This window comes from Streptomyces sp. NPDC059256 (assembly GCF_042753785.1).
Taxonomy (GTDB): Bacteria; Actinomycetota; Actinomycetes; order Streptomycetales; family Streptomycetaceae; genus Streptomyces.
The window spans coordinates 1-115,343 of the sequence record NZ_JBHYZO010000018.1 but is presented as its reverse complement, the minus strand read 5'-3'; the positions used below and the strand labels follow the sequence as shown (position 1 = coordinate 115,343).

Annotated in this window: 95 protein-coding genes (1 of these 95 running past the window's edge); 46 read left to right on the top strand and 49 right to left on the bottom strand. The window is 68.4% G+C overall.

The window, feature by feature from the left end; all coding sequences use genetic code 11:
* From ACFXJL_RS27620 to ACFXJL_RS27610, 3 genes are all read right to left on the bottom strand, one after another.
* A protein-coding gene (locus ACFXJL_RS27620; protein ID WP_384696819.1) for a FecCD family ABC transporter permease crosses the window boundary here: on the bottom strand, positions 1-620 show its 5' portion. Its footprint begins 451 nt before the window's first position; only the first 620 of its 1,071 coding nucleotides appear in the window; its start codon is at positions 618-620; the stop codon falls past the left edge of the window.
* An 86-nt stretch (positions 621-706) separates the two neighbouring features.
* Positions 707-1,762 (bottom strand): iron chelate uptake ABC transporter family permease subunit, encoded by a 1,056-nt coding sequence (locus ACFXJL_RS27615; RefSeq protein WP_358878150.1) that lies wholly within the window; start codon positions 1,760-1,762, stop codon positions 707-709.
* 94 nt (positions 1,763-1,856) lie between these two features.
* Positions 1,857-2,891: an ABC transporter substrate-binding protein gene (locus ACFXJL_RS27610; RefSeq protein ID WP_384696816.1), complete on the bottom strand. Its 1,035-nt coding sequence runs from the start codon at positions 2,889-2,891 to the stop codon at positions 1,857-1,859.
* Positions 2,892-3,056: 165 nt separating this feature from the next.
* Here ACFXJL_RS27610 and ACFXJL_RS27605 point away from each other — a divergent pair, with 165 nt between their 5' ends.
* Both ACFXJL_RS27605 and ACFXJL_RS27600 read left to right on the top strand, forming a co-directional pair.
* Positions 3,057-3,830 carry a helix-turn-helix domain-containing protein gene (locus ACFXJL_RS27605; protein ID WP_384696813.1) on the top strand — a complete coding sequence of 258 codons (774 nt, stop codon included), beginning with the start codon at positions 3,057-3,059 and terminating at the stop codon, positions 3,828-3,830.
* A gap of 589 nt (positions 3,831-4,419) precedes the next feature.
* Positions 4,420-5,154, top strand: a complete 735-nt coding sequence (locus tag ACFXJL_RS27600) for a polysaccharide deacetylase family protein (RefSeq protein WP_358878147.1) — start codon at positions 4,420-4,422, stop codon at positions 5,152-5,154.
* Between the two features lie 361 nt (positions 5,155-5,515).
* Here the strand turns inward: ACFXJL_RS27600 and ACFXJL_RS27595 are convergent, their stop codons facing one another.
* Entirely contained in the window at positions 5,516-6,328 is an 813-nt protein-coding gene (locus ACFXJL_RS27595) for an alpha/beta fold hydrolase (RefSeq protein ID WP_384696809.1), read from the bottom strand.
* 624 nt (positions 6,329-6,952) lie between these two features.
* Between ACFXJL_RS27595 and ACFXJL_RS27590 the strand changes: the two genes are divergently transcribed.
* The gene (locus tag ACFXJL_RS27590) at positions 6,953-7,870 is read left to right on the top strand and encodes an LLM class flavin-dependent oxidoreductase (protein WP_384696806.1); all 918 of its coding nucleotides are present in this window, start codon (positions 6,953-6,955) and stop codon (positions 7,868-7,870) included.
* A 120-nt stretch (positions 7,871-7,990) separates the two neighbouring features.
* Here the strand turns inward: ACFXJL_RS27590 and ACFXJL_RS27585 are convergent, their stop codons facing one another.
* From ACFXJL_RS27585 to ACFXJL_RS27570, 4 genes are all read right to left on the bottom strand, one after another.
* Positions 7,991-8,770, bottom strand: a complete 780-nt coding sequence (locus tag ACFXJL_RS27585; protein WP_384696803.1) for an alpha/beta fold hydrolase — start codon at positions 8,768-8,770, stop codon at positions 7,991-7,993.
* A 796-nt stretch (positions 8,771-9,566) separates the two neighbouring features.
* Complete coding sequence (locus ACFXJL_RS27580; RefSeq protein WP_358878144.1) at positions 9,567-10,073, bottom strand: hypothetical protein; 507 nt, start codon at positions 10,071-10,073, stop codon at positions 9,567-9,569.
* A 460-nt stretch (positions 10,074-10,533) separates the two neighbouring features.
* Entirely contained in the window at positions 10,534-10,656 is a 123-nt protein-coding gene (locus ACFXJL_RS27575; protein ID WP_384696799.1) for a hypothetical protein, read from the bottom strand.
* Between the two features lie 237 nt (positions 10,657-10,893).
* Positions 10,894-11,301 carry a hypothetical protein gene (locus ACFXJL_RS27570; protein WP_384641359.1) on the bottom strand — a complete coding sequence of 136 codons (408 nt, stop codon included), beginning with the start codon at positions 11,299-11,301 and terminating at the stop codon, positions 10,894-10,896.
* A 297-nt stretch (positions 11,302-11,598) separates the two neighbouring features.
* On the opposite strand from ACFXJL_RS27570, the gene ACFXJL_RS27565 reads away from it, so the two are divergent.
* Positions 11,599-12,174, top strand: a complete 576-nt coding sequence (locus tag ACFXJL_RS27565; protein ID WP_384641356.1) for a hypothetical protein — start codon at positions 11,599-11,601, stop codon at positions 12,172-12,174.
* Positions 12,175-12,268: 94 nt separating this feature from the next.
* On the opposite strand, the gene ACFXJL_RS27560 is transcribed toward ACFXJL_RS27565, so the two are convergent.
* The 17 genes from ACFXJL_RS27560 to ACFXJL_RS27480 form a co-directional block, all read right to left on the bottom strand.
* The gene (locus tag ACFXJL_RS27560) at positions 12,269-13,060 is read right to left on the bottom strand and encodes a helix-turn-helix domain-containing protein (RefSeq protein WP_358878140.1); all 792 of its coding nucleotides are present in this window, start codon (positions 13,058-13,060) and stop codon (positions 12,269-12,271) included.
* 103 nt (positions 13,061-13,163) lie between these two features.
* Positions 13,164-14,288: an ABC transporter substrate-binding protein gene (locus ACFXJL_RS27555; protein ID WP_358878139.1), complete on the bottom strand. Its 1,125-nt coding sequence runs from the start codon at positions 14,286-14,288 to the stop codon at positions 13,164-13,166.
* Between the two features lie 147 nt (positions 14,289-14,435).
* Complete coding sequence (locus ACFXJL_RS27550) at positions 14,436-15,296, bottom strand: ABC transporter permease (RefSeq protein WP_358878138.1); 861 nt, start codon at positions 15,294-15,296, stop codon at positions 14,436-14,438.
* A 3-nt stretch (positions 15,297-15,299) separates the two neighbouring features.
* On the bottom strand, positions 15,300-16,091 hold the full coding sequence (locus tag ACFXJL_RS27545; RefSeq protein ID WP_384696794.1) for an ABC transporter ATP-binding protein: 792 nt from the start codon (positions 16,089-16,091) through the stop codon (positions 15,300-15,302).
* Positions 16,092-16,208: 117 nt separating this feature from the next.
* A complete protein-coding gene (locus ACFXJL_RS27540) occupies positions 16,209-17,291 on the bottom strand; it encodes a Gfo/Idh/MocA family protein (protein ID WP_384696791.1) in 1,083 nt (360 codons plus the stop codon).
* Between the two features lie 13 nt (positions 17,292-17,304).
* Positions 17,305-18,066, bottom strand: coding sequence for an N-acyl homoserine lactonase family protein (locus tag ACFXJL_RS27535; protein ID WP_384696788.1), 762 nt, complete (start codon positions 18,064-18,066; stop codon positions 17,305-17,307).
* 7 nt (positions 18,067-18,073) lie between these two features.
* Positions 18,074-19,396, bottom strand: coding sequence for an acetyl-CoA hydrolase/transferase C-terminal domain-containing protein (locus ACFXJL_RS27530; RefSeq protein ID WP_358878133.1), 1,323 nt, complete (start codon positions 19,394-19,396; stop codon positions 18,074-18,076).
* Entirely contained in the window at positions 19,393-20,544 is a 1,152-nt protein-coding gene (locus ACFXJL_RS27525) for a 2-hydroxyacid dehydrogenase (protein WP_384696785.1), read from the bottom strand. The genes ACFXJL_RS27530 and ACFXJL_RS27525 overlap by 4 nt, the downstream gene beginning before the upstream one ends.
* The gene (locus tag ACFXJL_RS27520) at positions 20,541-21,380 is read right to left on the bottom strand and encodes an enoyl-CoA hydratase-related protein (RefSeq protein ID WP_384696782.1); all 840 of its coding nucleotides are present in this window, start codon (positions 21,378-21,380) and stop codon (positions 20,541-20,543) included. The genes ACFXJL_RS27525 and ACFXJL_RS27520 overlap by 4 nt, the downstream gene beginning before the upstream one ends.
* 41 nt (positions 21,381-21,421) lie before the next feature.
* Positions 21,422-22,951 carry a class I adenylate-forming enzyme family protein gene (locus tag ACFXJL_RS27515; protein ID WP_384696779.1) on the bottom strand — a complete coding sequence of 510 codons (1,530 nt, stop codon included), beginning with the start codon at positions 22,949-22,951 and terminating at the stop codon, positions 21,422-21,424.
* 13 nt (positions 22,952-22,964) lie between these two features.
* Positions 22,965-24,440 (bottom strand): aldehyde dehydrogenase family protein, encoded by a 1,476-nt coding sequence (locus tag ACFXJL_RS27510; RefSeq protein WP_384696776.1) that lies wholly within the window; start codon positions 24,438-24,440, stop codon positions 22,965-22,967.
* A gap of 43 nt (positions 24,441-24,483) precedes the next feature.
* Positions 24,484-25,299 carry an SDR family oxidoreductase gene (locus ACFXJL_RS27505; protein WP_358878128.1) on the bottom strand — a complete coding sequence of 272 codons (816 nt, stop codon included), beginning with the start codon at positions 25,297-25,299 and terminating at the stop codon, positions 24,484-24,486.
* A complete protein-coding gene (locus tag ACFXJL_RS27500; RefSeq protein ID WP_384696772.1) occupies positions 25,296-25,796 on the bottom strand; it encodes a Zn-ribbon domain-containing OB-fold protein in 501 nt (166 codons plus the stop codon). The genes ACFXJL_RS27505 and ACFXJL_RS27500 overlap by 4 nt, the downstream gene beginning before the upstream one ends.
* Positions 25,793-26,986, bottom strand: coding sequence for a thiolase family protein (locus ACFXJL_RS27495; protein ID WP_384641323.1), 1,194 nt, complete (start codon positions 26,984-26,986; stop codon positions 25,793-25,795). The genes ACFXJL_RS27500 and ACFXJL_RS27495 overlap by 4 nt, the downstream gene beginning before the upstream one ends.
* A gap of 2 nt (positions 26,987-26,988) precedes the next feature.
* Positions 26,989-29,250, bottom strand: coding sequence for a CoA transferase (locus tag ACFXJL_RS27490; RefSeq protein ID WP_384696768.1), 2,262 nt, complete (start codon positions 29,248-29,250; stop codon positions 26,989-26,991).
* A 676-nt stretch (positions 29,251-29,926) separates the two neighbouring features.
* Entirely contained in the window at positions 29,927-30,586 is a 660-nt protein-coding gene (locus ACFXJL_RS27485; RefSeq protein ID WP_384696764.1) for a class I SAM-dependent methyltransferase, read from the bottom strand.
* Between the two features lie 185 nt (positions 30,587-30,771).
* On the bottom strand, positions 30,772-31,590 hold the full coding sequence (locus ACFXJL_RS27480) for a class I SAM-dependent methyltransferase (RefSeq protein ID WP_384696761.1): 819 nt from the start codon (positions 31,588-31,590) through the stop codon (positions 30,772-30,774).
* 189 nt (positions 31,591-31,779) lie between these two features.
* Between ACFXJL_RS27480 and ACFXJL_RS27475 the strand changes: the two genes are divergently transcribed.
* On the top strand, positions 31,780-32,334 hold the full coding sequence (locus ACFXJL_RS27475) for an OsmC family protein (protein ID WP_358878122.1): 555 nt from the start codon (positions 31,780-31,782) through the stop codon (positions 32,332-32,334).
* 231 nt (positions 32,335-32,565) lie between these two features.
* Positions 32,566-32,973 carry a hypothetical protein gene (locus tag ACFXJL_RS27470; RefSeq protein ID WP_384696758.1) on the top strand — a complete coding sequence of 136 codons (408 nt, stop codon included), beginning with the start codon at positions 32,566-32,568 and terminating at the stop codon, positions 32,971-32,973.
* Between the two features lie 110 nt (positions 32,974-33,083).
* Here the strand turns inward: ACFXJL_RS27470 and ACFXJL_RS27465 are convergent, their stop codons facing one another.
* From ACFXJL_RS27465 to ACFXJL_RS27455, 3 genes are all read right to left on the bottom strand, one after another.
* On the bottom strand, positions 33,084-33,785 hold the full coding sequence (locus ACFXJL_RS27465; RefSeq protein ID WP_384696755.1) for a helix-turn-helix domain-containing protein: 702 nt from the start codon (positions 33,783-33,785) through the stop codon (positions 33,084-33,086).
* A gap of 41 nt (positions 33,786-33,826) precedes the next feature.
* Complete coding sequence (fdhA, locus tag ACFXJL_RS27460; RefSeq protein ID WP_358878119.1) at positions 33,827-35,053, bottom strand: formaldehyde dehydrogenase, glutathione-independent; 1,227 nt, start codon at positions 35,051-35,053, stop codon at positions 33,827-33,829.
* A 510-nt stretch (positions 35,054-35,563) separates the two neighbouring features.
* Complete coding sequence (locus ACFXJL_RS27455) at positions 35,564-36,568, bottom strand: aldo/keto reductase (RefSeq protein ID WP_384696752.1); 1,005 nt, start codon at positions 36,566-36,568, stop codon at positions 35,564-35,566.
* Between the two features lie 87 nt (positions 36,569-36,655).
* Between ACFXJL_RS27455 and ACFXJL_RS27450 the strand changes: the two genes are divergently transcribed.
* The 9 genes from ACFXJL_RS27450 (at position 36,656) to ACFXJL_RS27410 (ending at position 46,547) form a co-directional block, all read left to right on the top strand.
* A complete protein-coding gene (locus ACFXJL_RS27450; RefSeq protein ID WP_384696749.1) occupies positions 36,656-37,564 on the top strand; it encodes an AraC family transcriptional regulator N-terminal domain-containing protein in 909 nt (302 codons plus the stop codon).
* A 272-nt stretch (positions 37,565-37,836) separates the two neighbouring features.
* A complete protein-coding gene (locus tag ACFXJL_RS27445; protein WP_384696746.1) occupies positions 37,837-38,454 on the top strand; it encodes a TOPRIM nucleotidyl transferase/hydrolase domain-containing protein in 618 nt (205 codons plus the stop codon).
* Between the two features lie 578 nt (positions 38,455-39,032).
* Positions 39,033-40,331 (top strand): flavin-containing monooxygenase, encoded by a 1,299-nt coding sequence (locus ACFXJL_RS27440; protein ID WP_384696743.1) that lies wholly within the window; start codon positions 39,033-39,035, stop codon positions 40,329-40,331.
* Between the two features lie 113 nt (positions 40,332-40,444).
* Positions 40,445-40,843, top strand: a complete 399-nt coding sequence (locus tag ACFXJL_RS27435) for a hypothetical protein (protein WP_384696741.1) — start codon at positions 40,445-40,447, stop codon at positions 40,841-40,843.
* Positions 40,844-41,182: 339 nt separating this feature from the next.
* Positions 41,183-41,824 (top strand): DUF1326 domain-containing protein, encoded by a 642-nt coding sequence (locus ACFXJL_RS27430; protein WP_384696738.1) that lies wholly within the window; start codon positions 41,183-41,185, stop codon positions 41,822-41,824.
* Positions 41,825-42,110: 286 nt separating this feature from the next.
* Positions 42,111-42,866, top strand: a complete 756-nt coding sequence (locus tag ACFXJL_RS27425) for a (5-formylfuran-3-yl)methyl phosphate synthase (RefSeq protein ID WP_384641290.1) — start codon at positions 42,111-42,113, stop codon at positions 42,864-42,866.
* Positions 42,866-44,275: an aldehyde dehydrogenase family protein gene (locus ACFXJL_RS27420; protein WP_384696734.1), complete on the top strand. Its 1,410-nt coding sequence runs from the start codon at positions 42,866-42,868 to the stop codon at positions 44,273-44,275. The genes ACFXJL_RS27425 and ACFXJL_RS27420 overlap by 1 nt, the downstream gene beginning before the upstream one ends.
* 2 nt (positions 44,276-44,277) lie before the next feature.
* Complete coding sequence (locus ACFXJL_RS27415) at positions 44,278-45,381, top strand: NAD(P)-dependent alcohol dehydrogenase (protein ID WP_384696840.1); 1,104 nt, start codon at positions 44,278-44,280, stop codon at positions 45,379-45,381.
* A 326-nt stretch (positions 45,382-45,707) separates the two neighbouring features.
* Positions 45,708-46,547, top strand: a complete 840-nt coding sequence (locus ACFXJL_RS27410; protein WP_384641399.1) for a class I SAM-dependent methyltransferase — start codon at positions 45,708-45,710, stop codon at positions 46,545-46,547.
* A gap of 194 nt (positions 46,548-46,741) precedes the next feature.
* Here ACFXJL_RS27410 and ACFXJL_RS27405 read toward each other — a convergent pair whose 3' ends face one another.
* The 5 genes from ACFXJL_RS27405 to ACFXJL_RS27385 form a co-directional block, all read right to left on the bottom strand.
* Positions 46,742-47,533 (bottom strand): ABC transporter permease, encoded by a 792-nt coding sequence (locus tag ACFXJL_RS27405; protein WP_384696731.1) that lies wholly within the window; start codon positions 47,531-47,533, stop codon positions 46,742-46,744.
* Positions 47,530-48,546 (bottom strand): ATP-binding cassette domain-containing protein, encoded by a 1,017-nt coding sequence (locus ACFXJL_RS27400; RefSeq protein ID WP_384696728.1) that lies wholly within the window; start codon positions 48,544-48,546, stop codon positions 47,530-47,532. Before ACFXJL_RS27400 ends, ACFXJL_RS27405 begins: the two co-directional genes overlap by 4 nt.
* A gap of 88 nt (positions 48,547-48,634) precedes the next feature.
* Entirely contained in the window at positions 48,635-49,477 is an 843-nt protein-coding gene (locus tag ACFXJL_RS27395; RefSeq protein ID WP_384696726.1) for a DUF4097 domain-containing protein, read from the bottom strand.
* Positions 49,478-49,578: 101 nt separating this feature from the next.
* The gene (locus ACFXJL_RS27390) at positions 49,579-50,100 is read right to left on the bottom strand and encodes a toxin-antitoxin system HicB family antitoxin (protein ID WP_358878105.1); all 522 of its coding nucleotides are present in this window, start codon (positions 50,098-50,100) and stop codon (positions 49,579-49,581) included.
* Between the two features lie 608 nt (positions 50,101-50,708).
* Complete coding sequence (locus tag ACFXJL_RS27385; protein WP_358878104.1) at positions 50,709-51,500, bottom strand: IclR family transcriptional regulator; 792 nt, start codon at positions 51,498-51,500, stop codon at positions 50,709-50,711.
* 646 nt (positions 51,501-52,146) lie between these two features.
* Here ACFXJL_RS27385 and ACFXJL_RS27380 point away from each other — a divergent pair.
* The 6 genes from ACFXJL_RS27380 to ACFXJL_RS27355 all read left to right on the top strand — a co-directional run bounded on the left by ACFXJL_RS27380 (position 52,147) and on the right by ACFXJL_RS27355 (position 58,870).
* Positions 52,147-53,679 (top strand): ABC transporter substrate-binding protein, encoded by a 1,533-nt coding sequence (locus ACFXJL_RS27380; protein WP_384696721.1) that lies wholly within the window; start codon positions 52,147-52,149, stop codon positions 53,677-53,679.
* Positions 53,672-54,565 (top strand): ABC transporter ATP-binding protein, encoded by an 894-nt coding sequence (locus ACFXJL_RS27375; protein ID WP_384696719.1) that lies wholly within the window; start codon positions 53,672-53,674, stop codon positions 54,563-54,565. The genes ACFXJL_RS27380 and ACFXJL_RS27375 overlap by 8 nt, the downstream gene beginning before the upstream one ends.
* Positions 54,562-55,620 carry an oligopeptide/dipeptide ABC transporter ATP-binding protein gene (locus tag ACFXJL_RS27370; RefSeq protein WP_384696717.1) on the top strand — a complete coding sequence of 353 codons (1,059 nt, stop codon included), beginning with the start codon at positions 54,562-54,564 and terminating at the stop codon, positions 55,618-55,620. Before ACFXJL_RS27375 ends, ACFXJL_RS27370 begins: the two co-directional genes overlap by 4 nt.
* On the top strand, positions 55,617-56,564 hold the full coding sequence (locus tag ACFXJL_RS27365; protein ID WP_384696715.1) for an ABC transporter permease: 948 nt from the start codon (positions 55,617-55,619) through the stop codon (positions 56,562-56,564). Before ACFXJL_RS27370 ends, ACFXJL_RS27365 begins: the two co-directional genes overlap by 4 nt.
* A 66-nt stretch (positions 56,565-56,630) precedes the next feature.
* On the top strand, positions 56,631-57,476 hold the full coding sequence (locus ACFXJL_RS27360) for an ABC transporter permease (protein ID WP_358878099.1): 846 nt from the start codon (positions 56,631-56,633) through the stop codon (positions 57,474-57,476).
* 41 nt (positions 57,477-57,517) lie between these two features.
* Complete coding sequence (locus tag ACFXJL_RS27355; protein ID WP_384696712.1) at positions 57,518-58,870, top strand: serine hydrolase domain-containing protein; 1,353 nt, start codon at positions 57,518-57,520, stop codon at positions 58,868-58,870.
* A gap of 62 nt (positions 58,871-58,932) precedes the next feature.
* On the opposite strand, the gene ACFXJL_RS27350 is transcribed toward ACFXJL_RS27355, so the two are convergent.
* Positions 58,933-59,727: an IclR family transcriptional regulator gene (locus ACFXJL_RS27350; protein WP_384641262.1), complete on the bottom strand. Its 795-nt coding sequence runs from the start codon at positions 59,725-59,727 to the stop codon at positions 58,933-58,935.
* A 1,041-nt stretch (positions 59,728-60,768) separates the two neighbouring features.
* On the opposite strand from ACFXJL_RS27350, the gene ACFXJL_RS27345 reads away from it, so the two are divergent.
* The 3 genes from ACFXJL_RS27345 (at position 60,769) to ACFXJL_RS27335 (ending at position 63,307) form a co-directional block, all read left to right on the top strand.
* On the top strand, positions 60,769-61,428 hold the full coding sequence (locus tag ACFXJL_RS27345; RefSeq protein WP_384696710.1) for a hypothetical protein: 660 nt from the start codon (positions 60,769-60,771) through the stop codon (positions 61,426-61,428).
* 52 nt (positions 61,429-61,480) lie between these two features.
* Positions 61,481-62,125 (top strand): class F sortase, encoded by a 645-nt coding sequence (locus ACFXJL_RS27340; RefSeq protein ID WP_384696708.1) that lies wholly within the window; start codon positions 61,481-61,483, stop codon positions 62,123-62,125.
* A 342-nt stretch (positions 62,126-62,467) separates the two neighbouring features.
* Positions 62,468-63,307: a hypothetical protein gene (locus ACFXJL_RS27335; RefSeq protein WP_384641253.1), complete on the top strand. Its 840-nt coding sequence runs from the start codon at positions 62,468-62,470 to the stop codon at positions 63,305-63,307.
* Between the two features lie 271 nt (positions 63,308-63,578).
* On the opposite strand, the gene ACFXJL_RS27330 is transcribed toward ACFXJL_RS27335, so the two are convergent.
* From ACFXJL_RS27330 to ACFXJL_RS27320, 3 genes are all read right to left on the bottom strand, one after another.
* A complete protein-coding gene (locus ACFXJL_RS27330; RefSeq protein ID WP_358878093.1) occupies positions 63,579-64,928 on the bottom strand; it encodes an amidohydrolase family protein in 1,350 nt (449 codons plus the stop codon).
* Positions 64,929-65,159: 231 nt separating this feature from the next.
* A complete protein-coding gene (locus tag ACFXJL_RS27325) occupies positions 65,160-66,743 on the bottom strand; it encodes an ABC transporter substrate-binding protein (RefSeq protein ID WP_384696703.1) in 1,584 nt (527 codons plus the stop codon).
* A 415-nt stretch (positions 66,744-67,158) separates the two neighbouring features.
* The gene (locus ACFXJL_RS27320; RefSeq protein ID WP_384696700.1) at positions 67,159-68,592 is read right to left on the bottom strand and encodes an MFS transporter; all 1,434 of its coding nucleotides are present in this window, start codon (positions 68,590-68,592) and stop codon (positions 67,159-67,161) included.
* Between the two features lie 556 nt (positions 68,593-69,148).
* Between ACFXJL_RS27320 and ACFXJL_RS27315 the strand changes: the two genes are divergently transcribed.
* The 3 genes from ACFXJL_RS27315 (at position 69,149) to ACFXJL_RS27305 (ending at position 71,915) form a co-directional block, all read left to right on the top strand.
* On the top strand, positions 69,149-70,303 hold the full coding sequence (locus ACFXJL_RS27315) for a N(5)-(carboxyethyl)ornithine synthase (protein ID WP_384696697.1): 1,155 nt from the start codon (positions 69,149-69,151) through the stop codon (positions 70,301-70,303).
* Positions 70,304-70,785: 482 nt separating this feature from the next.
* Positions 70,786-71,061 carry a hypothetical protein gene (locus ACFXJL_RS27310; protein ID WP_384696694.1) on the top strand — a complete coding sequence of 92 codons (276 nt, stop codon included), beginning with the start codon at positions 70,786-70,788 and terminating at the stop codon, positions 71,059-71,061.
* A gap of 122 nt (positions 71,062-71,183) precedes the next feature.
* A complete protein-coding gene (locus tag ACFXJL_RS27305; protein WP_384641242.1) occupies positions 71,184-71,915 on the top strand; it encodes a class I SAM-dependent methyltransferase in 732 nt (243 codons plus the stop codon).
* Positions 71,916-72,092: 177 nt separating this feature from the next.
* Here the strand turns inward: ACFXJL_RS27305 and ACFXJL_RS27300 are convergent, their stop codons facing one another.
* Positions 72,093-72,629 carry an EF-hand domain-containing protein gene (locus tag ACFXJL_RS27300; protein WP_358878087.1) on the bottom strand — a complete coding sequence of 179 codons (537 nt, stop codon included), beginning with the start codon at positions 72,627-72,629 and terminating at the stop codon, positions 72,093-72,095.
* 1,045 nt (positions 72,630-73,674) lie between these two features.
* Between ACFXJL_RS27300 and ACFXJL_RS27295 the strand changes: the two genes are divergently transcribed.
* From ACFXJL_RS27295 to ACFXJL_RS27255, 9 genes are all read left to right on the top strand, one after another.
* Positions 73,675-75,120, top strand: a complete 1,446-nt coding sequence (locus ACFXJL_RS27295; protein ID WP_384696690.1) for an amidase — start codon at positions 73,675-73,677, stop codon at positions 75,118-75,120.
* 92 nt (positions 75,121-75,212) lie between these two features.
* On the top strand, positions 75,213-76,451 hold the full coding sequence (locus ACFXJL_RS27290) for an alpha/beta hydrolase family protein (protein ID WP_384641234.1): 1,239 nt from the start codon (positions 75,213-75,215) through the stop codon (positions 76,449-76,451).
* A gap of 238 nt (positions 76,452-76,689) precedes the next feature.
* Positions 76,690-78,165: an MFS transporter gene (locus ACFXJL_RS27285; protein WP_358878084.1), complete on the top strand. Its 1,476-nt coding sequence runs from the start codon at positions 76,690-76,692 to the stop codon at positions 78,163-78,165.
* An 11-nt stretch (positions 78,166-78,176) separates the two neighbouring features.
* On the top strand, positions 78,177-78,968 hold the full coding sequence (locus ACFXJL_RS27280) for an SDR family NAD(P)-dependent oxidoreductase (RefSeq protein WP_384641231.1): 792 nt from the start codon (positions 78,177-78,179) through the stop codon (positions 78,966-78,968).
* Positions 78,969-79,171: 203 nt separating this feature from the next.
* Positions 79,172-80,425 carry an aminotransferase class V-fold PLP-dependent enzyme gene (locus tag ACFXJL_RS27275; protein WP_384696686.1) on the top strand — a complete coding sequence of 418 codons (1,254 nt, stop codon included), beginning with the start codon at positions 79,172-79,174 and terminating at the stop codon, positions 80,423-80,425.
* 160 nt (positions 80,426-80,585) lie between these two features.
* Entirely contained in the window at positions 80,586-82,739 is a 2,154-nt protein-coding gene (locus ACFXJL_RS27270) for a hydantoinase/oxoprolinase family protein (protein WP_384696683.1), read from the top strand.
* Positions 82,736-84,652, top strand: a complete 1,917-nt coding sequence (locus ACFXJL_RS27265) for a hydantoinase B/oxoprolinase family protein (RefSeq protein ID WP_384696681.1) — start codon at positions 82,736-82,738, stop codon at positions 84,650-84,652. Before ACFXJL_RS27270 ends, ACFXJL_RS27265 begins: the two co-directional genes overlap by 4 nt.
* The gene (locus ACFXJL_RS27260) at positions 84,649-86,121 is read left to right on the top strand and encodes a transaminase (protein ID WP_384696678.1); all 1,473 of its coding nucleotides are present in this window, start codon (positions 84,649-84,651) and stop codon (positions 86,119-86,121) included. The genes ACFXJL_RS27265 and ACFXJL_RS27260 overlap by 4 nt, the downstream gene beginning before the upstream one ends.
* A gap of 81 nt (positions 86,122-86,202) precedes the next feature.
* Positions 86,203-87,942 (top strand): MFS transporter, encoded by a 1,740-nt coding sequence (locus ACFXJL_RS27255; RefSeq protein WP_384696674.1) that lies wholly within the window; start codon positions 86,203-86,205, stop codon positions 87,940-87,942.
* A gap of 218 nt (positions 87,943-88,160) precedes the next feature.
* Here the strand turns inward: ACFXJL_RS27255 and ACFXJL_RS27250 are convergent, their stop codons facing one another.
* Entirely contained in the window at positions 88,161-88,646 is a 486-nt protein-coding gene (locus ACFXJL_RS27250) for a MarR family transcriptional regulator (protein WP_358878077.1), read from the bottom strand.
* A 747-nt stretch (positions 88,647-89,393) separates the two neighbouring features.
* On the opposite strand from ACFXJL_RS27250, the gene ACFXJL_RS27245 reads away from it, so the two are divergent.
* The 5 genes from ACFXJL_RS27245 to ACFXJL_RS27225 all read left to right on the top strand — a co-directional run bounded on the left by ACFXJL_RS27245 (position 89,394) and on the right by ACFXJL_RS27225 (position 98,067).
* Complete coding sequence (locus ACFXJL_RS27245) at positions 89,394-89,681, top strand: hypothetical protein (RefSeq protein WP_358878076.1); 288 nt, start codon at positions 89,394-89,396, stop codon at positions 89,679-89,681.
* Positions 89,682-89,869: 188 nt separating this feature from the next.
* Positions 89,870-90,217: a VOC family protein gene (locus ACFXJL_RS27240; RefSeq protein ID WP_384641216.1), complete on the top strand. Its 348-nt coding sequence runs from the start codon at positions 89,870-89,872 to the stop codon at positions 90,215-90,217.
* 112 nt (positions 90,218-90,329) lie between these two features.
* Positions 90,330-90,806 (top strand): GNAT family N-acetyltransferase, encoded by a 477-nt coding sequence (locus ACFXJL_RS27235; RefSeq protein WP_358878074.1) that lies wholly within the window; start codon positions 90,330-90,332, stop codon positions 90,804-90,806.
* Between the two features lie 290 nt (positions 90,807-91,096).
* A complete protein-coding gene (locus ACFXJL_RS27230; RefSeq protein WP_384696669.1) occupies positions 91,097-93,907 on the top strand; it encodes a hypothetical protein in 2,811 nt (936 codons plus the stop codon).
* Entirely contained in the window at positions 93,904-98,067 is a 4,164-nt protein-coding gene (locus ACFXJL_RS27225; protein ID WP_384696666.1) for a hypothetical protein, read from the top strand. The genes ACFXJL_RS27230 and ACFXJL_RS27225 overlap by 4 nt, the downstream gene beginning before the upstream one ends.
* A gap of 118 nt (positions 98,068-98,185) precedes the next feature.
* Here ACFXJL_RS27225 and ACFXJL_RS27220 read toward each other — a convergent pair whose 3' ends face one another.
* The 3 genes from ACFXJL_RS27220 to ACFXJL_RS27210 form a co-directional block, all read right to left on the bottom strand.
* Complete coding sequence (locus ACFXJL_RS27220) at positions 98,186-99,046, bottom strand: S8/S53 family peptidase (protein ID WP_384696663.1); 861 nt, start codon at positions 99,044-99,046, stop codon at positions 98,186-98,188.
* A 323-nt stretch (positions 99,047-99,369) separates the two neighbouring features.
* Entirely contained in the window at positions 99,370-100,203 is an 834-nt protein-coding gene (locus ACFXJL_RS27215) for a hypothetical protein (protein WP_384641201.1), read from the bottom strand.
* A 37-nt stretch (positions 100,204-100,240) separates the two neighbouring features.
* Positions 100,241-100,447, bottom strand: a complete 207-nt coding sequence (locus tag ACFXJL_RS27210; protein ID WP_358878068.1) for a hypothetical protein — start codon at positions 100,445-100,447, stop codon at positions 100,241-100,243.
* Between the two features lie 254 nt (positions 100,448-100,701).
* Here ACFXJL_RS27210 and ACFXJL_RS27205 point away from each other — a divergent pair, with 254 nt between their 5' ends.
* Positions 100,702-101,685 (top strand): phosphotransferase family protein, encoded by a 984-nt coding sequence (locus ACFXJL_RS27205; protein ID WP_384696660.1) that lies wholly within the window; start codon positions 100,702-100,704, stop codon positions 101,683-101,685.
* Between the two features lie 198 nt (positions 101,686-101,883).
* Here ACFXJL_RS27205 and ACFXJL_RS27200 read toward each other — a convergent pair whose 3' ends face one another.
* Positions 101,884-103,206 (bottom strand): glycosyltransferase family 39 protein, encoded by a 1,323-nt coding sequence (locus ACFXJL_RS27200; RefSeq protein WP_384696657.1) that lies wholly within the window; start codon positions 103,204-103,206, stop codon positions 101,884-101,886.
* 820 nt (positions 103,207-104,026) lie between these two features.
* Between ACFXJL_RS27200 and ACFXJL_RS27195 the strand changes: the two genes are divergently transcribed.
* Both ACFXJL_RS27195 and ACFXJL_RS27190 read left to right on the top strand, forming a co-directional pair.
* Positions 104,027-107,395, top strand: coding sequence for an RHS repeat-associated core domain-containing protein (locus ACFXJL_RS27195; RefSeq protein WP_384696654.1), 3,369 nt, complete (start codon positions 104,027-104,029; stop codon positions 107,393-107,395).
* A gap of 24 nt (positions 107,396-107,419) precedes the next feature.
* Positions 107,420-107,638, top strand: coding sequence for a hypothetical protein (locus ACFXJL_RS27190; protein WP_384641186.1), 219 nt, complete (start codon positions 107,420-107,422; stop codon positions 107,636-107,638).
* 119 nt (positions 107,639-107,757) lie between these two features.
* Here the strand turns inward: ACFXJL_RS27190 and ACFXJL_RS27185 are convergent, their stop codons facing one another.
* The 4 genes from ACFXJL_RS27185 to ACFXJL_RS27170 all read right to left on the bottom strand — a co-directional run bounded on the left by ACFXJL_RS27185 (position 107,758) and on the right by ACFXJL_RS27170 (position 111,880).
* The gene (locus ACFXJL_RS27185) at positions 107,758-108,384 is read right to left on the bottom strand and encodes a CE1759 family FMN reductase (protein ID WP_384641183.1); all 627 of its coding nucleotides are present in this window, start codon (positions 108,382-108,384) and stop codon (positions 107,758-107,760) included.
* Position 108,385: 1 nt separating this feature from the next.
* Positions 108,386-109,513 (bottom strand): LLM class flavin-dependent oxidoreductase, encoded by a 1,128-nt coding sequence (locus tag ACFXJL_RS27180; protein WP_384696837.1) that lies wholly within the window; start codon positions 109,511-109,513, stop codon positions 108,386-108,388.
* A gap of 435 nt (positions 109,514-109,948) precedes the next feature.
* On the bottom strand, positions 109,949-110,905 hold the full coding sequence (locus ACFXJL_RS27175) for an NAD-dependent epimerase/dehydratase family protein (RefSeq protein ID WP_384696650.1): 957 nt from the start codon (positions 110,903-110,905) through the stop codon (positions 109,949-109,951).
* A 243-nt stretch (positions 110,906-111,148) separates the two neighbouring features.
* Complete coding sequence (locus tag ACFXJL_RS27170; protein WP_384641177.1) at positions 111,149-111,880, bottom strand: DUF4386 domain-containing protein; 732 nt, start codon at positions 111,878-111,880, stop codon at positions 111,149-111,151.
* 107 nt (positions 111,881-111,987) lie between these two features.
* On the opposite strand from ACFXJL_RS27170, the gene ACFXJL_RS27165 reads away from it, so the two are divergent.
* Positions 111,988-112,692 carry a TetR/AcrR family transcriptional regulator gene (locus ACFXJL_RS27165; protein WP_384696647.1) on the top strand — a complete coding sequence of 235 codons (705 nt, stop codon included), beginning with the start codon at positions 111,988-111,990 and terminating at the stop codon, positions 112,690-112,692.
* Between the two features lie 168 nt (positions 112,693-112,860).
* Positions 112,861-113,082, top strand: coding sequence for a hypothetical protein (locus ACFXJL_RS27160; protein ID WP_384696644.1), 222 nt, complete (start codon positions 112,861-112,863; stop codon positions 113,080-113,082).
* Positions 113,083-113,575: 493 nt separating this feature from the next.
* Here ACFXJL_RS27160 and ACFXJL_RS27155 read toward each other — a convergent pair whose 3' ends face one another.
* Both ACFXJL_RS27155 and ACFXJL_RS27150 read right to left on the bottom strand, forming a co-directional pair.
* Entirely contained in the window at positions 113,576-114,457 is an 882-nt protein-coding gene (locus ACFXJL_RS27155; protein ID WP_384696641.1) for a hypothetical protein, read from the bottom strand.
* A 10-nt stretch (positions 114,458-114,467) separates the two neighbouring features.
* Entirely contained in the window at positions 114,468-115,031 is a 564-nt protein-coding gene (locus ACFXJL_RS27150; protein ID WP_384696639.1) for a papain-like cysteine protease family protein, read from the bottom strand.
* Positions 115,032-115,343: the final 312 nt, after the last annotated feature.

Here is a 115,343-nt window from a genome sequence, read left to right as displayed (position 1 = left end):
ACGCGGGTGATGGACCCAGCGCCCCAGAACCCGACGGTCATCGCATCACTGAGGTCGGCCCGGGTGATCAGATAGGCGTTGATGGAACCGAGCATCGCCGACACACCGATGCCTACGATGATCAAGCGGAACCCCTGTACGCCGCGCCGGTAGGCCAGCACGTAGACGAGGAAAGCCGTCCCCAGCCCGCCCACGATCGCCGCACCGGCGACGGACCAGTAGCCGCCGTTGCCGAAGACCAGGATGGACAGCACCACGGCCGTGTAGGAGCCCGCGTCGAAACCGATCACGTCCGGCGAGCCCAGGGGGTTGCGGGTGAGCGACTGGAAGATCGCACCGCCGATGCCCAACAGCGCACCGAACACGATCGCGGCCACCGCCACCGGTAGGCGCCACTGCACCACGATCATCCGATGGAAGTCCGCGCCGGACCCGGTGAGCGCCGCGACGACGTCGCCGATTGTCAACGTGTAGTCGCCGAACCGGATCGCCACCACTGACAGCACCAGCGCCGTGCTGAACAGGACCGCGGTCACCGTCGCCTGGCGGATGTCCACCCGCACGGAGAACCAGGGGCTGCGCACGCTCCGGACCGCATAGCCGAAATCGACTGCCCTCATGCCTTGCACACCGGTCGACTGCACACCGGCCGACACTCCATCTGCCGACCGGACACCGTCGAGCGACTGCCCCGAGATGTCTCCCTTCACAACCCGCTCGCCTTTCGACGTCGTACGAGTGCGATCAGCGCGGGTGCGCCGATCACTGCGGTCAGGATTCCGACCTCGATCTCTCCGGGGCGGGCGATCACCCTCCCGAGCACGTCTGACGCGAGTACCAGTACGGGGCCTGCCAGCGCGGAGTAGACGATGATCCACCGTTGGTCAGGTCCGACGAACCAGCGCACGATGTGCGGCACCATCAGACCGATGAACGCGATCCCACCGGTGAGCGCCGTTGCACCACCGGCCAGCAGGGTCACCGCGACGACCCCTAGGATCCTCGTACGGAGCACCTTCGTCCCGAGCGAGACGGCGAGGTCGTCGCCGAGGGCGATCGAGTTCAACGACCCGGAGACCGCAATGGCGATCAACAGTCCGACGACGAGGAGCGGAGCGACCACGACCGTGTCATCGAGGCTCGTCCGGGCGACGGACCCCAGCCCCCAGTTGCGGATCGAGCGGAAGGTCTCCGGGTTGATCAGGGTCAGGAAGGTGCTGAATCCGTTGAGCACCGCGCCCAGGGCGACACCGGCGAGTACGAGTGTCACCGGCGAGGCCGTGCCGCGCGTGGCCGAGCCGATGAGGTAGACCAGTACTGTCGCGACGGCCGCCCCCGCGAACGCGAACCAGATGTAGCCGGTGATCCCCGACAGACCGAAGAACCCCACTCCGAGCGTGACGGCGAACCCTGCGCCCGCGTTCACCCCGAGGATGCCCGGGTCGGCGAGCGGATTGCGGGTCAGTGCCTGGATCGACGCGCCGGCCACCCCCAACGCCGCGCCCACGGCGATGCCGACAACCGTGCGCGGGACCCTGAGGGTCCACACGATGACCGATGCCTCCGACGTGTCCGGGTGCCAGAACCCTTGCCACACCTGGGAGAGGGGTACGTGGTTGGCACCGACGGCCAAGCTCGCCAGCACGCTCGCCGTCAGTACGAACAGCAGGAGCGCCAGACCGAGGAGGCGACGCGGTGCGCTGAAGTCCCGTCCAGGGCGGTCGGCGGACGTGTGGCTGGCGGTCTCACGAACGATCGTCATACGCGGACGACCGTCCCACCCGGGCCGTTGTGTCCCCTTCCGGGACGGGCCGGGAGGCCGAACGTGCCGGGTCGGCCTCCCATCGTGGTGTGGTTCAACGGATCGCCTTCACACCGAACTCGGCCAGCTGCTCGATGAGCCAGGGCACGCTCAGCACGCTCTGGACGTTGAGCCCCCAGGCGAAGTGGTTGGTCGAGGTCTTCTTGTCCTCCGGATTGATGACCGCGCGTCCGTCTGCCACTGCCGGGACGGCCTTGACCAGCGGGGCATCGACGAAGTAGCCGGGGTTGCCGGAGGTGCTGAGCAGCAGGAAATCGGCGTCGATCAGTCCGACGAGTTCATCGCTGATGGTGCCGTCCTTGGTGAACTTCGCGGCGGCCTTCGGCAGTGCGAACCCCAACTGTCGCAACAAAAGTGCGGTGTCGGAGCCGGGGGCGCTCGCGTAGTACGGGCCGTACTTCTCGTCGTACACGATGACGTGCGTCGCGGTCTTGCCCTGGAACTCGGGATGGGCGGCGCGCGTCTGCGCCACTTGCTTCTCCGCCGCTGCGACGGCCTTCCCGGCAGCGGCCGTGAGGTCGAGCGTGCTGCCCAGCTTCTGGGTGAGCTCTTGCCAGCTCAGATCCCCCTGAGCTGCATAGAGCACGGGAGCGATGGCGCTGAGCTTGTCGAAACGAGCCTGGTCGAAGGTCTCGTAGGCGGCCAGGGCGACGATGAGGTCGGGGGAGGCGGCGGCCACCGACTCGGCGGACACCTCGGTTCCCGCTTCCGCGTCCCAGCGCGTCTTGATGCCCGCGATGTCGGCGTCGTTGAGCCAGGGGTTGCGGTCGACGGTCGAGGGAGCGAACACCGGTGTACCGCCGAGGGCGATCAACGCATCAGTGTCGAGGGTGTTGGCGGTGACGATCGCGATGCGCTTCGGGCGCTTGTCGAGCTTGGTGTCGCCGAACGGCGTCTTCAGGGTGAGCGGGTACTTCGTGGTGCCCTCGGCAGGGGGAAGGGAGGCGGAGGCACCGGCCGAGGTCTTTTGGGCAGCGGGCTCACCGGAAGTCCCACATGCTGTGATCAGTACCAGGCCGGCTATGACGGCGCCGACCAGGCGGGCGACGCGTTGGCGGGGAGTGTGCATGGCGTGCATGGGCCTTCCGGTTGGTGGTGCGCTGTGCCAGCCCTGCGCGATGACCGAATGAACGGGGCGACACGGGCTACCAACTATGGTTAGCCTTACCTATGTGATGTCTCCAGTGCGAAAAGCGACAACTTCGATGCAGATCATGACAACCGGAGTGAGTGGATGACCCCGCGTGGCAGGGAGACGAGATCGCATGCGCATCTCTCCTCGCTCGACTTCCCGCTCCACATCCCGAGCGTCGACATCCCCGAACGGGTCCATGACGATGAACACATGGCCCTCTGGCAGATCAGGGGCAGCACCCTGGTGCAGTGTGGCGAGACCGCCGTGGAGATCAACGAAGGGGAGGTCATCTGGTTGCCCGCGGGGACCAGGCACGCACTGGAGGTCCGCGCGAACTCCGTACTGTTCCCGCTCTCGATCTCGGTGGACGAGATTGCGACGGTGCTCACCGACATCACGGTCGTGTCCATCCGCAATGACGAGAAGATCTACTTCCTTGCACTCCACCAGAGCCAGAGCACGATCATCCGACCTTCGGCGAACATCCAGCGGCAGGTGTTGTCGATCCTGGAACGCCGTGTGTTGGCTCCCGACGATCTACCACTGCCGACGAGCCCCGGTGCGGCAGCGGTGGCGGGTGCCCTCCTGTTCAACCCGGGTGATGACCGGCGCATCCTCGACTGGGCACTCGAAGTGCGAACCAGCGGTCGGAGCCTGGAGCGGGCATTCGTCGCGGAGACCGGATTGACGTTCGGGCAGTGGCGCACCAGAAGTCGTATGCATGCCGCAGCCCGGCTCCTGCGCGCGGGTTCGTCGGTGGTCTCGGTGACCCAGCGAGTGGGTTACGAGGATCCCAGCAGCTTCGCCCGTGCCTTCCGTGACTTCTACGGAATGAGCCCCACTGCGTATGCGGCGCCGAATCATCAGCCCTGATGATTCGTCAAAGAGGTTTGTCCATAGGGTATTTGCTCCAGTTGCTAAGGTCGCGGGGCTGCACGGACCGCTGAGAGCCGCCCTACCGGATGGCCCGTCACCGAACGGGCGACCCGCCTCGCCTTTCGGTGACCGCCGTTGTGCCGGGAGATGAACCGCTGCCCGGGTTTGTTGTCACAACAGGTGACATGGCAGTGAAGGGCCGCTTCGTCAGTCCACGCGAGCTCGGTCAGCGGCCCTGCGAGCGGGTATTTGCCCCTCTATGCGGCCTCGTTGGGTGCAGGTTCGGGCAGGCGACCGATGGCGCCGCGGCCCAGGTCATCGGGCGAGTCGACCGGGGCAGCGAAAGGCTGCTCGGAATCCGGGATTAACACTCCATGACACCGCCTGCTCGCGTTCAATGGGCTCCGGCCGAAGTTCGCACGGACGTGCGAGAGGATCCGGCCTCGCGTGGAAGGGACAGGAAATGGACCGGCAAGCGGGGGTCGGGGCACCGCTCCCGAGACGGCGCGCACTGAGTGAATCCGCGTTCGAGCCTTTCCGGAACCGTCCCCTCCATGACGACTCGTCGATCGAGAGGACAATCGGAATGAAGAAGCGAGGCAGGTCCCGGATATGGCTCGGCGCCGCCCTGGCGACGCTGATGTCGACGTTCGCGTTGGCGCCGGGAGCCGCACAGGCACAGTCACCGTCCGACTCCGGGAACCGTTGCTCCGGGGGCTATGTGGCGCTCACGTTCGACGACGGTCCAACGGCCAGCACGCCCGCATATCTGAAGGCGTTGCGCGATGCCGGACGGGTCAGGGCCACCTGGTTCGTGACCGGCGCCTTGGCATCTGCCGACCCGAACGGAACCCGTCAGATCGCTGCCGACGGCCACCGCATCGGCAACCACTCGTACACCCATGCAAACCTCGTCGCACTCGACGCAGCCACCGCGTTCGCGGAGTTGCGTGACACCAGCCGTGTCGTCCGGGAACAGACGGGCCGTGCGCCGACGCTCTTCCGGCCGCCGTTCGGGAGTACCGATGCCCGAACTCGACAGGACGCGGCGAGACTTGGGATGACCGAGGTGATCTGGACGGCCGACACGGTCGACTGGAGCGGCATTCCCACCGAGACCATCGTGGCGAACGCGCTCACGGTGCAGGCGGGAGGCATAGTCCTGCTCCACGACGGCATCCCGGCAACGCTCGCGGCCATCCCGAAGATCGTCGAGGGACTGGCCGAACGCAATCTGTGCGCGGGTCGGATCGTGTACTCGGCCAAGCCGGTCCAGGCATGGCCCGGGCTGACCTTCCACGCCAAGGCCGCGCGCTGGTAATGCGGGCGCTCACAACGGTGAAGCCCGTGCCGACTGACGGGACTCGCCGTATCGTCCGCTGATCTCGCACCATGTCGTCGACCGTTCGCGGCCCAGCGGCCCAGCGGCCCAGCGGCCCAGCGGCCCAGCGGCCCAGCGGCCCGGGGCCGGGGGCCCGGAACGCCGGACGGTCGACGACCCCCGCGGCGGCCACATCGCTGGCACCCCGTCCCACGGGTGGCTCGGCGCCAGCGCGTCGGTCGGTGCCAGCGCGTTGGTCGGTGCCTGCGCGTCGGTCGGTGGGAATCGGTGCCGTGCCGGTTGTGTCAACGACAACAGGACCCGGCAGCCCGATTCAGTCCGCAGGCGCTGAACGCCAGCATCAGACCGTCCCCCCGGGAGCGAAACGGTCGAGGAAGTCCTGCACGTGCGGGGCCACTTCCCGGGCGAGGTCCTCCGTGGTGTGCAGGGACTGGGAGACGCTCACCGGTGCGAGGTGGCCGCGTGGGAGCGTGCGAGCGACCTGCTCGGCCAGGGCAGTGGGGTGTCGTACGTCGGTGCCGGGGATGACGAGGACGGGGGAACGCACCTCGCGTAGCTCCGTCACATCGCGGAAGGAGCGGTCGCGGCCGATGGCGGCTGCAGCGGCGATGCTCGCCGGATCGGACCGGGGTATCGCATCTCGTACCGCCGCACCGACGATCGGTGGGAACATATCCAGGATCGGGGCCCAGGCGGCCTCCAAGCCCTCGGTGGAGGCACGTTCGGCGAAGGCGTCCAGGAAGGCGGTCTCCGCCTCCTTGGCGGCATCGTCCTCGATGTCCTCCACCCCGATCAGGATGCCCGCGCGGACCCGATCCGGGTGGGCGAGCGCGGCGCGCAGGGTGATCGTGGACCCCAGGCCGGTGCCGCCGACCGCCGCCCGGTCGATGCCCAGATGGTCGAGCAGGGCAATGGCGTCCGACGTGTACTGGTCCCAGGTGTGGCGCAACGGGTCGGTACACCTGGAGCGGCCGTATCCGCGCAGGTCCGGTAGTACGACCGTATGTCGATCAAGGAGTCGTTCGGCGAGAGGCAGCAGGCTGTGGTGGTCCGGGCCGCCGCCGTGCAGCAGAACGACGGTGCTTGCGCCGGCACCGAGGGACACGGCGTACAAGGGGATTCCATCGGAAGCGGTGTAGGTCAACTCTGTCATGGCGAGAAGCCTCGCCCAAGTTCCGCTGATGTGCCTACCACTTACGCCGCGCACCGGCGGGATCACGGCGACAGCTGACGCAGACCGAGGCGTCCTGGCGTGTGGTGGTCCCACACCGCGCGTGGGTCAGTGGTGGCTCCGGGGGCTGCGCGCGGACGTCTCGCGGCGAGCTGGATTTCGCCCGTCGCCCGAGACATCGATGATGTGAAGGCCGCCCCGATCCCGGGCGCTCTTGACGGGCACACTGCCCGGTCTGCCTCCTGCGGAGCGGACGGCCGGTTCCATGGGACGTGTGACTGCGGGGGCCGTCCACCGACCGGCAGGCCCGTCGCTGACCGCGTGCCGAAGCGTTCATCGCCCATGGGGGAGCGGCGAGCTCCCGACGATGGCAAGGCGCGCTCCCGTGTGGTCATGTGGTGAGTGTGGTGCAACCTCACCCCGCCGCCCTGCCCTGATGTGAGCGCGGGCCGATGTCACCGCAGTCCGTGACAACGGCTGACGCATGGCGAGACCCGCCGGACACGGCCCCGCGTTCCGCACCACAGAGGAAGGGTGGCGGGCACTCGGGCGTCCCCGACGCACTCGGGCGTCCCGGACGACAAGGAGATGACAAGGAGTGGAACCATGGTGCTGGGACAGCCCCCGTACTTCGGTCTCGACCTCAACACACCCCTCCCCCTTTCGGAGGAACTGACGAAGAGACTTCGGATGGCGGACGAGTCGGGGTACGACCTCTTCTCCGTCATGGACCATCCCTACGCCGGAGATCGGCACGAGGCGTATGCGGCGCTCGGCTACGCACTCGGGCACACCCGCCGGATCGGCGGATATGTGGGGGTCACCAATCTACCGCTGCGCCCCGCACCCGTGCTGGCCAGGACCGTTGCAGCGCTCAGTGCCCTCTCCGGCGGGCGGTTCGTCCTCGGATTGGGCTCCGGGGGGATCTGGGACCGCATCGCGCAGTTCGGCGTCCAACGGTTGAGCCCGGGTGATGCGGTCACCGCCTTCGAAGAAGCCATCACGCTCATCGGGAAGCTCACCGGGGGCGGTGCTGCGCCGGTCACTTTCGACGGGCGCTTCTACCAGGTCACCAAGGCGATGCCCGCCCCCGTGCCCACACCCAAGATCTGGACCGGAGCGAACGGCCCCCGAGCGCTGGCGATCACCGGACGACTCACGGACGGCTGGATCCCGAGTTTTGGTGCGGACTGGCTCTCCGAGCGGTATCGCACATCCCGCCCGCTGGTCGACCGCGCGGCGCAAGAGGCGGGCCGGCATCCCTCCGATGTCATCTCCTACTTCAACTTCGGCGGTGCGCTCGTGGACCACGACCTACCCGCCACCCGGGGCGCCGAGGGGCGTTGGCAAGGCGGATCCACTCGCCAGTGGATCGAGGAGCTCACCGGTGCGGTCCTGGAGCACGGCGCGGGCGGGTTCAACACGCAGGTGGCCAACGCCGCGGGGGAGGCGGACCTCGACACCGCACGACGGTTCGCCGACGAGGTCATTCCCGCGGTCCGTGCCGCGGTCACAGCGCACTGACCCGGGGTGGTGATGTCCTCCTCGCCTTCGGAGGTTCACACCTTCGGAGGTTCACACCTTCGGAGGTTCACCTTTCGCGGTTCGCGCCTGTCGTCTTCTTCGCTCGGCCCCCGATCGCTCTCAGCCGAGGATCTTGCGTATCAGCTCGATCATCTGGTCCGGATTGCCGATCCAGTCCATGTGGCCCTGTCCTTCGATCTCCGTGAGGGTGCTGCCGGGAATACCGGAATGCAATTGTCGCGAGCCCTCGATGGGAACCATCTCGTCCTGTGCGAAACCGATGACGGAAGTGGGTGCGGTGATCTTCGGGAGAATTTCTCGGATGTCGCTCCGGAGGGCCACTTCGATCTGCCGGGAGATTCCCGGCTCGGGCCAGGCGTGATTGTCGAGCGAGGCGTTCAAGCCTTCGTGGCCCCAACTGTTCACCGCGGCAGGACTGAATCCGGTCAGGGTGGTGAACCGTCGGAACAGGTCCAGGTCCGTGGTCAGCAACGTCGCCCAGGTCTCGAAGTAGAACTGATGGCGCGGATCGGGGTACGCCCAGGAGCCGGCCAGGACGAGCCTGTTGACGAGGTCGGGGCGGTTGGCGGCAACCGTCGCGGCGACCGCACCACCGAGGGAGAACCCGAGCAGGTCCACCGGTCCACCCACGGAGTCGTCGATGGCACTGACAGTTTGCTCGGCGAGCCGGTCGAGGGTCAGCGGCCCGCCGCCGTCGGTGGTCTCGCCACTCCCACTGAGGTTGGGGCGGACGACGGTACGGTCGCGGGCGAGGGCCTTGACGACCGTGCCGAAGGCTCCGTCGGCGCTGCCGCCGACGCCGTGCACGAGAACGAGACCGGGGCCGCTTCCCTCCACCTCGTAGTGGATGGAGCCGTCGGGGTGGTCGGCGTACGGCATGAGCAGCATCCTTTCCTGGGCCGGCCATTGCCATCCGTGGGAAAAGCGGATGGTCGCGACATGGTGATGAATTCAGCAGATGAATTTCGAGCACGGTGAATTAATGCTGAATTCTCTGTCCCCGTGGGGGAATGTCTGGCCAGTGAACTCGATGCCGAGAATATCAAAGAGGTCCATCCCCAGCGCATCCCTATTGGCCGGGACGATGGTCCTAGTCCCATGTGCCGAGTCGGATACGGCCTGCGGGGTACGGGAAATCAACCGCGATCGGAGTACCATTTTCGGTCTTGTGCGCGCCCAAGCCGTGGCGACCCAATCGGAGCGACCGGATTGGAGCGACCGGATTGGAGTCGGCGCATGCGCTGTCCCCGGGCGCGATGCCGTGGACGAGCCGTGGGGAAGTCGTTGTGACCACGCCCGCCTCGCGTGGTGCTGTGGGTCCGGTGACGGTGTTCTCGTCAGTCGATCCCTGACCACCGGGGCGGGCAGATGTCGCGCGTGTGTCGCCCCACCTCTTGAGGAACGGTGGGGCGACACACGCGCGATCTTTGCCATGCGGTCTTGCCATGTGTTGGGGAGAGGGCCGTACGGGACCCGAAATCGCTGGGACGGTGCGGGGCGCTGAGTTCTTGCCGGCACCGGCTGCAGTCGGCCGGGGTCTGGCCGAGGAGGCAGCTACGCCCCCGCGCGGTTGCCGCACCACGCGGAGATCATTCCCTGGGTGTCCTTGCGCACGCTGTTGTCACCAGCCGGGACGGGGCTCCCTTGACTGCTGGGGTGCGGTCCGGACGGCCTGTCAGTAGGCCCTGAGGAAGTACTTGGTGCGGAAGCCGCTGACGGAGCAGTCGAGTGTGCTCTGGGTGTTCGTGTAGGTGAAGCCGGACGGAATGGTGCATGCCCACAGGCCCGTGCTGGGAGTCCGCAGGAAGTACTTGGCCCGGAAACCGCTGACGGAGCAGTCGAGAGAGTTCTGCACACTGCTGTAGGTGTAACCCGAAGGGATCGTGCACGCCCAGAGACTGTCCGAGGGCGGCTGGACGAAGTACTGGGTCTGGAAGCCGGTGCCGCCACAGCTCAGTGTGCTCTGCGTGTCGCTGTAGGTGTAGCCGGGCGGGATGGAGCAGGACCAGAATCCTGCGAGGGCCCCGCTTGCGGCCTGGGTGATGGATCCGCGGCTGTCAGCGGCGGATCGCTCGGTGGGGGGTGTCGAGGCCGACGCGGTCGTCGGGACCAGCGCGGCGGCCAGCATCACAGCCGCTGAACCGCTACCGAGCAGAAGCGTGCGAAGTCTCGATCTGATCATATGGAAAGCACTCCTAGTTAGTCGCTCGTCGGACTGAACCAACGGGTGGGCCGACCGGGTCTGTCCCTCGTGTCGGCCTCCGCAGTGCGTGCGTTCGAATGGTCACAGTTGCCTAGGCCCCCGACAAGAGTGGTTCAGTGGGTTAAGTTTATTTCCGGTCGTTCTGAGTAGTCGTCCACCTGCGTGTTCGCAGGTGGGATCCACTCCTGGCGCGCAATACCTCGGCCGAAACAACACCGCCCGCCCAAACGACCCGGTGACAACTCGACCCAACAGTGCATTCACATCTGCCGGTCGACCGAACGGGCAGCACTCGGTCCTCTGGAAACAGCTGATGACCAGCCACGATGAGTGCCGCCGTCGGCGAACTCCGCGCGGGCGGCGTGGTGATGACACAACGGGCGGGTGTTGTGCGAGGAAAGTGGAGTCGGCCACTCCTGGTGCGGGGTACGGAACGGTCCTACCGTCCGGGCCGGATCTTGTGCTGGCTGAGGACGAGCGCGTCATCCACGAGTTGGTCGAAGTGCTCGTCGCTGTGGAGCGGGCGCAGCCCTGCTGCTGCCCGAGCGTTCGGTAGGTCCAACTTGGGATGGGCGTCGAGCGGCGGTGCGGGAACGGGTTGGCGGATGAGCGAGCGTTCGGTCTCGTCACGGCGCGACCGGGCATGTGTGCTGACGCGGGGCCGGCCGTCCGCCGTGCAGGCCCTGGGGAGAGCCCCGGAGGTCAGTGCGCGGAGGCCAGTTCCGCGAGCGTCGCCCGCAGGCTGCGGTCACCGGGCAGGTGGGTGGGCCCGGGCGGATCCCCTGGTCGCCGGGGCATGTCATGCCCGGCGATGCTCGGGGCGTGGGTGCGGTCCATAGGCCAGGGCGAGGGCGTTCCGTACCGCGACGCGTCCGACCGCGCGAAAGGCTCCCGGGTGGGAATCCACTTCGTGGACACGCATCGCGCGCAGCACGACCGCGACCGCCGCAGTGGTTCCCGGCGCCAACTCCGCCAACTCTTCGCGGATACCGGTGTCAAGTGCAGTGTGATAGGCGGATCGATCCTCCGCGTTGACGAATCCCCGGGTGTCCAGATGTGCGGATACCTCAAACACGACGCCGTCCTCCCAGGGCTCGAAGTCCACGGTGACCTCCGCGAAATCCGAGGGACAGCTTCGCTGGCGCGCGTACACGGCCCGGACCGATCGGATGGGGCGGGGCGGGAACAGTCGGGCCTCTGAGTCCATGCGGTCACCGTAGTCCGACGGGGGTGGAAGACTGTCGGCCGGTGCCGGATCGACGCCGCGCAGGGCGGTAGGGGAACGATTCGCCGATCCTTCGCCGCGGAGTGTCTCCCGTTGGCGCAGGATGTCCACGGCGGACCTGCGGCGACACGGAAGGCGTCGGGCACACATGCGGTAGATACATGTTCGACAGTTGAGTACGTGTGCGGATGTCGCCGAGCCCTTGTGGTGGAAGGGTGAAGGGTGCGGAGGGGTACCCCGGCCGCGGACAGTTCGAGTTCTACGTAACGGAGGCAGATCATGCGACAGTTAGGAACGGTTGGCACGGTCCTCGTGCTGGCGGGTGCCGCACTCATGGGGACGACCGGAACGGCGGGTGCTGTGACGGGTCAGTCGGGCAAGACCCCCTCGGCGACGGTGTGTTCCACGCCTTGGGGAAGTGGCACAGAATCAGCGACCTCCTCTGTCGTCGAGACGCTGAAGAACATTCGGACCGGTCAGCACACGTGCTACGACCGCATGGTCTTCGACATAACCGGTGCCACCGGCCAGGTCGGCTACCACGTCAGCTATGTGAACGCCTTCCACCAGGACGGCACCGGCACCCAGATCCCTGTCAAGGGTGGCGCCATCCTGCAGATCTATGTGAACGCCCCGAGCTACGACCCGGAGACCGGCAGTGTCGTCTATCCGGGTAGGGGCGGTCAGCCGCTGCCCGGGGTGAACATCACCGGCTACCGGACCTTCAAGGACACCAAGTTCGGTGCGAGTTTCGAAGGGCAGACCCAGGTGGGCCTGGGCGTGCGCGCCAAACTTCCGTTCCGCGTCCTCCAGTCCGGCGACAAGCTGATCGTGGACGTCGCGCACACCTGGTAGGCGAACGAACCGCAGGCCGCCCGGCCGCACTCTGGATGTTCCGGGCGGCCTTGCTCCGTCGAGCGGGCGTCTCCGGGCGCCCGCCAGACAGACTTCAGGCGATCATCTGTCCGATCGAGGCTGCGGCGCGGCGCAGGGTCTGGGCCAGGGGGGAGACGGAGTCCATCTGGTCACCGAGGTCGACCCCGGACACGCTGATGGCCGCAACCGGTGCCTGGCGGCGGGAGAGGATCACTGCGGCGACCGCCTCGACACCGGGCACGGCCTCCCCCCGAGACAGGCCGACGCCTCCTGCCGCACGAACGCTGGCGAAGGTGTCGGCCAACTCGGCGGCCCGCTCCGCTCCGACCGTGTCGACCAGTCGGTCCGGCTCGTAGTAGGCCAGAATGCTACGGCCGGTCGCCGTGCTGTCGATGGGGAACGTGTCACCCACGCTGAGCACGAGATCGAGGGGCGTACTGGGAGTCCAGATCCGCTCGATCACTGCGGACACATCGCCGACGGCAACGGACAGGTTCGCCGTCCAGGGCTGATCGGCGATGTCGTTTGCCTGGAGTTCGACCATGTACGGCAAAGCCAGTCTGCGCACCAGGAGATCGTCGAGATAGCGGTTCGCCAGCAGGATGGAGGCCGGGCCGACCCCGAAGAGGCCGCGCTCTTCGACCACCATGCCTTGGGGGAGCAGGGAGCGCAGCAGCCGGTGGACCACGGTGCGGTCCAGGCCGGCGCTGCGGGCGATCTCCTGAACGGACATCGGCGCCGTGCTGTCCCGCAGGAGGTTGAGCAGGTCGAAGGCCCGGGTCACCGACTGGACCACTGACCGCCTGGCCACCGGTGCCTCGGGGACTTCGGGGGCACCGGTGGCCAGGGTCTGCTTCGTTGTCACGGGGCCTCCACGGCAAGGTGATGTCCGGGTCGGAGCAATGTGCGGAATGCGATGATGCTGTGCGCAATACGTCAACACTATGCGTATTGCGCTGTCAACCTTGTCATGTCTGGTCCACCGGTTTCCAGCCGGTCGACTTGAGTGCCTCCTCCGCGAACCGCATGTCGAGGACTTCGTCGTAGGCGAACGCCCTGCCGTCGGTGTCGGCGACGAGTCGGTTGTCGAACCAGGCGGCCAGCGAGTCGCGGGGGACGATCGGGGACCGCCAGGAGAGCTGGACGAGCTTCCACGCGTACTCCCAGATGGGTTCTTCCAACTGGCTGAACCGTGTCTTGCGGAGCAGCTTGCCCGCTTCCTCGGGGTTGTCTATGAGGGCGCGCATGGCCTTGACGTCGGCACGGACCAGCGCGCGGTACAGATCGGGGTTGGCCTCGACGTCCTCGGTGCGGGCCTGGAGCGTCATGCCCTGGACGCGATCGGCGCCCTCGATCTCACCGGTCTGGTTGACCAGCAACTGCACGGCGCCGAATTCGAGGACGGCCTTCTCCGCGGCGGGCGGGACCCCGACGAATCCGTCGATCTGCCCGTTCGCCAGTGCGGCCAGGGAGTTGGCGGCGGTCTGGAGGGGGACGATCCTGGCGTCCTTCGCCGGGTCGAGCCCGGCTTGTCTGAGTGCGAGTCTGGTGAAGCCGTCGGTGATGCTGCCGGGTGCGGTGATGCCGAAGCGTCCGTTGCGGACCTTGCCGATGGCCGCCCGGCGCTCGGCGAGCGGGCTGTCCGCGGTGACGCCGACGCGCTCGGCGAACTTCTTGCTGAGCACGAGGATCGACGGCATGGTGTTGGTGTGGGCGAGGAGGACCTTGAGCCGCCGTCCCTTGGCGACCGCGGACAGGAGTTCACCCGGCGCCGAGAGGTTGGCGTGGCCCTCCCCCGAGAGCAGTCCCGTCATCGCGGCCGGGCCGCCACCGAGGGGTACCCGCTTCACGGTGAGCCCCTCCTTCTTGTAGTACCCGTCGTCCTCGGCGAGGTAGCTCACCGACCACAGCAACAAGGAGTCCTTGGCGGCGTGCACGAGTTCCACCGTGCCGGAGCCGGCACCGGCGGGAGCCGGTGGCTTCGCGCACGAGGCAAGGAGCGGCACGGTGGCTGCTCCGGCCGCCCAGCTGAGGACCGTGCGGCGGGAAGGGCTGGGGAGTGCGGAGCGTGTGGTGGTGCGTCTGGGCAGCATGAGATGACCTTTCGTACACGAGGGGGTGCGATGGCGGCCGACGTCGGCGCGGGGCGCCGGGGTTCCGGTGGCAGTCCGGGAGCAAGGGGCAGCTCGGAGCAAGGGGCAGCGGTCGGGCGGTGGCGGTTCGGGAGCGAGTGGTGCTGCTCAGGCGGTGGCGGGGCGCCAGCGCAAGGTGCGGCGTTCCAGCAGCCCCACCGCCCCGGTGAGGGCGAGGCCGAGCACGGTGGTCACCAGCAGCGCGGCGAACGATCCTGCGGTGTCGTACTGGTTGGCGGTGACCGAGATGAGGTAGCCGAGACCCTCGTTGGAGGTGAACATCTCCGCGACCACGGCGCCGATGAGGGCGAACGGCACCGACATCCGCAGTCCGGCGAAGACCCAGACGAGGGCCGATGGGATGAGGACCTGTCGTACCGCATCGAACCGGGAGGCGCCCATCACCCGGATCACGTCGATCAGATCGCGGTCGACGTCACGCGCTCCGGCGAAGGTGTTCATGAAGACCGGGAAGAACACCAGGGTGGCCGCGAAGAGCACCTTGGTCTCCAGGCCGATGCCGAACCAGAGGATGAACAGCGGGATGAGCGCGACACGCGGGATGGAGTTGAACGCCACCAGGAAGGGATCGAGAGTGCGGGCCACCAGCGAGCTGACGCCGAAGAGCAGCCCGACGGCGATCCCGGCGGCGGCTCCGGCGACGAAGCCGAGTGCGGTCTCCACCAGCGTGGCCCAGACGGCGGGCAGGAGTTGTCCCTCCCCGGCGAAGTCGACCAGTGCCGACCACACGGCGCCCGGGCTGCTGATCCAGAACTCCGACACCAACCGACCCGATGCCAACTCCCAGGAGCCGAGGGCCAGCAGGGTGAGCGCCACCCGGGAGACGGTGACGATGAGGGTCCTTCTGCGCCGCTCACGGATGCTCGGGTCGACGAGGAAGACCTCGTCGACCGGGTCCGCAGTGCCGATGCGCTTGCCGCCGGTGGAACTGAGGGTCGTTTCGGTCATGGCCTATGCCTCGCTTCCCTGATGGATGTCCTCGCGGAGCGCCGCCCACAGACGGTCGAAGTACTCCCCGAAGCCGGGTTCGAATCGAATGCTGAAGGGGTCCCGCGGTCGGGGCAGGTCGATGCGTTCGACGGCTTTGATCCGGCCGGGCCGGGCGGACATCACGATCACCCGGTCGGCGAGCGATATGGCCTCGGTGAGGTCGTGGGTGACGAACACGAGCGTCTTGCCGGTGCCTTCCCAGGTACGCAGCAGCTCCGCCTGAAGCACCAACTTCAGCTGGGCGTCGAGTGCTCCGAACGGCTCGTCCATGAGGAGGACGTCGGGCTCGTAGACCAGGGAGCGGGCCAGTTGGGCCCGTTTGCGCATGCCGCCGGAGAGTTCGCTGGGGTAGTGCTTCTCGAATCCGGTCAGTCCGACCAGCTCGATCTGGCGCGCGATCCGTTCCTGCCGCTCCTGCTTGGTGAGGCGGGCCCGTCCACCGAGGCTGAGGGGGAGGGCGATGTTGTCCTCGACCGTGCGCCAGGGGAGCAGATTGTCCTTCTGGGTGATGTAGGCGACCTCGGTGTTGACTCCGGTGAGGGGGTCGCCGCGGTACAGCAGCCGTCCGGTGCCGGGTTTCATCAGTCCCGCGGCGAGGTTGAGGAGGGTGGATTTGCCGCAGCCGCTGGGACCGACGATGGCGAGCAGCTCCCCGTCGCCGACCTCCGCGGTGACCTGGGACAGCGCGTGTATCTGCTGGCTGCCCTTGAAGAAGACCTTCGATACGTCGTGGAATTCCAGGATCGGGTTCATATGCACCGTCCGTATAGTTTTGCGAGGCGGATCAGGGTGGAATCAATAACTCCTTGAGCGCATTGCGCCTACCGCGTGCGTAAAAGTGCCTCAGTATCAGTACTAACGCAGGGGGTGTCAACGCTTCTCCGCAGCCGCTCGCTCGATCTCGTCGAGCAGTTCATGCAGGTCGACGGCGGCCCGGAAGTCCGGCAGCAGCGGGTCGCGCCGTCCGTCGCGTACCGCTGCGCCCAGTGCCGCGTACGCGGAGGCGACGTTGTGGCCGGGGTGCGAGGCGGGCAGCGGCGACGGATGCACCAGATCGGCGTGCGGCGCGATCTCCGCACTCGGAGCCCCACCGAGCGGGGTCACGGTGAGGGACAGTCCGCCGAACTGTGGCTGACTCGTTCCCGTGAGGGTCAACGACCCCTCCGTGCCCAGGATCTCCACGGCGAAGGTCTCGCGCGGTCCGGTCTGCGAGACATGGGCCACGGTGATGACCCCCGCATGGTCGAGGACCGTGACGAGAGTGTCCGGTGCGTCCCGGGGCAGCCGTTCCCCCGTGTCCACGAGGAACTCGGGCACCGCCGACCAGAGCCGCGCACTGTCCACCCGAGGCCGGCCGAGAACCACCCCGAGCATGTCGAGTGCGTGCCCGGCCTGGATGGTGAGCACGTTGGCGCCCACCGACCGGTGACGCAGATGCGCCCGGTGCGCGGGCCGCGGCAGCAGACCGTGCGGCAGGTGCAGTCGCAGATTCGCCGACAGAGGTCTGCCGATGCGCCCGGACGCCAGCAGCGCGGCGGCCGTCCTCAGCTGCGGCGAGTAGCGCCCCTGGAGGCCGGTGACATGGACTTGTTCCGGGTGGGCGGCCGAGAGCTCCGCCAGTTCGCGGGCCTGGTCCGAACCGGTGGCGAGCGGCCACTCGCAGTAGACGTGCTTGCCCGCGGCGATGGCGGCCCTGACGATCTCCGCATGCCGGGGCACCCGGACGGTGACGGCCACGATGTCCACCGCGTCGTCGACCAGAACGGGATCGAGTTCGTGTGTCGCGGGCACGCCCCACCGCTCGGCGGCGGCCGATGCGGACTCGGGCGAGGACGTCACCAACCGCTCCAGCCGCAGGTCGTCCAGTGCGGCGATCGCGGGGAGGTGTGCGGCGCTGCTCCAGTGGTCGGCGCCGGCGCCGACCACCGCGACGCCCAGGGTGTCAGTGTTCACGAGGATCTCCGATTCAGGTGTAGTGGTGTGGGGAACGGCGCAGTGTCGATTGCTGTGCGTGGTCGTGCTGCACCCAGAGGACGGCGTCCTCTTCGGCGAGCACCTCGGCTGCGCGGTTCATGCTGCGCCGGGACTCGTCGACACTTGCGTTGAAGCCGGGGACCACGCGTCGCGTCCAGTTCTCCAGACTGTGGGCGAGGTCGCCCGAGATGAGCACGGGTCCGGTGTCCGGCAGCCGCACCAGCAGTGACTGGCTGCCGACGGTGTGTCCGGGCAGGCGCAGGATCACGACCGATCCGTCACCGAACACATCGTGGTCGCCGTCCAGGGGGATCACGGCCCGTTCCCGCAGCGAGGCGTAGGTGCCCGGGTCGAAGCCGTGGTCACCGGGCGAGGCACCGAAAGCAGCTGCGTACTCGTCCCGTTGGACCAGCAGGGTTGCACGGGAGAACAGTGAGGCGTTGCCGACGTGGTCGGGGTGGAAGTGTGACAGTGCCAGGAAGTCGATCGTGTCGGCCGGGCATCCGGCCTCGGCGAGTTGGCGTTCCAGCGAACCTTTCACATGGAACACCGCGATGTCCCCGACTCGGTGCCCCTCAGGTTCCTCGGCCAAGGCGTCGGGCAGCCCCGCGTCCCACACCAGGGTGCCGCGCGGATGGACGACGAGGTAGCAGGAGTCGGCGAGGGTGCGCCGTACCCCCTGCCCCGCGTCAGGCTGGAACAGAGCCCAGTCCAGGATCTCGATGGTGCCTCCGTCGAGGACGTGCAGTCTCATCCCTCACTCATCCCTTCCGTACGCCGGCGACCTGGTCGTACGCCAGTCGGTGCAACGACTCTCGATCGTCGGGGTGTGCGATCCGGATCATGCGCCGCACCCGTTCGCTGATGGACGTTCCGCGGAGTTCAGCGACGCCGTACTCGGTCACGATCGCGTCGGCGTCCGCTCGACCGGTGGTCACGATTCCGGAGGAGAGCCGTGGAACGATTCTGGTCTTTCCGGACGTGGTGCGGGAGGGGAGGGCGATGATCGAACGGCCACCGGGGGAGGCGAGTGCGCCTCGGACGAAGTCCACCTGACCGCCGATCGTGCCCACGTAGGCCGAGCCGGCGACCTCGGCGGACACCTGCCCGCTGAGATCCACTTCGAGCGCGGAGTTGATCGCGGTGAAACGGGGCAGCCGGCGCAGGACGTCCGGTGCATGAGTGTGATCGACCGGGTCCACCCGCAGCCCGTCGTTGCGGTGTGCGAAGTCGAAGAGTCGCCGGGTGCCCAGCAGGCCACCGGTCACGCTCACCCCGCGGTCCACGGGTTTGGCGGTGTTGGTGACGGCCCCGGACTCGATGAGATCCACCACCGCATCGCCGATCACTCCGCTGTGCAGCCCCAGTTCCCGATGGCCGGTGAGCAGACCGGCAACGGCTGCCGGCACCGCGCCGATCCCGAGTTGCAGGGTGGCCCCGTCGGGGACGAGGCCCGCCACCTGGGCGGCGATCGCCGAATCCACTGCGGATGGAGGGCGACCGGGAATCTCCACCAGGCGGCGCGAGGTGCGCACCGCGAGGTCGATGAGTCCCGCATCGAAGGTGTGCCGGGAGAAGGTCCACGGTGCCTGTTCATTGACCTCGGCGATCACCGTACGCGCCACGGAGACAGCCGCTGCCGCGCAGCCACCGGCCGCCGAGAGGCTCAGCTCACCCCCCGGACCCTCGCTGACCTGGGCGAGTACGACATCGATCCGGAGCGTCCGCGAGGTGATGAGCCGAGACAGCTCCGACAGATGGATGGGCAGCACCTCCATCACCCCGGCACGGCACAGCGCCCGCTGGCCACCCACCGCACCCAGACCGGTGAAGGAGATCGCATCGGCGTGCTCGGGACGGACCACATCAGTGAACCCCGCCCCGCCGAACACGACGTCGAACCCACCGATCGCATGGCGCTGGGCGAGCAGCTTTTCGATGAGCGGCAGCGGCTCACCGGCTCCCTGCGTCCAGAGAACGGTGTCTCCGGGCCGTACGACCTTCGTGAAGTCGATGTCGTCGAGCGCGGTGATGCGTGCGGGCTCCAACCGGGCGGTGCCACGGGTACGGTCCGACGGCGTCATGATGTGCCCACCACCCGGCCGTGCACGGGCACACCACCCGCGAGTACCGCGCGTACGTTCTCGAAGATCTGTGTCACCTCGTCGAGCACTCCCAGCCGGGATCCGCCGGCTATGTGGGGGGTCAGCACGACATTGTCGAGCGCGCACAGCGGGTCGGTGCGCGGACGGGGCTCCACCCGGTGGACATCCAGACCCGCCCCGCCGAGCCGCCCTTCGACCAGTGCCTCGTAGAGGGCGCGTTCATCGATGAGCCGACCGCGACCGGTGTTGACGAGCAGTGCGCCCGGACGCATCGCGGCGAACTCGGCCGGTCCCAGCAGCGGCGCCCCGCGACCTGCCCCGGGTACGTGGAGGGAGACGACATGGGATTCGGCCAGGAGATCGGGCAGCGAGCGGTAGTCGACCCCGAGCTCTCGTTCCTGCGCCGTGGAGCGCCGGGTGCGCCCGGTGTAGAGCAGTCGCATCCCGAAGGCGCGGGCCCGTTCGGCGACGAGTGAACCGACCTCGCCCAGACCGACGATGCCCAGGGTGCGGCCTTCCAACCCCCCGAGCCCGGTCAGCCCGGCCCAGTTGTAGGTGACGTCCCGGCCCGGACACCCGCTGCCCGCCCGTACGGAGCGGTCTGCCGCGGGGAGCCGTTTGACCAGGGCGAGCATCAGCAGCAGGGCGTGCTCGGCCGTGCGCACCAGGCTGGGCCTGGGCAGACACGACACCTCGATCCCGTGCTCGCGGGCTGCTTCGAGATCGATCGCGGTGGAGCGTGCGCCCAACCGTTGCACCAACCGCAACCGGGGAGCCGCTTCGATGACGCCGCGGTCCGCGGTTCCGCGACGCAGTACGAGGACGGTGGCCTCGTCGGGACGGGAGGTGAGGGCGACACCACCGTGCGGGCTGAGCTTTGCGCGCAACGCCCGTACGGCGGCCAGATCGGGGAGGTCCGGTGCGAAAAAGTCGGCCACCGCCTCCCAGTCGGACGCGGTACGGGCGGTGAGCAGCCTTTGGACCAGGGTCAGTACGTGGTCGTCGTCGAGGAACGCGATGCGTACGGGATCCGCGGTGTGGTGTTGGATCGTCGTCCGCCGTGGGCTACCTGGCCGGGCCGGGGCCGCGGCGGGATCCCCTCGGCGCGGTGGGGTGAGGGCAGTCATCCCATCGCCCCGCGGAAGTCCGGGGTGCGCTTGGCGCGCAGCGCCTCGCCACCCTCCTTGGACTCGTCCGTACCGAAGTACAGGGCGAGGGCCTGGAAACCGAGGTGACCGATGCCCCTGATGCTCTCGCTGTCGGCGTTGAAGGAGCGTTTGGCGATGGCGAGGGCCGTGGGGCTGAGCGCATTGATCTCGCGGCACCACCGGTCGACTTCGTCGTCGAGTTCATCATTGGGCACGACCTGGTTGATGAGCCCCATCCGCAGCGCCTCGGCGGCCGGGTACTTTCGGCAGGTGAACCACATCTCGCGGGCCTTCTTCTCCCCGATGGTCCTGGCCAACAACGCGGTTCCGAAGCCCGGGTCGACCGAGCCCATCTTCGGCCCGGCCTGCCCGAACACGGCGTTCTCGGCGGCTATTGCGAGGTCGCACAGGGTGACGAGCACATTGCCGCTGCCGATCGCGTAGCCGCGCACCTTGGCGATGACGGGCTTGGGCACGTCCCTGATAGCGCTCTGCACCTCTTCCACCGGCACCCCGAGGATGCCTCGCCCCCGTCCGACCCGGTCGGACTTCTTCTCCGTGGAGTCCCCACCGACGGCGAAGGCACGGTCCCCGGCGCCGGTGAGCACGATGACGCCGATGTCACGGTTCCAACCGGCGCGTTGGAGGGCGTCCGCCACCTCGGCATAGGTCTGTCCGCGGAAGGCGTTCAGTTTCGCCGGGCGGTTGAAGGTGATCGTTGCGACATGGTCCTTCTCTTCGTAGACGATGTCCTCGTAGCCGGGGTCACCAGGGCCGTTGGGGGTGTTGGGGTCGTCGTGCGGGTTCTGGGGCATGGCCTTCTCCGGTGTCGGTGTGATGCGGGGTGGGAGGGAGGTCACGGCGTGGTGGCGGTCGTGTGCAGCGCCTTCTTGTCGACCTTGCCGTAGGCGTTCTTGGGCAGTTCGGGGACCAGGTGGTAGCGGCGGGGGCGTTTGAAGCGGGCGATCAGGCCGCGGCAGTGCGCGTCCAGGGCTGTTGTGTCGGTGTGTTCAGGGCCGGTCGGTACGACGAACGCGACGACGAGCTCGCCCCACTCGGGGTCCGGGACGCCGACGACGGCGGCCTCGGCGACGCCGGGATGGCTGACCAGCGCTTCCTCGACCTCGCGAGGGTGGATGTTGGTGCCACCGGAGACGATCAGTTCCTTGGACCGGCCGGCCAGGGTGAGATATCCGTCCTCGTCGAAGACTCCGAGGTCCCCGGTGCGCAGCCAGCCGTCGCGTAGCGCCGCCGCCGTGGCCTCGGGATCGCGCCAGTAGCCGGCCATGACCGTGGCTCCCATGACCTCGATCTCACCGATGCGGCCGGGTGGCAGCGGTCTGCCCTCGCGGTCGCAGACCCGTACGCGGACGGCGCTGTGCGCGGTGCCCACCCCGGCCAGCCGCGCTGTGTGCCGGGGGTGTTCGGTGTCCTGGTGGTCGGCTCTGGACAGGGTCGTGATGGTCATGGGCGATTCGCCCTGGCCGTAGATCTGGACGAAGCGCTGTCCGAGGACCGAGACCGCGTCCTGGATGTCGGCCAGGTACATGGGCCCACCGCCGTAGATCACGGTCTTGATCCCCCTGCCGTCCGTGCCCCGCTGTCGGGCGGCCTTGACCAGCCGTCGGACCATGGTGGGTGCGGCGAAGAGGGACATCCGGCCCACCCGCTCGGCCAGTGTGAGCACCTCGTCCGCGTCGAACCGTCCGGTGGCCGGGAAGACATGGCGCGAGCCCGCACGGACGTGGACCAGCCCGGACAGGCCGGCGCCGTGGGACAGCGGGGCCGCGTACAGCACCGCCTCGCCCGGCCCGATCGGATCGACGTCCGCGATCTGACACAGGGCCATGGCCAGCAGATTGCCGTGGGTGAGCATGACGCCTTTGGGGCGACCTGTGGTGCCTGAGGTGTAGAACAACCAGGCGAGATCTCCGGGACCGCGTTCGGCCGGTTCGCGCGGTCCTCGTACCTCGCGCCAGGGGGCGTCGTCCACCGGGACCGCGTTCGGCCGGTTCGCGCGGTCCGTCGCCTCGGAAGGGTCCGTTTCGCCACCGGTGGCCTTGGCGTCGGTGAAGACGAGGGTGGCGCCCGCGTCCTCGATGACGGCCGCTCTCTCCCCTGCGGTGAGTTTGCGGTTCACGGGTACCGCCACCGCGCCGCACCACCAGATGCCGTACAGACACTCCAGGTACCGGGCCGAGTTGGTGAGGTGAAGCGCCACCCGGTCACCGGGAGCGACACCGTGCTCGGCGGCCAGCCAGGCCCCCACCGACGCCGAGGAGGCCGCGAACGCCGCGTAGTCGGAATCCACGCGTTCCCCGGTGAGCAGGGCCGGGGCTCCGGGGGTGCGCAGGGCCGTGGCGGCGAGCCAGTGTGCGATGTTCATCTGCGTACCCTCCTCATCGCAGCAGGATCTGGACGGTCTTGAGCTCCTGGAACTCCTCCAGACCGATGTGTCCGAACTCGCGGCCGGTGCCGCTGTCCTTGTAGCCCCCGTGCGGCATGTCGTCGATGCCCGCCGTGTTGTAGCTGTTCACGAAGACCTTGCCGGTGCGGATGCCCTTCGCCACCCGGATCGCCGTGTCCAAGGAGCGCGTCCAGACGCCTCCTGCGAGTCCGTAGGCGCTGTCGTTGGCGAGCGCGACGGCTTCCTCCTCGGTCTCGAACGGGATCACCGCGAGGACCGGTCCGAAGACCTCCTCCTGCGCGAGGCGCGAGGAGTTGTCCACCTGGTCGAACACGGTCGGTTCCACGAAGTGCCCCTGCTTGAGGGCCGGGTCGCTGGGAGCTCCGCCACCGGTGACGAGACGGGCCTCGGAGCGTCCGAGGTCGATGTAGCCGAGTACGCGCTCACGCTGCTGTTCACTCACCAGCGGACCCATGGTGGTCGCGGGGTCCCGCGGATCGCCGAGCACCTGGGCGCGGGCGTGTTGGGTGAGCGCCGCGAGGAACTCGTCGTGGATGTCGCGGTGCAGCAGCAGTCTGCTGCCGGCCGAGCACTGCTGGCCGCTGTTGAAGGTGAAGGCGGTGAGCGCGGTCAGTGCCGCGTCCTCGAAGGGTGCATCGGGGAACACGATGTTCGCCGACTTGCCCCCGAGTTCGAGTGCGACCCGCTTGGTGTTGACGGCCGCTGACCGCATCACGTCCCGACCGCTGGCGGTCGAACCGGTGAAGGCGATCTTGTCGATCTTCGGTGATGCGGAGAAGTGCCGGCCCACGACCGCACCGCGCTCCCGTTGCGAGGTGACGACGTTGAAGACCCCGTCGGGCAGTCCCGCCTCGGTGAGGAATCGGGCGAGGAGCAGCGCGGGCCCGGGGCAGAGGTGCGAGGGCTTGGCGACGACGGTGCAGCCGGCGGCCAGTGCCGGAGCCAGCTTGCACACCACACCGAGCAGTGGGAAGTTCCAGGCCGTGATGAGCGCTGCGACACCGACCGGTTCGCGCAGGACGAGTCCGAGCGCATCCGGATTGCGATCGCTGACCGCCGAACCCTCGGCTGACAGGGCGAGCCCCGCGTAGTAGTCCAGACACCGTGCGGCGGCGGCCACTTCACCGAGTGCGAGGGTGACGGGCTTGCCGGATTCCAGGACCATGCGCTCGGCCACCGCGGCGGAGTGTTCGGTCAGCAGCCTGGCTGTTGCGCTCAGTACCTGGAAGCGGACGCGGGCGGGAGCGGTGGGCCAGGGGCCGTTGTCGAAGGCGGCACGGGCGAGGCCCACGGCTCGGGCGGCATCCGCTTCGTCACCGTCCGCGAAGACACCGGCGAGGGTGCCGTCGAAGGGACTGAACCGTTCGAACACGGCGCCGGACGCGGCGGGGCGGTCGGCGCCGCCGAGCCAGAGTTCGTGGTGAGGGGGTTGGGGCAGGGACGTCATGGGAGATCCTCCGGGATCGGGTGTTCGGGGTGCGCCGGCCGGGTCAGGTGTGGGTGAGGCCGCCGTCGCAGGCGATGGTCTGTCCGGTGATGAACGCGGCTGCGGGGGTGCTCAGGAACAGCACCAGACCGACGAGGTCCATCGGCACTTCCTCGCGCTGGATGCACTGGGCGGCGATGAGCCGTGCCTTGCCCTCCTCGGTGACCGTCTCGCGCGGCACCTCGGTGAATGTCCCACCGGGCTGTACTGCGTTGACCGTGATGCCGTGGCTGCCCAACTCCCTGGCGAGGGAGTTGGTCATACCGACGAGGGCGGCCTTCGACGTCACGTAGTGGAGGTAGTTCTTGACCCCCAGGGGCACCGCGCCCGAGACGATGTTCACGATCCGTCCCCAGCCCGCCTGCCGCATGTGCGGGGCCACGGCACGTGCACAGAGGAAGGCACCGGTCACATTGACACCGAGGACCGCGTCCCACTCGTCGAGGGGAATCTCATCGAACGGGCGCATCGCGAGACTGGAGAAGATGGCCGCGTTGTTGATCAGTACGTCGACGCGTCCGTACTCCCGGACGACCGACTCGACGAGCGCCTCCACGGATTCGGGATCGGAGACATCGGTCTCCACCGCCAGGGCTGTGCCACCTGCACGGGCTATCTCCGCGGCGACCTTGCGGGCGGAGTCCCCGTTGATCTCCGCGATCACCGTGATGGCCCCTGCCGCGGCGAACTCCCGTGCGTACTCGCGGCCTATGCCCTGGCCACCGCCGGTGATGACGACGACCCGGTCGCGTACGGCGAAGTCACGTCCGCGCGAGATGCCGTCAAGGGTGATGGACTCCGGTGCGCTGACTGCGTTCATGCCTGCTCCTCGTGGTGTGGATGGGTGGGCGACGGAGTCCATTGGCACAGGCGCCATGTTCCGTCGGGGGATTGGTCGGGGGCCTCCGCGACCGCTGTGGCCGCTGTGACGGGAGGGCTGGTGTCGGTGGGTGTGACGGATTCGAAGACGGCCCGCAGGGGCATGTCGTGGACCAGCCCGGTCGCGTCGATGCCGACCAGGTTGCCGATGAGGATCGGACCCTCCGTCGTACGGACCGCGCCCACGAGATAGGGGGCCGGAATCCAAGGGAAGTACTGCCGGTGGAACACCGTCCAGGCCAGCAGCGTGCCGGTACCGGAGAGACGTTCCCAGGAAGCCTCCTCCGCCAGGCAATCGGGACAGACCGGTCCCGGTGGATAGCGGAACTGCCCGCATCCGCCGCACCGCTGCAACCGCAACTCGCCCGCTGCCGCGTACCTCCAGTACGGAGCGTCGTAGCGGCCCGAAGGGGGTGCCGGCCTCGGTGTCTGGTTCATGCGTCAACCCCTCGATGGGCCCGATAGATCAGCGAGGTCACCTTGCCCGCGACATCGGAGATGTACTGGGCGGTCCTGGCCTGCGGGATCTGTCGCTCACCGGCCTCCCCGCGCAGTTGGCGTACGCATTCGGCCTGGTGGCCCCAGCCCTGCATATAGCTGCCGGAGAGATGCCCGCCCGCGGTGTTCACCGGCAGTCGGCCGCCCGGCCCCAGACCGCCGTCGGCGAGCAGGCTCCCCGCGTCCCCCTCCGCGCAGAAGCCGAATCCCTCCAGGGCGAGTGGCACGTGCACACTGAAGCTGTCGTACACCTGGAGGACGTCCACATCGGATGGACCCACTCCCGCCATGGCATAGACCTGCTCCGCGGCCTTGCGCTGCGCCGGGCGGTAGAAGTCGACCAGACGTGGCCGCAGGCTCGTTGCGTCCCGGTTGTGGTCGGCGCGCCCGATGCCGCTCAGCAGCACCGCGGGGCGGCCGAGCCGGCGTGCCCGTTCGGCAGTCGTCACGATCAGGGCCACACCACCGTCGTTGATCAGGCAGTAGTCGAACAGCCGTAGTGGTTCGCAGATGTACCGGGCGGACAGATAGTCGTCGATGTCCAGTGGGCCGCGCATCACGGCGTTCGGATTGAGCCGTGCGAAGGCGCGTTGTGCGACGGCCACCTGGCCCAGTTCCCGCGCGGTGAGCCCGGTGACGGCCTGGTAGCGGTTGGCGAGCAGCGCATAGAGCGCTCCTTGCGAGGTCAGGCCCCAGGGCGCGTAGTAGGTGTACGCGAGGTGGCGCTCCCCGCCCATGGCGTTGTGGCCGCCGTACGCGGTACCGGCGGTGCGCTGGTCGTTGCCGTAGACCAGGGCCACGCACTCCGCCACACCCGTGTGGATGGCGAGGGCGGCCTTCAGGACGGCTTGGACCGCGTCCGCCTGGTCGGCCCAGCGCACATCCATGCCGAGCACCTCGCCGAGCCGTTCGCTCGCGGTGGCCGGTCCGGCGACCAGTCCGTCGATGTCGTCGCGGGTCAGTCCGCAGTCGTCGAGCGCCCTGCGGAACGCGGTGGCGGCGTATCCGTACGCGTCGTGGTGGCGCTCCCCGCGGCGGGCCAGGGCGTAGTCACCGGGATAGTCGGTCTCGCCGACGCCCACGATGGCGATGTCGTCCCGCAGTGTGGCGAGTCGATCGAAGTCGGGCATGGTCAGCGCTCCCTTGACACGAGTGCGGTCGGTGCGGTGTCGCCCCGGGCACCGAACTCGACGGTGAGACCGGGATCGGGGAAACCGAGCCTGGGCATCACGCTGTGGACGTCGGTGGGTGTGGACTCCAACCGGAACGGCGGCCCGAGTACGGTCCAGCGGTCACCGTCGGACGTCGGGCGTTCCACGATCAGGCCGCGGGCAAAGGTCTGCTCCTGGGCCAGCACTTCGTCGACCGTTGCGACCGGAGTGTGTCCGCCGTTCTCGGCGAGGACAGGGCCGGTCGAACCGGCCACGATGGCTGCCTGCGGGGCGGGTGTGCCGTTCCAGTTGCGGTGTGTCGCCCATGCGGAGCCGTCCTGCATGGCCAGGTCCAGGGTGGCGCCGGGCCCCCCGTGTGTCTCGCGCTGTTCGACGGCTGCCAACACACCGAGCAGCCCGAACAGGCCGCCGAGCTGGTCGGATACCGAGATCCCCGCCTTGGTGGGAACCCCATCCACGAGGGTCGTGTTCATGACGCCGGACATGGCCTGCACCACGGTGTCCAGTGCGGGGCGGCCGGGGTAGACGGTGTGGTGGCCGAAGCCGTTGATCGAGCAGTAGACGAGGTGAGGCAGGGTGGACTTCACCTGTGCCGGCCCGAATCCGAGCCGTTCCAGCGAGCCCGGTTTGAGATTCTCGATGAGGACGTCCGCGGAGGCGAGCAGATCCCACAACACCTTGCGGTCGTGCTCCTCGCGCAGGTCGAGAACCAGCCCCCTCTTGTCCGTGTTGAGCAGGGCGAACACATACGACTGACCGTCCGGGCGCAGCGGGGCGTTGTGACGGTTGGAGTCCCCACGGGGTGGTTCCACCTTGATGACGTCGGCACCGAGCGCACCCAGCTGCTTGCCCGCGAGTGGACCGACCGTGTTCATTCCGATCTCGACCACCCGGATTCCTTCGAGCGGTCTCGTCGGCGGTGGGGTGTCAGGAGGTGAGGTCTCGGGGGAGGCGGACTCGCCTGGGTGGCCTGACCCCGGTGCAGCAGCCGGTGCAGGAACCGGTGCAGCAACCGGTGCTCCCGGAAGGGGGCGTATGCCGTTGCGCCCGTGGTTCACCACTCGGCTCAGGACCTGTTCGCGGTCGGCATCGCGCGCCGGGATGCGCTGATGCGGGGCGTCCGACCCCCATCGCACCGGACAGCCGGGGAGCAACACCCGTCGGCCGGTCCCGGGTTCGATTGCGGTCCGTACCATCGAGCGGTGCCGCAGATTCGGCTCGTCCGCCAGTTCATCCACGGGAACCACCGGGCCGCTCGGAACCACCGCCCTGGTGAGGGCGTCGACACACTCCTGGACCGGGCGTCCTGCGGTCCAGGCACCGACCACCTCATCGATGGCGTCGACGTTCTCCATCCGTCGGGTCGTGGTCGCGAACAGATCGTCGTGCACCAGTTCCGGACGGCCCATCACCGTGCACAACCGGGCCCACTGGTCGTCCGTCGGTGCGCAGATCACCACCCATCCGTCGTGGGCGGGGTAGGTGTTCCAAGGGGAGAGTGTTGGGTGCCGATTGCCGTTGCGGGTGGCGACACGTCCGGTGAACGGCAGCGGAAGGAATGCGGCGAGGGCGTTCACCGCCACGTCGTACAGTGCGATGTCGACGCGCTGCCCGAATCCACTGAGGCGTCGGGCGCGCAGTGCTGCGATGGCTGCCGAAGCGGCGTAGACGGCCGCTTCCATCTCCAGGAGTGGAGCACCGAGGAGCACGGGCAGTCCGTCTCGGCGCCCGGTGGTTTCGGCGACCCCGGAGACAGCCTCGACCAGCGCCTCGGATCCGCTGACTCCGGCGAGCGGGCCGCTGTGTCCGAACGCTGTGATGTCGCAGACGATCTGCCGTTCGGGGCGCTTGGAGCGCCTCGGGTGGGAACCGTCCGCAGATTCCGCTTCTTCGCGAAGGGCGGTCGTTCGCTGACGATTCCGTTCGGCATCGCCGTCGAGATCGCTGGAGAGCAGAACGATGTCGGCGGCGTGCATCAGCTCTGCGTAGGTCTTTCTGCCCGAGGGCGTGCCGTGGTCTATGACGACGCTCCGCTTGCCGGCCGCCGTCACTGCTCTGTCCGTCCACTTGTGGTCCGTTCGCGGCCGTGTCGGTTCGACGAGCACGACCTCCGCTCCGAGCTGTGCAAGGAGCCCCCCGCATGCCGCAACGGCGGTACGGGCGCCGACTTCCACGACCAGGACATGCCTCAGGAGCCCGGAGTTCTCTAGAGCCTCAGCCATGTTCCACACCTCTATGTGCGCAGTGCGCACATTCCGTGCGCGTTGCGGTGAGGTTACGGCAGAAAATAGGGGCTCGTCTAGAGAAAACACCCACGAATGCCAGATGTGATGACGAGCCGCCCATGACGAGGTCGGCGGGGGAACGGATGAACACCCGAGGTGGACGCCGTGAGGCCGACCGTCCGAGCCGCGCCCCACCACGCGCGGCACGGATGGATGCGGTTGCCGGCGGCTGACCGCGCCCTCCTGGATGGCTGAGACCCGTCGCCGGGCCTCGCGATCCCGTGCACGGCACTGTCCGGTCGCCGCACTCACCGCGGGACAGCCGTAACCAGGGCCGTGCGCCATGTCTCGGCGAGGCCCTGAGGACTCGTCGATCGGGAACCCCTGCGGTACGGCGGTACACGGTGTTCGGGCTCAGGCATACGGGTGCGGAGCAGGGTGGCCGAAGGCGACGTGGTGGGCGCCTGGTTCACCGTGCACGGTCGCCACTCGGGCGACGACCGTCCCGCACGGCGGGAAGCACCTAGGCGGACGCCTCCAGGCCGCGTCGTCCCGTACGGGAAGAAGGCGCGACCCTTCAGTTCCGGGAACCCGGTCCGTTCGGCGGCCGTCAAACGGACCAGGTCGGAAGAGGCGCCATCATCAGACGCCCGACCTCAGAGGGGACGGCACCTCACGGCAGTACGGGCTTCTGGGCGAGGAAGGTGACCATGGACCTGTCGGGACCGCGGTCGGATACCTCCACCAAGCGGGCGGTGACGATCAGCCCGGCCTGGTCGAGAAGCTCGGCGATCCGGTCCGGCGGCAGCAAAAAGCACTCGAAGGACACCGGATGGCCGCCGTACGCCTCGGTGGGACGGAGGTGCTCACCGGCGCCCGCATGGCCGGCGAGCATGATCTGACCACCGGGTGCGAGCGTGCGATGGAACTCGCCGAACACGACCGGCAGCAACGCCGGTGGAGTGTGGTGGGTGGAGTAGTAGGCGAGGATACCGCCGAGTTCGTCGTCCCCGATCGCCAGTGCCGTCATGGAACCGACGGCGAAGCACAGGTCCGGGTAGGCCCGACGGGCCAGCGCGACCATCGTGGGCGAAAGGTCCAACCCGAACGCGGACACCCCTTGCGCGGCCAGATAGGCCGTGACCTTGCCAGGCCCGCACCCCACATCGGCGACGGGCCCGAGGCCGGCCGTACGTACGATCTCGGCGAAGGCGTTCAACATGCTGCGGGACAGCGGATCGAGCTCCGCTGGTGATCTGACCTGCTCGACGTAGTCGAGCGCGACCGTGTCGTACGAATCCCGGACCGCGGCGAGGTGGGAGAGATTAGACACGCGGACGACTATAGGCCGTCCACCCAGGATGGTTCAGGCATTCCCGGCGGTGCTCGGTGAGAGCGCTCCGTCGGCGATCCCCTTGCGCGGTGCGGTGGCGAGATCCGGGCAGCTCGCCACCGCTACCGCCGGCCAGTCGGTCCTTATGCCGCTGGTTGCAGACGGTGTTGTCCACCGGTCTGCCGCTAGCGGGTTCGGGCAAGAAAGAGGTCGCTCAGGTGGTGCAGGTCGATTCCGCCGCCATGGGAGTCCAACAGATGTGCCGTGTCGGCGAGTGCTTGTGCGCGACGGTCCGCGGGCAAGATGCGATAGGCGGAGACCGAGGCGAGGTGTGCCAGATAGCGATCGGTGTCGAAGCGCACCTCCTGACGGAAGCGGACCGACCGCGCATCGGTGAAACGGCCGTCCCGAAGGCACTCGGCCTCGGGCCAGATGTCGTCGGTGCCCCCGCTGCCGGGCTCATCACCAAACGAAGAGGCCAACCGCCCGTGCGGTGAGTCGACGACACCGTGACGGCGGTCGATCTCGGCGAGTTCGGTGTGCAACCCGCCGTCCACAACACCGAGCGGATTCCAGAACAGCGCCACCGCGCCACCCGGTTCCAGCGCCGAATGAACCAGGTCCCAACGCCGATCCGGTGCCATCCAGTGCCAGCACGTGGCTGCGAAGAGCAGCCCGAAACGCCGGGGACCCGGCCGCCACTCCTCGAAGCCACAGACCTCGATGTCCACCCCGGGGTATCCGGCGGTGTTGCGTCGTAGCACCTCGGCCATGCGCGGATCGGGTTCGACGCATATCAGCGGGATCCCGTGCGCGGCGAAGGGGACCGTGGCCTTCCCGGTACCGGCTCCCACCTCCACCGCCGCGCGATCGCCCAGCCGGGCGTACGCCAGCACGTCCCGCACCAGGGCATCCGAGTAGCCGGGACGGGCGACGTCGTACAACTCCGCCACCTCACCGAACACCCTGCTTCGCACCGTGTCGGCGCGCCCGTCCGCACTCATGCAGGTCCCTCGTTCCCCGGTCGACAGACCAACACCCTATCGACCGGGCCGATCAGCGAACCATCGCCAGTGGGCCGGCGGTTCCCCCACGCGCCAAGCGGACCGGGGCCTGCCCCTCAGCCTTCCCGCGCCGTCGACGGAAGCACCAGGGGTCGAAAGCACCGACGGAAGCCTCGTACGCTTCCCGCCATGACCATCACACCGGCCCGCAGACCGGGTCTCGCCGAACATCTCAAGGACAAGGGCGCGGCCATGCGCGCAGCTGCCGACCGTCGTCCGCACGACACTGACTGGGACGAGGAGATCGGGGCCGTGTGCGTCGCCGACGATGCGACCGGTGTACGCAAAGTCCGCGTCGGAGACTGGTCGTTCATCGGGGACGGGGGTCCCGACATCGGGGGCTTCGGCCTCGGGCCGTCCTCGCCGGAACTGCTCTGTGCGGTGATCAGCACCTGCCTGACGCACACGCTGTTGTGCATAGCGGCACTGGACGACATCCCGATCGACCGGGTCGAAGTCCACGTCCGGGCCCGCAACAACGACGCACGGTTCTTCGAGGTCCCCTCCGACGCACCGGACGTGCCCTACGACCTGAGGGCGACCGTCTCCCTGACGGGCCCGAGTTCCGCACAGCAGTACGCCGCCCTCCGCGCTGCCGCCGACGAGCGCTGCCCGATGCTGAAGATGGTGCGGTCCCAGCACACCATCGAACTGGACACCGGCACTTCGGACAGCGCCGACTGAACCGAACCATCGGATGATCAGGGCGCCATCGACGCACGACGTCGGGCGAATGGGAGACGCCGCCGTTGTCGCTTCCGTCCGCCCAACTCCGCCCGCGGACCGATGGCTTCTTCTGTGCGTGTGGCCAGCGGGATCTGGACGGCTGCCTTGACTGCGGGCGTCGTCCAAGCCAGCCTCGCTCCCGGGTGATGGCGCGATGCGCGCGGTCCGCATTCCGGCGAAGGAGGCACGATGGAGTGGTGGCACATGGTCGACGGCGCGAGGCCCGTGCCCGACCCCGTGGCCACTTTCTTCGTCTGGACAGCGGCGTACGCGGGCGCTTTCGGACTGGTGAGCGTGTTCGACCTACTCGGCGTCCTGGACCACACCAGACTCGCACTGGCCGCTCTCGCCGTGTTCGCTGCCTTGCTCGGGGTCCGTGGCCGCTTCGCCGCTGCCCCGGGGACGGCACTCGTCTGTTGGGGATTTCTGAACGTCTTCGCGACCCATCCCATCGGTGAGATCTCCTGGGCCGGCCATCGCGATCCCGAGTGGATCGCCTGTCTGTTGGCCGCCGCTCTCATCGGTACGGTGGTGGGCCGAATCCGGCACGCGAGGGCTGCCTACCGCCGCATCACCCCGTTCACGGACGTCGACTGACCCTCCGGGCCTGGTGACTTGTCGGCCAATTTCTGATGGTGACCGCGGTGAGTGTCCTCCCGAGTTCGATGGGGGCAGCCGCCCCGGCCGTGCTGTTGGATCCATGGGCCTCAGGACAGGGGCGGGCGGAGCGCATTTTCGATGGTGCGCCCGGTGAGACGGTGGGGGCGAACAGCCACCCAGAGATCGCGGTGCCCACCTGCCCAGGCGAGGTCGCTCACCTGTGCGTCCAAGGCGTGGATGCGCTCCGCGTCGGTGATCTCCTGCCCCCTGCCGACCGCGAGCACGCTCCAGCCCGTGCGAAACGCATCGTCGATCCGGTCCACCTCGAATGCGACCTCCGCCCCGACAGCCGCGGCGGGCACGCTCCCCGCCTTCGTCCGGTAGACGATGTCCTCCCCGCTCATCACATAGTTGACCGGGACGATCGCCGGTCCCTCGCCGGTGGAGACGGCGATGCGTCCCACTCCGGTGCGGCCGAGCAAGGAGTGACACTCGGTCTGGTTCAGCTCCCGCAGCCGGGCGTCCGCCCCCGCACGTCCTGCGCCCGGTGGCTGTTCGGAAGTGGCGCCGGTGAGTTCGGGAACCGTCGTGCCCAGCGCGTCCGCGAGCCGCAGCAGCACACCCATGCCCGGAGCCGCGGCGTTCTCCTCGATGTACTGGACGAAACCGGGAACGGACCCGGTCGCCTCGGCCAGTTCCTCACGGGACAGGCCCAGTTCACGCCGGCGGGCGGCCACCCTGCGCCCCAGATCCGGGACGGACCTGGGTGAACCGGTGGATACATCAGGCTGGGGCGCTCCCGAAGTCACGGCGTCCTCCTTCGCTGGGCCGAGGCGCGTAGCTCGGCCGGTCAGATGGGCTGGGCGCCGTCGAGTGCGCCATGCGGATTGAGGACGTACTTGCGGCTGGCCCCCTGGTCGAACTCGGCGTAGCCGCGCGGCGCGTCGTCCAACCCGATCACGGTCGCGTTGACCGCGCGGGCGATGTGGACGCGCTCGTTGAGGATGGCCTGCATCAGGCCGCGGTGATAGCGCATGACGGGGCACTGACCGGTGGCGAAGGTGTGACTCTTGGCCCACCCCAGGCCGAGCCGTACCTTCAGGGTGCCCGTCCGGGCGTCCTGGTCGACACCGCCGGGGTCGTCGGTCACATAGAGGCCGGGGATGCCGAGCGCCCCGCCCGCCCGGGTCAGGCCCATCAGGGAGTTGAGGACGGTGGCGGGCGCCTCCTCCGAGTCCTTGCCGTGCGCACGGGCTTCAAAGCCGACAGCGTCGACGGCCGCGTCGACCTCCGGCTCGCCGAGTATCTGCTCGATCTGCTCCTCGGCGGTGCCCCGGGTCAGATCGACGGTCTCACAGCCGAAGCTACGGGCCTGCGCCAGACGTTCGGCGTTGAGATCTCCCACGATCACCACTGCTGCGCCCAGGAGTTGGGCGGAGGCAGCGGCGGCGAGCCCTACCGGCCCGGCCCCGGCCACGTACACCGTGGACCCCACTCCGGTGCCCGCGGTGACCGCGCCGTGGAATCCGGTGGGGAAGATGTCGGACAGCATCGTCAGATCGAGCAGCTTCGCCCGTGCCTGGTCGGGATCGGGGAAGCGCAGCAGGTTGAAGTCCGCGTAGGGGACCATCACGTACTCGGCCTGTCCGCCGACCCAGCCGCCCATGTCGACATAGCCGTACGCGGCTCCGGGACGGGCCGGGTTCACGTTCAGACAGATGCCGGTCTGCCGCTCCTTGCAGTTGCGGCACCGGCCGCAGGCGATGTTGAACGGCACCGACACCACATCGCCGACCTGGACGAACTCTGCGTCCGGCCCACGCTCCACCACTTCGCCGGTGATCTCGTGCCCCAGCACCAGCCCGGCCGGTGCGGTGGTTCGCCCACGCACCATGTGCTGGTCGCTGCCGCAGATATTGGTCGCCAGGACCTTCAGGATCACACCGTGGGGACATTTGCGTCCCACGTTCTCGCGTGCCACCCCTGGCCCGTCCCGGAGCTCCAGTCCCGGATAGTCGGTGTTCTCGATCTCCACCGTCCCCGGCTTCATATAGGCCACTGCCCTGTTCCCGGTCACGCCACATCACCTCCGTGTCCCCCCGGGGGGTCGCGCGAGCCATCGCCCCCGGGGGCTCCGCGTACTGTTCGAGTCTCCTCCTCAACCGACAAGGACGCAGCCCGGGACCCAGGGGCCGAAGCCACAGCCACCCCGTGCAGCCCTCGGCCCTCCACATCACCCACGGTCACGCACTGCCGTCCCTACGGTTACCCGGACGACCCGAGGGAGGCGTGGACGGTGTCGGGGTTGTGACGCCGCTCGGGGTGCTCGACGGGAGGCCGGGAACGGTCGATTCCGTTGGGTGGCGTGCCAGGATCAGCCACCCGGAGGATCGACCCCTCAACGGGCAGACCGAGCGTAGGGGCAGGCCGCTCGCGCGACTGAGAACCGCATCTCACCGCCCCAAGGGCGTACCAGATCATGGCGATCCGGTTCTGTCTGCCCCTGGAGCGGGTGCACCTCCCGATTCTGTCGGCCTACCAGCATGGGTCTGATCAACGCAGGGTCGCCCAGGACGGCCTGCCGGCATCACCAGGACGGCATCATCGACTCCGGATAGCGGGAGCCGGCGGCCCCGAACGGCAGGATCCTTCGGATCTCTGTCAGATCCTCCGATGTGAGGCTCACCCGGGCAGCCGCGGTGTTCTCCGCCACTCGTCGCGGGCTACGTGTGCCGGGGATGGGCACGATGTCCTCGCCCTGGGCCAGCAACCAGGCCAGCGCCAACTGGGTGACCTCGATTCCCTTGGCGTTCGCCAGTGCCGTCAACTGACGTACGGCGGTCAGGTTCTTCTCGTAGTTGCCGGGTTGCCAACGGTCGTCCCAACTGCGCATATCGTCTTCCGGGTATTCGACCGCGGGTTTCACCGCGCCGGTGAGGAACCCACGACCGAGCGGTGAGTACGGGACGAATCCGATGCCGAGTTCGCGCACCAGCGGCAACACATCGCCCTCCACCGTGCGCTCGAACAGCGAGTACTCCGTCTGCAGCACCGAAATGGGCTGGACGGCGTGGGCGCGGCGGATGGTGTCGGGTCCCGCCTCGCTCAATCCGAAGTAGCGCACCTTGCCTTCGGCGATCAGCTCGCCCACCGTGCCCGCCACGTCCTCGATGGGTACGTCCGGGTCTACACGGTGCTGGTACAGCACATCGATGTGATCGGTGCCCAGGTGGCGCAGGCTGTTCTCGGTGACCTCGCGGATGTGTTCCGGCCGACTGTTCAAGGCGACGCCGGCTTTGCTCGGATCACTCAGATCGAAACCGAACTTCGTGGCGAGCGAGACATCGTCACGGAAGCCCTGCACGGCGCGTCCGAGCAGTTGCTCATTGCTGCCCGTGCCCAAACCGTACAGTTCCGCCGTGTCGAAGAGGGTGACGCCCAGGTCGTACGCCCGGCGAATGGTCGCGACACCGCCGTCCTCGTCGGCGGCGCCGTACGCCAGTGTCATCCCCATCGTGCCGAGGCCGATCGCGCTGGTCCGCAGACCCTGTGTGCCGAGCTTGCGTTCCGGCAGTCGTGTGTGGTGTGTCATGTGTTCAACGCTAGGAGCGCGTCGGGCGGGAGTCATGGGGCGAAGGCCGCATAGGATTGCCCGATCCTCTCAGTAAGGGAGTCCCTCATGCCGGACCGTCTCTCCGCCGCGATCGCCCGGCACAGCGTGGGACTGTGGTCCGACAGCGCGGTGCCGCATCTCACCCTGGTCACGCTCGACGAGCCCGTCCCCAGCGTCGATCTCCTCTATCTGCCCATGGTCTGTTTCACCACCGGCGGTGCGAAACGCATCGTGGCCGGCGACCGCAGTTGGGTCACCGGTGAGGGCGAGATGCTGCTCAACTCCGTCGTGGCTCCGGTCACCGCCACCTTCGAGCAAGTGCCCTACCGGTCGGTGGTACTCCGGCTCGACGGCCAGCTGCTCGCCGATCTGCTACTGGAACTCGATGCAGCGGACCCGCCCGCGGGCCCCGGCTCCGGTGAACAGATCGGTGCGCCGATCACCCCGGAACTCCTTGACGCGGTCACCCGGTGGGTCGGCCTGCTCGACACCCCTGACGACATCCGTCCGCTGGCCGCGCGCATCGAGGGCGAGATCCTGTACCGATTGCTCGGCACTCCGCTCGGTCCAGCCCTGCGCCGGTTCGCGGTAGCGGACTCCGGGGCGGCCCGGGTACGCGCCGCCGCCCTATGGATCTCCGAGCACTTCGCCGAACCGCTCGGTGTCGACACCATCGCGAAGGTGGCGCATATGAGCGCCGCAACCCTGCACCGGCGCTTCAAGGCGGCCACCGGTATGAGCCCGTTGCGGTTCCAGAAGCAACTGCGCCTCCAGGAGGCAAGGAGGCTCCTGGTCGCCGGCAACACCACGGCGGCGCTCGTCGCGGAAGCCGTCGGATATGTGAGCGCCACCCAGTTCAACCGTGAGTACCGGCGCGCCTACGGGCTGCCGCCCGGCCAGGACGCGGCCCGCCTGCGTCGCCGGCTTGCGGACGACGGGAGGAAATCGGTCGCCATCCGTCCGGCCAGCCGTTAACGTCCGGATCCGCGAGGTCTGGGACCGGACCGGACCGGACCGGGATGGGGAGCAGGGCATGGAGATCGAGGGCATGCGGACCGACCGTTTGGGCCTGCTGCTCGATCAGTTCGACCAGGCGAGGGCGGGCCACCGGAGTTCGGCGGGGACTCCGCCCGCCTCTGGTACCTCGTCTGCCAGCCGTCGATGTCGATGCCGGGGCTTGGCTTCCCGCTCGATGCAGGGACGGACGTTCCCCACTGCGGTGGCCGAGGAAGGCGGAGACTTCACCCATGGCTGATCTGGCGAAGTTCCGGGAAGCGGTGGATGCTTGGGCGGCCGGTGGGCCCGGTGACCTTGCACGCGAGCTGGCCGCGCGGCTGACCGTCCGGACGGTGGTCCTGCTCGAAGGACCCAGCGATGTCGCCGCGGTCAATGCGCTGGCCGCGAACCGCGGTAGGAACCTGGAGGCCGAAGGGATCTGCGTGCTCTCCATGGGCGGTGCCATGAGCGTCGCACGCTATGCCGGCCTCCTCGGACCATCTGGTGTGGGCCTGCGACTCACAGGGCTGTGCGACGAGGCGGAGCGCCGCTACTATGCCAGCGGCTGGGAACGGGCCGGCGCCGCTCCAGAAGGGTTCTTCGTCTGCAAGGCCGATCTGGAAGACGAACTCATCCGGGCGTTGGGCGTCACACGGGTGGAGGAGCTCGTCCGGGCAGAAGGCGATGTGCGCGCGTTGCAAACCTTCCTGCGCCAGCCCGCACAACACGGTCGACCACGCCATCGACAGTTGCGGCGCTTCCTCGGCACGAAGAAGGGGCGCAAGATCCGCTACGGGCAGGTTCTCGTCGAGGCCCTTGACCCCGACCGCGTACCGACCCCGCTCGACGACCTGCTCACCAGCCTTTGACGGCTGGTCGACCGCCGACTCGGCAGGAGAACTCGGGCGCGGGACGGCTTCATTGTTCCGCGGCGTCGAAGCGGACCATCGCCGTTTCATCACGCGGCGGAGGATTCACCGTTGTTCCGTCACAACTCGCCGTGTCCTCCTGCTGTCGTGGGCCACACAAGCGGCCGAAGTCTGCTCTGGAGACGGACCCCTCGCCTGATGGTGTGCCACATGGGTTGAGCCTGCCCAGGCACATCAACTAGCCCACTGCCGATGATGCGTGAGTGCATCCCCGCCGCATTTCGCGTGGGGAGCCCGCATGTTGATGCTTCGTTCCAGTTGACATCAAGTCGACTTGACCAGGCAGGATTTCCAGCAGGCGCAGCCTCAGCAACGGGTCTTCTCCTGCAACCTCCGGCTCCCGTCTCTCACAGGCGGCGGTGTCACGCGAACCGTTGTCGTACGGAGGCGTGGACAACTGTCTGTATATGTGCAGGGCGGAGGACAACGGGATCTGAGGCGACCGTACCGGTCCGTGGACCGGGCGCAGTCAGCGATTGCGGACAACTCATCGCAACCATGGGGAGAAGGGTTCGATCGTGGCAGGACTCGAATACGCGGAGACCGTCGTCATCGGCGCTGGCCAGCAAGGGTGTGGGGTAGCCGCGGCCTTGCAGGAGCTCGGCCGGGAATCCCTGGTACTGGAACGGGGGGAGATAGGTCAGGCTTGGGAGCACGAGCGGTGGGACAGTCTTGTTGTGGGCAGTGGGAATCGATCGGTGCGGTTCCCCGGTTGGGCCTATGACGGTGATGACCCCGACGGCGCCATGTCGGGACGGGAACTGGCCCGGCATCTGCGCCGTTACGCGGAGGAGCGTGACCTCCCGGTGCGGCAGCACATGACCGTCCGGGAGGTCGAGTGCCCTCCGGGCGCTTCCGACAACGACACCGTACGGTTTAGGACCCATCTGACCACGGGTGATGTCATCGAGTCCCGCAACTTGGTCGCGGCAGTGGGTGGTTACGCGGCACCTCGGGTGCCAGCATTGGCGTCCGACATCGATCCGTCCGTCAAGCAATTGCACTCGCGCGACTATCGCAACCCCGATTCCCTGCCGGATGGGGCCGTCCTCGTCGTGGGGGCGGGAATCAGCGGTCAACAGATCGCGGACGAACTCGCGGGTGCCGGACGTGCCGTCTTCCTGTCGGTCGGCCGACACCACGCATGGCCGGGGCACTACCGTGGCCGCAGTCTGTTCGAGTGGATGTTCGCCTTCTCCCTCTACGAAGACTTCGTCACGCCGGGCATCGGTGGGACAGCGACACTGCCGGGCTTGCCAGTGACCGCACGGAAGGACGGCAGCGGCGATCTGAATCTCGGCACACTGGCGAAGAAGGGGGTCGTCCTCGTCGGCTCGACACGGGCGGCGGAGCAGCGGATGCTCTTCCTGGCGGACAACGTCACCATCATTGCGGCGGAATCTGCCCGTTCGTATCGGCAGGTGATCGACAAGATCGACGCCGGGATACTCGACCGAGGATTCCCGGTGCCGGCACAGAAGCCGGTCCCTGAAGTCGACCTGGAGTGCATAGCGGACTTCGGAAGCAGCCTCGATCTGGCGCGCCACGACATCACAACGATCGTCTGGTGCACCGGATTCACCCCCGACTACCGAATTCTTCCGGCTGGAGTGCTCGACGAACACGGCGCCCCCGTCCAGAACAAGGGCATCCTCGGGGCGGTTCCCGGTCTCTATTACGCGGGGCTCCCGGACGGGAACTCACTCGCCACGGTGGGCATTTCGGCCACCGTCGAGAACGGACGGTTCATCGCTCGCCAGATTCACATCGACCACGTGTTGCGATCCGGCTCCTCTGCATCCGTCATCACCGCTTAGGGCGCTGCCCCGTTCGTCCTGCCCAGGCGGCCCGGGATGCTGCTGATTTCTCGCCATGGAGTGCGACACCCATAGGATCCAGGCCGCAGATCTCGGGTACCGGAGGATTGATGATGGACAGCGCACGGATACGTCTCGGCAGTGATGTTGCGTGGCTGGAATTGGAACACACGGGCGGGGACAACTGGCGAGTGTCCGCCGATTGGTGCTCCTGGCTGAGGGCGGACTTCAACGCTCACCTCACCGTGGAGGAAGTGTTGGACTTCGCCACGCGGATGCTCGCTCAGCTCGGTGCCCCGACGGGACGCCGCTTCTCGGCGGCCATGACTCCGGGCCGCAACAACCCCATGACGCTGACCGCGGAATCCGTGGGGAGTGGGTTCGCCTTCTTCGTGTGCCTGACGCCCAACGGGGACGACACGGTGTGTCAGCTACGGATGGAACTCGGGCCCATCCCCGTCACCGAACTTCGGCGCGGATTCGACGCTTTGCACTCGGCTCTGACCTTCTGAGGACCGCTGTCCCGGATCGGTCGGGTGGCGTGGGCGCGGTCCCTGTCCGGGCGCCGCCCCACTGGGCGTCGGGGCGGGTGGATTGTGCACCACGGAAGTACCTCGTGAGTACCTCGTGAGTACCTCGTGCAGTGGGCTCGGCGGTGGACGGTCGGCCACCACCGAGCCCACTGCTGTTGGCCTCGTCGGGCCACGGAAGGTGCAGGAAGGGGCACGGGTCCTCCCCACAGACTCAACTGCATACCCCCTATGGGTATTTGACGGGGTGATGGGTCGCTGGTTAGCCTCTGACGGCAGAGAGATACCCCGCCGGGGTATCCGATCAGAGGGGAATGGTCGATGAGCGAGACGAACTGGCACCTCAAGGGCGAATGGTTCGACGTGTGCAGTTGCTCGATGCCCTGCCCTTGCACCTTCGCACAGGCCCCGACGAACGGCTGCTGTCTGTTCACACTCGTCTGGCAGATCCACGAGGGGCACTGCGGGGACGTACGTCTGGACGGTCTGGGAGTCGTGGCCCTCGGCGAGTTCGCCGGGAACATGTGGGTGGACGATCCCGACGCCACGATGACGGTGATGTTCTACATCGATGCGAAGGGGACTCCGGCACAACGGGACGCGCTGGAGGAGATCTTCCGGGGCAACGTGGGCGGCTGGCCCGGCAAGTTCGGCTCACTGATCAGTGAGGTTCGCAGTGTGGAGTACGCCCCGATCCACTTCGATGCCGCACAGGACCTCGCGTACTGGCGTGCCACCGTATCCGACAAGGTGAGCGTGGGAGCCGCGGCGCTCACGGGTCCCACCTCGGACCCCGAGCGTCGGGTGCAGTTGATCAACGCTCCCGGGGCGGAGGTGGGACCCGGCCAGGTGGCGACCTGGGGTGTGGTGAACGCGGATCGCGCCGAAGGTTTCGACTTCTCCCGTCAGTACCGTGGCGGCTCCAGCAAGCACTTCCCGTTCGACTGGCAGCCGGAGGCATAGCGATCCCCGCCGCCTGCCGCACACCCGGTTCGCCCTCTGATGTCTGACTCCGCCCGGAGCGAGGCCGGGAGCCGGTTCGCGCAGTGGATCCCTATGGTCCGGGCGCGAGCCGGTTCGAGGGGGGCGTGCACGGCGCACGGGGGGCGCGATGGCGGTACCCGTCCGGATTTTGCGCGCCCTACCGACGACCGTTGGGCGCAGTAATGATGAGCAACCGCAAGTGATCCAGACGACTCCGCACACATCTGCCCCAGGGCAGGTGTGCTCGCGGCGAAAGGGGTTCACGTTGTTGCTTCTTATCTCTCCGGACGGCGTCGAAGAGGCCCTCGACTGTGCGAAGGCGGCGCAGCACCTCGACATCGTCGACGTCAAGAAGCCGGACGAGGGCTCGCTCGGTGCGAACTACCCGTGGGTCATCAGGGAGATCCGTGAGGCGGTCCCTGCTGACAAGCCGGTCTCGGCCACGGTGGGAGATGTACCGTACAAACCGGGCACGGTGGCTCAGGCGGCGCTCGGCGCTGCCGTCTCCGGAGCCACGTACATCAAGGTCGGCCTCTACGGGTGCACCACGCCCGAGCAGGCCATCGATGTCATGCGGGGGGTTGTCCGGGCGGTGAAGGACTATCGGCCGGACGCCTTCGTCGTTGCCTCGGGCTATGCCGACGCCCATCGGATCGGCTGCGTCAACCCGCTCGCACTGCCCGACATCGCCCGCCGTTCCGGCTCCGATGCGGCCATGCTCGACACCGCGATCAAGGACGGCACACGGCTCTTCGACCACGTTCCGCCGGACGTCTGCGCGGAGTTCGTCCGGCGGGCCCATGAGGCGGGTCTTCTCGCCGCACTGGCGGGCAGTGTGCAGGTGGGAGATCTCGGCGAGCTGACCCGCATCGGCACGGACATCGTGGGGGTACGTGGGGCGGTCTGCGCGGGAGGCGACCGGACCACCGGAAGGATTCAGCCGGAGTTGGTGGCCGCCTTCCGGGCGGAGATGGACCGGCACGCCCGCGAGCACGCGGCTGTCGTCACCGCCGCCCACTGATGGCCGGTAGGACGACAAGCCGGTCCCACACGGCGCCCGTATCCGGCGAGCGCTTCGCGGTCCTCGATCCGGCAACGGGCGAAGCCTTCGCAGAAGCTCCCGACCAGCAGAACGACGAGTTGGACAGAGTCGTCGGCCGGGCCCGTGATGCCTGGCGCGGCTGGCGGTCCGACCCCGAAGCCCGGGTCACCGCACTGCTCGCGGCGGCCGACGCCGTGGAGGCGGCCGGGGTGGAGATCGCGCCCCTGCTCACCCGTGAGCAGGGCAAACCGCTGTCGGAGTCGTACGCGGAGATCGCTCGCACGGCGGCCCGTCTGCGCTACTTCGCCGAGCTCGGCCCCGGGGCCGAGCCCATCGTGGACGGTCGGCCGGTACACAGTGAGATCCGTTGGCGACCACTCGGGCCCGTCGCCGCGATCGTCCCATGGAACTTTCCCCTCCAACTTGCGTCGGCGAAGTTCGCGCCCGCGCTCGCCGCTGGCAACACGGTGGTGCTCAAGCCCTCGCCCTTCACACCTCTCGCCACCCGGCTGTTGGGGTCGGTCATCGCCACCGCTCTCCCCGAGGATGTACTCACGATCGTCACCGGTCGCGAGCCCCTCGGCGCCAGACTGGCTTCCCATCCGGGCATTCGCCATGTGACCTTCACTGGGTCGATTCCCACCGGACGGGCCGTTGCGGAGGCGGCGGCGGGCTCGTTGGCCAGGGTCACCCTGGAGTTGGGCGGCAACGACGCGGCCATTCTGCTGGACGACGTCGATGTGGAGCAGATCGCGGATCGGCTGTTCTGGGCTGCGTTCCGCAATTGCGGACAGGTCTGCATGGCGGTCAAACGCGTCTACGCCCCCGCCGGACTGTACTCCGATGTCGTCGAGGCCCTCGCTGAGCGCGCGAAGACCGCCGTGGTCGGAGCAGGTCTTGACCCCGGCACGCAGCTGGGTCCGGTCAACAACCCCCGCCAACTGGCCCGGGTCGAGCATTACACGGCCCGGGCCTTGGCGGACGGTGCCAGGGTGGTGGCCGGTGGCCATCGGCTGGACCGATCGGGCTACTTCCACGCCCCGACGATCCTGGCGGACGTCCCACCTGACAGCCCGGTGGTGACCGAGGAGCAATTCGGTCCGGTCCTGCCGGTGCTGCCGTACCGGAGCCTCGACGAAGCCGTCGAAGCGGCCAATGACACCGGCTTCGGGCTGGGCGGCTCGGTGTGGGGTACCGATCTCGATCTCGCCGAAGCGGTGGCCGATCGGCTGGAATGCGGCACGGCGTGGATCAACCACCATGCCGAACTCTCCCTCGCCCAGCCCTTCGCGGGCATCAAGGAGAGCGGTGTCGGCTTTGCGGGCGGGCCATGGGGGCTCTACGGGAATCTCAGGCCGTTCGTCGTGCACCGCCTGGAGGAAGTGTGACGATGAGGTTCGGCGCCGCGGTACTGCGGTCGTCCGAGAGCCGATACGCCGTCGAGGAGGTGACCCTGGCCAACGGTCCTGCCGATGGCGAGGTCCTCGTCAGGATCGCGGGCTGTGGGGTGTGCCGGACCGACCTTGCGGTCCGGCGTTCGGCAGGGCGCTCACCGCTACCTGCGGTGCTCGGACACGAGGGTGCCGGCGTCGTGGTGGAGACGGGCGGCCCGCAGACAGGTCTGCACACCGGCGATCATGTCGTACTGACCTTCGACTCCTGCGGGCACTGCCGGAACTGCCAGGCCGCTGCCCCCGCCTACTGCGACTCCTTCGCCTCGCTCAACCTCTTCGGAGGACGCAAGGAGGCACCGGCACGGTTCACCGACGCGGCCGGGATCGAACTCGCCCCCCGGTGGTTCGGTCAGTCCTCGTTCGCCGAATACGCACTGGTTGCCGCCCGCAACACCGTCCGGGTCGACCCCTCGCTGCCCATCGAACTGCTCGGACCGCTCGGCTGCGGCTTTCTGACCGGAGCCGGATCGATCCTCAACTCCTTCGCGGTCGGCCCAGGCGACACCATCGCGGTCTTCGGTACGGGGGCAGTGGGTCTGAGCGCGGTGATGGCGGCTGCGGCCTGCGGCGCGGTGATCGTGGCAGTCGATCGGCACGTCGAACGGCTGGAACTCGCCGAGCGGTTCGGTGCGATTCCGCTGCACGTCTCGTCCGGCGACCTGCCCGGCCGCATCCAACAACTGACCGACGGCGGGGCGCAGTACGCGCTGGACACCACGGCCTCCGCCCCGTTGATCAACGACGCCCTTCGGGCCCTGCGCCCGACCGGGCACCTCGGGCTGGTGGCACGGCTCCACACCGCACTACCGCTTGAACCCGGGGCACTGGACCGAGGGCGGAGGATCTCCCATATCTGCGAGGGGGACGCGGTGCCCGGACTGCTGATCCCGCGGTTGATCGGGCTGTGGCAGGCTGGGCGGTTTCCATTCGACGAACTGATCCGCACGTATCCGCTCGCCGACATCAACGAGGCCGAACGGGACTTCGACGCGGGTCGTGTGGTCAAACCCGTGCTGGTACCCGAGGTGAGGGCCCGATGAGTGGGCGATCCAGCCCGCTGTCCGGGCCAACGGATCAGAGCAACACCGCGCCGATGCGGGCCCGTTCACCGGACCCACGGTGGCCGTTCCGTACAACGATCCGCTCGCTCTGAGGAACCGGTTGGGTACTTGGGCCGCGCGCCACCGGGGCTCTCGGAGAATCAGCGCGCCCAGAGCAGCGGCGCGGTGCGCCCCAGCGACGATCCAACACCCCATTTCGCACTGTTCATGGTCTCAACCCATCCTGAGGAGGACACGTGGTCGGCACAACGCCAGGGAGCATCGGAGTCGAAGGTGTGGAGGGGGGTGTCGGACTGACCGCCCTCATGGTCGCCGCGGCCCGGGCGATCGAGACCCATCGCGACGACACCCTGGCACGGGACGTCTATGCCGAGCACTTCGTGCTCGCCGCACCGGCGTCCGCAGGCTGGCCGGTCCGTATCCAACAGGTTCGGGACGGGGACGCCAATCCGTTGTGGGGTCGATTCGCGCGCTACTTCGGCCTGCGGACACGGGTCCTCGATGACTTCCTCCTCCAGGCCGTTCACACGGGCGGCGCCCGCCAAGTGGTGCTGCTCGGGGCGGGGTTGGACTCCCGGGCCTTCCGCCTCGACTGGCCTTCCGGTTGCGTGGTCTTCGAGATCGACAGGGAAGGCGTGCTGGCCTTCAAGCGCACGGTGCTCGACAGGCTTTCGGCGACCCCGAAGGCAGCGCGTGTACCGATCCCGATCGATCTGCGCGCTGACTGGGTGGGAGCGCTGGCCGACGCCGGTTTCGACCGGACTGCCCCGAGTGTTTGGCTGGCCGAGGGATTGTTGTTCTACCTGCCAGCCGCCGCCGAAACGTATCTCATTGACACGGTGGACCGGCTGAGTACGGAAGGCAGTGCACTGGCCTTCGAGGTCAAGCTCGAAAGGGATCTACTGGCTTACCGCGACAGCCCGCTCTACACCTCGACGACCCGCCAGATCGGCATTGACCTACTTCATCTGTTCGACGGGGAACCACGGCCCGACTCTGCGGGTGATCTGGTGGGCAAGGGCTGGTCCACTTCGGTTCACACGCCCTTCGACTTCACCCGCCGTCATGGACGCGGTCCGCTGCCCGAACAGAACGATGCACTGGCGGGCAACCGTTGGGTGTTTGCGAGCAAGTCCCGCCCGTAGCGCTGTCGGCAAAGGTCCTCTTGCAGATCTTGCCGAGTCATGTTCCTCGGTGTCGCACTTCCTCAGTGTCAGGCGGGGGAGTGCGCCCACCGCATGGGCCTTCTGCTCCGCCTGGTGATGCACACCACCCCGCTCAACCCATCGCCGGTACTGGGCTCCTGAGCGGGACCAGGCGCGGCAGGTAGCCCGCGGGCTCACTTCGGGTCGCGGTCGAACAGGGATGTGGACCAGAGGTAGCCGAGCACGGCCAGGCCCAGGCACCAGAGCACGGCCAGCCACCCGTTGTGGCCGATCTCGCTGCCGAGCAGCAGACCACGCAGGGTTTCGATGGCGGGTGTGAAGGGCTGGTACTCGGCGATGGGCCGGAACCAGTCGGGCATCGCGTCGACGGGGACGAAGGCGCTCGAAATGAGAGGGAGGACCATCAGCGGAAGGGCGTTGTTACCGGCGGCCTCGGCGGTCGGGCTGGATAGGCCCATCCCGACGGCGATCCAGGTGAGCGCCAGGGAGAAGAGCGCCAACAACCCCAGCGCCAGGACCCATTCGAAGGGGGTGGCGCCCGTGGACCGGAAGCCGATGGCCACGGCGACGGCGCCGACGAGGGCCACGCTCATCACACACTGGAGCACGCTTCCGATGACGTGCCCGACGAGCACGGATCCCCGGTGGATCGCCATCGTACGGAAGCGGGCGATGATGCCCTCGGTCATGTCGGTGGCGACCGACACCGCGCTGCCGATCGTGGTGCCGCCGATGGTCAGCATCAGGATTCCGGGAACGAGGTACGCGATGTACTCGGACCGGTCGGCGCCGTCGCCGCCGATGCCGGCGCTCATCACATCGCCGAAGACATAGACGAAGAGCAACAGCAGCATCACCGGTGTGAGGAGCAGGTTCAAGGTGAGGGACGGGTAGCGGCGCGCATGGAGGAGGTTGCGCCGCAGCATGGTGGTGGAGTCGCGGAGGGCGAGGGAGAGGGAGCTCATCGGGCCTTCTCCGTGGCGTGGTCGGGCCGATCGGCTCGGTTGGACTGACGGGGTGTGGTGTTGGTGGTGAGGGCGAAGAAGACGTCGTCGAGGTCGGGTGTGTGTACGGTCAGTTCGTCGGCCTCGATGCCGGTGGAGTCCAGCCAGTCGAGGATGGCGCGGAGTTCGCGTTGGGTTCCGTCGCTGGGGATGTGGAGTGAGAGGGCCTCGTCGTTGCGGGTGGTTTCGCGCAGGGTGGCGGCTGCGTTGCGGTAGGCGCCGGGGTCGGCGAACCTCAGTCGGACGTGTCCGCCGGGAACGAGGCGTTTGAGCTCTTCTGCGGTGCCCTGGGCGGCGATGACGCCGTCGCTCAGCACGGCGATGTGGTGGGCGAGTTCATCGGCCTCCTGGAGGTACTGGGTGGTGAGGAAGACGGTGACGCCGTCGGAGACCAACTCGCGGATGATCTGCCACATGTTGTGGCGACTACGCGGGTCCAGGCCGGTGGTGGGTTCATCGAGGAAGATGATCCGTGGGTTGCCGACCAGGGTCATGGCGATGTCGAGGCGGCGTCTCATACCGCCGGAGTAGGTGGAGGCGGGCTTCTTCGCGGCCTCGCTCAGATCGAAGCGTTCCAGCAGTTCGGCGGTGGTGCGACGGCCCTCGCGGCGGGTGAGGTGGTGCAGGTCGGCCATGAGGAGCATGTTCTCCTCGCCGGTGATCAGTCCGTCGACGGCTGAGAACTGGCCGGTGACACCGATCGCGGCCCGGACGGCTTGGGGGTCGGTCGCCAGGTCGTGGCCCGCGACCTGCGCCTGCCCGCCATCGGCCGTGATGAGCGTCGACAGGATCTTCACCGCAGTGGTCTTGCCGGCGCCGTTGGGTCCGAGCAGTGCGAACACCGACCCCGCCGGGATGCGCAGATCGATGCCGTCGAGGACGGTCCTGCCCCCGTACGACTTGCGCAACCCCTGGGCTGCAATGGAGATGGAGGCCGGCGACGCGTGCTCGCCGCTCCTTCTGGATGTGGGCATGACAGACGAAGGCATGGGCCCTTCCGTTCGATGGCTGAAGCGACTGGGGGAGGGGTGGATGTGGGGGTGAGACCTGTGCTTTCGAGGGTCAGACCTTCGCGCGGCGGACGTCGATGTTGCCCCAGCGGGTGCGCGCACGGATCTTGACGGTGCCCTCGGCACTCTCCGGGCCGTCGGACGCAGCGAGCGTGTTGCGCACCTGACCGGAATCCGAGTGGAGGTCGAGCCAAGCGGCCGTACCCTCGCGGATGCCGACGTCGATGCTGCCGTAGTTGGTCTCCAACTGAACGGTTCCGCCGGCCACATCGTCCACCCGGAGGGCGCCGTGGGCGGTGGTGGCGGTGACCGATGCCTCGGCACGCCGGATCTCGATGTCGCCGTTGGCGCCACTCACCCGCAGCTCGCCGGTCGCGACCCCGACGGTCGTGGTGCCGTGCGAGTTCTTCAGGACCGCCGGGCCGTCGACGAGACCGACGCGCAGGCTCCCGGAGCTGGTGGTGATCTCGGCCATGCCCTCGATCCGGTCCACGGTGATCGAGCCGTGCGAAGCGGTGAGCTGGAGCGGCCCGGTCGCGTCGAGCCGGACATCGCCTGACGAGGTCTTCACACGTACATCGCCGAGCCGGCCCTCACCGAGCACCTGGACCCAGGCTCCGGTCAGGGCGATGCGCGAGCCCGTGGGGAGTTCGACCGTCACATCGACGGTGCCGGTGCGGCCGAAGAGATTGGATTTGGGCGTCCTGACGGTCAGTGCACCGCTCGCGTACGTGACCTCGGTCTGGTCGGCCGTCCGCACGTCGAGGTCCTTCTTGGGGTCTCGGGGCCGGACTTCGACGACGGTCTCACGTCGGTCGCCCGCGGTGAACTGGATCGAACCGGACTCCACGTGCGCGGTGGTGGAGATCGGTTCGGGAGTGTCAAAAGAAGGCATGGCTGTCCCGTCCTCTTGGGTCATTGGGGCGTCCCCGCTGGTGGGACGTGGTGTTGGTGAAGGCGGCGCAGGTGGGTCCAAGTCGTGTCTTCGGAGTCCTGTCAGCGCACCCAGCCCGTGTAGCTCTGCCCGACGATCTGGGTCTTCTCGGTCGGGCGCGGCCGGGTGCCACCTTCGACCGCCGCCGACACCGCTCGGACCAGCCAGGCGTTGACCGACAGTCCCTCGCGGGTAGCGGCCTCCTCGGCGCGGGCCTTGAGATGGGCGGGCAGCCGTAGATTGACGCGGGCGGTGCCGCCCTCGTCGCCGTCGGCCGGAGCGGGAGGCATGGGCGTGAACGGTTCGACGGGCGGGGTCTGCTCCCTCTGCGCGCCGCCCGTGGGGGGCGGTGTCACCACGAAGTCGGGATCGAGCCCTCGCAGCCGTACGTCGACCGACCCGGGGGCGAGCTCGCGGGTGACCTCGCCCATGGCTGCGGAGAGCACATCGAGCATGATCAACCGAGTCGCCGACTCCAGGGGGGCGGTGAGCCTTTCGGCCAGCTCGCGAGCTTCGTCGCCGCCGGCTTCAGCGGCCACCGCGAGTTCGCGGCGGAGGGTGTCGACATACGGGGTGAGGTCCATGGCGCCATAATGGCATCACTATGGCCCTATGCGCTAGCCGTCAGGTGAAATCACCGTACCGATCCCCAAGGCAGAGGCTCTGATCTGCGAAAACGTTGGAAGGCTGAGCTGGTTCTGAATGGCACCACGCATGGCCGCGCATGCTCAGAAGCCCGAATCGCCGCTGCTTGGCGACGACTGGTGCCAGGTGGCGCCAAGCCGGACCGCCCGACTCAGGACATCGTGCGTCGGCCCCGAGTGGCGTTCGCGAGCCCATCTCGGGCCAGTCTCGGCCGTACCCGTGTCTCGGGGGCAACGGTGCCCTCGTGATCGTCGAAGTCGGGTGAGCGAGGCGACCTGAAGGACACGGTCTCGGCAACGCGTGGCGTATGGCGTGACGTCTTGGTGTGAGTCGGAGGCTCGATGACAGTGGGACGGCGCGTGCCCTCCGCCGGAGACCGAACATGCTCCGGACACACCAAAGGAGCCCTGCGACCACTCGGCGCTCTGGCATCGCCGTTCAGCGAGCACGAAGTGGCCGCAGGCTCCTGTCATGTGGGCGGAGTTCCTGAGGGCGTCGGCTTCACCTCAAGCGGGCGAACCCTGCCCGGTCACCCGAGGGGCAGGGTTCACCGGCTCGCTCCCAGTCGGGTGGAGATCTCATTCGCGGCAGCGATCACCAGGGGCGCCAACTCTGAAAGGTTCTCGGCGGGGAGTCGCTCCGCGGGTGCCGAGACGCTGATGGCGGTCGTACATGCCCCCGCGTGGTCGAAGACCGGCGCCGCGACGCACCTGATGCCCTCCTCGTGCTCGATGTCGTCGACCGCGTAGCCCTGTTGCCTGATCTCGCTGAGGGCGGCTCTCAGCTGCTCGGGCGTCGTGATCGTACGCGGTGTGTGTGCCGGCATCCCGTTGGCGATCACCAGCTCGATCGTCTCCGGGCCGGCGTGGGCCAGCATCGCCTTGCCGACGCTGGTGCAGTAGGCGGGCGCGCTGTTCCCGATGCGCGAGAACATGCGCACCGGGTGTGGGGTGTCCACTTTGTGGATGTAGACGATGTTCGGGTAGTCGGCGACCACGAGGTGAACGGTCTCACTGGTTTGCGACGCGAGCTTCTGAAGGACGTCATGCATGCCGCGCGGGAGGTCCAGGCCCGCGAGATAGGCCCTGCCCAACTGGGCTATGCGCCAGCCGAGGCGATAGCGCCCCGATGGGAGGTGTTCGACCAGGCGGGCTTCGAGGAGCGGCTGGAGCAGACGGAGCGATGTGCTCTTGTTGAGGTCCAGTTCCCGGCAGAGCTCCGCGAGTGAGTACCCGCTTCCGTCGGTCGACTCTCCCAGCTGTAGAAGGATGGAGACGGCTCGCCGCAGGGAAGCCGAATTGTTGCGAGGTCCCGGGGCGGGGTTCAGGTCCGGGCTCATCCTGGGTGGTCCTCTCCTCCGGGGTGCCCCCGGTGCGTGTGTCGGTGCGCCGATGTCCGCGAGCGGGCATCGCTGATGGCGTTGTGATGGATCTCCCGGGCGCGTGGTCACCGTGCGGGTCCGCCGCCGATGCACGCGCGAGTCGGTTCGGTTGTGCTGTCGGGTTCCCTCCCCTGGCACCGCGCTTCGATGTCGTTGTGTGTTCGTGGTTCGTTGGCGCACCCGGGGTGATCCGATGGCGTACGCACCCCGTTGGATGCTCGACCGCTTCCCCGTACGACGCAGAACTGCCTGGCCACCGCTCCGGGAGCAATGGCCGGAGCCCTTGCGGGAGTGGTGGTGGGATCTGCCGTCGCGAGGCGGGACCGCCCTGCGGGAACGGTGCGTTGAGGCCGGGGCTCCGCCCGGAATCACCCGCGCGGGAGGACGGCGGAACTCTGCGTTCCTCCCTGGGTGTCGGGGCTGCGGAGGGTGTCGTCGATACGCCTCCTTCGTGTTCGAACCGAGCCTTGACAGCACTATGAAGCGTCGGTCAGCATTCTGCAATGCATTCCGCTGGATTGCATTGCAGACCTCATGTCTTGCGATCCGTCAAAGGCTGTGCGGCCGGACCGGAAAGACGCAGACCCTTTCAGAAGAGGTTCAGATGAAGAAGCAACACGGCTATGCCTTCCGCTCAGCAGCGGCCCTCGCGGCCTGTGCGACTGCCGCGGTCGCAGCGGGCTGCTCCCCGCCGCCTAGCGGAGGGTCCTCCTCCAAGGGCATCACCGTGGCCGAGACCGCGGCACCCTCGACGCTCGACCCGCAGGGCTCGGCGCTCTACGCCGACCGGTTCGCCTGGCAGCTGTCCTACCAGTGCCTGATGACCACCACCCCCGAAGGGAAGATCGAGCCGGAGCTGGCCACCGGCTACAAGCGGTCTCCCGACGGGCTCACCTACACCTTCGACCTCAGGAAGGACGTCACATTCCAAAACGGCGAGAAGCTGACCAGCGCCGACGTGGCCTACACGTTCGACCGGTTGAAGAAGAGTCCTGACGGGATCGCCAAGGAGCTGTTCCCCACGTTCGACAAGGCCGTCGCGTCCGGCGACTCGGCCGTCGTCTTCCACCTCACCCGTCCCGATGCCGGATTCGTCAGCAACATGGCGAACCCTCTGGTGTGGGGCTGTGCCGTGATGAGCAAGAAGGCCGCCACCTCGGACAACATGGCGACCCGCATGGTCGGCACCGGGCCGTGGAAGCAGGACTCGTACCGCCCCAACAGCGAGTTGAAGCTGAAGCGGTTCGACGACTACTGGGGCGAGAAGACGAAGTCCGGGCAGCTCAAGGTGGTCTACGTCCCGGGCGCCTCGACACAGGTCAACAACCTCCAGGCCGGTGCGGTCGACCTGATCTTCACCGCCGCATCGAGTGGGAAGTCCCTGGCCGGCTCCGACAAGGTGGAGGTCAAGAACGTTCCGACGGACTCCACGATCTTCCTCCAGGTCAACAACCTCACCAAGCCCCTCGACAATGTGAAGGTCCGTCAGGCACTCGCCCTGGCGCTCGACCGCAACGCCCTCGCCGAGCAGGCGTACAGCGGTGGCGGCGCCCGACCCAGCGTGTACATACCCGAGAGCAACGCCTGGGCCCCCAAGCCCGCCGAGGTGCCGAACTCGACACCGGACCTCGCCAAGGCCAAGCAGCTCCTCAAGGAAGCCGGCTTCCCCAAGGGCTTCTCCACCTCACTGATGTACATCGCCGCCTACGACCCCGGCACCAACGACCTGATGGCCGCCGTCCAGGCCCAGTTGGCGAAGGTCGGCATCAAGATCAAGCTTGAGCCGCTGGAAGGCGGTTCATGGGGCGACCGGCTGGTCAAGGCCAAGTACGCCCTCAGCTGGAACGCCCAGTCCTACTACTCGAACCCGTACCAGTACGTGGCCCCGGCCGAAGGACGCCAGGGACCGGTCCCGCCGGAGCTGAAGAAGCTGCTCGACGACGCCCTGCGCGCCGCCGACCCGACCGCCTACGAGAAGGCGCTCGTCGCCGTACAACAGTGGGAGGCCGAGAACGTCTACCCCACCGTCACACTGCTCGCCACCAACCTGCTGGTCGCCCACCAGAAGGGGCTGACCGGAGTCGATCTGCCGGCCAGTCAGAGTCGGGCGTTCCTGGCCCGGGTGAGCCGTGGCTAGCACCCCGGTAGCGGGTCGCGCCCCCGGCGGCGCGACCCGCGCGGCGGGCGCACAGGACCCGCTGCTCGTGATCGAAGGACTCACCGTGCGCTACGGCCGGACCCAACCACCCGCGGTGAACGACGTCTCCTTCGTCCTCCGCCCCGGCGATCGTGTCGGGCTGGTGGGCGAGTCGGGGTCCGGGAAGTCGACGCTGGCGGCGGCCGTTCTGCGGCTGCTGCCGGCCTCGGCCGCGGTCACGGGACGCGTCGACCTCGACGGCCACGATCTGACCGCCCTCAAGCCCTCCGAACTCCGGGGCCTGCGCAGCACCCGGATGTCACGCGTTCCCCAGGACCCACTGGGAAACCTCAACCCGGTCTTCACCATCGGGCGCCAGATGTCCGATGTCCTGTCCGCACACCGCTCGCTCAGCCGTCAGGAGCGAACGGAGATCGTCGAGGAGGCACTGCACCGGGTCGGCATCGGTGATGCGGCGGTCAAGCGGCGCAACTACCCGCACGAGTTGTCGGGAGGCATGCGACAGCGGGTCATGATCGCCATGGCGCTGCTCAACCGCCCCGACCTGCTGATCGCCGACGAACCCACCACCGCTCTGGACGTCACCGTCCAGGCGCAGGTCGTCGAACTGCTGCGGGAGCGGGTGGCCGAGGCGGACATGACCCTCCTGCTGATCTCGCACGACATCGGTGTGGTCGCCGAACTGTGCACCACCGTGATGGTGATGTACGGCGGCGAGATCGTCGAGAGGGGTGCGGCGTCCGAAGTGCTGACCCGCCCCACCCACCCCTACACCCGCTCCCTCATCGCCGCAGCCCGCGGCAGGGTCGCGGGTGACGGTGACGGTGACGGTGACGGTGCCAGACCGAGCGAGATGGTGACATGACCGGGAAGCAGACACTGCCCGAGGCAACCGCGGACCGGCAGGACGTGGTGCTCGATGTCCACGAGGCGTTCAAACACTTCCGGATGCGACGCACCAGCCTGCGGGGCGAACGCCCCCAGGTCCACGCGGTGGACGGCATCAGCGTGCGACTGCGGGCCGGACGCACCCTCGGTCTGGTCGGCGAGTCGGGGTGTGGAAAGTCCACACTCGGGCGACTGATCACCGGGCTCGACACACCGACATCGGGTTCGGTACGGGTCGGCACCGAACTCCGCGACATCACCGCCGGAGCCAACGGCAAGGTGCAGGCGGTCTTCCAGGACCCCGCCAGCGCACTGGACCCCCGTATGACCGCACGGGCCAGCGTCGCCGAGGCACTCGGCGGCGTCGCGAAGGACGAACGGGAGCGGCGCATCGACGAAGCCTTCGCCTCGGTCGGTCTGCCACTCGAACTCGGCTCCCGCTACCCCCACCAGTTGTCCGGCGGCCAACAACAGCGCGTGTGCATCGCACGTGCGCTGATCGCCCGCCCCGATCTCATCCTGCTCGACGAAGCGGTGAGCTCACTGGACGCCTCGCTCCAGGCCCAGGTGCTCGACCTGCTGGAACGGCTCCAGCGCGAAACCGGCACCGCGTACGTGTTCATCTCGCACGACCTGCGCGCAGTGCGACAGGTCAGCCACTCGATGGCGGTCATGTACCTCGGACAGATCGTGGAGGAAGCACCGTCCGAGGCGTTCGACCGGGGGCTGCTCCATCCGTACGCCGTCGCCCTCCGCTCGACCGAACCCGGCATCTTCCAAGGCGAGGAGGGCATTGAGCGCATCGTTCTGCGAGGGGAGCCGCCGAGCGCGGTCAACCCCCCGCCGGGCTGTCGCTTCGCACCGCGCTGCCCGATCGCCGACGAGAGGTGCGTCCAAGTCGCCCCCGAACTGACGGAAGTGTCCAACGGCCACCGGGTGCGCTGCCACCGACCCGGTGAACTCACACTGAACCCGGCCTCACACACCGGCGCCGTCACCACTGGCGCGGCAGAAATCGGAGGAGAGCTGTGATCCTCTACCTGGCCAAGAAGCTCACCGGCGCCGCCGGTGTCCTGTTGGCGCTCTCGGCACTGGTGTTCTTCGCGGGCCGCGGCCTCGTACCGGGCAGCGCCGCATCGGTGATCGCCGGGGCCAAGGCGTCTCCCGAGACCATCGCCGCCATCGAACGCGACCTCGGGCTGGACCAGCCCATCTTCCGCCAGTACCTGGACTGGCTCTGGGGCGCCCTTCGCGGCGACTTCGGAGTGTCACCCATCTCAGGTCAGAACAACCTCGACGTGATAGCCCAACAAGCGCCGATCTCCCTGGAACTTGCGCTCATCGGGCTGGTCATCGCGGTCGCCATCGGGCTCCCGGTCGGAGTCGTCGCCGCCACCCACTCGGGCAAGGGCATCGACTGGGGCATCCGCATCCCCCTGCTCATCGTGTTCGCCTTTCCCGGATTCGTCTCCGGCTCAGCCGCCCTCTACCTGGCGGCGCAGTACCTGACGAACCTGTACTCGGCGAGCTACATCCCGTTCTCCGAGAGCGCCGTCGGAAACCTCCAGACCATGCTGCTCCCGGCACTCGCGGTCGGCATCCCCACCGCGCCGCTCGTGGCACAGATGACCCGCTCGTCGATGATCGAGGTCCTCGCCCAGCCACACATCACCACGGCACGCACCAATGGCATCGCGGAGTGGCGCATCCGCTATGTCTACGCCCTCCGCGCCGCCCTGCCCCCGGTGCTCACCCTGATCGGATTCATCTTCGGGTTCCTCGTCGGCGGCCTGTTCATCGTCGAGGAGATCTTCAGCCTGCCAGGACTGGGGCGCGGAGTACTCGACTCCATCTCGAACCGGGACTTCTCCCAACTCACCGCGCAAGCGCTCGTCATCGCCGGCACCTTCATCCTCGGCAACCTGCTCGTCGACATCGCGCTGCCGTTCGTCGACCGACGCATCATCCACACCTAGGAAACGGGAGTCAGCGTGACCATCTCGGCTCATCCCCGCCCTTCCCCGACCACCACACCACCTCCCGTGCGAAAGCGCTCCTTCCGCTGGCCGCTGCGCGGCATCGTCGCCAACATCGCCGTCTTCCTCATCCTCGGCTACATCTTCCTGGCGGCCTTCGGCCTGTTCCTCGTGCCGTACGGACCGAACGAGGTCAACGCCGGTCCACGGTTGTCCTCACCGTCGTCGGACCACTGGCTGGGGACCGATGCGTTGGGACGCGACCAGTTCTCGCGGATCATCGCCGCAGCCCGCCCCGCCCTGCTGTCCGCGACCTACGCGGTGCTGTTCGCGCTGTTGATCGGTACCACGATCGGGATCGCGGCCGGCTTCCTCGGGCGCCTCTGGGACGGTGTGCTGTCCCGACTCGTCGATCTGTTGTTCGCGATCCCCGAGTACCTCCTCGCCATCCTTGTGATCGCGATGATGGGAAGCGGTCTGATCAACGCCTCGCTTGCCATCGGCATCGTGACCATCCCACGCTTCGCCCGTATCGCCCGAGGCTCGACGATCGAGATCGCACAGCGCGCTTTCGTCGACGCCGCCCGGTTGTGCGGACGCGGCAGGCTGTGGATCGTGTTCCGACACATCCTGCCCAACATCGCCTCCCCGCTCGTCATCATGACCGCGATCAACCTCTCCACCGCGGAAGGGGCTTACGCGGCACTGAGCTTCCTCGGCTTCGGCGTCCGTCCGCCCGACGCCGACTACGGCAGCATGATCTCGTCGTCCCAGCAGTACCTGCTCACCGATCCCTGGGTCGTGGCGTTCCCGTCGATCGCGTTCGTGGTCCTCGTCCTCGCGTTCAACCTGCTCGGCGACGTCCTGCGCGACCGGCTCGACCCTCACACCCGTACCGCGGCCGGCGCCTGACTCCCGGCCCGCGACCAGCACCTCGCAGGAGAGACATCACCGTGTCCGACTTCACCACCCTCCTCGACGACCACGTCCCCGAAATCCTCTCCCGGCACGGGGTGCCGGGTGCCGCGGTGGGCATCCTGGCCGGCGGCGAGACCACCCTGCTCGGCTACGGCAGCACCAACACCGCACACAACCTCCCGGTGGATCCCGACACGATCTTCCAGGTCGGCTCGATCTCCAAGACCCTGCTCGGATTCATCATCGGGCGCCTCGTCGACCGTGGTCAGGTAGAACTGGACGGCCCCGTGGCGCCGCTGTTCCCCGGGGCCGGCATCGACGAGCGGATCACACTGCGGCACCTGATCACCCACACCTCGGGCATCGATGCGCAGAACATGATCGCCGATGCCCCGAACCTGCTCGCCGACCACGCGGACGACTCCGTCCAGGCGTCACTGGTGCACTTCGTCCGTCGACCGCTGCTGTTCGCTCCGGGGACGGACTACTCCTACAGCGGTCCGGGCATCATGGTGGCCGCCGCCGTGGTGGAACGCGTCACCGGTCGCCACTACACGGACGTTCTCCAGGACGAGGTCCTCGACCCGGCCGGCATGTCGGGCACGTTCACCAGTGCCGACCAGGTGGTGACCCGTCGGGTTGCCGCACCGCACGGCCGCGACGCCGAAGGCCGTCCCACCCTGCTCATCGACCAGGGGTGGCAGCGGCACTGGCAGCTCCCGGGCTGGGACGTGCCCGGCGGCGGTGTCCTCAGCACGGCACGCGACCTCATGCGTTACGCGTCCCACGTCACCTCACCCGCGGCACCCAGCGGACTCTTCCGGATCCAGGCCCATCGCGGGAGCGCGGGCCGTGACATCGGGCTCGCCTGGATGCTCGAAGACCGCGCGGGCAGCCCCACCATGTCCCACGACGGGCTCACCATCGGCTATGCGTCCCGTCTGGTCCTGATCCCTTCTCGCGAGCTCGCCTACACCGTTCTGACGAACTCGCTGGACGGATGGGGCGTGGCCGAGGACATCGAGCAGCTGATCCTCACCGAGGCGTTCGGGGAAACACCCGCTCGCGCTGTGAGTCCGGTCAGCCCTGAGTTGGCCGATGCCCTGGACGGGACCTACGACTGCGGCTTCTACGGCACGATCACCCTCGTTAGGGGCCGGTTCGACGGGGAGATGAGGGTCATCGCGAACCAGGCGCCAGCGGGGCCGAACCAGTACGTCATAGCGCTCGATTCCCCCGACCGCCTGGTGTTGTCCCCGCCGGACACCCTTGTTGCGCTGGGGCCCGACGGCAGCCCGCTCGGCGACGCGGCCTCGTTCGTCCGAGAGCCCGACGGCACTGTCTCGGCCCTGCGCTATCACGATCGCATCGCGCGAAGGGTTTCCTGATCCGACGCCCTGACCCTACGCGCGGAGGCAGGGGAGCGGCCGGTAGGGCGTCGACACGACGCTCAGCGGGCCGCTCCGAGCCTCTGCGAGATCTCAGCTGCGGCAGCGGACACCAGTGATCCGAGTACGGGGACCCGCTCGGTAGTGATGCGGGTGGCGGGCCCCGACACACTGACCGCGCAGACCGCAGCGCCCGCGTGGTCGAACACCGGTGCCGCGACGCAACGTACGTCCGGCTCGTTCTCCATGTCGTCCACCGCATAGCCGCGCGAGCGGATCACGGCCAGGTCGGTGTGCAGCGCCTCGGGAGTGGCGAGGGTGTGCGGGGTGCGCCGGGGCATGCCGTGCGCGAGTGCCGCGTCCACCGCTTCGACGTCGGTGTGGGCCAGCAGGGCCTTGCCCACACCGGTGCAGTAGGCCGGCCTACGGCTTCCGACGGGGGAGTGCATCCGCACCGCCTGCGGACTCTCGATCTTGTCCACATAGACGACGTCCGGCAGATCGGGGATCACCAGATACGACGTCTCGCCCGTGTCGGACACCAATCGCTCCAGCACGTCATGGGCCGTGTCCCGCAGGTCCAGACCGTCCAGATACACATGGCCCAACTGCGCGGTCCGCGATCCGAGCCGGTAGCGGCCGGTCCGCATGTCCTGCTCGATCAGCCGCACCTCGCACAGGGGTGCCAGCAGACGCAGCACCGTGCTCTTGTTCATGCTCAGGCCCGAGGTGAGTTCCGTGAGCGTGGCGCCCCGCCCGCGGCCGTCCTCTCCCAGATGGAGCAGGATCGTCAGCGCCCGCCGCAGAGAGGCGGAGTTGTTGCGGGCTGTGGCAGGCTTTCCGTCAACTTCGGTCACCGGACTGCCCTCGACCCCTTCCGAACCGGGGGAGTGCCACACGAGCCGGGTCGCACGGCCACCGGGGCATCTCCGTCCTCACGGACGAGCCGACACCGGTCCGCACCGGCCGGTCGTACCGGGAGTGCACCCTGATCGCCATGTCCCGACCGGACACCCGGTCGCGTTGCAGTAGGGACGTACGCCCCGACAACCGCGGGACCGGCCCGGAACAGGGACGCCGCTACCACGTCTTCACGCGGCACCACGTCGAACAAGGCCGATACCTCCCTGCATTGCTTCACTCCGGTCATGCTCCCGCTCTTCACAGAGCCTCTACCCTGCCAGCAATCTGCTTCTGTTTGCAACGTCGGACTTTGCATAACAATATCCTCAGGGGAGGTGCTGACGGCAATTTCCGCTCGATAGCGAATCGATGCCCCATCAGTACGGACAACGCCCTCAACCCGTATCACTCGACCATGGCTGCCCGAACTACCTCAAGCGCCCGTGACACCCGACCCAACAGCCCCCGTCGACCCAGGTGAACCGGAACGCTCTTGGCGGCCCCGGGGGAGTCGGCGAAGGCCGGGGCAGGGGACCGTGTCCGCGCTGTTCCCGCGTGGCGTCGCCCGCGGACCGGGTACATGCGCGGGCCATGGCGACCGTGTGGTCGCTACCTGACCTCGGCCGTGTCCGCTTCACCGAGGGTGGGAGCCACCGGGCGGCCCGGGTGCGACCCCTCGTACGCGCCGCACCGAGTCGAACCATCCGGAGCGACCTGCGCCGGCTTCCTGCGCCAGGTTCGTCCGGGGCCGGAGGGAACCGTCGGCATGGCGGTGTGACCGGCAGCAGTGTCATGGACCCCTGCTCGATCCGGCGTGCTGTGCGGCGCCGCCTGGGTGATCGGGACGGTTCTGGGCGACCGGTGTTCGTCTGTCCGCTAGTCAGGGGATTTCTGCCATCTCGCCGGCGTTTCACGCCACGCTTTCTGACAGCTCATGCATCTCTTGGACGGTCACGTGATTAGTACGACAATCATCTCGGCTTGAAGGAGCCAGCATGCCCATCCCCGCTTCCGTCCGCTCCCGCACGGGTACCGCGGTGGCCGTCGCGCTCGCCGCCGGTTTCACCCTGGCCGGGGCTTCCGCCGCATTCGCAGCCCCGGGGGACAGCGGCGACCTCACCGTCCTGTCCTCTCCCTCCTCCTGGGGCGCCAGCCAACGCGCCGATGCAGTCTGCAAGTTCAAAATCGTCGCGGACGACTTCGAAACGCTCCCCTCGATCGCCTGGACGATCACCTCCCGCCCGCCCACGACCCCTCCGGGCGACAGCCTGACGGGGAACCTGGCTCTCTCGCGGGGCGAGGCCCGCAGCGGCCAGTACATCCTCCCCAACGGCACGTACCAACTGCAGTGGACGGCACCCAGCGGCGTGACCAAGCAGAAGACCTTCGTGGTCCACTGCGACGAGAGCAAGAAGGCCGAGTCAACCCAGGCCGAGACGACGAAGACCGAGACGACGAAGGCCGAGGCAACCTACGAGAAGCCGTCCGGTCCCGTACCCGCGGGTGGAGGGGGCGTACCCGTAATGGAGAACGCCGCCTCGTCAAGCACCTCCCACACCGGAACCACCACGGCCCTGGCAGTCGGCGCGGCCGGCGTCGCCGGGCTGGTCATCGCCCGCAGGGCAGCACGCCGCCGCTCCCGTGGCGAGGCATAGCAACCTCTGCCGGCCGCGGCGTCGGGGACCGAGCCGCGCATGCCGTCTCACCATGACGTTGTGCGCGGTCTCCTCCCTGGTGACGGGCGTCGTCTGGGCGAGCGGAGACTCACCCGCGCCGCCGCCCCCCACCGCCGCCCGCAGCTCCGACGCTGCGGGCGGCGCGCCGCCGCCCTTCCGCAGGGCCCCGCAACCACCGCCGAAGAATGTCCCGGCGTCCCACACACCGCTGCCGTCCTCCCGACCCGTGAAGTTGGCCGTCCCCGCCATCGTGATCGAGGCACCGCTCATCGGCGTCGGGCTCGATGCCAAGGGCCGGCTCGGCGCACCCCCGCTGAGCAAGCCGAAGCTCGCGGGCTGGTACCAGAGCGGCCCCTCCCCGGGAGAGGCGGGAACGGCCCTGATCGTCGGCCACCGGGACACCAGGACGGGACCCGCCATCTTCCTCAACCTCAACGCCCTGAGGCGTGGCGACACCGTGAACGTCGCACGCGCGGACCGGCAGACCGCGGTGTTCACCGTCGACGACGTCAAGACCTACAAGAAGAGCGAGTTTCCCAACGACAAGGTGTACGGATCGACCACGCGTCCAGAGCTCCGACTGCTGACGTGCGGCGGCCGTTTCAACAAGAAGACCGGATACTCCGCCAACGTCGTCGTCTTCGCCCACCTCACCTCACTCAAGAAGACGGCGTAGAACGGCACAGCGGGAGAAGGCACCGGGGAAACCAACTACCGCCCCGCGCACGGCCGCGTCGATCCCATTTGTGTACGCCTGTACGGGTGGGCGGCCGAGGGCTTCCCCCACCAGCCCGGGGCGGGTTGTGACGTGCGTCGATACGTACGGTGGGGAACTCGGGGTGGCACGCGCGCTCGACCTGCTCGGTGGATTCGTCAACGGCGATTACCTCTGGGGTAATCGCCACGCACGAGGCGGCGGAACAAGATGTGATCACCGCGCAGGACACCGAACGGGCGGGCTCCGGCCCTTCCCCAGGGGTCGGCCGTCCCGCATGTTCGACCGAACAGGAGATCATCCATGAGACGCCTCGCTTCCGCCGCCGTCGTCACCGCACTGGGAGCCGCCGCCCTCGTGGCCCCGGCGGGCGCGGCCCATGCCGGCGCCACCCTGCCGCACCTGCCGACCACCGACATGAACATCACGGGTTTCGCGCCGGACCGGGCGATCCCCGGCACCAAGGTCATCTACCGTCTGACCGTCACCAACAACGGTTCGGAGGCCGCGGCGCCGTATCTGGACGTGCGGCTGCCGGCAGGCTCCACCGATCGGACCTACAACGGCCTTCCCATCCGGGGCTCCGTCCGCATGGACCCGATAGCGCCCGGGGAGGCCAAGCGTGTGACCGTCGAAGCGAAGGTCGGAAGCGATGGCGGTGGGACGCTCCTCGGCTCGAACTTCGAGGTCAGCGAGGGGCCGTACGACAACCGGGTGTACCAGGACACGTTCTACTTCAACAACATCCTGAAGCTGAACACGGTGAACGAGGCGGCGGCCCCGGTCCCCGGGCCCAGCGGTAGCCTCCAGTTCACCGGCAGGGTCACGGGCGGGTCCGAGCCGGGACAACTGGTCAAGCAGCGCCTGGTCATTCACAACACCGGGCAGAACCGAAGCCAGGACATCGCGCTCGTGGGACGGGTGAGCGGACCGTCCGGCGAGATCGTGAAGGTCAACGGCATCAAGGGCGGACGCGGTGTGATCACGAAGGTGGGTCTGAACTACACCCTCCCGCCGCTGGACGCCGGCACGTACCGCGTCGTGACCATCGTGTCGAAGCGCAGCCACGCCGGCGACCTCGGCGGAAGCTACTTCGCTGGTGCCGATGGTGCCGGATATCCCGAGTTGGAACTGCGGGGCTGAGCTCGCGCCCCACCGGCTCGGCCACCGTTCCCTGCCGTCCGGGGCGGGACCACGTTCCTGTCGGGCCGGTGCCCAGCAGGAACGTGGTCCTGTGACCGAGGCGGGCCTCGGAGTGGGAGCCCACTGCCCGAAGCGTCGTGCCCTTCTGAACCGTCCCGTCGGCATCGCAGGCCATGACCGGGCCGGATGGCAGCGAGGACCGAGCCGGTGGCGAACCCGCGCGATGACCAACCCCGTTGGGGACGGTGAACCTACCTCATGTACCGGCGCACTATGCCGAGGACTCCGCTGCGGCGAAGATCCGCTCACGGACCCTGCGGGTTGCGGCGCCTGCCTCGACACGGTCCAGGTCCGTCAGTTTGCCGTCCCGCTTGCGGATGACCCCGCCGACGATGACCGTGTCCACATCACGGGGTTGTGTCCGCAGGACCACATGGTTGGCGGGATCGCCCAGGGAGACCCCGTACGGCTCCGGGTTGATCAGGACGACGTCGGCGAGCTGCCGGGGGGCGAGCCGGCCGAGGTCGTCGCCGAGCCCGATGGCGCGTGCCGCGTTCACGGTGGCGTACTCCAACATGTGACGCGGCTCGACCATCGGGGTTCCGGGGCGTCGGACCAACGGGTAGCGGCCGGCCTCGCGCTCGTCGAATGCGTCGACGCTGCGCATCAGCATGAACGTGAGGCGCATGGCGTTGAACAGGTCGATCGGCACCCGGGCCGGGGTGTCGACGCCGAGGCTGGAGGCCACCCCGGCCCGGTGGGCCCGGTTCAGGACGGTCATGGAACGGCCACCGGCGAACTCGCACTCGGGGGTGAAGGAGATGCCGCCGCCGCAGGCCGCGATCATCTCCAGTTCCTCGTTGTCGGCGGCGTTGCCGTGTGCCGGGACGATGTCGGCCCCCAGCAGCCCGGCGTCGTGCAGGGCACGGATCTGACCGGCCGGGTTCTGGTGCACGGTCATCTGCATGCCCAGCTCACGGGCGAGCCCGATCTCCTTGGCTATCTGATCCATGCTGCTGCGCTCGATCGAGGCCAGTGCCATGCCGACGCGCAACAGCCCGTCGTCACCGGTCTCCTTGCGGAGCGCGCGGATGTGGTCGATCCGCCAGGCTTGGTCTCCCGGCGAGGCATCGAAGCTGCCGAGCATGCCGTAGGCCCACAGGGTGCGCTGCCCGGTGGCGCGGTGGGCGCGCAGGGCTGAATCGGCGTGCTCGGGCGACATCACGTTGTGGCAGAAGTCGAGGACGCCGGTGACTCCTGCGTCGAGCATCTCGATGGAGCCCGCGAGGGTGGCGTCGTGGATGTCCTCGACTCCGAAGTGTTCCCGTAGGTAGAAGACGCGGGCCTGGTACTCGTCGAAGGTCCAACCGGTCGCGTGCAGCCCCTTCAAGGGCGTCTGCCAGGCGTGCATATGAGTGTCGATCAGACCGGGGATGGCGATCATCCCGCGGGCATCGATCACCTCGGCGTCCGGGTCGACCAGCTCGGATTCAACGGCGGCGATGCGGTCGCCGACGATCAGGATGTCACCGGTGGTGAGATCACCGAGGGTTGGGTCCATGGTGAGGACGGTCGCGCCTTTGATGAGCAGTTTGGGCTCGTTGGCGTTGGCTTCGGACATGGTTGACTCCCTGGGAGAGAGGATGGCGGCACGCAGATCTGCGCAGGTCGTGCGCGGGGACGAGTGGTCTGGCGACAACAGGTGTGCGAACTCGGTGGTCCCACGGCTGTTGTGGGGATGCGAGCAGGAGGCCCGGAAGGGGCGGCGCGGGGGACACCCGGGTGGGTCCGGAGTGAACTGCGAGCGCGGCGCCGAGGTCGGACAGCCTCGACGGTGTGGGGCTGAACTCGGTCAGCCCTGGGGCCTGGCTTCCTTGTAGCGGAACACGGCCACGTCACCGGTGGTGGAGACGATGTTCTGGATCTTCTTCGGGTTGTAGGCCCAGAATCCTGAGTAGTCGAAGTAGGCGCAGTCCAGGGCCTCTTCGTCGATGATCTTCGACATCTTCTGCCAGGCGGCGTCCTGTGCCTGGGGTGTCTTGGCGGCCAATCCTTCTGCGGCGGCTGCTGCGACCTGCGGATAGGGGATTCTCAGCGGGTTGCCCGCGGCGTCAGGAGCGAACTTGCGGTTGTAGTAGTCGTCGGCGCCGGAGCGCGAGCCGTCGGAGAGGATCGATGCCGGGTACTCACCGCTCTGGAACGTGCTCAAGAACTGCGCGAAGTTGGGCAGTTCGAGCTTCACGTCGACCCCGACCTTCGCCATATGGCTGCGGAACAGCTCTGCGACGGTCCGCTGGGAGTCATAGCTGATCAGTGTGAACGAGCGCTTCCCGCCACCGAGCTCGGACATCAGCTTCTTGGCCTTCGCCAGATCGTGGGGATAGCCCTTCAGCGACGGGTTGTGACCGGGCTGGCCCTCCGGTATCCGTTGGTTCATGATCTTGCCCTTGCCACCGAGCGCGGCATCCAGATAGTCCTGCGGGTTCATCGCGTGACACACCGCCTGCCGGAACTTCTTGTCCTTGAACACCGTCTTCGTGTCGTACATCTGGAGGTGCCAGAGCACGGACGGGAACGAGAGGGACTTGAAGCCTTCCTTCTCGGCACGCTCCGCCAGCGGCGGGCTCGCCCAGACGACGTCGAGCTGTCCCGCGCTCAGTGCGTTGTAGAGACTGTCGGGGTCGTTGATCTGGGTGACCTCGATGCGCGCGGGGCCGACGGACTTCTTGTCGTAGTACTTGTCGAAGGCGGTGACGACCGTGCGCAACCCCTTGGTGGACGCCTTCGCATCGAATTTCCATGGGCCCGTACCGACGCCCGTGGTCTTCCAGTCGCCCGCTTCCAGCGACTTCGGGGAGATCATGTACATCGCGAACCGCGCCAGATTGTTGACCAGGCTGGGTGACGGTTTGAGGAGGTCGATGCGTACGTGGGTGTCGTCGACCGCTGTGATCGACTTGATGGCTGAGAGCTGGTTCCGGTACTGACTGGGAGTGCTCTTCACCCGCTCCAGGTTCTTGACGACGGCCTCCGCGTTGAAGGGGGTGCCGTCGTGGAAGAGGACTCCGGAGCGGAGCGTGAAATCAACCCGTAGCGGGGTCTGCTTCCACTCGGTGGCGAGTTGGGGCTTGAGGGTGAAGCCGTCCGGGGCGATACCGAGCAGCGACTCATAGACCAGCGAAGTGAAGGTGCTGTTCTGCTTGGTGACCGGATCCCAGTCGCTGAACTGTTGATTGGTGCCGAAGCGCAGCGTTCCGGACGGTCCGCTCCCGGCCTTCTTGGTGTTGGTCGCGCCTTCGTCGGCTGTGCCGCTGCAAGCGGCAAGGGTGACGGTCAGTGCGGTTGCGAGGAGCGCACCCCCGGCTGTACGGGCGGTTCTTGACCGGGGGGAGCGGCGAGCCCGTCTCTCCCGGGCGCGCACTCTGTTGTCTGTCACAGCGAGGACCTCCACACGATTGTGTGAGCACCGAATGTGATGTGCGTTATGGTGCACGCACGTGCAGTATTCCTGTCAAGAGTTGTGCAACCTCTCTTCGTATCCTTGAACTCCACAACGGGATAACCAGTCAAGGAAGACAAAATGTGCTATGCGGTCTTGCTAGGTGTCCAGTGAGACGGTCGCCTCGGGGAGCTGGCTGTGCAGTATTCTGCTCAATTCTGTGCAGTATCGTGTTGCAGTGGCATATGCCAGCGCACGGTGATCGCCTCATCGAGTGGCGGCACCCAGACCGGGCAGCCGGTGTATCGGCGGGCCCGCGGCCAGTTCCTGAAGCACATATGCCGTCTGGTCGGGCAAGTGGCCCGGCCAGACGGCACATTGGGGTGAGGGTGGGATCGACGGTCGCGGGTTGTCAGGCCGCGTCCGCCCTGGCGGGCTGCTCCTTGCGGTCGGGGGCGGTGCGGAGGGTGAGCAGTGATGCGAGTGCGCCGACGGCGGCGAGGGCCGCTGCACCGAGGAAGGCCGCGGAGAACCCGTCGGTGAGCGCACCGGGGTCGCCGAGTTCACGGGCGCCGTACGCCGATGCCACGGCTGTCATCGCGGCCAGGCCGAGAGCGGATCCGACCTGGTAGCTGGTGTTGACGATGCCGGAGGCGAGGCCGCCTTCCTCGGGACGCGCGCTGGACAGCGCGGTGCCGAGGGAGGGGATGAAGGCCAGCGACATGCCCACGGCGGCCAGCAGTGAGGCGGGCAGGACGTCGACCCAGAAGGTGCCGTCCGCCCGGGCGAAGGACAGCCACAGCATGCCGGCGGCGAGGGCCAGCAGACCCGTGACGATCAGCGGCTTGGTGCCGAAACGGGCCATCAGACGGGGCGCCAGGACGATCATCATGATCATGATGGCGACCGTCATGGGCAGCAGGGCCGCTCCGGAGGCGAAGGCGCCCAGTCCCAGCACCTGCTGGAGGTAGAGGTTGAGGAAGAACCACATCGGGATCCATGCGGCGGCCATCAGCAGCTGCGCGATGTTCGCTCCGGCCAGATTGGGTGCGCGCCAGATTCCCAGACGCATCAGCGGCTCACGGCGCTTGGACTGGATGGCGATGAACGCGCCGATCAGGGCCACGCCGGCCAACAGCACGAGCCAGGTCTGAGCTGAGCCCCAGCCGATTTCGGGGGCGCGGACGACGGCGAAGACGGCGGTGGCCAGTCCCGCGGTGACGGTGGCCGCTCCTGCGAGGTCGATGGAGCCACGGCGTACCGGGGCCGAGGGCATGACGCTCGGGACCGCGGCCAGCACGATCAGGGCGATCGGGATGTTGATGTAGAACACCCAGGGCCAGCTGGCGTACTCGGTGATGACGCCGCCGAGGAAGACCCCCGCGGTGCCGCCGGCCGGTGCCGCGGCGCCGTACAGGGCCAGCGCCTTGGTCAGCTCCTTGGGGCGGGAGCCGAAGAGCATCATCAGCAGGGTCAGGGCGGATGGGGCTATCAGCGCAGCGCCGACGCCCTGGAGGGCGCGGCCCGTCAGTTCGGTCCAGACCGAGGGGGCGAGACCGGCGACCAGGGAGCCCCCGGCGAGGACGGTCCAGCCGGCGATGAAGATCCGTCTGGCGCCGAACAGATCGGACAGTCGTCCGCCGAGCAGGAGCAGCCCGCCGAAGGCGATGACGTAGGCGTTGAACACCCAGGACAGGTCCTCCTGGGAGAAGCCCAGGTCGATCTGCATCTTGGGGAGTGCCACACCAATGATGGACGTGTCCATGATGACCGTGAACTGGGCCAGGGCGATGAGGGCGAGCGCCGTCCAGCGGCGCGGACTGGGTGGTGCAGCAGGGGTCGACACAGCGTTCTCCTATACCGGAGGGGGGTATGTTCGTTCGAAGAAGCAATATACCCCCCTTGGGTATTCCAGGTTCTTCGGGTCGATCTTTCGGCAGCCCGCTCCCAGCCGGGGAATCCCCGTCAGGCGTGGCACGGCGTGTCCGTCCCGTCGATGTTCGGCGTCGGCGACGGCATCGACTTCGCCCCCGTGCAGCCCACGGACTCGCGGACGCCGTGCGGGCTCGCCGCCGTACATCTGTCGCGTGGATCCGGGGTGACGGGCCGCCCCTGATTCACGCGTCCCAGCTCGATTCGACGGAGGGTCCCACGGCGCGGTGCACTACGACGCACATGCCCCGGTGACCAGGAACGATCGTCTGAACACCCGGACCGGGCAGAGCTGGAACCGCGACTCCTCCGCGCGCACGCGCGAGCGTCCAGCGCGCCCTCCACCATCGAGATGGGAGTACGGTGGCGCTACCGAGCGCACCTCGCACGCCGTCATCCGTTTCGGCGTCGCCCTCGGGGAACGGCAATGCCGGAGCGCGACGCGCCCGGCCGGAAAAGAGCCGCCCCACATGAGTTTGATGAGTCTCGGAGTGCTCGCCTCCTCGCACAAGGAGAATGAGTTCCGGTTGCCGCTGCACCCCGGCCACCTCAACAGGATCGCCCCGGACGTACGCGAGAGGATCTTCCTCGAAGAGGGCTACGGCCAGCGGTTCGGCGTCGCCGATGACGCGCTGAGACCGCTCGTGGCCGGCCTGCGTTCTCGCGAACAGCTCCTCGCTGAGTGCGACATCATGCTGCTGCCGAAGCCCATGCACGACGGCATCGCCGAACTGCGCGAGGGTCAAGTGCTCTGGGGATGGCCGCACTGCGTGCAGGACGCGAAGATGACGCAGATGGCGATCGACCGACGGCTGACCCTGATCGCCTGGGAGGCCATGAACCACTGGACCTCCACAGGCGCCTTCAGTGTCCATGTCTTCCACAAGAACAATGAGCTCGCCGGTTACTGCTCGGTGTTGCACGCCCTTCAACTCGGTGGCTTGACGGGCAGCTACGGGCGCCGCCTGCGCGCGGCGGTCATAAGCTTCGGGGCCACGGCCCGTGGAGCCGTCACGGGCCTGGGCGCCATGGGAGTATCCGATGTCACGGTGCTGACCCAGCGCGCAGCAGCCGCAGTGGCTTCGCCGATGCCCTCGGTGGTGATGGGCCACTTCGGGGCACAGGAGGACGACCCATCCCGTCTGCGGGCCTTCACCCCTGCCGGTTCGGTACCACTGGCGGAGTACCTGGCAGGGTTCGACGTCATCGTCAACTGCGTGATGCAGGACACCGACGCGCCCCTGATGTTCGTCAACAATGAGGAACTCGCGCTGTTCCGGCCGGGCACCTTCTTCGTCGATGTCTCCTGCGACGAGGGCATGGGTTTCGAATGGGCCCGTCCGACCACCTTCGGCGAGCCGATGCACATGGTGGGATCGGGCTGCCACTACTACGGGGTGGATCACAGCCCCTCCCACCTGTGGCACTCCGCCACCTGGGAAATCAGTGAGGCGCTCCTTCCCTACCTCCGCAAGGTCATGAGCGGCCCCGAGGCATGGGACGACGACGTCACGGTCAAGAAGGCCATCGAGATTCGGGACGGCGTCATCCAGAACCCGAAGATCCTCTCCTTCCAGCACCGGTCAGCCGACCATCCCCATGCTCCCGAGGCTCTGGCCGTCTAGCCGACCCTCGACGCGATCGATCGATGTGAACGCCGGCCACTCCGGCGGGATGTCGCTTCGGACTGACCGGTCGATGGGGGGCGGCCGGTCGATGGTGGGCGGCCCCCTGAGTGGCCGCCCACCATCAACTGCCTTTGGCCACCCTGCACGCTTACGAGGTCGAGCGGTTGGGTGCCTTTCCGTGGGGCCCTGGGCGACCCGGTCCGGGCCCCTGTCCGCAGTGGTCCGGACCTATCCGGAACCGAACCCCTCTGGCCTGCCGTCATATGGCTGGGGATCCGGCAGGAACATCGGCTACACGAGTAAGCCCCCGCCATCTTCGAATGCCTGGCCTATTATCAGCCGGAATATCCGCATATCAGCCAATCCGTCATGGGAATATGCGCTTCCCGTTGATTCATGCGATGTACAGGGACACTCTTCTTTTCGCCACCGGGGCAGGGACCCCGACGGCGAAGACGACGAGGGAGGGGCTCAACCTCATGTCTGTTCGCAAGGTGTTCGCCACCATGGCCGTCGCGGCGGCCCTGGCCGGTGCCGGACTCATGGCGGCTCCGATGGCCCAAGCAGCACCCCAGACCGCATCGGCCACATCGGCGATCGGCCCCACGAGTTGGTCGGCACGGGGTGACTACGCCACCTTGGGCGAGTGTGGATATGCCGGCTTGTGGTTCACCACGTGGGGCGGGGCGTCCCTGTACACGTGCGATTTCAACGCCACCACCCAGCGGTACGACCTCAGCATCTGGCGTCCCTGACCCTCGGACTGCGCCACGAGCATGAAGCGCCCGCGACCGGTGACCCGGCCGCGGGCGCCTGCTGTTGGGTGTTGACCGAAACCCGTTGGCTGTTCGGGCCCGGCCACGACTACGTTCGCCGCATGGCTGACGACTGTTTTGCGCACCCACGGCTCGCTGCGATCTACGATTCTCTGCACCCCGACCGCAGCGATCTGGATGCCTACCTCCAGATCGCGGAAGAACGTGCGGTCCGCCGGGTGCTGGACATCGGCTGCGGCACCGGAGTGTTCGCACTGCTCCTGGCTCACCGGGGGGTGGAGGTCGTGGGCGTCGATCCCGCACTGGCGTCCATCGATGTCGCCCGGGCCAAACCGGGCGGTGAGCGAGTGCACTGGATCTGCGGTGACGCGAGGGACCTCCCCCCGTTGCAGGTCGACCTCGCGACGATGACGGCGAACGTCGCCCAGGCCATCAACGACCCGCACACCTGGCAGAACACGCTGAGGGGTGCCTTCGAGGCACTACGCCCCGGCGGCCTTCTGGTCTTCGAGACCCGTGACCCGGCCAGACGCGCCTGGGAGGAGTGGACTCCCGAGAACACCCATGAAGTGGTGGAGGCCCCGGGTGTCGGCGCCGTCGAGAACTGGGGCCAGGTGATCGATGCGAGCCCGCCCCTGGTGACCTTCCGCTGGACCTACCGGTTCGCGGCGGACGGCCACGTCCTGACATCGGATTCGACGCTGCGCTTCCGGGAGCGAGAGGAAGTCGAGCGGGACCTGCTTTCACAGGGCTACGTCGTGGAGGAGATCCGCGATGCGCCCGACCGTCCGGGCAAGGAGTTCGTCTTCCTGGCACGCCGTCCGGTGGCCTGACGAGTCCTTCGACGCGGGCCACCGCGGAGATACCGAGGCAAGGGCGCACATATCCAGGAAGTCCTGGACCCGTCCGCGGACATCCGCCGGCTCATGGCCCGTGCCGCGGTCCCACGGTCGGCCCCACAATGGGCCGACCCGCGGTCGGGACGATGCTGTTCCGAGTGAGGGGACTCGTCAGGAAGCCGCGACCGGAACGAGGCGGTCGCCGGCGATGCCGGCCTTGTCGGGACGGTAGTAGTCCCGGATGCCCTCCTCCCAGACGGAGACCGGAATGCGGTCGCCGTCCACCGGGCCGAAGACATCGAACAGTTCGCCGATGTTGCGCTGTTCAAACCCGATGGCGGTCATCAGAGCGAGGAAGTCGGGTCGGGTGACGAACCCGTCGCCGTCCGGATCGCCCATCGCGGCGAGGGCCCTGGCGAACTCGTCGACGGCTGCGTCGAATCGCTGCGGATCGAGCACGACCGCAGTGAACTCCTCCGGGCTGATCCGCCCATCACCGTCGGCGTCCAACTCGGCCACGAGCGTGTCACCGTACCGTTGGAACGCGGAGAACAGAGCCTGCCCGGGCTCGTCATCGGCGGCAGGAAGAGCCGCGACCGTCCGGCGAGCCATCAGTTCGAAGTCGGCGGGCTCAAGGAAGCCGTTGCCGTCTGCGTCGAAGAGGGAGAACACGAGCTGTGCGCGGGCGATGGCCTCGTTGGTGGGCATGGGGGTGACACCTCTACTTCCCGGGAGTGCGCGGTCCGCCGAGTACATGCCCCCGGCGGTCGACCCCACTATCCGGGCGGCCTTCGACTCCGGTCAGACGAAGACCCCAAGTGCACACCATCGAGGTCAAAGCGCACGTTGAGCGCATGGCGCGACCACCGCTGGGCAGGGCCTCGTGCACGGAACACCAAGAGACACCACCAAGACGCCAAGACACTCAGGCGGCACGCGCTCAGACGGGGCTGCGAAGAACGCGACCACCGCGCCGGTCGAGCGCACGGAGCTGCGCTCGACCACCGCGCCGGTCGAGCGCAGCTCCGTGATCCGCGTCACGTGTCGGTATCGAGGGCACTACTGACGACGCTCCCCATCGGGCGCACCGAGTCCGGAACCTGACGGCAGCGGACCTGCATCTCGGACCTGTACCGCTCCGTGGCTGCGGAGTGTCTGGGACCGCCAGGCAATCGGGGCCCAACGGCCCTGCGGACGGCGGGCGGAGAGTGGAAGTGGCGTTGCCCCAGCGGTCGGTACGGGCTCGATGGGCCCGGTCCCCGGCCTTCCCGCCACTCTCCCGGCGTCCGTGATTCGAACGGGTGCACTTGGCTGCCGCATCCCGGGCCGGATGGCTTTCAGGTCCGCGACCAGCACTTCCACGCCCTGAGCGATGGTCGGGGTACGGCGCCCTGCGCGTGGCTCCGTCCTCCTGTTGCCGGATCGAACCGGCACCCGTCATCCGCCCTCGGGATGTGCCGCGGCAGACGGATGCCTTCCGGTCGCACGGCCGGCTGATCCGTCAGCCCGGGCGGTGCCGGAGGCAAGGACGGGTGACTCGTTTCAGCCCCAGGTGCCCGTTCCGGGCCGCACTGGTGCGCGGTCGTCCGTCGGCAAAGGTGCCCCGCGGCGGTGTCGCACGACTTTCGGCGCCGCCGCACAGGGCAAAAAATCCTCTGCCAACCCCCTTGCGTGATCGCGGGACGCCAGGGTTATGCTCCCGCCATGATTAAAGAGCTTAACTACTTTCGAGTAGGGGAGAAGTGGCCGCCTTATGAGCGAACCATCCGAGTTTGACGCGCTGGGTCAGGCGGAGTTGATCCGTACCGGACAGATATCGCCAAAGGATCTTCTGGAAGACGCTATCGAGCGCATCGAGCAGGTCAATCCAGAAATCAACGCGGTCATTCACACCATGTATGACGAAGCGCGTTCGACCGCTTCCGGAGTGCTACCCGAAGGGCCGTTCACCGGAGTTCCCTTTCTCCTGAAGGACGGCGGCGGAGTCGGATACGCCGGGGTGCCGATGACCTCCGCGAGCAGATTCCTCGCGGACTATGTGCCCACCGACGACGGCGAACTCACCCGCCGCTACAAAGCCGCCGGTCTCGTGGTGTGCGGCAAGACGAATCTGCCCGAGTTCGGACTTCTGCCCACCACCGAACCCGAACTGCACGGTCCCACCCGCAACCCCTGGGACACCGGTCTGTCGGCGGGCGGGTCAAGCGGTGGTGCGGCTGCGGCCGTCGCCGTGCGGATGGTGCCCATGGCCAACGCGAGTGACAGCGGGGGGTCGATCCGCGTTCCGGCCGGGAACTGCGGGGTGTTCGGGATGAAGCCGACCCGGCTCCGGATCTCGTCAGCCCGCCGCAAGGCCGGACTCTCGCCCCGGATCGCCATACTCAGCGAGCACGCGGTGACCCTGAGCGTGCGGGACTGCGCCGCCCTGCTCGATGCCACCGCCGGACCGCTGCGCGGCGACCCCTACACGGCGCCGCGGCCCGAGCGCCCGTACCTGGAGGAGACCCGACGTGACCCGGGGCGGCTGCGGATCGTCTTCAGCCGCCAGTCACCCACCGGTTCTCCACTGCATCCCGACTGTCTGGCGGCGGTCGAGGACGCGGCCCGTCTCTGCGAGGGCCTCGGACACCATGTCGAGGAGGGCACGCCCCGACTGGACGCCGCCGGGATCGCCAAGGCGTTCAGCGCGGTGTCGTCGGCCGGGTTCGCCTGGGATGTGGAGCGGATGGAGCAGACCCTCGGCCGGCAGGCCCGTGAGCAGGACTTCGAGGCCGGCACCTGGGCGATGATCCAGGGCGGCCGTGCCATGACCACCGGACTGGGCGAGTACTTCGATGCCCTCGCCGAGTTGCAGACGCTCTGCGACGGGCTGGCCGCCTTCCAAGAGCCGTACGACGTCTGGTTGACGCCCACTGCGGGCGCGCCCGCGCCGCCGCTCGGATCCTTCACCTCGACACCCGAGGACCCGACGCGCGGACTGCGCGCTGCTGCCGCCTTCCTTCCGTTCACGATGCTGATCAACATCACGGGGCAGCCCGCGATGTCCGTTCCCCTCCACTGGAATTCGGCCGGTATCCCCATCGGAACCCATTTCATCGGACCATACGGCGACGAGGGACTGCTGTACCGGCTGGCCGCGCAATTGGAAGCCGCGCGCCCCTGGGCCGGACGCACCCCGCCCGTGCTGAATCCTCGATAATCCGGCGGCCCATTCACCGGCAGCTCATTCAGAAGTCTGACCCAAAGGCCCTCGCGGTCCTGACGGGACCCGTGTCAATGAGGAGAACTGCTTTGCCCACGAATACCGAAGCATGGCCCAACCCGCTGATCGCCGGGCCTCGATGGACCTCACACCAGTTCATCGCCAGCGAAGTAATGGACGACCAGATCAAGCACCAGCTGAGCATGATGTTCTTCGGCATGTCAGATCTGGGCGAATGTCTTGAGGTCGCCCGTCAGATACGTGTCGACGACGAGGAAAGCTGGGTCGCGGCATGGAGCGAACGCGCCCATGCGCTCCAGCAGCGCGCCGAAGCCGCGGAAAAGCGCGGGCGGAACGTCACGGCCGGCGATGCCTATCTCCGTGCCTCCACCTACTGGCGTGCTTCACTGATGCACTTCAGCCACCCGGAGGACCCCCGTACCCGCGCGAACGCCATCAACAGCTACGACTGCTACGACCGCTATCTGGCGCTGTCGGGGTATCCCGGGGAGCCCGTGCGAATACCGTACGAGGGCAGCTTTCTGCACTCCTACCTCTACCGCAGTCCGGTCGCCAAGGGCCCTGCGCCGCTACTGATCTTCTTCCAGGGCCGGGACGCCTGGCCGGAGGACACCCGCTGGGTCTACGACGGAGCCATCCGACGCGGATACCACTGCCTGTCCGTGCAGTGTCCCGGTCAGGGGCTGACCCTACGGCTCAACAATCTGCCGTTCCGGTACGACTGGGAGAAGGTCGTCACCCCGATCGTGGATGTCGCCGTCACCCTCGACGGAGTCGCGCCGGACCGTATCGGTCTGATGGGGCTGAGCTTCGGCGGTTATCTGGCGCCCCGCGCCGCCGCCTTCGAGAAGCGGCTCAAGGTGTGCGTCGCCAACCCGGGTGTTCTGCACTGGGGCGACTCCATCCGGTCGGGGCTCCCCGATTCGCTCGGCGACGCGCTGGCTGCCGGGCCCGAGGTGTTCAACGGGGCCGTCGCGTCGATGGCCGCCCACTCACCGCTGGCGGAGTGGTTCCTGCGCGACTCCGCGTGGAAGCACGGGACCTCGACGCCGTACGAGCTCTTCCAGGAGTTCGATGCCTGCGATCTCACCGACGTCGCGGCCGGGATCGAGTGCGAGACCCTGGTGATGGACGGTGCAGAGGAACGATTCTCCACCGGTCAGGCGGAGTTGTTGTACGACGCTCTGACCTGCCCCAAGGAGTTCATGCTCTTCGACGAGGACAGCACCGCGCAGTTGCACTGTCAAAACGGCGGAACCGCAACCGCCGCCGAGTTCACCTTCGACTGGCTGGACGGGCGACTCTAAGACCTCCCGGCCTCGGGGCCGGCCCCGCTGGTTCCGGGATCTTCACCGCAGAACCCTCCGGCATCCGTCCGGCCTCCTCCGTACCCGTCCACCCCCTTCGTGCCTGTCCGTCGGCTCCAGTACCGGCGGTTCCAGGACCTGTTCCGTGCGCCCCTCCGCCGGGACCGTGCACTCCCCCCACTCCCCGCGTCCCCGCCCCACCCCTCCCTCCCCCAGGGACCCTTCAGGGAGTACGCCCATGTCCAACCCCCTTCCCCGGGTCGCCGCACCCGGGGTCCCTCCCGCACAACCGCCCGGAGAGCCACCCGGGCCCGCCAAGAGCGGCCACGATGTGACCGGCTCCCCGGTCGACGACCTCGCGGCCCCCGGCCCGATCGCGCCCGGTCCCTTCGACTCCACCGGTCTGCGACTGCGCGACACCCTCCGGCGCGGTGGGTGGAGCATCTGTCTGCTTGCCGTACCCCTCGTCGTGATGGAGCAGTTGAGCCGCGAGGCGACCAGCACCCTCGCCCCCGACATCCGCAACACCTTCGGCATCTCCGACGCCGCGTTCGTCGCCACCGCCGGGTTCACCGGTGTCGCACTGGTCCTCGGTGGGATACCCATGGCCTGGCTGGCCGTCCGGGTCAACCGCAAGAAACTCGTCGTGGTCTCGGCCGCCGTCGGGACCTTGTCCCTGATCGGTGCCGGGCTCGCCCAGAACGTCTGGCACCTCTTCACCGCCTACGCCTTCATCGGACTGGCGGCGGCGTACTCCAACCCCGTCTTCGGTTCCCTGATCGCCGACGCCTACCCGGTCGAGGGACGTGGTCGGATCTACGCCCTCCATGCGACGGCCACCCCGATCGGCCAGGCCGTCGGGCCCGCGCTCGCCGGGTCGCTGGCCGGTCTCGCGGGCGAAGGCGGCGAGTCCTGGCGCTGGGCCTACATCGGCCTCGCGGTGCCGTATGCACTGCTCGCCATCGCAGCGGCCGTCTTTCTGAAGGAACCGCAGCGCGGTGGGGCCGATCTGCCCGCGGCCCGAAGCGATACGGCCGGTCCAGCCGTCGAGGAGCGCCCCGTTGGGATCTTCCACGGCTTCCGGCAGATGATGCAGGTCAAGACGTTCCTCTTTATGTGCCTCGGCATCGGCGTCCTTGGGCTGGCCCTGTTCACCGTGCCGGTCCAGATGTCGCTCCTGCTGGGCGACGAGTACCACTTGGACGCCTTCGACCGCGGATTGATCTTCTCACTGACCCAACTACCGGTGATCGGCGCCATGGTGGCCGGCGGCCAGTACTTCGACCGGGTGTTCCGACAACGGCCCGAGATGACCGTGCTGATCGCCGGCGGCTCGATCCTCGTGTACGGAGCCATCATCTCGGGTGGCATCTGGCTCCGGCCCGTCTGGCTGCTGCTCGCCGCCTACGTCCTGGCCTCGATGTGTGTCGGGATCGCGCTGGTGTGCGTGGGTCCGCTGGTCGCAGCGGTCTCACCGCACCGACTGCGGGCGCAGGCGTTCGCCTTCCTACCCGTCTTCACCTTCCTGATGGGCGGCTTCTTCGGCTCCATCTTCGCCGGATTCATCTCCGACTCCTTCGGACCCCGCACCGCGATCACCTCCGCCGTGGCCTTCTCGGCCTTCACCGCAGGGCTCCTCTTCCTCCGCGGTCGCAGTCATCTGCGGCACGACATCGCGGCGGCGGCCAGGGAGCCGGACCCCGAACCCGTCTGAAAGGACTGGCCATGTCTTCGTCATCGCAACCCGCGGGGGCTCCGACGCCGGCGCCCCACCCGTTCGATCTGCACGGCAGAACGGCGATCGTCACGGGCGCGAGTTCCGGCATCGGCGCCGAGATCGCGCGGGCCCTCGGGGCTGCAGGCTGTGACGTCGTCCTCGTCGGCCGCTCGGCGGACCGGCTGACCGCCGCTGCGGCGGCGGTCGCCGCGACCGGGGCCGCGCAACTGGCGGTCGCCGCCGATCTGCGCGAGGACGATGCCCCACGCCAGGTCATCGAGGCGGCGATCGAACGATTCGGTCGACTCGACGTCCTGGTGCACTCCGCGGGCATCTACGCCCAGGCATCGCTGGCGGACACCACGGACGAGATGTTCGACGGACAGTGGGCGATCAATGTCCGTGCCCCGTTCCGCCTCACCCGGGCCGCCCGACCCCATCTGACCCGGGGTGCATCGATCGTCTTCGTCTCCTCTATGTCCGGCCGTGTCGGCTCGCCCGACGACTGTGCCTACTGCGCATCGAAGGGCGCTGTCGAACTGATGGTGAAGGCGCTCGCCACCGAACTGGCGCCGGAGGGCATCCGGGTCAACGCGGTTGCCCCCGGCAATGTGCACACCCCGATCAACGCCGAACTCATCACTCCCGAGTTGGAGAAGGAGATCGTGGCGACGACCCCCGCGGGCCGGGTGGGCGAGGTCGCTGACATCAGCCCGGCGGTGGTCTATCTCGCCTCGGACGCCTCGTCGTACGTGTACGGGGCCAGCCTCGCGGTCGACGGCGGGTTCACCGCCCAATAGCACCCCGCAGCCCGTGAGCCGTCAGCCGTGGGCCGACGCCTCACAATCCCCCAGACGCCCGCCGCCGCGGCACCGGTACACCCCCCGCCCACCGGGCCGGGGCGGCGGGCCCCACTCCCCGAGACCGGAGGCACAACTCCGGCGCAGACCACCGGATACCAGGCATCCACCCGAGATTCGCGATTCGAGTACGAGGACACGACATGACCACATTTCCCAGCGGCGTCGACCTGGACTGGTTCGAAGCCGAACTCCACCGTCTGGAAGAGGTCTCCCGCTTTCCGGAGATGCCGCGCAACCTCTTCGACGAGGGCCCCCATCTGATCACCACTCCCGAACTTCCCTGGGGCGACGCCGTACGCGAGGAGTCAGTCGCGGCATACCTCCGCTTCATCCACGGGGAGACCTGGATCACCGGCGGCGGCGCGCGGGAGATGGAGGCTGAGGTCGTCGGATGGCTGGGTGGGCTCATGGGCGCCGCGGACCCGGCCGGGTTCATCACCTCGGGCGGCTCAGAGTCCAACATGTGCGCGATCCTCACCGCGAAGCAGCGGGCCGGACGACGTGGCGGCAGTGTGGTCTTCCCGGACAACGGCCACTACTCGCTCCACAAGCTCTGCCGGATGTTCGACCTCGATCCCATCGTCGTGCCCGCCCCCGAGGGCCGGCTGGACCAGGTGGACCCGGAGGCCGTCGAGGCCGCCGTCCGGTCCGACACCATCGCCATCATCGCCACGGCCGGGACCTGGGCGTACGGCAGCGTGGACCCCATCGCGGAGATGGGCGCCATCGCACAGCGCCACGGCCTCTATCTGCACATCGACGGCGCCTTCGGCGGCTTCATCCTGCCGTTCCTGGAGCGCTCCGGCTATGACACCACCATCCCCGCGTGGGACTTCCGGGTCCCCGGGGTGTGTTCGATCAGCGCCGATCTGCACAAGAACGGCATGGCCCCACCGCCGGCCGGCACCCTGCTCTTCCGGGACGCCGCGCTGCTCAAGTCGGCGAAGGAGATCTGCCCGCCCAACGGCACCATGTCCGGCACCCGGGGTGCGGGGCCGATCGCCGGCGCCTGGGCGATGGTGAAACTGCTCGGAGAGCCGGGCTACACCGCGGTGTCACTGAAGTCCATGGCGATGCGCGATGAACTCGCGGCCGGGGTCGTGGGGATCGACGGTCTCGACGTCCACCCGGGCTCGCGGATCAATATGACCCTCATCCACTCCCGGACCCTCGATCTCCGGCCCGCAGCTGAGCAACTGCGCCGCAGGGGATGGATGTTCGCGGCCCGGGCCGTACCGGGGCCGGTGAGCCTCGTCGTCGTCCCCATGCCGCACAACGACGGCCAGACCACGGCCTTCCTACGGGACCTGCGCGAGTGCGTCGAGTCCGCGCCCCGGCTGGAGGGGACGGCCGCCGAGAAGTCCGCCCAACCCGTGTCCAGTTACGGCTTCTGAGCGTGAGCCCCGAGAAGCGGAGACCCATCATGTCCGACCAGCACCTCGCCCGGACCCACCGGGGGACCGACCACCCGACGACCCACTCGGCAGACTGTCTCCGCCCGGCGACCGTCTCCGGATCCGTACCCATGCCCGCCCCCGCGCAGAGGCGCCGGCCATGAGCGCCCCCGACCCGGCAACCCCCCTGCCCGCCGACGCTGCCACGCGGGTGTCCGTCGACATCGGCGGCACCTTCACCGACCTCGTCGTCGAGCAGAACGGCGAACTGCGGCTGTTCAAGTCGGCTACCGTGCCCGACGATCCGGTACGCGGCATCCTGGACGTCCTCACGGCGGCGGCCGAAGCCGACGGGCTGACGCTGGAGCGATTCCTCGCCGACGTCGGGACCTTCGTCCACGCCACGACCCGTGGGCTCAACGCCGTGCTCACCGGCACCACCGCGAAGACCGCGTTCCTCACCACCGAGGGCCACCCCGATGTGCTCCTGCTCCGGGAGGGCGGACGGCCTGACCCCTTCGACTTCACCGTCCCGTTCCCCGAGCCGTACGTGCCCCGCTCCCTCACCTTCGAGGTACCGGAGCGCATCACCGCCTCGGGGGAGATCCTGCGCCCCCTCGACCACGAGGGGCTCGGCCAGATCTGCGACCGGCTGGCCGCCGCTGAGGTCGAGGCCGTGGCCGTGTGCCTGCTGTGGGCCACGGTGAACCCGGCGCACGAACTGGCGGTCGCGGAGGTGCTGCGGGAGCGGCTGCCCGGTGTTCCGCACACCCTCTCCCATGCGCTGAACCCATCGCTGCGCGAGTACCGTCGGGCCTCGTCGGCAGCGATCGACGCCTCGCTCAAGCCGCTGATGTCCCGGTACACCGAGGGTCTGACCGGACGGCTGCGCGGTGCCGGTCTCACCGGCCGGATTCTGATGGTCACCTCCGTCGGTGGGGTGATGGACGTACAGGACGCGGCCGAAAAGCCGGTGCTGACCATCAACTCGGGGCCCTCGATGGCCCCGGTCGCTGGCCGTGCGTACGCCGCTGCGGATCTCGGCGCGGGCACCGTGATCGTCGCCGACGCGGGCGGGACCACCTACGACGTCACCCTCGTCCGCGACGGCGAAATCCCCTCCACCCGGTCGGCGTGGGTCGGGGGCGAGATCACCGGACATATGACCGGGCTGCCGTCGATCGACGTCAAGAGCGTCGGCGCGGGCGGCGGCAGCATCGCCTGGGTGGACCCCGGTGGGCTGTTGCACGTCGGTCCGATGAGCGCAGGTTCGGTGCCGGGCCCGGCGTGTTACGGGCGGGGCGGTGTCCGGGCCACGGTGACCGACGCCGCCCTGGTGCTGGGGTACCTCGATCCGGCCTCGTTCTCCAGCGGCGCCATGGTGCTCGATCCGGACGCGGCGCTCGCGGCGATCACCGACGATGTCGCCCGACCGCTCGGCGTCGATCCGGTCGCCGCAGCCCATGCCGTGCTCGAACTCACTACCGAACACATGGTCCGCGCGATCGAGGAGATCACCCTCCAACAGGGCATCGACCCGTCCGGGGCCGTCCTCGTCGGCGGCGGTGGCGCAGCCGGGCTCAATGCGGCAGCGGTCGCGCAGCGGTTGGGCTGCCGCACTCTGGTGGTGCCGGCCGTCGGCGCGGCGCTGGCCGCGTCCGGGGCGCTGATGTCCGATCTCCGGGCGGTGTACACGGCGACGGTCCCTGCGGTGACGAGCGGTTTCGAGGCGGACCGGGTGAACGCGGCCCTCGCCGGACTGCTCGTGCGGTGCGGCGAGTTCGCCGGGCATGTGGGGGCGGATCCGGCCGGGATGACCGTCACACTCTTCGCGGAGGCGCGGTACCCACAACAGATCTGGGAACTGGTGGTGCCCCTGCGCGGCGAGTCGTTCGCCACGGCGGACGCCGTCAGGGAGTTCGAGGCCGACTTCCACGCCGTCCACCAGCGCATCCTCGGCATCACGGACGAGGACTCACCGGTCGAGGTGGTCAGCTGGGGTGCCAGGGCCCGGGTGCCGCTGGCCGGCCGTACCGGCGTTCTGACCGCCCGACCGGGTGAGGCCGCCCCCGCCGGAGTGCGCCGGGCCTATGTCCCGGGTCAGGGCATGACCGACATCCCGGTACGCACCCTGTCGGGCATCGCCCCCGGTGAGGTGATCCAGGGCCCCGTGCTCATCGAGTCGCCCTTCACCACGGTGGTCGTCGCCGACCACGGCACCGGCGAGATCAGCGACTCAGGCTCCCTCGTCATCCATCCGGCGAAGGAAGCCTCACAGCGGACCGGTCACGACCGGCGGAAGGAGACGAGATGACCAGGGAGCGGAGCGTCCCAGCTGCCAGAGGTGGTGCCGGGGAGGCCGACGGGGGCGCCGTACGTGACGGTGCCGGTCTCGCGGTCCTCGCCCATCGATTCGAGGCGATTGTCCGCCGGATGTCCAACACCCTTGCCCGCAGCGGGCGTTCAGGGGTGCTCAATACGGCAAGGGACTTCTCCTGCTGTGTGCTGACCGCCGACGGCGGGGTGTTGATGACCGGCCAGAGCCCACCGATCCATGTGATGGGCGGACCTGACCTCCAGGCGCGATCCCTGCTGGAGTTCCACCCCGAACTCCGCGCGGGCGATGCCTTCCTCCACAACTCGCCGTACCACGGCAACACCCACGCCGCCGATCACTCCATCCTGGTGCCGGTGGTGGACGACGCGGGCGTGCACCGGTTCACCGTGCTCGCCAAGGCCCACCAGGCGGACTGCGGCAACTCCGTACCGACGACGTACATGGCGAGCGCCCGGGACGTGTACGAGGAGGGCGCGCTGATCTTCCCGGTCGTCCGCGTCCAGGAGGACTACACCGACCGCGCGGACATCCTGCGCATGTGCGAGATGCGCATCCGCGTCCCGCACCAATGGCGCGGCGACTACCTCGCCATCCTGGGCAGCGCCCGGATCGGGGAGCAGTCGCTGCTGCGGCTCGCCGAGGAGGTCGGCTGGGACGCGCTCGACTCCTTCGCCCATGACTGGCTCGACTACGGCGAGTCCCGGATGGCGGCGGCGATCGCCGGGCTGCCCGCGGGCGAGACGACCGTGACGACCCGGCACGATCCGTTCCCCGGGGTCCCGGACGGCGTCGCGATCAGCGCGAAGGTCGCCGTCGATCCCGCCCGCGGGATGATCGACATCGATCTGAGGGACAACCCCGACTGCGTGCCCAGCGGATTGAACCTCAGCGAGGCGTCCTCCCGCACGGCCGCGCTGATCGGTGTGTTCAACAGCATCGACCACACGGTTCCGCACAACCAGGGCAGCTTCCGCAGGGTGCGCGTGCACCTGCGGGAGAACTGTGTGGTGGGCATCCCACGGCATCCGGTGAGCTGCTCGGTCGCGACGACCAACCTCGCCAATCGACTCGGCAACATCGTGCAGCGCGCCTTCGCCGACCTCGGCGACGGCATCGGCATGGCCGAGGTCGGCACCGGTATGTCCCCATCGGAGGCGGTCGTCTCGGGTGTCGATCGGCGCGGCGGAGGCGCCGAACCGTTCGTCAACCAGATCTTCACCGGGACGAACGGGGGCGCGGCCGGGCCGTTCAACGACGGCTGGCTGACGATGGACGACCTCGGGAGCGGCGGCACACTGCTGCTCGACAGCGTTGAGATCGACGAGTTGAAGCAGCCGCTGGTCATCCATGAGCGCAGGCTCGCCCGGGACACCGAGGGCGCCGGACGGATGCGCGGCGCCCCCGGGTTGACCGTCGAGTACGGCCCGGTCGGCGGCGACCTGGAGGCGGTGTACGCCAACGACGGATCCGTCCATCCCATGAGCGGTGCGCGCGGCGGACTGGCCGGGGCACGCTCGGCCCAACAGTTGCGGCACCGGGACGGACACCTCAGTGATCTCGACATCTGCGGCCCGGTACGGGTGGCGGAGGGGGAGCGGCTGGTGGCCCGCACCAGCGGCGGCGGGGGATACGGCCCACCCCACACCCGCGATCCCTGGGCCGTGGCCCTGGACGTCCGGGAGGGTTGGATCAGTACGGACCGCGCCCGGCGGATCTACCGGGTGGTGCTGGACGGCGCCGGTGCGGTGGACACGGCGGAAACCGACCGTGTTCGCGCCGCCCTCGCCCGTGGCAGTGACACCGGACATGACACCGCGGACCCGGCTCGGGACCCCTCCGTCGCTCCGGGGCAGCGCCCAGGACCGCAACCGACGGAAGACACACCATGACCCGGCCGGGTGCCGGGTCGCCGGCGAGCGCGCAGCGATGTGCGGCGGACGGCCCCACCCGTACCGACGAGCCCTTCAATCCCTCACGTACAGCCATGGACGAGGTGAACGAGATGAATCCGGTGGACCGTACCCGGCTGTCCGCCCTGCTTGCGGGGGAGCGCCTGACCTATCGGGAGCGCAACCCCCGATCGCGTACTGCGCACGAAAAGGCGGACCATCTGCTCGGCGGTGTGCCGATGACCTGGATGGCGAAGAGCGCGGCGGGGTTCCCGCTCTATCTGCAACGCGCCTCCGGGGCGACCGTGGTCGACCTCGACGGACATGAACTGATCGACTTCTGCCTCGGTGACACCGGGGCGATGGCCGGGCATTCCCCGGCACCGACCGTTGCCGCGGTCGCCCGCAGATTCGGCGAACTCGGTGGCGCGACGACGATGATGCCCACCGAGGACGCGGCGGTCGTCGCGGAGGAACTGGCCCGCCGATTCGGAGTGTCCCGCTGGAGCTTCGCCCTCTCCGCGACCGATGCCAACCGCTGGGCACTGCGGCTCTCCCGCGCGTTCACCGGACGCTCCCGGATCCTGTTCAACAGCTACAGCTACCACGGCAGTGTGGACGAGTCGTTCGTCGTCACCGGCCCCGACGGCCCACGCTCCCGACCCGGCAACGTGGGCGCGCCCGTCGATCCCACGACGACCAGTCGGGTGGTCGAGTTCAACGACCTCGAAGCGCTGGAGCGGGAACTCTCGTACGGGGATGTCGCGGCCCTTCTGATGGAGCCGGCGCTCACCAACATGGGCATCGTCCTGCCCGCACCGGGCTACCTCGACGGCGTACGCGAACTGACGCGCCGTGCCGGTGTGCTGCTCATCAACGACGAGACCCACACCGTCTCGGCCGGGCCCGGCGGCTGTACCGGTGCCTGGGGTCTCGACCCGGACATCGTGACCGTCGGCAAGGCGATCGGCGGCGGCATCCCGATCGGCGCCTACGGGCTGAGCGAGCCGCTCGCCGAGGAGTTGTGGGCCAGGCCCGATCTGGATCTGGTGGACACGGGCGGTGTCGGCGGCACCCTCGCGGGCAACGCGCTCTCCCTCGCCGCTGCCCGCGCCACCCTGACCGAGGTACTGACCCCGGCCGCCTACGGGCACATGTTCGGGCTCGCCACCCGGTACACGGCCGGGGTCGAGCGGATCGTCCTCGCCCATGGGCTGCCCTGGTCGGTGACACGGTTGGGCGCCCGTGCCGAGTACCGCTTCATGACACCGGCACCGATGAACGGCACCTCCTCACAGCGGGCGACCGACGGTGAACTGGAGGACTATCTGCATCTCTTCCTGATCAACCGGGGCGTCCTGTTGACACCGTTCCACAACATGGCACTGATGTGCCCGCAGACCTCCGAGGCCGATGTCCGAACCCATCTGTCCCTGCTCGATGCGGCGGTGCACGCCCTGGTCGCCTGATCACGCCCGGCTCTCCGGTGGTCCGCTCCGGACCGGCAACGGACCACCGGGAAGGTTCACCCACGACCACAGGGTCAAGGCATGGAATCCAACTCCGAAACACCCGAATCACCCACCACGGGCACCATGGCGACGGCAGAGGCTGTGATCTCCCACCGGACGATCATGCGCATCATCGCGGGACTGCTGCTCGCGCTGTTCGCCGCCGTGCTCAGCACGATGATCGTGACCAACGCACTGCCGGCGATACTCCACGAACTCGGCGGCAGCCAGGCCCAGTACACCTGGGTGGTGGTGGCCTCCCTGCTCACCATGACGGTCAGCACCCCGATCTGGGGACGCCTGTCCGACCACTACAGCAAGCGACTGCTGGTCCAACTCGCACTCGTGGTCTTCGTCGCAGGCTCGGCGGGCGCGGCGCTCGCCCCATCGATGGGGCCGCTGATCGCGATGCGGGCGGTCCAGGGCATCGCCATGGGAGGTCTGATGGCCACCAGCCAGGCGGTCATCGGCACACTGGTCTCGCCACGGGAGCGGGGGCGGTACTCCGGATACATCGGCGCCGTCATGGCCGGGGCGACGGTGTGCGGCCCGCTCGTCGGCGGGGTCGTGGTGGACACCGAATGGCTCGGCTGGCGCTGGTGCTTCCTGGTCGTCCTACCGTTCTCGCTGGTCAGCCTGGTCCTCCTGCAACGTCATCTGCGCCTGCCCGCAACCCCCCGCCGAAAGGTCCGGGCGGACTGGACCGGGGCAGCGCTCATCGCCGTCACCGCCTCGCTGCCGCTCCTCTGGGTGACGTTCGCAGGCGATGCGTTCGCCTGGGTCTCCTGGCAGACGGCCGCCTTCCTGGGCGGCACACTGGTCGCCGGGGCGATGACCGTCAGGGTGGAGCGACACCATCCCGCACCCGTCGTCTCACGGTCCGTCTTCGGCGACCGGAACACCCGCCTGGTGGTGCTGGGGAGCATCTCCGTCGGTGTGGTCATGTTCGGGGTCATCCTGTTCCTGAGCCAGTACTTCCAACTCGCCCGGGGGTACTCACCGACCGTCGCCGGACTCCTGGGCATGCCGATGATGGTCGGCACCCTCGTCGGCACCATGGGCTCGGGGACCCTGATCACCCGCGCGGGGCGCTGGAAGGTGTTCCTCGTCTGCGGCTCTGCCCTGCTGGTCAGCGGGTTGGCGTTGCTCGGTCTGCCCACGCTGACCGGCACCGGTCCACTGCCGCTGTGGCTGCTGCTGGCGGCGACGGTCCTGGTCGGGCTGGGCATCGGCGCGGTGATGCAGAACTACGTCCTGGTGGCACAGAACTCGGTGGACGTCGACCGGGTGGGCGCTGCCAGCGCGACGGTGACCTTCTTCCGATCGCTGGCGGGTGCGATCGGTGTCTCCCTCCTCGGCGCCGTCGTCACCCACCGCGTGGCCGGGGTCGGCAACTTGCCCACAGGGGCGTCGGGCGGCGAACGCGTCCCGGACTTCGGCGCATTCTCCCCCGTACTGCGGGAAGCGGGCCGGACCGCCTACGGCGACGCCCTCACCTTTGTCTTCCTGGTGTCCGCCGTGGTCGCCCTGGGCAGCCTGGCCGCCTCCCTGGCAGTCCGTGAGACTCCGTTGCGCACCACCGTCCACAAGAGCGGGCAGACGGAGCCCGCAACGCCGGAGGGCCCGGGGGTAGTGCCGGCACAGGGGGAGCGGGGGCGGGAGGCATCCCCGCGGTCCGGGGAGCCGGCCCACCCCGAGCGGATCGTCCATGGGAAACACCCCGGATCGAAGCACCATGGACCGGAACACCCGGGACCGGAACCGGAACGTCGAGGGTAGGAGAGCCGGGGCACCGAAGCTGCCTCGTCCGGCGACTGACCCACTCCTCCCCTCCGTTCGCTGGCCCCGGACGGAGGGGAGTGCATTGCGTAGGCCCGGATGTCCCGAGCGGGTGGTGTCGCGCGGCCCGGCCGGCCGCGGTGGACGATCTCGTGGCGGACGGTCCATGGGATGAGACGGTGTCCAGGCCCGCCCGGACAGGTGGCGCGGTCCCGAACTCAGCCGTTCTTCGCCCGCCCGGCCCAGGCACGGCGCCCGGCCGGCCCGAAGTCCTTGTCGGCCTGTGCGTCGAGCGCGGCCTCGATCTCATCCACCCGCAGCGCCCTGAGCGCACCCAGGGCGTCCCCGGTCTCCCCGAGTACGTCCTTGATCCGCTCCACCAGCAGATCTTCCGCACCGCGCAGGGTGTCCACGCCGTGCTGGGTGATCGAGAAGAGCACCCCACGCCCGTCGCGCGCCGCATCGCTGCGTTCGATCAGACCGGCTCGCACCATGCCATTGGTGAGTGCCGACACCGCGGGCCTGCTCACCGCGGTGTAGCGGGCCAGCTCATACGCCCGCTGCTCGCCGTTCACGGCACTGTTCAGCGCGCGGTACTGGGCCAGGGTCAGCCCGGCCTCCTCGCACGCCTGCTGGACGATACGGGCAAGGCGGATCACGGTCCTGATGGATCCGAGCAGCTCGGCATCCGGACTCTTCTCCATGTGTCTCTCCCGGCCCATCGGCCCACCGTCCCGCCCGCTCGGCGCGGGTTTCCACAGCTTTGCCCCGCTGTCCGACATGCCACCCTAGTCCGTACCGGCCCGCCGTGCCGCTGCCGCCCCCGAAGAGGCCGCGCAGGGCCGGAAACCGCCCCCGACCGGCTGGAACCTTTCCCAGTACGACGACCGACCGACCGCTTGAACCTTCCGGAGTCCGGGGCGGTGTCGGTACGTACTCGTCGGCGCCGGCGCTGGTGGTGGCGATGAGCTTGTTGGCGAGGTCCCTCACCAAACGGGTGATGGTGCCGTTGCCCTTCGCCGTCCAGGAGAGTTGGCCTGGGAGGCGTTCTCGGTGCCGTTCGACTGTGTCGCCAAGTGATCACTCGCATGGTCACAGCAGGAGCTTCACACTTCATGCGCGGAACGTCACCAGTGCCCAGCGCAACGTCACGAAGATCGCGATGGCCGTGTGGGGATTGATGCCCTGCCATATGGCCTGTTCGGGCTGGCCGTAGGCGGTGCGAACCGAAGCCCCGCGGATTTCCAGCAGAACGGTTGGGAGGCCCGATTGCTCCCGCGATCCGGTATGGACGCGATCGGGAGGCCCTCCGTGTGCACCAGCCGTCACCCACGCGGAACCGACCCCGAGCGGAGGCAGCGCTTCCTCTGTTGCGGCCCCTGTTGGACTCCTACGCTCGCGGAGGTTCGGGCAGGGCCCACGGGCCATCACCTCGGCACAGGAGGAGACTCATGCGGATCCGTACCGCACTCGCCGGCGTCGCCCTTGCGGGTGCGTTGTTCGCCGGTGTCGCGAGTCCAGTGCACGCTTCGGAATCCTTACGCGCACCCGCCGTCGCATCCGCAACGACCGCGTCGGAGAAGCCGGTTGAGGTTCTGGGTCGTTGGTACGACCACGACTGGTACTTCTTCTACGACCGTTGCATGGCCCAGGGCAAGGACCTCTACGGCCGGAACAACGTCCAGTACCGCTGCCTGGACATCGGGTTCGGCAGGTACATGTTGCAGTACTACGTCTAGGCACTACGTCTAGGCGCGGGCGACGGGAGGACAGGGCAGGCACGAAGGCAGTACCAGCCTCGAATGCCAGATGGGCTGTTCGTATGTCTCGTGCCGGTGGCGGGCCGGCGAGGGTCCGTGCAGCCGCGGACGTGCCGTAGTAGTCCTGGGGTACGCGAAGACCCGCTTGTTCTCGTTTGGAGTCGTCGATGGCCGTTCGTCGTGTCGTGCCCAACATTCAGTCCCAGGCCGTGGCGGAGAGCCGGGAGTTCTATGGGCTGCTGGGCTTCGAGGAGGTCATGAACCACGGCTGGATCATGACGCTCGCCTCCCCGTCCAGCCCGGCGGCCCAGATCAGCGTCATGGCCAGCGACAAGACCGCACCGGTCACCCCCGATATGAGTGTTGAGGTCGACGACGTGGATGCGGCCTACGCGGTGGTGCGCGAGAGCGGTGCGGAGATCGTGCACCCCTTGCAGGACGAGGAGTGGGGGGTGCGGCGGTTCTTCGTGCGCGACCCCAGCGGACGGGTGGTCAATGTGCTGGGCCACCGCTGAATGTCCCTCCCACTTGGCCGATGAACGTGCCTGTCCCGCAGCCGTCCGCTGAGGACGGTGAGCGGTGCGGAAATCGCTTCCCCCACCGGGGGGCGGACGCCAAACTCACCTCATGACCTCACACTTCACGGTGCGCCCGGCCCGACCTGCCGATGCCCGGCCCTTGGCCGTACTGCGTTGGAAGTTCAAGCAAGAGGATCATGAAGGGCGGCCGTCAGTATCGGACCGACCTTGGGAAGACGCCGCGATCTGGATCCGCGACCGCATCGGCGACGGCCGATGGTTGGCCTGGGTCGCGGAGACCGGAGACGACATCTGCGGCCATGTCTTCCTCTGCCCGGTGGAGCGGATGCCGGATCCCTGGGGCGGTGATGAACCCGTCGGCTATGTCACGAACTTCTACGTCACACCATCACAACGCAACAAAGGAGCAGGCTCGGCACTCCTTGAGGCGGTGAAGCGGCACGCGCACAGCGCAGGCTTCGACACGTTGATCGTCTGGCCGTCGGAGCACAGCAGCCCACTCTGGCAGCGAGCTGGGTTCCTGCCCCCTGAGGAACTGTTGGAACTACCGCTCGACACTCGATGAGCTCCCTTTCCGGCGGCTCCTCCCCGGTGCTGGAACGGCGCGCAGACCAGCGGCCTCGACTCTAGGGAACCGAGACAGGGAAGACGGTCTGGCGGCACCGTACGCAGACGCCCGCCGAAGATGTCCGGCCATCGCGGCCGATGGTTGACGGGGCACATACCGGCCGGTCAAGTGTCCACTGGCAGACCCTTCGTGGCGATGAAATACTGAGAGGGGGAATGCACTGCCCGGCTGGGTTCCATTGAACACGGGAGCTGGTGCCGATGTGCGCCGCAGCCTCGGGGACGCCCATGGACGGGACCACCGTCACCTTCCTCCGCCGTGAGGACATGCTCGTCCTTGACTTCACCTTCTCCAACATCTCCCGCTCGGGCACTGCGGGAGCCGTCGTCCTCGGTCCCAGTACACCCGGAACCGCGGGAACGATCACGGCCCACTTCCCGCCGCAGTCCGCCCTGGAGGAGTCCACGTCCTTGGCGGCGGCGTCCACCGGCACCAAACGGGTGCGGTACTCCGGCGAGAGCACCGTCGCCCTGCGCGTACCCCCGGGCACATCCGTGCCCTTCACCGCCGGCGGGCTGCTGTCCTGGGCCGCACTCCAGGCAGCCCAGGCCGGCACGGTCCTCGAATGCGTCTGGGGCCTCTTCTTCGGCCCCGCCTCCGCCCACCTGGTGTGGCGGCATGTGACCGCCCCCGTCACGGGCAGTTCCGGGGCCACGGGCATCTGGCACACCCGGATCGCCCCCGCGTCAGCGCCCCCGCACGAGGGCGGCCCGGTGGGCCTGGTGGGGGTGGCGCCGCCACGCGGCTGGCAACCCTTCCCCAGCTCGCTCTCCGCTCCCCACCGGCAGCAGATCCACAACGCCACCGGTGCCCGCCCGGTGACTGCCAACGGGGTCGTGCTGTCCGCGCTCGGCGCCAACGCCGACCTCGCCGGGGACTGGAAGGACTTCCCTGCGCTCGGCATCACGGGCTACCGCCACCGCTCGGCGGGCGGCCGTGACATCGTCGTCCAGGTCGACGAACACGGCTTCCTGCTGCCGTTCGGATTTCCCGTCCAGGTCACCACTCGTACCGAGCGACGGCTCGACCTCGGACTCGTCCAGTCGATCCGGCTGACCGTACTCAAGCCCGAGATCACCTACGAAGGCGTCGCCACCCTCCCCAACGGCGGCCGGGCCTTCCCCTTCTCCCGGGTCCGGGTCGACCAGCCGATCGACACCGAGATCTCCATCGGGACCCCGCTCGAAAGGGTCGGCTACTGGGTGCACAGTGCCGACGCGCCAGCCACGGCGCTGCCCTTCGCCCTCAGCGCCGACGACCGGCGCGGCCATCGCGTTCACTTCACCGCCCCCCTCGTCTTCATCCGGGGCGACTTTGCCTACGGCGGGCTGAGCGGCCCCCTCACCACGTACGAGAACATCACCAAGAACCTTCCGCTGCCCGCCACCGGCCGCCTCGAACTCGCCCCCGACGACGGCACGACCGCGGAGAAGTCCACGGTCGACATCGCCGAACTGCGGATCGGGGCGGAGCCGTCGCAAGCCACCTCCGCCCAGCTCATGGCCGCCGGACGGTTGGCCGCACACCCCCGGTTGCTCTCCGTCGGCGCCCGGATCCCGGCCCTGGACGCCCTCGCGCCACCGCCCACCGCCACCAGTGTCAGCGCCGCCGTGCCGCCCGCAGTCACCGGTACCGTCCACCAGCTCAAGCTGTACGACAAGTACGTGACCAACGGCCTGGCCGCCGCCCGTCAGGTCTATGCGAGCCTGCCGCAAGTCGCCGACTTTGCGCCACCGCCCGCAGCCTCCGGCGCGGTCGCAGCCCTCGGGCTGCCGGTGAGCGGGCTCTCCGCCGCCACGGGGCTCGTCGGCGGCAAGCTGGACACCGTCGCCGCCGGACAGTTCGACCCGGCCGCGTACTTCACACCGCCGGCGAGCCCGGGCGATCTGCCCACTCGGCTGCTCGGGGTCATCGACCTGACGCAGTTGATCGAGCCCGGCCCCATCGGCGCGGGCGACGGCACCAGCACCCCGAAGATCATCACCACCGTCGAACACCAACAAGGGACGCTCAAGCCGCCGACCGCTGTTCGGACCGAGATGAGCTGGCGTCCCCAGATCAAGGCCACCAGCATCGGCCCACTGACGACGACCCGGTCCGACAGCCTCGACATCAAGTCCACCAGCATCGCCCGGTTCGACGGCTCCCCGCCGACCGTCGAAGTCCGTGGTGAACTGCGGGACTTCAAGCTCAGCTTCGCGGGCATCCTCTCCATCGAGTTCCGACGGATGGCCTTCACCGGGAGACCGGGCACCACACCCGACCTCGACGTCAAGATCGGCAACGTCGGCTTCGACGGAGACCTCCGCTTCCTGGACAAACTCCGCGAATACCTGCCGTCACCCGCCAACGGGCCCCGCATCAACGTGGACCTCCAGGGGGTCGAAGTCGGCTACGGACTCGCCGTCCCGACCGTGGGCGCCGGGGTGTTCCTGCTCCAGAACCTGGTGCTTTCCATCACCGTGCGGCTCCCGTTCGACGGCACGCCGGTCCGCACCACCTTCGGCGTCTCCTCCCGTGACCACCCCTTCCTGGTCACCGTCTCCCTCCTCGGCGGCGGCGGATTCTTCTCGCTCACCGTCGAATCCGGCGAGGTCACCACCCTGGAAGCCCAACTGGAGTTCGGCGCGGCTGCCGCTCTCGACCTGGGCGTAGCCAGCGGCTCGGTCTCCATCACCGCCGGGGTGTACCTCAAACTGGACCACGGCGCGAGCCTGCTGGAGGGCTTCCTGAGGGCCGTCGGCGCCCTCGACGTCCTCGGCATCATCAGCGTCTCCGTCGAGTTCTACCTCTCCCTGAAGAGCACCAGCGTCCCCAAGAACCCGGCCAATCCGAGCGGCCCGAAACGTACGGAGATCGTCGGCACTGCCAGGGTGACCGTCCGCGTACGCGTCGCCTTCTTCTCCCAGTCCGTCAGCATGTCGATGGAGCGCCGGTTCGGCGGCGGGGGAGACCCCTCGTACAGCGATGCCTTCCCCACCCAGAACGCGTGGAGCAAGAGGTGTGCCGCCTTCGCCGCACTGGAGGACGCGTCATGATCAAACAGACCCTGGTGTGGACCCTGCTGCCCGACCCGGCGGCCCCCCAGACGGCCGCCGGGACGACCCAACTGTCCCTCATCCTCAGCATCCGGCTCTCGAACGACGAGGGCAGCCCACCCGGCACCGCCGTCCTACCCCTCTCCCGATATCTCCAGGTCGCCGCCTTCCCCACCCTCGACTTCCAACCGCTGACGGTGATCGTCAAGAAGGCGAACAACACCTCCAGCACCCCCGACGCCACCCTCGTCGACGATCCACCGGACCCCGCGCTCTGGCAGGCGCTCTTCCCCGGGTCGCTCCTCGTCGAACCCTTCGTCTTCGCCCAGCACGCGATGAGGGACCCGATCGAGTCCTATCCCGCGGCGGCGGTGGGGACGGCGCTGTCCGACATCTACGCCCGCCTCCTCGCCGGTGCCGTCGTGGCCGCCCAAGACGACGAGGATCAGTACGGCGACGACGAGCATCCGTACGGCACCACCGGCGGGCCCCGGGACGGCCCGGACTGGGCGACGGTCGAACGGCTCGTCCGACGTGTTGGCGCACCCGACCGCTCGGACCCCGACATTGAGTCGCTCCGCCGTGAACTGCTGCGTACCGGAGCCATCGAGGACGACGACGAGCGCGACGCCGAAGGCTGGGCCCGGCTCGCAGAGTTCCACCGCCCCATGGCGCCCACGACCCGGGAACTCACCCGCATGGGCCCCAGCACCCCGAGCCCGTACGAGTTCCACGCCCTGCTCGCCGCCCTCGCCGACCACCCGACGCTGATGGTCCCCCTCGGGCTCGTCCGTCGCTTCACCATCCCCCTCCCGACGGACCTGAATGAGCCCGTCACCATCCAGGCCGTACCGCACCATCTCCAGTTCATCCAGAACTACCGGCCACGGACCCGGTGCTTCGCCCGCAACGGGAAACTCACCCTCGCCCGTCCCGACGGCACCTCGGGCTCCCTCTTCCTGCCGCTGAACGACAGCAGTGTCTACACCCCGATCGACGTCGACCTCGACGCGGGTGGACTCGCCCTCCAGAACTACGCCCGGGCCCTGAGGTCCCTGCCCCGTGATGAATCCCCACCCGAGATCAAGCCCCCCGCGCTGCGTTCCGCGGGCATCTTCGTCGCCGAGGCGAACCGTCAGGTCACCTTTCAGAACATCCTCGACGTCGTCGCCGCCATCGACGAGGACCTCAAGAACGGCGGCGAGGGTGACGCGAAGACCCTGGACGCGTCCACCGTCCAACAGGGCATCCGGGTCGACGTCCACGACGCGGGCTCGAACCGCTGGTATCCCCTCTGCCGCCGCGAGGGCAAGTACACCGTCGACGACTACGGCACCCTGCCCATCCAGGACGAGGGCTGTGTCACCGATGCCATCACCCGCGGCGCCGACCAGGAGGGCAACGACACGGGGCGCCTCACCCAGGCCGTCTTCCGCTGGAACAACTGGAGCCTCGTCACCGAACCCCACGGCAGGACCATCGGTGTCGACGGCCAAGTGACCGACCCAGGGCCCGAGACCAACCCCGACCTCCCCTTCGCCGCCGCCGTCGACTGCCCCGCCAACACCCTGCCCGCCCTCCGCTTCGGCCGCACCTACCGCTTCCGCGCCCGCCTGGTCGACCTCGCGGGCCGCAGCACCCCCTTCACCGCCGCCCCACAATCGGGCGAACCTGCCAGCGCGCCCCTGCGGTTCTCCCGCTACGACCCGGTGCCCGCGCCCGTCATGGTGCTCCGCCGTCCCGTCACCGCGGGCGAATCCCCGGTCGACCTCGTCGTCCGTACCGACAACGCCGATTCCGGCGCGCCCGTCGCCGGGCCCACCTGCGAGCGCCATCTGCTCGCACCGAAGGCATCCGTGGAACTCGCGGAACGGCACGGGGTGCTCGACCTTGCGGCCGGACACCGGCCCGACCCTGCCGTCCACGCCCTGTTGACGAAGTACGACGGCGGGAAGATCACCGGCATCCCGGACCCGGGCGGGGGCGGCAGCCCCTACAAGGACGCCGACACGATCGAACTGCCGTGGCTGCCGGACCCGCTGTGCCGGGGCGCTGCCCTGCGCGGCGTGCCGGGCACCCCCGAACTGCTCACCCCCTGGCCCACCGGGGGCGCCGGCTGGTACCAGCGGCTGCCGATGCGGTTGATCGTCGAGGCCGGACCGATCGGGAGCACCCGGTCCACGGCCGTCGCCGACGCCGCCACCCGGACGATCCGTGTGAAGCTGCATCCGGCCGCCTCCTTCCCCGCCGTACTCAGCTCGATGCTGGCGCCCGGTGACGAGGACCTGTTGGGCCAGTGGCGGTGGTACGCCGAGCGGGTGAGGGCGGGCGAGAAGCCGGACTCTGACGATGCGTCAGGGGCAGGGGCAGGAGCAGGCGCAGGCGCAGGCAGCGGCACCGGACCGGCCGTCAGCACCTGCACCGAAGGTGCCGAATCCGATGTCCATGAACTCCTCGCGGACGCCGCGAGCACCGCACCCGAGCAGTTCGGGCCCGCCGGGAGCAGCGAACCGGACGACAGGATCCCCGCCCTGTCCGCCGCCGACCACGAAGCCGCCCTCCGGGCCGTCCTCGCGGGCCGGATCGGACAGCTCACCCCGACGACCGGGCTGACGATGGTCCACGCGGTCCGTTGCCCCGTCACCCCGCCGGCCTTCGCGGGTCCGCGCGTCCTACGGGAGCCCGCACAGACCGTGTACGCCCTCGACGAGGCCGCGATGTCTGTCCACGGTGCCTCCACCCTCACCGTGCACACCCTGGCGTCGTGGACCGAGTACTCCGACCTGACCGGCGACGGACTCGTGACGTCCGCGGCGTCGGCCGTGCTTCGCCCGGAGACCGACTCCCTCGGCGCCTCCGGTGGTCCGGCGCTGAAGAACATGCCGTTCCGGAGCCGTCACGACCCCGGGGACACCCGTCACCGGGTCATCACCTACACCCCTGTCGGCGCGTCGCGCTTCGTCCCGTACTTCACCGAGCGTCGTACGGTCGTCCTCAACGGCACCACACCCGCGCAGATCGCCCGGGCCTTCGTCCCGGGCACGGTCGCCGTACGGGCAGCCGTCCCTGCGCTCAATGCCGACGGCACTCCGGCGCCGCCCGGGGCGACGTACCGCGTCGGTACGGATGTGACCGTGAACGAGGACAAGGGCGAGGTCACCCGCATCGCCGGCGGGGCGATCACGCACGGCGCGTCGGTGGAAGTCGCGTACGTCGTGCCCCCCGTCACCCGCACCGGGCCGTCGGTCACCCTCCACGTGCCGTCGACCGTACGGCCTCCGGCGCCCGTGGTGCACTCGGTGGTGCCCGCCTTCGCCTGGCAGCGGAGCACCGCCGGCAACGCCACCACCAGCATCCGCAACGAGGGCACGGTCAGGGTCCATCTCAAGCGGCCCTGGTACCTCACCGGGGAGGGCGAACTCCTCGGCATCCGGGTCGTCGACGCCACGACCTCGATCGACCCGTCCGTACAGAAATGGGCCACCGCCTGGGGCCGTGATCCGATCCGGGACAAGGGGGATGCGCCCACCATGGCGTACCCCACCCCGGCGAACCTGGACGAGCGTGCGTTCGACGTACGCCTCGACCAGGGCCATGCCCTTGGCTTCCCCGTCGACTACGACGAGCAGCGGCAACTGTGGTACGCGGACGTACGGTTCAAGGGGAACACCCTCTACCAGCCCTTCGTCCATCTGATGGTGGTCCGGCTCCAGCCCGACTCGCTGACGGCCCCCGAGGACCTGCGGGCGTCGCCCGTGGTCGACGCCGGCTGGGTCCAACTCCCCGCCTACCGGCGCGCGAAGATCGTCGTCGGTGGGACGGCTGCGGGATCGCCGGTGAAGGTGTCGGTGGTCGCTCCGGAGCCACCACCCGGGCTGGACGGCCTGACGTCCGAGTTCACCGTGGGCGTGCAGTTCCGCAGCCCGCTGCTCCCCGACGACGCCGGCTGGATGGACCTCGACAGCGCGCCGCCCGTGCGGATGAACCGCGAGCCAGGGGCCGGACCCATCGGGGTGTGGACCCGGGACGTCGCGCTGCCAGCGGCCGTGGGAACCCGGCCGATGCGTGTGGTGGTGCGGGAGTACGACGTCCTCCCCGACAGCCCGGAGCCGGGCCGGACGACGCGCCGGATCTCCTACCTCGACACGATCCCCATCTGATCCCCATCTGATTCCCGATCGCTTCTCCCGGCGCTTCGGGGCCTGACTCGCCGCTGGGCCCCGTCAGCCGCTGGAGGTTCGCTGAAGATCTGTGAGGGGTCCTTGAGGCCCCCGAGGGCTACGCCGATGTGGCGCGCAGCACGTCGTACGCGTACGACGCGTCGAGCAGCGGGGGCACCACGGACGTACGGCGTGCCGGGGGCCGGACCTGAGTGATCGCATCCCGTACCGCATGGGCACGGGCACCAGGGAAGAGGGACCACAGCAGGGCCACGGCCCCCGTGACGACGGGCGCGGCGGCACTGGTCCCGGAGAGACCGTACCCGGGCAGCCTGCGGGGGAGCGCTGGTGCGGTCAGACCGTGGCGGCCGATCGCCCGCCCCAAGGTCGATGTGGGCAACGGCCGACCCTCGTCGTCACATGCCACCACCGGGATCACCCAGGGGTGGCGGACCAGCGGGGAACCGCCGAACTCCCCGTCGTTGCCCGCCGCTGCTACCACCAGAACCTCGTGACGGCGGGCCAGTTCGACGGCGTCGAGCAGTACGTCGATACCGAGGTCGTCCGCGGTGCCCACGGCCGCGAGGCGTTCGAGCGCCAGGCTCAGATTGACCACCCGGGCACCGGCGGCGACGACATCCGCCAGCGCGTCGGCCAGGTCGGCGGGTGCGGCAGGCGGGATGTCGACCCCGGGGACGGAACGTACGACGAAGGAACAGCCCGGGCAGATACCGGGTTTCTGGGCAGTGGGGGGCCGGGCGGCGAGCGACGCGACGACGAGCGTCCCATGGCCCGGCGGAGCGCCGGGGACCGGGGCGGGGACCGCGGCGCCGACGAACCGGACGGACCGGCGCGCCAGATCCGGGTGGCCGGGGTCGATGGTTCCGTCGACCACACCGACCACGACATCGGGGCGTCCAGCGGTGCGTGCCCTGAGAGCCGACAGACGGACCGATTCCAGGGCGCCGGTCAGTCGCACGTGGGTTTGACCCGCACCGGTTGGGACTTCGTCTCGTTCCCCTCGCAGTCCATGCAGGACTCGACCGCCATGGTCGTTCCGAAGTCGTCACAGTAGGTCTCGGTGGTACACCACGGCACGCAGAGGCAGTTGGTCATGCAACGGTCCCGGCACTTCTGCCAACACTGGGGCCTGTTCCAGGAGTTCTTGCAGGTCCTGGTGCACTCGTGTCCGCACTCGTCCGAGCAGGTGCCATAAGAGACTTGGGCGGGGAAGACGCCATAGGCACCGCGCACACTCGATTCGGCGGTGAATCCGGGAATGGTCACCGCGATCACCTCACCTCAGAGGCTTGGCCCGAGACGGGTCAGCAGATAGGGATTCATGTACCGGGTGGAGACCAGTACGGAGTAGTTCTCCGTGAGGTCGGTGGTGCGACTGGTGTAGGAGACAGTGAAGCTCATGACCCCCTGGTCGCCGCCGACGGCCGCCGGGCGGACCTTGATCGAGGTCAGCGCGTAATCGTCGGCGAACGCCTCGAAGGTCTTCAGATACACGGCCTCGTACCGGCAGGCCACGAAGTTCGCGGCGCGGCCCTCGGGCGTCGCGCCCGCATTCTCCGTGATCTGGAGGATCTTGGTCAGCACTTCGTCGGCGGTCGCCCGGAAGCGCTTGGCCGACATGCCGTCGGGCTTCTCGATCGCCTTGAACAGCGACGGGCGGTCGAAGGAGTAGAGCTGGTGGAACTCCAGCACCGGCAGGGTGAGGCCGGCGCAGGAGTCGACCGCCGAGAGGGGACCGCGCACCCCGACCACCACATCGAGATCGAGTGGGGTGGGAGTCGGTCGGACGGCCGCTATCAGCTTTTCGTAGTCGTCCGAGTAGCGCGGCACCACGTCGTACGTGTCCACGCCCTGGATCGTGAGGACGTACTGCATCTGCCGGGCCAGATAACGGTTCTCGGGCCGAGCGAGCACCTCCCGCAGCACCTCGTCCGTCGTCAGCCCCTTGGTGTTCGTCGCCCCCACCACCTGGGTGAACTCCTTCTCGACCCCGGGGTCGCGGAACCGGGCGCGAACCTGCCCGATGGCGAAGACGTAAGGATGGTGGTGCTCATGGGGCTCTTCGGCGACCGGCGGCGGAGCAGCCGCCTCCGGCATGACGTTGTCGTCGCTCATGAGTGGCTCCCGGTGTCCCGTCGGCCGACCGCGTGCGTCAGCGGCGCCGCTTGGAGAAGGTGACCCATTCGTTCATTCGCCGGGCCCGGCGGGCACAGCCGCCGCAGGGGCGTACGCCCACGGCGCTCGTCGCCCGACCCACCGCATCGCCGAGGCCGATCTCGTCCTCTCGGACGAACCCGGGGAGACGGATGTCGTGGCGCGCGGGCCCTGCGCTTCGGTGTTCGTCGTGCTCCCGGCCCATGTCGGGTGCTCCTGACGTCGACCCCCTCGCTCTTCCATTGTCCGCCGCGCCACAACGCCCCGCATCCGGAGGGAGGCGCGGCGTCGTCAGTGTTCCGTCGGTGTTCCTCGGTGTTCGTCGGGGTTCGTTGGTGTTCCGTCGGGGTGATGTCGGGCCGGGCCGGTTCTGCCAGGCTGACGAGACAGCGGCTGTGGCACGATCCGGGACCATTTGGTCCACGGGATGCGTTCATTGGGGCGGGATAGTCTCCCTTCATGGGTTCAGGTGGAGGTGTCGCAGGCGGCGATGCGGATTCTGACGGTCGGAGCTGGGAGGCCACGCGTTCCTGGGTGGAGAAGGGGCTGTCCGAGGCGGAACACATCGACAAGGTCGTCCGGCTGCGTGGTGGCTGGACATCGGAGATGCGTCGACTGGACGTCAGTGGCCCGGGTGGCGGGCGCTCGCTCGTCCTGCGGTCCTTCGTCCAACCCTTCTTCGTTCGGCACGCGGAGGGCTTGCTCACCCGTGAGGCGACCGTCCTGCGTCTGCTCGGTGACACGGACGTGCCCGCCGCCACGCTCGCCGCCGTGGACGCAACGGCGCAGTACTGCGATCACCCTTCTCTGCTGATGTCCCTGCTGCCGGGGACCGTGCGCCTCGGCAATCAGGGCGCTGCTGACCGCGCTGAACTCCTGGCCCGGCAGTTGGTGCGGATCCATCGACTGCCGGTGACCGCACAACAACGACCTCGCACCTACCAGGCATGGGCTTCCCCCGAGCGAGTGACCCTGCCGGCAGTCACCGCGCGGCCTGAGCTCTGGGAGCGGGCCTTCGACGTCATTCGCCGAAAACCCCCCGCCCATCAGGGGCGTTTTCTGCACCGGGACTTCCATCCTGGCAATGTCCTCTTCACCGGCGCCGGCGATGACCTCGGGATCAGTGGTGTCGTCGACTGGGTGGAGACCTCCTGGGGGCCGGCCGATCTGGATGTGGCCCATTGCTCGACTGCCCTGGCCCTGCTGCACGGGATTCCCGAAGGCATGCGCTTCGCCGATCGCTATGTCGCCACGGGAGGAACCCTGGCCGACGACGACACCGACCATCTCTACTGGCGGCTGTTGGATGCGTTGGGTTTTGCTCCGGACGCGGAGAAGGTCGCCGTCCCTTGGCGCGAACTGGGCCGTGTTGATCTGACGAGCGGTGTTCTGACCCAACGGCTGGAGACATACATCGAAGCCTTGCTCATGCGCTATGCCTGAGGGGCGTTGCGGGAATGCCTACGAGCGGGACTCCAAGCGCGGGGAGTAGTGGGGCGCCGGTGTGGGAGACACCGCCCGGGCCCGGTGGGGTGTCGGGTCCGGTGGGGTGTCGGTCCATCAGGCGTCGGGGCAGCCGCGATGCCGGACAGGGAGGATCCGGCACACGAAGGGACGGGGGCAGGAATCGGAGCGCCGGGATCACCGTGCTGACCGTGGTGACCGCTGGAACACCATGACAGTGCGCCCCCGTTCGCTGGTCTCCGAGGTGCGGACGAAGTACGCGTCCAGGATGCGCTGTTTGGTCCGGTCGCGTTCCGTGGCGGCGGGCGATGCGCGTTCATCACGGACGACAACGATGCGGCGTACCTCCAGCATGGCGCTGGCGATCCGCTCCGGAGTGTCCTCCAAGCCCTTCAAGGTGCCGGACTCCAGCGGGTCCCGGGTCAGTGCGATGTCTTCGATCCCGGTGAACTCGGCCGGGGAGACGAGTGCCGTGTCGCGGCGCGCTGCCGGAATGAACAGCACCGCATCACCCGCTCGGCTGACCGCGTCGACATTCTCGGCCGTGGACAGCACGTCGTCGACCCGGCTGCTCGCGCAGCGCAGTGACAGCTGGACGGGAAGCAGTCCGACGAAAGCGAGTGCCATCACCACGGCTGTTGTCCACCGAGGCGATGTGCGCAGACGGCACGCGAGTGCGTGGCAGGCTGCGCCGATGAGGAGGGCGAGTCCGAGATGGCTGAACAGGACATATCGCGCCAAGTAGATGGGACGGAACAGTGATAAGCCGAGCAAAGCGAGTGGAGGCAGGGCGAGCAACGGCAGGGCGAGCGAGACGAGTGGCAGCCGCTCGCCGGGGGGAGTGCGCCAGCCGTCCCCCGACCGGGCGAGCCATGCACAGACCGCGCCCGCGAGCAGTGTCAGAAGCAGGCCGAGGAGTGTGCTTCCGCTGATCGCGGGTATCCAGGCGACCTGACCGGATTGGGCCTCGCTCGCCACCATGAGGGGCAGTGTGCCGAGCACCACGGCGGTCGAGGCCGCTCCCCAGTACAGAACGGTGGTGCGGGGCGGGCGGGCGAGGGCGATCGTCACCGTGTGCGCGAGCAGCACCAGCAGAGAGAACCAGTTGAGCAGCGCCGCCAACAGTAACGCCACGCTGTACGCCGCCCATGGGCCTGCGCCTGGCCTGTCGACGGCGAAGACCAGCAACCAGCATGCCATCGCCACACAGGCGGTCACCAGAGCGTAGGGGCGTCCCTCCTGTGCGTACTGCTGAACTGCGGGGACCAAGGCGAATGCCAACCCTGCTGCCACGCCCACACCTCGATTGGCCAGCCGGCCGCCCAGCAGGGTGACCAGGGCGGCTGCACCGGACATGGCCAGTACGGAAGGCAGTCGCAGTGCGGGCAGGCTGTCCCCGATGAGAGCGAACGTGCCGTGCATGAACAGGTAGTAGAGGCCGTGGACGACGTCAACCTGGTCCAGCAGGTGCCAGATCTCGGGCACTGTCCTGTGGGCCACCTGCCAAGTCGCCGCCTCATCGCGCCACATGCTGTTCTCACGCGCTATTCCCCACAACCCGAGAACGAGTGAGAACAGGGCCGGTCCGGCCGTTGTTAAGGCAGCTTTGGGCACGGCGGATCTCCGGATCGGTGTGTGGGTTCGATCGGATCCCCAGGCAGTCCCCGAGCGCCACCGATCATGTGCGACACGCTAGGTGGTGGTCGCTGACGAAGTCGTCACCTGCGATGACGACGCCCGACATCCCTCTTGGGAGCTACGGCGGACGCGGTTTCGGACAGGGGGCGTAGTCCTCAGGTGCTCGCGCTGGCCGTGAGTGTGTGGCCTGTCGCCGATCGGCGTCATCGCCCCTCGGGGCATGGCCCGCACCGCGGAACGACCGGGCGTACGTGCGCAGAGTCCGGCCGCTGCCACGAACTGACGATGCATGAGCCATGCTCGCCGGGCCTCCGCTGCCGGCTCCCCAGCCCCCGGGCGCAGGAGGGGACCGAAGCGTTGTATTCGCTCGGCTGACGATCAGCTGCCGATCTCTGACCCACCCATCACGCTGTCATAGCACCGGCGAGGTTCCCGGTGGTTGGTGATAGGGGGTGTTCTTCGGACACCCTTGGTAGTCATCGAACTGCCGCCATCAGTGCCCCGATTCAGGTCGTCAGCGGATTCTGGCGGTATTCAGGGCCCGAGAACCTTGGCCGGAACTTGCCTGTATGTGGCATCAATTGAGGGGAAGGGGCGGTGGGGCTGTGAAGACGCTGTGACAGCGTGTGCTGCTCCAGTGACCACAGAGGTCACTGCGGCTGATTCCCCGTGGAGGAATCTCATGGGCTCTCCGATCTTCCGCTCACCGTCACAGCGCGCCCGCAGACGTGCCGGCCTGTTCGCGGTGAGCAGTCTCGCCGTCCTGTCCCTGACGGTCACTGCGCTTCCCGCGACCGCCGCGCCCCCGGGCCCTGAGCCGGGCGCCGACTCGGTCTGGGGCAAGAAGGCGACGCCTTTCGCGAGCCCGCCGGTCGCGGTGGGCACCACCAAGCCCGTCCCGACGGAGCCGGAAGCTGCCCCTTCGCAGGAGGTGGTGGCCTGGCGCGCATCTGAGAGGAAACGTTCCGGCGCCACTTCGGGTTCCACGCGGGCCCCTCGCGTCGGTGTGTCGACCCCGTTCGATCCGGAGGGGCAGGGTGCGGTGCCCTGGCACCGGATCTCGGACTTCAGGATCACCGACTCCCTGGTCGCCCGGATCAATCTCTCCAACGGCAACCTGATGCTGGCCGGGACGGACTTCGACATCGCTGGGGTGGGCCAGAAGTTGCGGCTGACCCGTACCTACAACTCGTTGGACGCTCCGTGGGGCAAGGTGTCCCAGCGCTGGTGGCAGGGGTACGAGCGCTATCTGAAGATCTCCACCGGCTCGGTGGTGCTGTACGACGCAACCGGGGACACGGTCCGATTCAGCCCTGGATCCGGCGGCAACTTCACCACGCCGACGGGCTACTCGAAGGATCTGAAGGCGAACGCCGACGGTACCTATACGCTGACCGACCGCAAGTCCGGGGTGAAGGACACGTATGACCAGCACGGCACGCTGACGAAGGTCACCGATCGCAACAAGGGCACGATCTCCGTCACTCAGCACAACCAGGGGACCGAACACAAGGGCTTCAAACTCACCGAGACCCGCTCCGGCCGCTGGGTCGACCTGGTGAAGACATATCCGAACCAGTGGCAGGCCAAGGACAACGTCGGTCGTACGGCGGTCTTCGACCTCAACCCGGCGGGTGACCTGGCGAAGACCACCGACACCGAGGGCAAGGCCACGGTCTTCGACTACGACTCCTCGCGCCGGTTGACAAAGATCACCACTCCCAACGGGCGGGTGACGGTCTTCACCTACGACAGCGTCAACCGGGTGACGTCCATGCTGAGGGCCACCGCCTTCAACGGCTCCGGCCACACAGGGCCGACCTACAACTACGCCTACTCCGCAGCCGACCCGCAGGCCGCCGGGACCACGACGGTCACCAACCCGGAGCAGCACGCCACGCGGTACGAACACCATGCGGACGGCACGGTCACCAAGGTCACCGACGCGCTCGGCCGTGAGCGCTCGACGACCTTCGACGCCAACCGCAACGTTGCCACCGCAACCGACGCGATGGGCGTGGGCGGCGCCGCCGGAAATGTGACCGCCTACGGTTGGGACGGGCGCAACAACCCGACCTCCGCGAAGCTGCCCACCGGTGCGACCGCCTCCATGACGGGCTATCAGACGATCGCAGGGGCGGACCTGCCCGGGTCCCTGACCACGGCCGACGATGAGAAGACCGACTACACCTACGACGCCGCAGGCAACACCACCACGGTCGCGGTGACCGGTACCGGAGGCGGGACCCGTACCTTCGAACACAACCCCGCCACTCCCACCTGCGGCGGATTCGAAGGCCAGCGCTGCAAGGCCACCACCCGGATGACCGCGACGAAGACGGTCTCCACCGCCTTCCGCTACGACGGCCAAGGCAACCTGGAGAAGGTGACCCCGCCGACCCCGCTGGGCGCCACCACGTACACCTACGACGCGCTCGGACGACCGCTGACGGTGACCGACGGCCGAGGGATCACCACCACCTACACCTACGACCACCGCGATCGCACCAAGACCGTCACCACCCCCACCGCCAGCGTGCGCTACGAGTACGACGGGGACGGCAACCTCACCCTTCGCTCCGACGGCACCGGTGTCATCCGCTACGAGTTCGACCCGCTCTCCCGCGAAACCATCCGCACCCTCCAGAACGGCTCCCAGACCCAACTCACCTACACCCCCGCCGGCAACGTCGACACCTACACCGACCCCTCGGGCGTCACCGACTACACCTGGAACGCCGTCAACAAACTCACCCAACTGAAGGAACCGGCGGCCAACAGGACGACGACGTACGAGTACAACCGCAACGACACCCGCACGAAGACCACGTATCCCGGCGGAACCGTGCAGAACGTGACCCTGGACAACTCCGGCCGGCCGGAGAAGATCAAGGCCACTTCGTCTCAGGGCACCCTGACCGAGCTGGACTACTCCTACCGCAACGGCACCAAGGACAGCAGCAAGATCCGCACCGCCACCGATGCCGTCGCCGGTCTGAAGACGACCTACAGCTACGACGGCGAGGGACGCCTCGCCTACGCCAAGGAGGAGCAGGGCAGCACCCTCAGCGCGGCCTGGCAGTACTGCTACGACCGGGCCGGCAACCTCACCTCGCAGGGCACGGTCTCCGGCTGCCCCGCCGCCACCACCTACACCATCAACGACGCCCAGCAGATCACCGCGAAGAACGGTTCCACCACCAACTGGTCCCACGACGCGGCCGGCAACGAGACCGCCGCCGCCTCCAGCACGGGCGCGACCCGTACCGCAGGGCAGTGGTCGGACTATGGGCAGCTGACGTCACTCACGGTCGGTGCGACCACCTACACCGGCCAGTACGGCTCCACCGACCAGAGCGAGCGCATCAGGCTCGGCGACACCTTCTTCCACAACGGGCCGCTCGGCCTGTCCGCCACCAGTACGGCTGGCGTGGACCGGGGATTCAACCGGGAACCCGGGGGCACCCTCAACTCCATGACCACCGGGGGCCGCAGCTACTACTACCTCACCGACGCCATCGGCAGCGTGGTCGCGCTCGCTGACGACACCGGCACCAAGGTCAACACCTACACCTACGAGCCCCGTGGAGTGAAACGCTCCACCACCACCGAAACCGTTCCCCAGCCCTACCGCTTCGCCGCCGGCTACCAAGACCCCACCGGCCTCTACCACTACGCCGCCCGCTACTACGACCCCCACACCAGCCGCTTCACGAGCCCCGACCCCAGCGGCCAGGAGAAGAACCCGTACCTCTATGCCGAGGGTGACCCCGTCAACCGCATCGACCCCACCGGGCTCATCAGCATCGGGGGCGCGTTGGAAGGGCTCGGCAAGAGCAGTGACCTGATCAACACGGGGATCGCTGCCATCCAGGGGGACACCCGGGCAGCGTGGGCCAGCGTGGCGGGATGGGCCGTCGGCACGGTGGCAGGTGTGGGCTGCGGTGCCCTCACGGCGGGAACCGGTGTGGGAGCGGCCGTTGCCCCGGCTGTGTGCGCCGGCGTCGGCTTCTACGCGGGGGAGATCGTCTCCGGCGCGATCAAGGGATAGTCGTCCATGGGAAGGAACCCGGCAATGAGGCAATCGCGATTCACCGGCCCGGACAAAGTGAGCAGGAATCTCAAGGCCACAGCGGTCCTGACGGTCCCCTGCGTGGTCTTTCTCCTCTTCCTCGTCTTCGTGCAGGGCATCAGTGAGGCATGGGTGGGATTGGCGATCGTGATCGGGCTGTGGGGGCTCCTCTACTGGCGCTTCCAGGGAGTCGGACGCCGGGGTCTTCCCCCACAACGCTAGCGCGCCAGGAATGCCCGCACCGGGCCAGCTTCGACGGTGCGGGCATCTCGCACGCCCGGCACGGCTCGTGGCATCGAACGGACGCGAGGTTCGAGGGAGAAGCGGGTCCCGGTCGGTCCTCACCGTGGGCCGGGCTGGAGGAGTTGCTCCATGGCGGCCACGTCATCGTCGTCGGTGAGGGCCTCACGCCGATGGTGGGGGCCGCAGCCCTGGACCAGGCGGGCATAGTCGGCCGCCGCCCGGCTGATGCGGTCGGCCAGGCCCGTACCGGTGCTGTGGGAGCCGAAGTCGTCGGTGGCGGCGTAGACGCCGCGGGGCGAGACGATGGCGTGGAGATACGAGAACATCGGCCGCAGGGCGTGTTCGAGCACCAGCGAGTGCCGTTCGGTACCGCCGGTCGCGCCGATGAGCACGGGCATGTCGGAGAGTGCGTCTTCCGGCAGTACGTCGAAGAACGACTTGAACAGTCCGCTGAAGGAGGCGTTGAACGCCGGAGTGACGGCGATGACACCGTCGGCGGCACTGACGGTGTCGTACGCCTCCTCCAGGGGCGCGGTGGGGAATCCGCTCAGCATGGCGTCGATGATCGCGCGTCCCAGGGGGCGCAGTTCGACGAACGAGGACTCGGCCGCGGTGCCGGCAGCGGCGAGTTCCCCGAGCACCGATGCTTCGAGCCGATCGGCCAGCAGCCGTGTCGAGGAAGGCTCCCGCAGTCCGCCGGTGATGATCGCAATCGTGGTGGTCATCTCAGCCGGATCCTCTCGGCGTGTCGACGTTCCCGGAGCCCGTCGGCCCGTCTCCGGCGTCGCGTGCGCGGAGCAACGACTCGTGCGTGGGACCGTCGGGGGCGTCGGGGGAGCGGCCGACGGCGAACTCCTTGCGGAGCACCGGTACGACCTGCTCACCCAGGAGGTCCAACTGCTCCAGCACCGTCTTGAGCGGAAGTCCCGCATGGTCCAGGACGAACAGTTGGCGCTGGTAGTCCCCGGCGTACTCGCGGAAGCCGAGGGTCTTGTCGATGACCTGCTGGGGTGATCCCACCGTCAGGGGTGTGAGCGAGGTGAACTCCTCCAGCGAGGGTCCGTGGCCGTAGACCGGCGCGTTGTCGAAGTAGGGCCGGAACTCCTTGACCGCGTCCTGGCTGTTGGGGCGGATGAAGACCTGTCCTCCCAGCCCGACGATCGCGGACTCGGGTGTGCCGTGGCCGTAGTGCGCGAAGCGTGTCCGGTAGCGCTCGACCATCGCGCGGGTGTGTGAAGCGGGCCAGAAGATGTGGTTGGCGAAGAAGCCGTCCCCGTGGAACGCCGCCAACTCCGCTATCTCGGGACTGCGGATGGAGCCGTGCCACACGAAGGGCGGAATGCCGTCCAACGGGCGGGGCGCCAGGGTGAAGCTCTGGAGCGGGGTGCGCAGCTTTCCCTCCCAGTCGACGACTTCCTCGCGCCACAGACGGCGCAGCAGCCCGTAGTGCTCGACCGTCAGGGGGATCGCCTGACGGATGTCCTGGCCGAACCACGGGTACACCGGCCCGGTGTTCCCCCTCCCCAACATCACATCGGTGCGTCCGTCGGCGAGGTGCTGGAGCACACTGAAGTCCTCGGCGATCTTGACCGGATCGTTGGTGGTGATGAGTGTGGTCGAGGTGGACAGGATGATGCGCTCCGTCCGCGCGGCGATGAAGCCGAGGAGTGTTGTGGGGGAGGACGGCACGAAGGGTGGGTTGTGGTGCTCACCCGTGGCGAAGACGTCGAGACCGACCTCCTCCGCCTTCAGGGCGATGGTCACCGTGGCCCGGATACGTTCCGACTCTGTCGGCGTATGGCCCGTGGTGGGATCGGGTGTCACATCACCGATGGTGAAGATGCCGAACTGCAAACCAGTCATGTCGCTGCCACTCTCCTCACTGAGGTGACGCGCCGCTTTGCCGTGAGGTCCTTGCTCCCACGAGATCCGACCGCCGCTACACCGCGCAATCGACTCGCTGCGCTCGGCTTCCCAGGCCGGACGGCTCCGGCTGGCAGGGGGAAACATCCACCACACCAGCCTCATGGCTCCCTTACCCATTCCCCCGACGGCCGGAGTTGAATCGCTTCCCTGCGCATCCGGTACCGCCGAACCCCTCTCTTTCCTGGCATTCGCGCAGGTGAGAGGGGTAGTGGTAAAAGGATTCGAGCAGTGAACAGCAACGGAATCTCGCGCTGTGTGCTTCCCGGCCGACCGCTCGCTCAGCGGACCGGGGAGAGTACCGGTGCGGCCGTCGGGACGGCCGCTGTGACACCTCCGGCCGTCGGCCCTGCGCCAGGTGCGGGCTCACCCAACGCTCGGTCCGTCCGTGTGTGTGCGATACCAGTCGACGGTCGCGGTCGCGGCCACATCGGGAGCGGTGGTCTCGGTGTGGCCGAAGGTGTGACGGTAGAGCGTGTCATCGACGGTCCAGGGGTGGTTGAACTGGTACCAGATGTCGAGGAGTTCACGGGCCGCGGGGTTGGCCAGACCGACAAGGCGCATGAGCGGCTTCGCGGTTCCGCGCATGCGGGCGCTGCTGTCGGCGGCTGCGGCGAACCGTTCGATGAACTGCCGTGGGGTGGACGCCGGGGCGGTGGGCAGGATGAAGGTCCGCCCGTCGGCTTCGTCGCGTTCGCCGAGCGTGACCAGCCCGGTCGCGATGTCCGGCAGGTAGTGCAGGGCATGGGGAACGTCGAGCCGTCCGGGCCAGTTCACCGTCCTGCCGCCCAGTACGGCAGGCAGCACCGCGGCGCCGATGACGCTTCTCGTACCGCCGGGGCCGTAGTAGTCACTGGCCTGACCAATCGTCACCTTCAGACGACCGGTGTTGTGGGCTTGGAGGAGCCGGTCCGCCATCGCCTTGCGCACGGCTCCCTTGCGACTCGTCGGCCGCTGGGGTGTCCGCTCGGAGATCGGACCGTCGATCGGTCCGTAGAGGTAGAGGTTGTCGGCGAACACGAGTTTCGCGCCGGCCCCTGCGGCACCGTCGATGACGGCGTCGGTGAGCGGGGGGAACTCTTGCGGCCAGCGGTGGTAGGGCGGCTGGACGCAGTGGTAGACGACGGTGGCGTCGACACAGGCGGCGTGGGCACCCTCCGTGGTGGAGATGTCGACGGCGAGGGTGGTGACACCGGGCGGTAGGTCGAGGGCCGGACTGCGCTGGACGGCGCGGGTCCGGATGCCGCGGCTGGCCAGTTCATGGACGACTGCGGACCCGATGCCGCCACCGGCGCCGAGAACCACATGCAGGGGAGTGGACATGTTGCCCTACCTTCTTGTTCGTGTATCGCGCCGGTCAGGTGAAAGAGCGGCGGATCGGGGGCTCCGGCACCTGCGTTGGAACCGACCGGCAGAGGTCCGACTGCGCTGCGAACGAGCTGCCGGATGTGGTCCGCGATCCGTCGTAGCAGTGGCCGCGGCAGTACGAGTACGAAGACATCGAGATGGTCACACGGTGTGTACCGGTCCGGTCCGGTACACACCGTGCTCCACGAGGGTGAAAGGTCAGCGGGGGCGGCGGAAGAGGGTGATGGCAGCAGCCAGGAACCACAGGTGCAGGAGGGAGGTGCCGACCGAGGTGGCGGCGCCCACATCGACGCCGGCGATCTCGGCCAGCGGCAGTGCGAGACCGGCCGCGGCGAGGAGTCCTGCGATCAGCAGCCAGCGGGGTGCGGTGTCGGCGCGCCGGGCCGCGACCATGGTGCACACGAGCCAGCCCACGGCGAACAGGGAGACGCCGAGCACCTCTCCGATCCCGCCGCCGAAGTCGTTGAGCACCTGGTACTGAACGGCCACGGCCTCGCGGACGGCCGGGCTGGACGCGCTGCCGTGAGCCTCCGCGAGACCGGGCATCGCCAGCAGCCAGCGTGAGATCCCGATCGTGCGGGCGAGGGTCGAGGCGACGGCGAACCCGATGGCCACCCGGCTGAGCGGGCTGTCCTTGCCGTCGGTCAGAACTCGGGTGGTCCACACCGCGACGGGCAGGAACAGCACCGAGTAGGCCAGATAGACCGCATATCCGGCACGGACGGCACTCTCCTCGTCGAGCAGTCGCGGCAGAGCGGTGGCGGCCGGATCGTCGAGGCTGGCCGGCCAACCGATGGCGTTTCCCAGGACGACCATCGGGACGAAGATCAGCAGGCACTCGACGGCCAACAGAGCGGCGGCGGCACGCCGGGGACCCGGGTCGCGGGTCGGGACGTCGGAGAGACGTTCCGCAGGATGGGTGACGGACATGGCCATGGACTCCTTGCGATGGTCGTTCACAAAGCGACGGGTGTTCGCAAAATTAGAGCACGCCGTTCGCGATGTAAACACCGATCGCAATTTGGTAGAGTGTTCGCATGCCCGCACCCACCCGCCGCGACCGGCTCCGCGCCGAGACGCTGGACGAGATCAAGGCCGTTTCCCTGCGCCAGTTGCGCGAGGTCGGGGCAACCCAACTCTCCCTACGGGCGGTCGCGACCGACCTGGGCATGAGCCCCGCCGGGCTGTACCGCTACTTCGACAGCCGTGACGCGCTGCTGACCACGCTGATCACCGATGCCTTCGACCGGCTTGCCGATGCGGTCGAACAGGCCCGGGACACCGACCCCGCCGCAGACGTGGCCGACCGGCTGTTCGCCGCGCTGGTGGCCTACCGCCGATGGGCCGTCGAGCACCCACAGGAGTTCGGTCTCGTCTACGGCACCCCCGTCCCCGGCTATGCCGCCCCGCCGGACGGCCCGACCAGCGTGGCGACCCGACGCGTCGGCGGAGCGTTCGCGCCGCTGTTCGTCGAAGCCTGGCAGCAGGGCAGACTGCGCCTGCCCGATGAGGTCGCGCCCGATCCCGCTCTGGCGCGCTACGCCGCCGAACTCCATCCCGACCTGCCACCCGCCGCCGCAGCGGCCGTACTCGGAGCCTGGACCCGTCTGCACGGACTCGTCGTCTTCGAGGCATTCGGCCATCTCCGCTGGCTCGGGAACGACACCGCTCCCCTGGCCGAGCAGCAGCTACGGCTACTGCTCGCAGAGATCGGGCTGCGCCCGGGCGCCGGGGCTGAGTGAAGCCGGGCTGTTGTGTCCGAAGCCCGGTAGGAGCCTTCCAGAGCCAAGGTCCGTATCGGCCTCGCGCCGCGGGGCTGTGCAGTTCGAGGCCCAGCCGTCCGGCGACGTACGGATGCGGGGTTTGACGCTCGCGGTGCGTGTCAGCCTGCTCGGGGCGAAGCTGGGGTCATGGCGAGACCTCGGCTGGTGGTGTACCCGCCGGATGAGCGCGGGTGGCGTCGGGTGCGCTACGACGGGCAGATCCTGGGCACGGCCTACCGGGTGTCCGATATCGCGGTCTTCCTCGCGGCGGCCGGGATGCAGGACCCGGAGGACATCGACCTCACCGATCCGGCGCTGGTGGAATGGCGCGGCGGAGGGCCGGAGACCTGGACCGACTTCCCGCCATAGCCATGCCAAGCCGCAGCCGCAGCCGCACCAACATACTGATGCCCACCAGCACCCGGGGAGAGCTCACAGGGCTTCGAAGTGCCGGCAATCGGCATAGGCGGGTAGTCAGCCTTCTCATGGACGTGGCGCGCCAGGGCAGGGCCCGCGTCGATCGTATCGAGTCGAACACCGGCGCCCACGCCCGCAGGGACAACTCGACGACCTGCTCTTCGCTGAGGGGGCCATGTTCATGAATCCGCGCATCCACGGCTCCGGCACTGGCACGGCGCCCGGGACCCGCCTGCCGGACGGCGGCAACCGGCCCCAGCGGCGCGGCTGCTCCGGTCCTGGTGAGGAACAACCGGCGCCGAGCAGCATTCCCGACCCGCCAGGAGGAGCCGACCAGCCCGCGGGCCTTCGGTCGTTCCCAGGGGGCAGCCACGGGGGACAACCGCGATTCGCTCCGCCCCGACTGGCTGTCGGGACGGAGCGCGGGGGACGTACGGGGTCGGGTTCAGCGGGTGTTTGCGCGCCTACGTCGGTAGAGCACGGCAGCTCCGCCCACGAGGACGAGTGCGGTGCCGGAACCGCTGGCGAGGAGCAGGGCGGAGGACGAGGCGTCGTCCTTCGTGCGCTGAAGGCTGTAGCCGCTGGAGTAGCCGGTGGCGTCGTACTCCGAGCCGGGCAACTTGTCGGCGTAGCGGGCCTTGACCAGTTTCTGGTAGTCGCCGAGCGACACCGATGCCCGGCCGCCCAGTCCCTCCCGGGCCTGGTCGTTGAGTGGCTCGACGGTGAGGAGTTTGAGCTGGTACCAGCCGCGGATCTGCGGTTCGGTGAAGACCAGCGTGCCCACGGTGGCCTTGCTGGCGTACGCGGCGTCGCTGTCGCCGTCGCGTACGGCCGCCAGGTGCCAGCCGCCGCCCTGGTTGGGGGCGAGCATGACGGTGGCGTTGCGGCCGTTGACGGTGGTGCTCAGCGAGGAGACCAGTTGCGTCAGCTTGATCGCCTCGGCTGGCAGTGGTTTGGCGGTGCCCGCGACGAACTCGGGGGTGATCTCGTTCCGAGCCACCGGGTCCTTGATGGTGAAGACCGGGAGGCCCTGACAGGGCTCGGCGATTTCGGGGATCGTCTGTACCGGCTTGCCGCTGTCGCCGGTGGGCACCGGAGTGCGTAGGAAGCGGCAGACGGCGTTGCGGACGTCGGCGGACTTCACCGCGTTGAGGGCGGCCTGGTAGTCGGGGATGTCGGCCGGGAGAGGGTCCTTGGCCGGGGCCGCGTGCGTCGGACCGACGAGGGCCAGCAGCGCGGACGCGCTCACTGCGATGAGGACGGACAGACGGGAGAAGCGGGAAGCCGCCCGCTTGTTGGACGTTTTGGTACCGCTGGTGTCGCGCATGTCGCCTGCCTTAGCGGGAGATACCGATGCGGGAGTGGGTCCACTTGGACGAGCTGTTGCTCACGTAGTCGTTGTAGTTCCACCACGTGTACGTGGTCGTGTCCGGCCATGGGTCGGCCACGGCGATCGTGTTGTTCGACGTGTCGAAGCCGTAGACCACGTTCATATGGCCGCCTCCGGACGTCCACCCGATGCGGGCACCGATCGGTCGGGCCGCCTTGACGTCGGTGTACACCTGGTTGAAGGTGGCTGCACTGTTCAGGCCCGAGCCGGTGTGGGTCAAGCCGAGGCTGCTCCAGCCCCTGGCCATGTCGTCGAGGGTGGCGGGCTGGTTGTTGCAGCCGTAGTAGGGCTGAGCCCGGCTGCAGAAGTCCGTCTGTGTGGAGCCGAAGCCCTGGAACTTGGCAATGGTCAGCCCGGAGGCGACCCAGCACCACTGGGACTTCTCCTGTTTCAGCATGGTGATGGTGTCCTGGCCCGCTTCCGCGTGAGCCGTGGCTCCCGAGGCCACGAACGATACCAAGGCGGCGAGCGCGATGGACGACGCTGCGGTTCCGTACCTGAACCTGCCCATTTTCCTGCCTTCCCCTGCTGGGTGCAACGAGATGAACGGGGCGATCTGGCAGGGAACAGGACAGCGCATCGTGTCTGATGCAGATAAGGGACTTGCGGGAAGTTACCCCCTACTGATGATTCGTCAGGTCATCGTGCGAATCGATCACTCATGGCTCACATCCACTTGCTGACGGAGGTGTGAAGTTCCCTGCGCGGATGACGGACAGCCCGCGCAGGCCCTAAAGGGTGTTGCAGAAGGTCCGTTTCGGGCAGGCCGGAGTGGTGCTTGGCCTGCTGTTTCACCGTGTCATGGCGAGGTTGTGCATGGCGG

What these genes read in the sequence shown, in the direction of transcription:
- ACFXJL_RS27500 (WP_384696772.1), bottom strand. Translation starts at nt 25,796, where the DNA reads ATGAACCAGACACCGAGGCCGGCACCCCCTTCGGGCCGCTACGACGCT.
- ACFXJL_RS27380 (WP_384696721.1), top strand. Translation starts at nt 52,147, where the DNA reads ATGAAGAAGCAACACGGCTATGCCTTCCGCTCAGCAGCGGCCCTCGCG.
- ACFXJL_RS27340 (WP_384696708.1), top strand. Translation starts at nt 61,481, where the DNA reads ATGACGTTGTGCGCGGTCTCCTCCCTGGTGACGGGCGTCGTCTGGGCG.
- ACFXJL_RS27410 (WP_384641399.1), top strand. Translation starts at nt 45,708, where the DNA reads ATGGTCGCCGCGGCCCGGGCGATCGAGACCCATCGCGACGACACCCTG.
- ACFXJL_RS27525 (WP_384696785.1), bottom strand. Translation starts at nt 20,544, where the DNA reads ATGACTGCCCTCACCCCACCGCGCCGAGGGGATCCCGCCGCGGCCCCG.
- ACFXJL_RS27450 (WP_384696749.1), top strand. Translation starts at nt 36,656, where the DNA reads ATGCCGGACCGTCTCTCCGCCGCGATCGCCCGGCACAGCGTGGGACTG.
- ACFXJL_RS27395 (WP_384696726.1), bottom strand. Translation starts at nt 49,477, where the DNA reads ATGCCTTCTTTTGACACTCCCGAACCGATCTCCACCACCGCGCACGTG.
- ACFXJL_RS27580 (WP_358878144.1), bottom strand. Translation starts at nt 10,073, where the DNA reads ATGATCAGATCGAGACTTCGCACGCTTCTGCTCGGTAGCGGTTCAGCG.
- ACFXJL_RS27595 (WP_384696809.1), bottom strand. Translation starts at nt 6,328, where the DNA reads ATGACAGAGTTGACCTACACCGCTTCCGATGGAATCCCCTTGTACGCC.
- ACFXJL_RS27315 (WP_384696697.1), top strand. Translation starts at nt 69,149, where the DNA reads ATGAGTTTGATGAGTCTCGGAGTGCTCGCCTCCTCGCACAAGGAGAAT.
- ACFXJL_RS27275 (WP_384696686.1), top strand. Translation starts at nt 79,172, where the DNA reads ATGACCACATTTCCCAGCGGCGTCGACCTGGACTGGTTCGAAGCCGAA.
- ACFXJL_RS27295 (WP_384696690.1), top strand. Translation starts at nt 73,675, where the DNA reads ATGAGCGAACCATCCGAGTTTGACGCGCTGGGTCAGGCGGAGTTGATC.
- ACFXJL_RS27615 (WP_358878150.1), bottom strand. Translation starts at nt 1,762, where the DNA reads ATGACGATCGTTCGTGAGACCGCCAGCCACACGTCCGCCGACCGCCCT.
- ACFXJL_RS27390 (WP_358878105.1), bottom strand. Translation starts at nt 50,100, where the DNA reads ATGGACCTCACCCCGTATGTCGACACCCTCCGCCGCGAACTCGCGGTG.
- ACFXJL_RS27585 (WP_384696803.1), bottom strand. Translation starts at nt 8,770, where the DNA reads ATGCCGTACGCCGACCACCCCGACGGCTCCATCCACTACGAGGTGGAG.
- ACFXJL_RS27405 (WP_384696731.1), bottom strand. Translation starts at nt 47,533, where the DNA reads ATGAGCTCCCTCTCCCTCGCCCTCCGCGACTCCACCACCATGCTGCGG.
- ACFXJL_RS27490 (WP_384696768.1), bottom strand. Translation starts at nt 29,250, where the DNA reads ATGGCTGAGGCTCTAGAGAACTCCGGGCTCCTGAGGCATGTCCTGGTC.
- ACFXJL_RS27435 (WP_384696741.1), top strand. Translation starts at nt 40,445, where the DNA reads ATGGACAGCGCACGGATACGTCTCGGCAGTGATGTTGCGTGGCTGGAA.
- ACFXJL_RS27245 (WP_358878076.1), top strand. Translation starts at nt 89,394, where the DNA reads ATGCGGATCCGTACCGCACTCGCCGGCGTCGCCCTTGCGGGTGCGTTG.
- ACFXJL_RS27305 (WP_384641242.1), top strand. Translation starts at nt 71,184, where the DNA reads ATGGCTGACGACTGTTTTGCGCACCCACGGCTCGCTGCGATCTACGAT.
- ACFXJL_RS27520 (WP_384696782.1), bottom strand. Translation starts at nt 21,380, where the DNA reads ATGCCCCAGAACCCGCACGACGACCCCAACACCCCCAACGGCCCTGGT.
- ACFXJL_RS27600 (WP_358878147.1), top strand. Translation starts at nt 4,420, where the DNA reads ATGAAGAAGCGAGGCAGGTCCCGGATATGGCTCGGCGCCGCCCTGGCG.
- ACFXJL_RS27385 (WP_358878104.1), bottom strand. Translation starts at nt 51,500, where the DNA reads ATGAGCCCGGACCTGAACCCCGCCCCGGGACCTCGCAACAATTCGGCT.
- ACFXJL_RS27545 (WP_384696794.1), bottom strand. Translation starts at nt 16,091, where the DNA reads ATGAACCCGATCCTGGAATTCCACGACGTATCGAAGGTCTTCTTCAAG.
- ACFXJL_RS27535 (WP_384696788.1), bottom strand. Translation starts at nt 18,066, where the DNA reads ATGAGACTGCACGTCCTCGACGGAGGCACCATCGAGATCCTGGACTGG.
- ACFXJL_RS27250 (WP_358878077.1), bottom strand. Translation starts at nt 88,646, where the DNA reads ATGGAGAAGAGTCCGGATGCCGAGCTGCTCGGATCCATCAGGACCGTG.
- ACFXJL_RS27165 (WP_384696647.1), top strand. Translation starts at nt 111,988, where the DNA reads ATGCCCGCACCCACCCGCCGCGACCGGCTCCGCGCCGAGACGCTGGAC.
- ACFXJL_RS27195 (WP_384696654.1), top strand. Translation starts at nt 104,027, where the DNA reads ATGGGCTCTCCGATCTTCCGCTCACCGTCACAGCGCGCCCGCAGACGT.
- ACFXJL_RS27310 (WP_384696694.1), top strand. Translation starts at nt 70,786, where the DNA reads ATGTCTGTTCGCAAGGTGTTCGCCACCATGGCCGTCGCGGCGGCCCTG.
- ACFXJL_RS27475 (WP_358878122.1), top strand. Translation starts at nt 31,780, where the DNA reads ATGACCATCACACCGGCCCGCAGACCGGGTCTCGCCGAACATCTCAAG.
- ACFXJL_RS27235 (WP_358878074.1), top strand. Translation starts at nt 90,330, where the DNA reads ATGACCTCACACTTCACGGTGCGCCCGGCCCGACCTGCCGATGCCCGG.
- ACFXJL_RS27515 (WP_384696779.1), bottom strand. Translation starts at nt 22,951, where the DNA reads ATGAACATCGCACACTGGCTCGCCGCCACGGCCCTGCGCACCCCCGGA.
- ACFXJL_RS27495 (WP_384641323.1), bottom strand. Translation starts at nt 26,986, where the DNA reads ATGCCCGACTTCGATCGACTCGCCACACTGCGGGACGACATCGCCATC.
- ACFXJL_RS27505 (WP_358878128.1), bottom strand. Translation starts at nt 25,299, where the DNA reads ATGAACGCAGTCAGCGCACCGGAGTCCATCACCCTTGACGGCATCTCG.
- ACFXJL_RS27280 (WP_384641231.1), top strand. Translation starts at nt 78,177, where the DNA reads ATGTCTTCGTCATCGCAACCCGCGGGGGCTCCGACGCCGGCGCCCCAC.
- ACFXJL_RS27185 (WP_384641183.1), bottom strand. Translation starts at nt 108,384, where the DNA reads ATGACCACCACGATTGCGATCATCACCGGCGGACTGCGGGAGCCTTCC.
- ACFXJL_RS27205 (WP_384696660.1), top strand. Translation starts at nt 100,702, where the DNA reads ATGGGTTCAGGTGGAGGTGTCGCAGGCGGCGATGCGGATTCTGACGGT.
- ACFXJL_RS27150 (WP_384696639.1), bottom strand. Translation starts at nt 115,031, where the DNA reads ATGGGCAGGTTCAGGTACGGAACCGCAGCGTCGTCCATCGCGCTCGCC.
- ACFXJL_RS27570 (WP_384641359.1), bottom strand. Translation starts at nt 11,301, where the DNA reads ATGGACTCAGAGGCCCGACTGTTCCCGCCCCGCCCCATCCGATCGGTC.
- ACFXJL_RS27225 (WP_384696666.1), top strand. Translation starts at nt 93,904, where the DNA reads ATGATCAAACAGACCCTGGTGTGGACCCTGCTGCCCGACCCGGCGGCC.
- ACFXJL_RS27415 (WP_384696840.1), top strand. Translation starts at nt 44,278, where the DNA reads ATGAGGTTCGGCGCCGCGGTACTGCGGTCGTCCGAGAGCCGATACGCC.
- ACFXJL_RS27420 (WP_384696734.1), top strand. Translation starts at nt 42,866, where the DNA reads ATGGCCGGTAGGACGACAAGCCGGTCCCACACGGCGCCCGTATCCGGC.
- ACFXJL_RS27210 (WP_358878068.1), bottom strand. Translation starts at nt 100,447, where the DNA reads ATGGGCCGGGAGCACGACGAACACCGAAGCGCAGGGCCCGCGCGCCAC.
- ACFXJL_RS27230 (WP_384696669.1), top strand. Translation starts at nt 91,097, where the DNA reads ATGGACGGGACCACCGTCACCTTCCTCCGCCGTGAGGACATGCTCGTC.
- ACFXJL_RS27605 (WP_384696813.1), top strand. Translation starts at nt 3,057, where the DNA reads ATGACCCCGCGTGGCAGGGAGACGAGATCGCATGCGCATCTCTCCTCG.
- ACFXJL_RS27445 (WP_384696746.1), top strand. Translation starts at nt 37,837, where the DNA reads ATGGCTGATCTGGCGAAGTTCCGGGAAGCGGTGGATGCTTGGGCGGCC.
- ACFXJL_RS27265 (WP_384696681.1), top strand. Translation starts at nt 82,736, where the DNA reads ATGACCAGGGAGCGGAGCGTCCCAGCTGCCAGAGGTGGTGCCGGGGAG.
- ACFXJL_RS27470 (WP_384696758.1), top strand. Translation starts at nt 32,566, where the DNA reads ATGGAGTGGTGGCACATGGTCGACGGCGCGAGGCCCGTGCCCGACCCC.
- ACFXJL_RS27555 (WP_358878139.1), bottom strand. Translation starts at nt 14,288, where the DNA reads ATGCTGCCCAGACGCACCACCACACGCTCCGCACTCCCCAGCCCTTCC.
- ACFXJL_RS27610 (WP_384696816.1), bottom strand. Translation starts at nt 2,891, where the DNA reads ATGCACACTCCCCGCCAACGCGTCGCCCGCCTGGTCGGCGCCGTCATA.
- ACFXJL_RS27255 (WP_384696674.1), top strand. Translation starts at nt 86,203, where the DNA reads ATGGAATCCAACTCCGAAACACCCGAATCACCCACCACGGGCACCATG.
- ACFXJL_RS27260 (WP_384696678.1), top strand. Translation starts at nt 84,649, where the DNA reads ATGACCCGGCCGGGTGCCGGGTCGCCGGCGAGCGCGCAGCGATGTGCG.
- ACFXJL_RS27550 (WP_358878138.1), bottom strand. Translation starts at nt 15,296, where the DNA reads ATGACCGAAACGACCCTCAGTTCCACCGGCGGCAAGCGCATCGGCACT.
- ACFXJL_RS27345 (WP_384696710.1), top strand. Translation starts at nt 60,769, where the DNA reads ATGCCCATCCCCGCTTCCGTCCGCTCCCGCACGGGTACCGCGGTGGCC.
- ACFXJL_RS27455 (WP_384696752.1), bottom strand. Translation starts at nt 36,568, where the DNA reads ATGACACACCACACACGACTGCCGGAACGCAAGCTCGGCACACAGGGT.
- ACFXJL_RS27480 (WP_384696761.1), bottom strand. Translation starts at nt 31,590, where the DNA reads ATGAGTGCGGACGGGCGCGCCGACACGGTGCGAAGCAGGGTGTTCGGT.
- ACFXJL_RS27240 (WP_384641216.1), top strand. Translation starts at nt 89,870, where the DNA reads ATGGCCGTTCGTCGTGTCGTGCCCAACATTCAGTCCCAGGCCGTGGCG.
- ACFXJL_RS27170 (WP_384641177.1), bottom strand. Translation starts at nt 111,880, where the DNA reads ATGTCCGTCACCCATCCTGCGGAACGTCTCTCCGACGTCCCGACCCGC.
- ACFXJL_RS27190 (WP_384641186.1), top strand. Translation starts at nt 107,420, where the DNA reads ATGAGGCAATCGCGATTCACCGGCCCGGACAAAGTGAGCAGGAATCTC.
- ACFXJL_RS27215 (WP_384641201.1), bottom strand. Translation starts at nt 100,203, where the DNA reads ATGAGCGACGACAACGTCATGCCGGAGGCGGCTGCTCCGCCGCCGGTC.
- ACFXJL_RS27270 (WP_384696683.1), top strand. Translation starts at nt 80,586, where the DNA reads ATGAGCGCCCCCGACCCGGCAACCCCCCTGCCCGCCGACGCTGCCACG.
- ACFXJL_RS27530 (WP_358878133.1), bottom strand. Translation starts at nt 19,396, where the DNA reads ATGACGCCGTCGGACCGTACCCGTGGCACCGCCCGGTTGGAGCCCGCA.
- ACFXJL_RS27510 (WP_384696776.1), bottom strand. Translation starts at nt 24,440, where the DNA reads ATGACGTCCCTGCCCCAACCCCCTCACCACGAACTCTGGCTCGGCGGC.
- ACFXJL_RS27160 (WP_384696644.1), top strand. Translation starts at nt 112,861, where the DNA reads ATGGCGAGACCTCGGCTGGTGGTGTACCCGCCGGATGAGCGCGGGTGG.
- ACFXJL_RS27430 (WP_384696738.1), top strand. Translation starts at nt 41,183, where the DNA reads ATGAGCGAGACGAACTGGCACCTCAAGGGCGAATGGTTCGACGTGTGC.
- ACFXJL_RS27590 (WP_384696806.1), top strand. Translation starts at nt 6,953, where the DNA reads ATGGTGCTGGGACAGCCCCCGTACTTCGGTCTCGACCTCAACACACCC.
- ACFXJL_RS27175 (WP_384696650.1), bottom strand. Translation starts at nt 110,905, where the DNA reads ATGTCCACTCCCCTGCATGTGGTTCTCGGCGCCGGTGGCGGCATCGGG.
- ACFXJL_RS27400 (WP_384696728.1), bottom strand. Translation starts at nt 48,546, where the DNA reads ATGCCCACATCCAGAAGGAGCGGCGAGCACGCGTCGCCGGCCTCCATC.
- ACFXJL_RS27300 (WP_358878087.1), bottom strand. Translation starts at nt 72,629, where the DNA reads ATGCCCACCAACGAGGCCATCGCCCGCGCACAGCTCGTGTTCTCCCTC.
- ACFXJL_RS27565 (WP_384641356.1), top strand. Translation starts at nt 11,599, where the DNA reads ATGCGACAGTTAGGAACGGTTGGCACGGTCCTCGTGCTGGCGGGTGCC.
- ACFXJL_RS27370 (WP_384696717.1), top strand. Translation starts at nt 54,562, where the DNA reads ATGACCGGGAAGCAGACACTGCCCGAGGCAACCGCGGACCGGCAGGAC.
- ACFXJL_RS27155 (WP_384696641.1), bottom strand. Translation starts at nt 114,457, where the DNA reads ATGCGCGACACCAGCGGTACCAAAACGTCCAACAAGCGGGCGGCTTCC.
- ACFXJL_RS27285 (WP_358878084.1), top strand. Translation starts at nt 76,690, where the DNA reads ATGTCCAACCCCCTTCCCCGGGTCGCCGCACCCGGGGTCCCTCCCGCA.
- ACFXJL_RS27330 (WP_358878093.1), bottom strand. Translation starts at nt 64,928, where the DNA reads ATGTCCGAAGCCAACGCCAACGAGCCCAAACTGCTCATCAAAGGCGCG.
- ACFXJL_RS27335 (WP_384641253.1), top strand. Translation starts at nt 62,468, where the DNA reads ATGAGACGCCTCGCTTCCGCCGCCGTCGTCACCGCACTGGGAGCCGCC.